The sequence below is a fragment of the Exiguobacterium sp. s80 genome, assembly GCF_018618725.1.
Lineage (GTDB): Bacteria > Bacillota > Bacilli > Exiguobacteriales > Exiguobacteriaceae > Exiguobacterium_A > Exiguobacterium_A oxidotolerans.
In genome coordinates this window covers 1-115,343 of record NZ_JACSMP010000004.1, presented here as the reverse complement: position 1 = coordinate 115,343, position 115,343 = coordinate 1, and the positions used below count along the sequence as shown (strand labels likewise).

Genomic DNA, 115,343 nt, shown 5'->3' with positions numbered 1-115,343 from the left:
TGACGATGACGGCTTCATCCGCTCCCGCAATCGCGTTCATGAATCCTTGCTCGATTCCAGCAGGGCAATCGATTAAAACGAACTCATATTCAAGTTTCAACGTGTCAATGATCGCTTTCACCTGTTCCGGCGTGACGGACGATTTGTCCTTAGACTGGGCAGCAGGCAACAGATACATCTCTTCAAAACGTTTATCACGCACGAGTGCTTGGTGCAACTTACATTGCCCCGTCACGACGTCGACGATGTTATAGATACTCCGATTATCGAGACCAAGTACGATATCGAGATTACGTAATCCAATATCCGTATCGACGAGACAAACAGAATGGCCCATCAATGCGAGCGCAGTTCCGATGTTCGCAGTCGTCGTCGTTTTCCCGACGCCACCTTTACCAGACGTGACGACAATCGCCCGCCCGACGTTCGTTTTGGCATCTCTATGTACCTGTTCTTTCACTTGTTCCATGTCTGTCACCCTCTTTCACTATCGATCGCAAACTGATCCATCCGCGCAAGCGGAACGGTTTGGAGTCGAGAAAATTCAATTCCCGCTTCCCCTATAAACGCACAACCCATTTCTAAGGCCGGTACCGGTGCATCATACGGTTCATCATGGACGATGTCGGAAATCGAAATCCACTTCGGTTGTAGCATACTTGCAGCGACGACTGCTTCATCATTACCACCTTTACCGGCGTGAACCGTTCCTCTTAATGCTCCGAGACAATAGATACTGCCAGTCGCATGTACGACAGCACCAGGGTTGATGTCACCGATGACGACGATGGACCCTTCAATATCAAGGACATGACCGCTCCTAGCAGTTCCACCAAAATAGTGGAAGGTCCGTTCCCCGTATAATGCTTTTGCTTCATCTTTCGTCAGGCACTCACTGTCATACCCGTTAAATGAAAAGGAATCATGTCGTCCGACAATCGATTCGACCGCTGTCACGACACCTTCGTCGACGTAACGTCGCCCAAAGAAGAACGTAATCGGTACGGCGCGTCCGTTCTCGACGGATTTATCGGCAAGCGTCAATTCTAAGTCGTCAAGAAATTCATCCACACTGCACCGTTCGTTTACATAAACGGCAAGGCCACCACGATGACCTTTCATCGTTACATAACGCTTACGTTCAATCATGACTCATCCTCTTTTCTCGTCAAGTGTGGATTGCACGAGTCGGGTCATCGGATAATACAGAATGATAATCCCGATCAGCTGTGCAATGAGACTCTTCGGAATGATTTGTGTCGCCAGTTCTTTAAACGGAACATCGACACCTAAGACCGAAGCCGTAAAGAAATAAATATCAAATTCGAATAATAAGGCACTGAACGTAAAGGTGACGATAATCGTCAATACGTTCTCCTTTACATATTTTAGCACGAAGCTACTAAAAAGCGGAATGGCAGATAGCGCAAATAAGTAAATACCGATGATATCGGAATAGACGAAGTCATATAACAGACCGAATACTAAGCCGAAACCAAGTGCCTGTTCGATTTTGCCGTAGCGTCCGAGAAACATCAAGGCAATCAAAGTCAGGTGGACCGCATACGGTGACCCGTCACCGAGCGGACCTGCAAAAATCGTTCCTTCCAAGATAAAAAGAAGGAACACGGCGAAAAACAACTTGACGTTATTCACTAGTGTCCCCTCCCTTATCGGTCTCAGCGAAAGGTTCCTCCGCCTCTCGTTCAATCACGAAGACGTGACCAAACTGTTCGAAGTCTGCTGCCGGTTTGACGTATGCGATTTTCGAAGCACCGTATTTATCCGACTTCACTTCCTCGATTTTGCCGATGACAACACCGCTTGGATATTTTCCTCCGAGACCGGATGTCGCGACAATCTGCCCTTTTTTTAACTTCGCGTCATTCGGAATTTTCGTGAATTTCAACAAGTTTGTTTCCTCATCGAACCCTTCAATCGTTCCGAAGACCCCTTTTCCTTTTGTATCGTCCGCAACAGCTGAGACATTGTTCGTACGACTCGTGTCAGATAACAACTGAACGAGCGAAGTGTAGGCACTCGTCTGAATGACACGTCCAATCAATCCATCTGCCGTCACGACGGCCATATTGGACTTGACCCCTTTTTGTTCGCCGATGTTCACGGTCACGAAACGTTGCCACTCGGACGGTGTGCGACCAATCATTTCAGCTGGAAGTAACGTATAGTCGCGAATCGAGCCACCCAGGTCGAGCATATCTTTTAACTCTTTATTCTCACGTTCTAAATCACGAACTTTGACGGAATTTTCCGCATAGTCATTTAAACGTGATTTTAAATACTCATTTTCCTTATACACGTCACGCACTTCTGTAATCGAAGTGACCGTATCATCAATCCAGCCAATCGGTGTCGCGAAAAGACGTTGACCGACCCCGACGGTATCACGGACAAAACTTTGATACCAGTGGGATTGGTTACGCCCTTGCAACGAAATACCGATCAATATCACCAAAAGGAGAAAACTAAGGAGTGTGATGAGCAGTTTTCGATTATTTAAAAATCGCTTCATCGCTCATCCCGTCCTTATCTTTTTTGTGAGATGCCTGATTTCGAACGAAGGACATTCATCATCTCAAGTGATTTTCCTGTACCGATTGCGACACAATCGAGTGCGTTTTCAGCAACAAGCGTCAAGATGCGTGTTTCGTCTTCGATGACAGAATCAAGGTTTTTAAGGAGCGCACCGCCGCCTGTCAAGACGATTCCGCGGTCCATGACATCAGCTGAAAGTTCCGGCGGTGTCTGTTCAAGCGTGTGCTTGACACCTGCTAAAATCGCATCGACCGTATCGGATAACGCGTCGCAAATTTCTGCACTCGTTACTTCGATTTGTTTCGGAAGACCTGTGACGAGGTCGCGACCACGAATTTCCATCGTTTCGTTTTCTGACTCTTCGTCGATTCGTGCATAACCGATCGTCATCTTGAGTGTCTCGGCTGTCCGTTCACCGATCATCAAGTTATATTTCGATTTGATGTAACGAATGATTGACTCATCCATTTCATCTCCACCGACACGAATTGATTGACTCGTTACGATGCCGCCAAGCGAGATGACTGCGACTTCCGTCGTTCCGCCACCGATATCGACGACCATCGATCCTGTTGGTTCAGATACTGGGAGTCCAGCTCCGATTGCCGCTGCGAATGGTTCTTCAATCGTATAGGCTTCACGCGCCCCGGCAAGTTTTGCTGCATCTTCAACGGCACGTTTTTCGACTGATGTGATGCCGCTTGGCACACAAATCATGACGTTCGTCTTCGAAGAGAACAATCCTTTTTTCTTCGACGCTTGATCCATGAAGTACTTGATCATCGTCGCAGTTGTTTCATAATCAGCGATTACGCCATCTTTCATCGGCCGTCGTGCCGTCACGTTGCCCGGTGTCCGTCCAATCATGTTTTTCGCTGCGTTCCCGACTGCTTCAATCTTACCTGTATCGGTACGGAAAGCGACAACAGAAGGTTCGCGTACAACGATTCCTTGCCCCTTTACATAAACGAGCGTGTTTGCCGTACCTAAGTCAATGCCGATTTCACGGCTAAATGATCCAAACATTATTCAAAAAACCCCTCTCTGAAAATACAACTCCACTAATTATAACGGAAAAGCACTCTTAGAAAAGCGCTAAAACGTTACAGCTTGTTTACAGTTCACCTATTTTTCAAAACATAAAAACGCCTGAGGTCAGGAAGTCCACTTCCCCCTCAGACGTTATTCTTACATAAATCCGCGTTGTTTCATACTAATAAATTGTCCGTGACCGATGACGAGGTGATCGATACAACTGATTCCAATCAATCTGCCCGCCTCGACCATCCGTTCCGACACCTCGATATCTTCCCGGCTTGGCGTCGGATCACCCGATGGATGATTATGGACAGCGATGAAGCTGGCCGCCGAACAGCGGATGGCTTCCCGAAATATGTCGCGCGGGTGGACGATTGACGTGTTCAATCCTCCGATGAAGAGCGTCTTTTTGGAAATGACCTCATTTTTCGTATTCAAATACAGACAGATGAAATGTTCCTGTTGATACAGGCGCATCTCTTCTAACAACAGCTCCGCTGCATCCTCCGGTGAACGAACGACCGGTCGGACCCACTTCGGTTCTGTGACGAGCCGGCGGCCGAGCTCGAGTCCCGCCATGATTTGGAGCGCCTTCGCCTTGCCGACGCCGGGTGACTTCTCCAGTCCTCCGACTCCCGCTGCCTCAAGCTCAATCAACGAGGGATGACGATCAAGTAATTCTTCCGCGATTTCAAGCGGCGATTGATTTCTCGTTCCACTTCGAACGAGACATGCTAGCAATTCGACTGTCGTCGCACGGGTCAGCCCTTTTAGTTGAATCATATCCTTCGGCAATTCAATCACTGCATCCGACCTCTCTTTAATAGGCGTTACGCAAATTCCGGCTTGATTCCGAATGCTTCGAGTCGTTTCGCAATCGGATGAATCGGTAATCCGACGACATTATAATAATCGCCTGAAATCGCTTCGACGAATAATCCTCCGACCGCCTGGATGCCGTATCCACCGGCTTTATCATACGGCTCATCCGTCTCCGTGTAGCGCATAATCCAGTCCTGCGACAATTTGGCAAAACGGACTTCTGTCGTCACGGTAAATGTTTCGACATGATCATTCATCACAATCGTCACGCCCGTCAAGACATGGTGGGTCCGACCAGATAATTGAAGCAACATCTGCTTTGCGGCTAAGCGATTGAGCGGTTTTTCCAAAATCAAACCGTCAATCGACACGACGGTATCTGCCGCCAGAATGATTTCATCCGCCTTAGCTACAGCACGTGCTTTTTTGTCGGATAAGTAGGCGACGTATTCGGCAGGCGCCATCGGATAGGGCGCTTCTTCGACGACGTCAGCAGGACGAACCTCATGCTGTATCCCGATTTGGTCCAAAAGCTGTGTCCGGCGCGGAGACGCCGAAGCAAGAATCAAGGGTGGTTGCGTTACCATTAGTATCACGCTCTTTCTGATAGATTTCGAACTAGCTTAATTCACTCAACGGGTAGTATAACGAAAAACAAGTGCCTCTCCCGTGAAGGGAAGCACTTGTTTCCAAACTAATTTCCTGTGACATCAACAAAGGGATCTGATTTCGGGGTCGTCTCCTTGAGTGGTGTCTTCTTATCTGGAACGAGTTGTGTTAGATCAGGTCGGTAATACGTCTCGATTTCAATCGTAAACGCCATCATCTCATCGTCAAGAAGAATCGTCTCACTTCCGGCACCCGGTTCATCCGGCCCCGTCAATTGAATCTGACGCAAGATCGTAATCCGATCCGTCCGTTCGATTTGTTTAAGGAATGCCATCAGTTCGAGATAGGATGGTGCTTCGACGGATAACGATGCCGGAAGCGGTGTCGCGGCCGTTGTCGCGACGGGTGCTTCTGCTCCATCCGCATCGATGTCAGACTCTGTCGCCATCGCTCCGTCGACGACCGGTGTCGACTCGACAACCGGAGCAGGTGCAACATCCGTTTGGCTGAACGTAATCGACTGGACTTTGACTCCTGCGATTTGACTCGAGGCATTGATGGCGTCGATGACGTCATCATTCGCCGGGAGGACAGGCACTTTTTTCTGTAAGAAGCTTGATTCGGCGACATCGACTTTTTGCTCATTCGCTTTTGCGATTTCGAGGGCCATCTGTTCCCGGTCAAGCGTCGCTTCCGTTTCATTCAATTCTTCGTACGTCGTATAGGTCGTATAACCGAAATAGGCGACTCCTCCAATTACGAGCAGGAGCGTCAATCCGAGGAGAAGGTAACTACTATAGCGCTTCAATTATCCTCCACCTCCTCAATCTCGGTCGAGACGACTTCGCCTGTTCCGTCTTCCGGTGTCACTTCACCGTCTGGCGTTGCCGACTCCGTCTCGCCATCTTCTTTTGGTACATCCGGATTCGCTTCATTCGTTTCACCTTTGACGACCTCCGCCGGTAAGACTGACAACGTGAATTGCCCGATGTAACGCGGTTCTTCCGTTTTTTCATCAGCCGATGGTGTAATCGTCGTCGTCGGAATTTCTTCCCCTGTTGCCGGGTCGATCGTCGTCGACGTGACGACATCTGCCTCTTCGTTCATCGTCTTCGTTGTGATACCTGTCAATGAAACTCCTGTAAAGACGTCATCCGTCAAGAGTTGACGATAAAAACCATTCAACTCTTCCAGTGTTTCGAATTGTGCATTCATCGTCACGAGATGATCGGCACCATAGGCGAACTGTAAGATGTAGCCGCGTTCCGGTAAGTAGCGGGTAATCCGTTCAAGCGTCGGGACTGCCGGGCGCGGCGTCTCCTCTAATCCGTCGACGGTCTGCTTCAATTGGGCAATTTCTTGTTTTGCTGATTGTGCCGATTCCGCTTGAAGGGCACGAACGATTTGCACTTGATTGTTTGCCGTCTCGATTCGGTCCGCGAACTGGTCCGTTTGCCAGAACAAGTAGCCGCCAATCATTCCGCCAAATAACAACAGGACGAGCGACGCGACGAGCGGAAACTTCGGCATGACGTCGTCCTCTGGTAACAGATTGATTCGAGTTTTTTGTGGAATCGCGAGTCCGATCAGCGGTAAATACGCACGCGGAATCGGTTGTGGCGCGACTTCGAGCTGCTCCGAAAGCTGTTCGAGTCGGAGATCAAAATTCGCTTCGAACCGTTTGACGAGCTCCTCCTGGAACGGGAAGTCTCCCGCTAGAATGACACGGCTGATTTCCCGTTGGTCGCGTGCGAGCGAAAACCGGTAGAAATCGAGCACACGTGAAAATTCGAGCAGCATTTCGTCAAGCGTCATCTCGACTTGTGCGTCATCTAAGCGATACCGGTAATGGAGACGATCCTCCATCACTTCAACTTCCCAGACGTTCGAACTGAACGTATCGACGGAACGGATTAAGCGCGGAACTTTGTCTTCGATGATGATCAGTTGATGATTCGTCGCATTGACGTTCCAAATCAAGACGCTGCTACTGTCTTCGACTTCATAGAGCGACTCGATTCCGAAAAACGTAGCGAGCGGTTGCGGTTCAGCTGCGACAAGCCGCAGGTGCTTTTGCTTAAACAATTGCATGTATTGTTGAATCGCTTCGTTCGGTGCCGCATACAGCATGATTTCCCGTTTGCCGTCTTCTTCGAGCAGAGTGTAATCGAAGTACGGTTCTTCAAACGGCAGGACGATACTGTGACCAAGCTCCATGAACAAGTACCCGCGGATTTGATTCGTCTCGACCGACTCCGGGATTTCAAGTTTTCGGGCAAGGACGAGTGAACCATCGAGGGCAAGAACAGCTTGCGAACCTCGCGGAACCTTTAATTTCGTCAACAGGCTGTCAAAAATCAAATCAAGTGACGCTTCCGGTTGCAACCATCCACCTTGGAGTGTCCCGGCAGGCAGGGACGCAACAGCGCGTCGTTTGATGACACCGTTCTTGACGACGGCGCCGAAGACGGCGACATCCGTGAAGTTGAAATAAATATATGTACCTCTACGCCTAGCTTGCGCCATATGTAGGTTCGTCCTTTCTCATAGGAACAGATCGAGGTATAACGTCACCCAATCGTCCGCGAAATAATAAGTGAGTAATGTCCCGATCGCAATCGACGGGACGAAGGGAATCGGTTGCTTGCGTTCGACGCGCTTCAATCCGAGCAATGTCAGCCCAATGACGGAACCGACAAGTGCCGAGACGAATAAGGCAATCACGACGTCGAGTGGTCCGAGAAAAATACCGAGTAAACCAAACAGTTTGACGTCCCCTGCGCCCATCCCTTGACGTGATGCGAGAAAAATTGCAAACAATAAACTAAAACCGACGATTCCGCCAATAATTGGATTATACCAGTTCTCGTATGGAGAAAGGTAGCGAACTATCAGACTAATCGGTAAAAAGAAGAGTAATATTTTATTCGGGACGAGCATGTAAGCAAGATCCGACATGACGAGGATGAATAACAGGCTCGTCAGGACAAGTGTCAACACGAATTGCATCGACCATCCGAATTGATAGAACGCATAGGCGTAAAGTACGCCACCAAGCAGTTCCAGCGCCGGATACTTCGCGGAGATCGGCAGTTGGCAGACACGGCATTTTCCGCGTAAAGCGAGATAGCCGATGACCGGTGTCAGTTCGAGCGCACCGAGGACGTGACCACAATTCGGGCAATGCGAGCGCGGTCGCACAATCGATTCCCCCACCGGAATCCGCAGTCCGACGACATTTGTAAACGACGTGATCAACATGCCAATAATGAAAAAATAGACTGTAAAAACGATTGTCATGTTAGGCTCCTTTCTTAAAAAACTTCAGAAAAAAACCCCCGAGGTGGGGGTGGAATTTAAATTATTTCTTTTCTTCTATACCAGTTCGTTTGAGTGCTGATGGAGCTGCTCCTGTGAAGTAAGTATAATCTTCAGACTCACTTTTTAAAGTAACTTTATAAGTATAAGTACCTTTGTCCTCAGTGACAGTGACGAATGAATCTTCATACGCCTTATCAGAATTTAAGGCATCCTTCATATCATCGATATATTTTTTCAAAGAATCTACTCTCGGCGTAGCTGTCGTACCTTTTGTGACGTCATTTGCTACGATTGCTTTTTTATTTTCATTAACACCAACTTTCACAGTTTCTCCAGGTTGAACTGGATTTGAAGATGTATACAACTTCGCTGCCGCTACTAATTGTTTCGCATCGGATACGACTGCATCCTTACGTGAGTTTTCAATCAATCCGCCAATCGCTACTACCGCGATTGCGGCAATAATTCCGAGGATAACGACGACGACGAGTAACTCGATCAACGTCAAGCCCCGCTCATCGCGCATTTGTTTTGCATCTAACCAAATTTCTTTTAACCGTTCTAACATTTTAGTATTCCTCCCTAGTGCTTTTTTCTGAGTTCGATGTATAGGTAATACTATCCATATGAATACTATTATAGTAGCACCATAATTTTAGTTAATTATGTCTTTTTTAGACAACAGGTAAATGATTTCGCAGTTGTTATTCGCCCTGGATATCCGAATAGATTTTGAACATCGGGACGACGACGGCGATGACGATGACACCAACGATTGCGGCGAGGACGACAATCAACAGCGGCTCGATGATTGACTTCAAGCGATCCGTCGTTGTTTCAACTTCCGTCTCATAAAAGTCTGCGACCTCTGTCAGCATGGAGTCCAGGCGCCCGGACTCCTCCCCGATGGCAATCATCTGTGTCACGAGAGGTGGGAAATATTTGTTTTTTTCTAATGGTTCGTGCATCGGAATCCCGCGCGACATCGCTTCATTCGCACCGGCGATTCCTTTACGGATGATTCGGTTCGTGACGATTCGCTCCGTAATGTCGAGCGAAGCAAGAATCGGGACCGATGCATTCAGTAATACAGCGAGTCCCCGCGTCATCAAAGCAATCTGTGACTTTTGAATCAATGGTCCGAAGACCGGCAACATTAACAGTAAGCTGTCGAAGATGACCCGTTGCCGCTCATTTTTTAAATTAAAATACAGCAGACCGAGCAATCCGAAGGCGACAAGCAACAAGACCCACCAGTAAGCGACAAAAAAGTCCGATACGGCAACAACAAGTTTCGTGATTAACGGAAGTTCACTTCCGAGTTGATCGAAAATCGACGCGAACGTCGGGACGACGTTCAACATCAGGAAGACGACGACACCAATCGCAACGATTGAAACGACGGCCGGATAAATCAATGCCGAAATGACTTTCCGTTTAATCTCGTACTGTTTTTGAAGCTGGGTGACGATGTTATCGAGGGCTTCTTCTAAATTCCCGCTCGCCTCACCCGCCATCGCCATGCTGACGAAGAATGTATCAAAGACGCGCGGATGTTTCTCAATCGCTTGCGAAAATTGAATCCCGCTCCGTAAATCATCTTCGACTTCGACGAGTGCCCGCTCGAGCGGCTTCGATTCGGTCTGTTTCCGTAATATTTCGGTCGCTTTAACGATTGAGACACCGGACCGGACGAGCGTCGCAAATTGACGTGCGTACATGACTAAGTGTTCGATTTTCGGTTTTGCCGTTAAGAATGTGATCTCGGTATTTAAGCCTTTTGATTCTTGTTTCTCAAGTGACGTGACGGCGATTTGTTCTGTCCGGAGACGTTCTGCCGCCTCCCGTTTCGTTAATGCTGTAATCTTACCTTTTTTCCGTTTACCGGCCATCGTCCGACCTTCATACATGAATACTGCCATCTGCTCACCCCGATATGTAAGGTGTCGCGGCTGATGCTGGGATCAGTCCCCGACTAACTAAGTCTTGTAAGGCCATTTGCATCGTCTGCATCCCATACTGTTTTCCGGTCTGCAAAACGGATTGAATCTGATATTCCTTACCTGTGCGAATCAAGTTTGAGACGGCTGGTGTCTCGACCATGATTTCAAGCGCCGCGACCCTGCCTGTACCATCGGACCGGGGCATCAAGCGTTGCGAGACGACACCCGCCAGGACATTTGCCAGTTGGGCGCGAATTTGATCCTGTTGCTCCGATGGAAAAACATCGATGATCCGACTGACTGTCGAGGCAGCGGTCGACGTATGGACGGTCGCGAAGACAAGATGTCCCGTCTCTGCAGCTGTGACTGCCGTCGAAATCGTCTCCAAGTCCCGCATCTCACCAAGCAAAATCACATCCGGATCCTGACGGAGTGCAGAACGTAAGCCACTCGCGAATCGCGGGGCATCAATGCCGATTTCACGTTGGTCAATCAAACTTTTATGATGACTATGTAAGTATTCAATCGGGTCCTCGAGCGTAATGATGCGTTTATACATCGTCTGATTGATTTCGTTGATCATCGCAGCGAGTGTCGTCGACTTCCCTGACCCGGTCGGTCCCGTGACGAGAATCAAGCCATGCGGTTTCGTTAAAAACCGTTTGAGGACAGGAGGTAACGCCAATTGTTCGAGTGTCGGCACTTCAGTCGGAATCGTTCGAAAAGCCATTGAGAGTGCACCACGTTGATAAAAACAATTGACGCGGTAACGGGCGACACCCGTCACACCAAAGGAAAAGTCGATGTCACGATCCTGTTTGAGCTGAAGGTACATTTCCTCGGTAATCAGCGACTGAACGAACCCGTCGATGATGACCGGTTTGAGTTTATCCGTCCCGTAAGCAATCAATGTTCCATTGACGCGAAAGACGGGGGGAGATCCTGCCGTCAAATGGACGTCAGAAGCCCCTTTTTCTTTTGACGATCTGAGAATGTCTTCGATTTGTGCGCGTTCCATCGTACTCATTCTGATATCACCGTCCGTAAGATTTCTTCCGTCGTCGTAATTCCTTGGGCGACTTTCGTCAGTCCATCCGCTAACAGGAACCGTTGACCTTGCGACTTGACGTACATCGTAATTTCGCTTTCCGTCGATTGGTTCATAATCATCCGTCGCAATACTTCATCGATCATGACGACTTCCTGGATCGCGAGTCGCCCCCGGTACCCCGTCATGTTACAAGATGAACAGCCGCGTCCGCGCATGACGGTCGTCGCTTCGATCCCTTCTTGCGCAAACAACTCTTGTTCGCGTTTTGAGAGTGGTTGGACTTCCCCGCAATCACGACAGACGCGACGGACGAGACGTTGCGCAATCAATCCGGTAACCGACGCCGCGACAAGGAATGGTTCAACTCCCATGTCAATCAGACGGGTGATCGAACTGATGGCCGAGTTCGTGTGCAACGTCGACAGGACAAGGTGTCCCGTCAATGAGGCCCGAATCGAAATTTCCGCCGTTTCAATATCGCGGATCTCTCCGACCATGACGACGTTCGGATCTTGTCGCAAAATCGAGCGTAGCCCACTCGCGAACGTCAAGCCGATCTTACTGTTCACTTGAACTTGATTGATGCCGTCGACTTGGTACTCGACCGGATCTTCGACCGTAATGATGTTACGGCTCTCATCATTCAATTCGTTTAGAGCCGCATACAATGTCGAGGACTTACCAGACCCTGTCGGTCCAGTAATCAAGATGATGCCGTTCGGTCGTTTCAGCATCTCCCGGAACTGGGATTCATTGCGTTCACTAAATCCGATTTTCGAAATCGAGATATTCGAGTTCGAACTGTCGAGAATCCGGATGACGACTTTCTCACCATAGACCGTCGGAAGCGTCGAGACACGGAAATCGTAGGCGAGACCATTATAGATGTACTTGATCCGTCCGTCTTGCGGCAAGCGTGATTCCGTAATGTCAAGCTCACTCATAACCTTGATCCGGGTCGTCAAGATGTTCTGAATTTGTTTCGGGTAGTTGTTTTCCGTCCGCAACTCCCCGTCAATCCGAATCCGAATCGATAAGGAGGCTTCCTGCGGATCCATGTGGACGTCGGATGCCCGTTGCGAAATCCCGTTTTCAAGAATTTGATTGACGAGACGAATGATTGGCGCATCTTCTCGTGTCACGACATCCCGCGTCGCATCAGACTCCATCATTTCATCGGATTCGAGTAACTCCCGGAGTGATGAATCGATATCGTAATACTTTAAAATCGTCCGTCGGATTTCATCGCGTGTCGCGATGCCGACTTCAATCATCAACCCCGTCTGAAGCCGCAGGTCATCAATCGCAATCAAATCGAGCGGATCCGCCATCGCAATGAATAAACGGTTGCCTTCCCGGTAGACCGGGACGAGCGTATGGCGCTGAGCAAGGTCTTTTGAAATCAGCTTCGTGACAGCCACGTCGACCGGATAGTTATACAGTTGAATGATCGGTATCTTCAATTGATGATGGAGTGCTTCGAGTAGTTGTTGCTCCGTCAAATGCCCTAATCGTAAGAGCGCATCCCCTAATTTTTCAGTCGCCCGTTTGACCGTCAAGGCTTCTTCAATCTGACTTTCCGTGACGAGACTTTCTTCAAGCAGCATCTCGCCGAGACGTTTCCGTTTCATTGCCATTTAGTTCGTCACCCTTCCGCGTGCCATGTTTCTTCTTCATCAAGTACTGTCGGTCGCTGTTGTTGTTTTTCGTCAATCGTACTCGTAATCGCTGTAACGATTAAGAGTGTGACGATGTATCCCGCAATGACGAACGGATTCGCCATCCAATCGAATTTGACGAGCATGTAAAGTGCTAAGACTAGTACAAGTGCCATCACCGAGAGAATGACTTTCGCACGTGCCGTCGCGATGAATGGGATTTGAACCGCAAACATCAAGCCACAAATAATCGTCGCCAGACCAATAATGATTCCGAGCTCAATTGCTAAATCTGTCCAGTTCATAGGATCCCTCATTTTCTATTGATTTTTAACCGACTGCTGGTTCCGCTGTATCACTTTCGGTGGGAGAAGCTGGATCGCCTTCTGTCGGAGCATCTGGTGTATCCGGTGACGTCGGTGTATCGGGAGTTGCCGGTTCGTCTGGACTTGTCACATCTGACTCAGGGTCCGTTTGATCCGTCGTATCGGACTCAGCATCGGTTTGATCCGTCGTCCCGTCCTGTGGATCTTCAGCAGGTGGTGTGACGACCGGTGCTTGCTCCGCTTGACTGCTCTTCGTGACGATTGCCGGTGTCGCGGCATAAAAATCAAGTGCGACCAGGATTTTCTCTTCGCCTTTGTTCGACTTGATGATACGGTACAGTTCAATCGATGTCCCTTCCGATCCGGACTGTGTATCACTTGTCGTTCCAGCAGATAGTGTCGCTGAATAGCGGGTGATCGTCCGGTACGGAATTGATTTTTCACCTTCAAGCACTGCTGTGACCGTTTCTTTGAACGGCATTCCCCGTAGTTCAAGCGTCACGTCACTACCGTTTTTCGTTGCGACAAGCTGGTAGTTCACTGCTTGTGTGTTCCGTACGGCAAAATCTGTTTTTTCATCAATTCGGACATCGTAGCCGAGTGTGATTCCATCCGGCAATTGATCGTGCGGCATCCGCTCGACGATTTCAAACGGTGTTTTTGCGAAGAGTTCATATAGTTTACTGCCGATATATGAAGCCGCCACACCGTCCATTCCGTATGTCTTCGTATTCATCAACTGTCCGGCTTTTAAATCGACTTGCGTCATCGCCTCAACCATCTGTTCTTCGGCGACTGAACGTGTTGTAAAGGACACCGAGGAAACGACTTCTTCCGTTGATGGAGATGTTGTCGAGACAGCCGGATCATAGTTGCCCTCTTCGAGTTGTTGTCCCATGTTCGTCAGCCATGCTTTAAATGCCGTCGTTTGTTCCGGCGTGTATACGACCGGTTGCGTCGAGAGGAATGCTTCAACGCCCGGTTCGTCAAGCGTGATGTCCAAGTCGCCTCCCTTTTTTAAAGCAGCTGCTTCGACGGCCTCATCCACTTTAAACGTCACGAGCGTCGTCGGAACAGGAACAAGTTCTTCTCCCGCCCCAATCGTCAATGGCGTTTTGTTCGACCAGGTCGTGATGGCTTTTTGAACTTTCGGTTTTGCTTCTTCCCGTGTCATACCACTAACCGGAACAGAGGCAATCCGCGCACTTTCAGAGAACTTTTCACTGACGCTTGCTTGTCCCGTAAACGAAATCAGCGCAAACGAAGGAACATAGATTAAGGCAATCAAGAGGACTAAAAGAAGCGTATGTACTGCAAAACGTTTAGGATTTATCATCATCTGTTTCCTTTCCTTATGAAATAACCATTTCAGGTGTCTAGTATTTCCATTATAATGAATATTATGATGAAACATAAGTCCTATCCTGACAATAACTTTCATCATGTGTGAATACATACCGTTTTTCATTTTTGAATAGATAATTCATATTGAGTCAGATACGAGGTGAATCCATGCAAAACAAGCAACAAGGCTTTTCATTAATCGAAGTATTAGTCAGTATCACGATTCTTTCAATCATTTCAGTTTCACTCATCAGCATTTTTTCCCAATCCTTATCCGCTTCTCGTGATAGCACGGAATTGACGTTTGCGAATTACCTGGCGAAAAATGCCGCTTCTTATATCGAACGGGAAGCCGTCGAAGCGGAGAACGGCCCCTTCGTATTCGATACACTTCTTGAACAGACGAAAGGCACCCCATATCAGAATGGTAGCTATACAATACCGACGCCGAACACGCCGTCATGTGGTGTATCGGCTATTTGTGACTCAATCTTCAATGATGCGGAAATAAATAATATGCCATTCGATGTAAAAATCAGTGTTACCCCGCATAAAATCGAGGGAATCGAAAACCCGAACCTCCTCGATTTATACGTCTATGTCTATCTCGACGGTCAAGCTGAACCGATTACATCATTGAAAGGATCGATTACGAATGCGACGCTCAACCAAAGTTTTCCCGCAACAAAATGACGGATTTTCCCTCGTCGAACTGCTCGTTGCCATCGTCATCGCTGCTATTTTCAGCGGAGTCATCCTGACCGTCTTCATCTCCGGTACAAAGAGTTTTCAGGCGACGGGAATCATCAGTGAGCTCAGAAGCGAAGCCGATAGTTCGGTCGGACTCATTTTAAATGAAATCACCGGCTTCGATGCCATTCGCATCACAACAGCGAATGAGCTGTCTTTCTATAAAAAGACATTGCCTAGCCTTAACCTAGATTCCGGTCTACTCGAGCGAACGGACGGCTTCATTCCGTTCAACGCCAATGTCGAACAACAAAATGAAGTCACATCAACTCCAATCACCTATACATTCGCAACACAACGACTTGACGAAAACATACTCATCTACGAAGGTGCACTCGAAAACATCAATGATCAAACAGAAATCAAAAAGACCTTTACGATTTCAAGTCCCGAGTACGTCGACATCACGACCGGTGACTACCCGGGCAGATACGTCGTCCATGGCATTTTGACGATGACGCTCCGAATTCAGTCGACGGATAATGAAGAAACACAGACCTTGAATAGTACGATTGGATTTTAGTTCAGAAAGGACGACCCATGAAAAAATCTGAAGAAGGTTATACGCTATTGTTCGTACTCGTGACATTGACCGTCCTATCGGTCTTAGCAATCGCGACGATTGGTGTCAGCCTACAATCGACACGATTGACGGAAATTCGCGGAACGAATATCGAAGTCGATACAGCGACGCGAAACGAGCTTGATCAAGCGATCGCAGCACTCCAACAACTCGTCGCAAAAACCAGTCAAGAGAATCCAACCAGTTCCTCAAAAGAGCTATTTGCAGATATCCCGAATAAAATCATACTCCCCTTGAAGACGTCGGCTCCTCTTGTTGAAGTTCAGTTAAATGAAGCCGCCTCGAACGTCCGTGTTAAAGCGTTCGATTTGACCGCTCACGTCGAAGAGACGAAAGGTGATCAACCGACGGTCAAAAAGACCTATACTCAACGGGTCTATTTATCAGCGATTCCTAGTTTTCTATACTATACGCTCGGGTCCGACAATCAAGTCATCTTAAATGGAGCACCACGAATCGAAGGGAACGTCTTCTCGCGGGAAGCACTCAAAGTTTCTGCGACGCCAAACTTCATCTATAACGGTCAGATAGGCCACTATACAGATAAGCTGGCCCATCCATACATTGATGGACAAGTTCGTGTTTTCCAGCCGCAAACTCAACCGCTTCTAACATGTACAGACTTTTTACCATGTGATGCGACCGTCTTTGATCCGACCACCAAAACGGATCTTGTTTCAACGAAAGATACGCTCGTTCCGTTCGATTTTGAATTTGCCCTGAATGATTTCTTAACGATTCCAAGTAACACACCACTCGCCTCCGTTCCGACCTACTTAAAGAGTCAATCAATTGAAAAATCGGTGCTGACAGGACCATTCTTGAATGAATTGAGTACGAAGAAACAAATCATCATCCCAGCTCCGACTGAGCAAAATACAGTGACGATTACCGATGATATCGTTAAAGAATCGCTCGAACCGTTAATCATCGACGGCAACTTGACGATTTCTTCACTCAATCCGATTACGCAACCGCTTGAGATTAAACGTCCAATCGTCGTCCTCGGTGATTTATTGATTCGGGGTAACGTCAGTTTTGCGACAACCATCTTCTCGACCGGTTCAAGCCGGTTAGATGATGCCAACATTCAAGGCATCACGAGTTCAACGAATCAAAACACTCTGATTTTACTCAGCAAAGGAACGTTAACGATCAATCGTGTCAATAAGTTTTCCGCACCTAAAACAACCGCACCGGACATGAATGCCTTTCTTTACAGTGATTCGCCTACCTTGAATCGCATTTATTCAGTCGGGTCGACGATGAACTTACAAGGCGGTATCTTCACAAAAGGACAGCTTGAGGTTAATGCGTATCGCGGGACGCTGGACTTACCGGAAGCGAACTACCCGGCAGACGTCACCGCGTTGACCACTTTGATGAACACGAAAAAATCTGCTGACGCGGTACAATCTCGTCTCCGCCTGAAATATGATGCGAGTGTCCTGAAAAATCCGACGTCGATGCTTCCACTCAGTCGGGCTGTCAAAATGTATGTCGAGACTCCGAAACGAACAACTCCTTGACGCTAAAAACCCCTCGACATTGATGGATGTCGAGGGGTTTTTTCATTGAAATGTTGTCGCACCATACGCTCGTGCCAACTTTTTGACTTTGGTCTTCTTGACTTCTGCACCTTGTTTTACCAACAACTGATAAATATCCTGTCGGTCTTGTTTGACTGCTTCATAAATCGGCTGATGCTTTCCGACGTTCGGATTTGCTCCTGCTGCCAGTAACTGCTTAATCACAGTCTCATTTTGATCGACCGTCGCATAGTAGAGAGGCGAATTTCCGGCTTTATCGAGCGCATTGATATTTTTTCGTGTAGCTTCTTTAATCAGTAAAGCATAAGCATCCGCAGGTTGGTTCACGCTCGTCGCAACATGCAAGACTGTCTGTTGTTGCTCATTCGTTTGCTCGACGGAAGCCCCCGTAGCAAGCCATTTCTTGACTACAGAAGCTGGTCCGAACCGGGCGACATAAAACCAGTTAACTTGATTTTTAACACTCGTGTCGTCCAACAAAACGAGTGCTTTGTCATAGTCGAGTGCTTCTTGGAACTGCTGAATGTACTGATTCCGGTCTTTTGTCGATAAAGAAACGTGTTCGACTGCTGACGCAAATGCGTTAACATCTGACGTATCGATACTCTTTTCAAACGCTTGCTGGTTTCGCTGTTCGATCAACAAGTAGGTCGCTGCTCCAATTCCGATTAGAAACAGGAGAACGACGCTAATGATTTGCTTTTTCTTCACGTCATTTCCCCCGTCACTTAATAGACATCCGTATCTGGTGAAGTGCTCGAACCTTCAGAAGAAATCGTCACTTTAAAGGTCGCCGTCAACGGTTGTTTCTCCGTCGCACCGGTTTTGATGACTTCAAGGACCGATTGATCTGCTTTTAATGCCGTCACTTTGACACGTGCGACACCTGGGCGAATCGGTTTTAAGGCTTGTGCCGATGAATCAATCTTCACATACTCTTTTCCCTGAAGCACTTCCAACCGATAAAAACGCTCTGTCGCCGTCACGGGTAACCAGTTCAAGACAGGCTGCTTTTGAACATCCTGCATGGAAAGTGTTAAATCGTTCGCCGTCAAATCAGTTGGATTTTCACGTACCATGATTTTCGTGATGGCTTGTGTCGCTGTAAAATCTCGAAGTTTCAATAAGCCGTCGACTGGACCAGCCGGTGTCCCCGTTATTCCCTTGACTGTGTAACCAGCCGCCGTTTGAATGAGTTCGATCGCCGGACTAGACGTCGAAACGGTGAACGGTAATCGAATACTCGGTGTAAAGGTCGCTGTGACATCTTGCGTCGTGTTGACCCATAACTCTAGGTTATTCGGTGTTACGGCTAGTTCCGGTAATTTAACTTCAATCGTATAGATTTGCGACTGTGCTAAATAGGTCGTGCTGCCGCTCGATGCCGGAACAACGGCTTGAACGGTCATTGTGCCTGGTTTTTTTCCTGTTAGCGATAACTCATCTGTTGTCAGACCGGTAGCCTCGACTAAATCGTTGTTCGTGACAAGCCATTTAATCGGTGCATCCGTCCCGGACAACATGGCTGCTTCGCCCGTCATCGCTTTCGTCTGTCCGACGTATAACTCGCTTGGTACACCACGGACGATCAATCCACCAAAGACATCGTTAATCGTCAACTTCGAAGTCGCGACTAACTCACGTCCATTCGCGACGGGGACAATCAATTTAATTTCCGTCGTTCCGATTTTCTTCGGTTCGATGATGCCTTGATCGTTAATCTTCGCAATGCTCGTATCTTCAATCGACCATCTCAATGTGCCGTACTGGCTACCTGCCGGATTGATTTCTGGCAATACCTTATAAGACGGCGTGTTGATATCCATCCGGACAGCTGGAATTTTAGCTTCCGTCGCAAAGCGGGTCGATAAGGCATATCCTAGTCTCGGGAACGACTGAACATCGTTCGCAAGTGAAGTCGATTTATCGACGCCATTTTTTTTATCACGGTAGATGGTCTTCGTTGAAACAATTGTATTCTCTTTTTCATCGAAGACATGAACACCTGCCGCATCCTTCGCTCGTACTTTTACGGTAAAAGTCAGTTCCGACGGCTTTGCAATCCATAATCCTTTGTGGAGCCCTTCAATCGCTTCATCATATTCGATGTCCGGTACATTCCCCGTCAATGTTTGATTGACGATTTTCGCACCGTTAAGACCTGTTGCTGAGACGACTTCGACATTACTCGGGAAGTTTTCTGTAAACAAAATATCTTCCATCGTTACTGAAAATTGTCCCATGATGTAGCCGTTGTTACCGATTGCATCTTTTTGAAGCATCGGGCTTGTTTTGACCGTATACGTAATCGTTGCTGTTTCCCCTTGCGGAATCGTTGCCGGATCGATTGACCGTGATAACGTGAACGGAGATGAAGCGGATGGCTGAACGATTTGGACGGTACGTGTCTCAATCGTTTTCGCCCCCCGTTGATCCTCTGCTTCGATCCGGATTGTCGCGGTTGTTTTCCCTGTCAACTTAGCATCGAAGCTTTGGCTGACAAACGAATTGTTTTTTAGTTTATTATTTTCATACACTTTTTCATTGTCGATGTAGATTCGTGTCTTCAATTCCCGATCGCGTAAGTCATAGTCATTAACCTTATAAGATACCGTGATTGGTTCATTGTCTAAATAACTCGCTTGATTGGCTGGCAGGATATTTTTAATGAGCGGTTTATGATTCGCCCCGATAAAGGCGCGGTACATCGTGTTCGAGAACAGTTCTTTTTCCTGTTGTTGGTTGAACGTCGAGGTATGTCCTGCACCAGAATACGTCACATTGCCTTTTGTATACATGTAGTAATGGTTACGGGCATCGCCGATTGTGCGTCCGGCTGACTGATTCGAATCAGCCGTACTATTTTCCCGAATGTTGTACCACGGAATTAAATCGGGTTGTTCTAAATCAAGACCAAAGTATTGGTCATGGGTTGTTGCGATTGAGACTTCATCCGCTAACGTAAACGGATACGACGTCATGACACCGTCATTTTGTTTGACCGCCTTCCCTGACGTCCGCTGTGCTCCGTACCCCATGTTCGTGAAGTTCTTTTGTCCGGCAAGTCCGGCAAATTTCTTTTCCCAGAACAGTTCCGGATTCGCTGACTGACTTGGACGGAAAATCGTATCGTGGGACAACATCAGTCCTTGCCCGGTGTTCGTGAAATCAAGGATTGCATTCGAGGCCGCATCATTCAGCGACGCCGCTCCGTACGAATCTTGAAATCCAAAGATTAACATGTCGTACGTCGTATTTAAGTTTCGTGATGCGTACGTACTGTTAAATGTATCTGCCGTAATGACTTCGACGTTAAAATCATAGTACCCGGTTTCTTTCAATAACGTACCGGTGTTCATGAAGCCATTGATTGAACCCGTCGATCCACTGCGCGTCACCTGTAAGATTTTTGCTTCTGCGACTTGGTCCTTCATTAAGAAACTACCTGTTTTGTAGTCGGTCAGTCCGTCGCTACTCGACACACGGATCATCCAGTTCCGCGGTCCCGTGTAACTCGGGGCATCGAAATTATAGCTCAATGCCCCCGTTTTGGTAGCCGGCTTCTCATCAACCTTTTCCGACTCTTCAAATTGGTCATTGCTATCAAAGTCGATATACAGTTGCGCTAACTGATTCGTGTTCTCGAGCGTCGTCGTGTACATGAAGTCGATTGGAACGTTCGGAACAGCTGACTTCCCTTTATCGATTCCTGTTAATGACACACCGTTTTGTTTGACGGAAACACCTTCTAGCCGCGGACGGATGACCTTTTGAGTCTTTAACTTCGTCATGACTGTCTGAATATCCGTATATCGCATCAATGCATTTGATTTAAGATCTTTAAAGATGGCATTAAAATTGCTTGACGTATGTGTCAAGACATCTTGATGTAGAAAAACCGGCAGCCCTTTATTGACGAAGGCACTGACGATTTCATTTCCTTTTAACTTCGTGATGTCGTTCTCAATCTTACTCGTATTATGTGCTTTCTTCGTATCCGAGATTGTCATTGAATAACGGTCGGTTCCTGTGAAGACGGATGGATCAAAGACAACAGCATCAAACGCACCATCTAACGGAAAACGAGAAGCGTTCAATTCTTTGACCGTCATCATTTCAATCTCATAGCGGGTCGAATCGAGCCCGTTGAGCAATGAGGTGATTGTCGTATTTGGATCAATCCGGTTCGTCGTCGACCATGCATCCCGGATTTCAAGAATTTTCAACTTATCTGCCGCAGCAGCCTTCGTATGTGGTTCCTGTATATAACTAAAACTCGTAAAGATCAGTACACTGACTAAAAACAGACGTAACCACCGTTTCATCTTCCATCGTCTCCTCGTCGTAAGATCATAAAATATAGGACTATATTACCCCAACCTTAGTATACAAGGACTTTTAGCGTTTTCCCTTTTTTGTAAAACGTTGTCGCAGTATTTTTTCACGAACGACACTGATGAAGTAAAGAGATCCTGTTACGATGAGTGTTTGATTTGTTCCTTCGTATTCAGCGAGAAACGAATCGAGTTCTATGACATTTGCCCCATCCGCAGTCAGTTCTTCTAGCGACCGGGCTCGCGGAAAATCAAACGTCGTCTCCATAATCGTTGGTGTCACTTCCTGAAATTGTTTAATCATCGCAAGGCGATCTTTATCCCGCAGGATGGAGCAAAGGATGACGATTGGCATTGTTTCCTGTTTTAGACGGTCGACGAGCGCTTTAACACCTTCCGGATTATGAGCCCCGTCTAAGATGATGCGCGGCTCGCGCGAAATCGTCTCAAACCGTCCCGGATGTTTGGCGTTTCGGAGACCACGACGAATTGCCGTCTTCGACCAACCGAGTTTCTTTGCACAGATGACGGCGTTCGCTGCATTTTCGACTTGATGGTGCCCTTCGAGTCCAAGTCGTGTTTCGGGAATTCCTTCATACGTCGCCCATGTTCCGGTCGCATTCAGTCGGTACGAGACGATGGCTTCCTGACTCCACTTCAACGTCGCTGCCCGGTCGCCACAATAGGCCATCAACGGGACCGTCAATTCCTCTTGCAGTTTCCCGGCAATGACCGATGTTCCCCGTTTGATGATGCCGAACTTTTGAAGGGCAATCTCTTGGAGCGTATCTCCGAGAATCGCTTGATGATCGTGACCAATCGAGGTGATGATGGCAGCAATCGGTTGCTTCAGTACGTTCGTCGAGTCATAAAGCCCTCCGAGTCCGACCTCGTAAATGACGAAGTCTGGCCGAACTTGATTGAAATGATAGAAAGCAAGTGCCGTCAACGCTTCAAATTCCGTCACTGTACCAATCGTCGGCTCAAGCTCGGTCATCGCTTGCTTCACTGCATTTGCTGCCTTAACGAGATCCGCTTCAGCAATCGGCACTCCGTTCAGCATGATCCGTTCCTCGAACTGAATGATGTATGGGGATGTAAACGTCCCGATGTGTAACCCTTCCGCCATTCCCATCTCCCGTAAGAAGGCGACGGTCGACCCTTTCCCGTTCGTCCCCGCGACATGGATCGTCGGAACAGCATCCGGATCAATCTTTAGTTCTTCTAGTAACGCTTCCATCCGACTTAGTCCCGGTTTGATACCGAATGCCAGTAACCGTGACAACCACTCTAATACGTCTTCTCTCGTCTCCACTCTGTCCCCGCTCCTTTAAAAAAAGTGGCTCAAGGAAACTTGAGCCACTGTTGAAATTATTGAGATAGTTCGTTGATCCGCGCTTCGACTGCCGCACGTTTTTCGTTATAATCCTGTGCTTTTGCTTGTTCTTCTTCGATGACATGTGCCGGTGCTTTTCCGACGAAACCTGGGTTGTTGAGTTTTTTCTCGACCCGTTCGACTTCCTTCGTATACTTGACGAGTTCTTTGTTCAAGCGGGCGATTTCTTCTTCGATGTTGATTAAGTCAGCCAACGGAATGAACAATTCTGCGCCGGTCACGATGGCACTGAGTGCTTTTTCCGGTGCCGCCATGCTGCGTTCGACAAGTAATTCGGAAGCATTCGTAAACTTCTTCAAGTACGAGACGTTCGTCTCTAAGTCATGCTGTACTTGGTCGTCACTCGTCGAAATCATCAACTGGATTTGTTTTGACATCGGTGCGTTCACTTCGGCACGAATGTTCCGGACCGACCGGATAACATTTTGGACAGCTTCAAACGCAGGAACTGCTTGCGGGAAGTCGAGTGTCTCATTACGTGTCGGCCAAGCCGCACGCGTGATCGTTTCCCCTTGATGCGGCAAGTGTTGCCAAATCTCTTCCGTGATGAACGGCATGAACGGGTGCATCAGACGCATGATTTGGTCGAGCGTGTACGCAAGAATCGAACGCGTCGTCAATTTAGCGGCCTCATCTTCACCGTTCAGCGGTAACTTCGCCATCTCGATGTACCAGTTACAGAAATCTTCCCAGATGAAGTGGTAGAGGACTCGACCGGCTTCACCGAACTCATACTTATCGGATAATCGTGTCACATCAGCAATCGTCGTGTTCAGACGTGTCAAAATCCACTGATCGGCTAATGATTTTTCGCCCGTCAGATTGATTTCTTCATACGTCAGACCATCCATGTTCATCAGTGCGAAACGGCTTGCGTTCCACAATTTATTCGAGAAGTTCCATGTCGCTTCGATTTTTTCCCAATAGAAACGTAGGTCGTTTCCTGGCGTCGAACCTGTCGTTAAGAACCAACGGAGTGAATCGGCACCATATTTTTCGATGACGTCCATTGGATCGATTCCGTTCCCGAGTGATTTCGACATCTTCCGTCCGTCCGAGTCACGAATCAGACCGTGAATCAACACATCGTTGAATGGACGTTCGCCTGTGAATTCATACGATTGGAAAATCATCCGCGATACCCAGAAGGCGATGATGTCGTACCCCGTAACGAGTGTCGACGTCGGGAAGTATTTTTGGTAGTCCGCAGCATCCGTATTCGGCCAACCCATCGTCGAGAACGGCCAGAGCGCTGACGAGAACCACGTATCGAGGACATCGTTGTCCTGCTCCCAGTTTTCGATGTCGGCAGGTGCTTCTTTCCCAACGAACACTTCACCTGTTTCTTTATGATACCAGGCTGGAATACGGTGTCCCCACCAGAGTTGACGGCTGACACACCAGTCACGGATATTCTCCATCCAGCGGACGTAGGTGTTTTCGAACCGTTGTGGGACGAAGTTGATTTTATCCTCGCCCTGTTGTTCAGCAAGTGCTTTTTCAGCGAGTGGCTCCATCTTGACGAACCATTGCAGCGACAAGTACGGTTCAACGACTGCATCCGACCGTTCCGAGTGACCAACCGAGTGCAGGTGCGGTTCGACTTTAATCAAGACGCCCGAGGCTTTCAAATCTTCGACAATTTGTTTGCGGCAGTCGAAGCGATCCATACCCTCGTATTTACCGGCGTTTTCGTTCATCGTTCCGTCTTCGTTCATGACGAGGACACGTGGTAAGTCATGGCGGTTCCCGACTTCAAAGTCATTCGGGTCATGCGCTGGCGTGATTTTAACGACCCCTGTTCCAAATTCCATATCGACATATTCGTCAGCGACGATCGGAATTTCTCGTTCGACGATCGGGAGCGTGATCGTTTTACCGACGAGGTGAGCGTAACGCTCATCTTTCGGATTGACGGCGATTGCCGTATCCCCAAGCATCGTCTCCGGGCGCGTCGTCGCGAGTTCAACGTGACCTGTTCCGTCCGTCAACGGATAGCTGAGGTGGTAGAACGCACCTTCGATATCTTTATAAATGACTTCGATATCGGAAATCGCTGTTTTCGTCGCCGGGTCCCAGTTGACGATGTATTCGCCACGGTAAATCAAGTCTTTTTCATACAGCTTAACGAATACTTCCTGGACCGCTTCAGATAACCCTTCATCGAGCGTAAAGCGCTCGCGTGAGTAATCCAGACCAAGTCCGAGTTTCGCCCATTGCGCACGAATCGTCGACGCATATTCTTCTTTCCATGCCCATGATTGTTCGAGGAACTTCTCACGTCCCATTTCTAAGCGCGATTGTCCTTCTGCCCGCAATTTTTGTTCGACTTTCGCTTGCGTCGCGATTCCCGCGTGGTCCATTCCCGGCAAATACAGGACGTCGAACCCTTGCATCCGTTTCATTCGTGTCAGCATGTCTTGCAGTGTCGTATCCCAAGCATGACCGAGGTGTAGTTTCCCTGTCACGTTCGGTGGGGGGATGACGATCGTGTACGGTGCTTTCTCCGGATCTTGATCGGCTTTGAAATATTCCCCTTCCAACCAAAAATCGTACCATTTTTCTTCCGTCGCCTGCGGATCATATTTCGTCGGCATTGATAATTCCTGCATCTAAATCGCTCCTTTTATCCATAATAAAAACGGCTACTCTCGTCCTCATCTAAGGACGAAAGAAGCCGTTGCTCTTCCGCGGTACCACCTTAGTTCACCCCGAAAACGGGAGTGCCCTCTAGCCCGCGTAACGTGCGGAATCCGGATATCGCTCGCTCGCGCTTACGATACCAGCTCGTGGGGTGACCTTCGTCAGGACACACTGTCACATCTCTCAGCCGGTGGATGTGTTCTCTCTTACAGTCTGTTGTCTGACTACTCTTCCCGTCAACGCTGTTTCCAAATTATTCTTTCCTTATTTTATCCGAGACGTCCATCACCCGTCAAGAACTCCTTAACGGTTAAATTCGACCTGGAGTTCTTTGAACGTCAGTTCGACAGCTTCAATCGTCCGTTCGATATCATCATCCGAGTGGACGGTCGATAAGAAGAGTCCCTCGAATTGTGACGGTGGGAGGAAGATTCCGCGCGCCGCCATCTTTTGATAGTACGAACGGAACATCTCGAGGTTCGATGTTTTCGCTTGTTCGAAATTCGTCACGGGTTGATTAGTGAAGAAGACACCGAACATTGCTCCAGCCCGGTTCGTCGTCAACGGAATGTTATATTTCGCAGCAGCCTGTAAATAGCCTTCTGCTAGACGATTTGCTTTTTGGTCAAACACTTCGTAGTGCTCCGGTTTTAATTGCGTTAAGGTCGCAAGCCCCGCTGCCATCGCAAGCGGATTCCCCGACAGGGTACCTGCCTGATAGATTGGACCTTGCGGCGCGATTTGCTCCATGATGTCACGGCGTCCACCGTAGGCACCGACGGGCATACCACCACCGATGACTTTACCGAGACATGTGATGTCCGGTGTGACACCGAAGTATCCTTGGGCACAGTTGAAGCCGACACGGAAACCGGTCATGACTTCGTCGAAAATTAACAACGTACCGTGTGCTTCCGTGATTTCACGAAGCCCTTCGAGGAATCCGGCTGCCGGCGGGACGAAGCCCATGTTCCCTGCTGCCGGTTCAACGATGACACCTGCGATATCGTCACCATGTTTTTCAAAGGCTGTCCGGACAGCATCCATATCATTATACGGAACCGTCAACGTCATGCTGGCGATTTGTGCCGGAACTCCCGGTGAATCGGGAAGACCGAGCGTCGCGACGCCTGAACCGGCTTTAATCAACAACGAATCGCCGTGTCCGTGGTAACACCCTTCAAATTTCAGGATTTTCGTTTTGCCTGTAAACCCACGCGCGAGACGTAATGCCGCCATCGTTGCTTCCGTCCCCGAGTTGACCATCCGGACGACCTCGACGGACGGGACACGACTGATGACGAGTTCTGCCATCGCTGACTCGATTTCAGTTGGTGTCCCGTAACTCCAACCGCGTGTTGCCTGTTCTTGAATCGCCGCCGTGACGATCGGGTCGGCGTGACCTAAAATCATCGGTCCCCATGATAAAACGTAATCGATGTATTCCTTCCCATCGATATCGTATAATTTTGAACCACTTGCTCGTTCGGCAAAGATTGGTGTCATACCAACTGATTTATAGGCACGGACTGGACTGTTCACGCCACCCGGCATGAGTGGTAATGCCCGCTCAAAGGCAGCTTTTGATTTTGAGTTCTGATTGGTTAAGCTCATTTCGATCCCTCCAAGTAACGACAGATGTCTTTCGCGAAATACGTGATGATTAAATCCGCTCCAGCACGTTTAAAACCAAGCATCGTCTCCATGACGATTCGTTCTTCATCAATCCAACCGTTGAGTGCCGCTGCTTTGACCATGGCATATTCCCCTGAGACGTTGTAGGCGACGATTGGTAAATCAATCCGCTCGCGCACGTCCCGAATGATGTCCATGAAGGCAAGCGCTGGTTTGACAATCATGAAGTCTGCCCCTTGTTCTACGTCAGACGTTGCTTCCCGGAATGCTTCACGGCGGTTCGCCGGATCCATTTGATATCCTTTACGATCACCTTCACCCGGTGCTGAATTGGCTGCGTCACGGAATGGCCCATAATAGGCAGAAGCGTACTTAACGCCATAACTCATGACTGGAATATGGCTGAACCCATTCTCATCAAGCCCTTGACGGATTGCAGCGACAAAACCGTCCATCATCGATGATGGTGCAATGATGTCTGCACCGGCACGCGCTTGTGAGACGGCCGTTTGGACGTGCAGTGGGAGTGAGGCGTCATTATCGACTGTACCGTCCGCAACGATGCCGCAATGTCCTGTCGATGTATATTCACAGAGACATGTATCCGCGATGACCGTCAATTGCGGTGCGAGTTTCTTGACGAGACGCGTTGCTTCTTGAACGATCCCGTGATCATGGAATGCCCCTGTGCCTTGTTCATCTTTTAAATGATCATGTGGGACACCAAATAAAATCACCGACTCGATACCGAGTTTTACGATTTCGTTGATTTCTGCTTCGAGATGATCAAGCGATAGGTTGAACACACCAGGCATCGAACTAACTTCCCGCTTAATGTCTTCTCCTTCTGCGATAAACAGTGGATAAATCAAATCTGATTTATGCAAATGATTTTCTCGTACGAGTGAGCGAAGTGAAGCCGTATTTCGCAAACGGCGGTGACGTGCGAATTCTAATGTGTTCATAACAGTTCCTCCTCTAAAATACAGTCAATCAATCCGTCGAGCGTAAACGTCTTCGCGATGCGCAGAGGATACAGTCCTGCTGCTCGCGCTGCTTGTTCCGTGACCGGTCCAATCGCGACATACGTCGCAGACGTTTGAAGTGCTAACGAAGCGAGTGCTTCGACGGACGATGGACTTTGTAATCCGATAAAAGTTGCGTCTGACAAACGTTCTCGCGGAATCCGTCGGATGTTCGTTTCATACGTCACGACTTCGAGGACGTCAGCTGAGACGAATTGTTTTAAGTGTTCGAGTGGTTCTTGGCGCGACCGATTCCCACGGGCAAAACAAATCCGTTGGTTCGGCAATAGTTGGTGCTGTAACTCGGCGACAAGAACATCACCCGTAAAGGCAGATGGGATGAAGTCCGCGGTTCGCCCCGCTCGTTCGAGGGCTTGCGCTGTTTTTGTCCCAACAACTGCAATTTTCGTTTTTTGTAATCGTGGTAAATCGGCCTCGATTCGTTCGACGCCTGTCGGGCTCGTCACGACCAACCAATCAAGTGCCGGTGGCAATTCGAATGCAACCGGTACCGTCTCGATACTTGGTTCGTGAATGACTTCAATCTGCCGTTCCGCTAAACGCTGCACTTGCTGCGAGTTCGGTGGCCGACTCCCGGTCAGGACAAGCCGTTTATAAGTCATCCGGCAACGATGCGAGAATTTCGCGACCGCCGGCATCGAGTAACCGATCCGCGACGAGTTGACCGAGTTGCATCGGGTCAAGCGAAGTTTCGCGTTCGAGCAAGATTTGTGTCCCATCGACTGAACCGATGAAACCGACGAGTGTCGTCGATAAATCTTCGTTGATCGTCGCAAAACCACCAACCGGGACGTGACAGCTTCCTTCGATCGCGGATAAGAATGACCGCTCGGCAAAGGCCACTTTTTCAGTCATTTGATCATGAATTAAATTTAAAAGATCACGGATTTCTTGATCTTGTTCACGGCATTCGATTGCCAAGATACCTTGACCGACAGCAGGAATCATCTCGTCCGTCGAAATGTATTCCGAGACGATTTCATCCGACCACCCCATCCGTTGCAGACCAGCTGCCGCAAGTAAAATCCCGTCGAATGGTCCTGTCTTCAACTTTTCGAGACGTGTATCAATGTTTCCGCGAATCGATTCAATCTTCAAATCTGGACGAAGTTTAAGCAATTGTGAGCCGCGGCGTAAACTGCTCGTCCCGACCGTAGCACCTTCAGGCAGGGTCGCAAGTCCGCCTCCTGTTGTTGTGATGAGCGCATCCCGTGCATCGACACGTGCAGGTGTTGATCCGATGATAAGACCTGCCGGAAGTTCTGACGGAAGATCTTTCATGCTATGGACAGCGAAGTCGATTTCTTCATCCAGCATCTGTTGTTCGATTTCCTTGACGAATAATCCTTTCCCGCCGACTTTAGACAATGTCACATCAAGGATGCGGTCCCCTTTAGTGATGATGTTTTTGATTTCGAATTCATATGGAGCACCCGCTTGTTTCAATTGCTCGATGACCCATTTCGTCTGTGTCATCGCTAGTTTCGAACTGCGTGAACCTACTATGATTTTTCGCATGCTAAAATCCCCCTGTACAATAATAAAGGGGCGGCACAAGTCCGCCCCATGCTTTTCTATTGTAACACAATTACAGCTTTGTTCACCGATTCACAGCTTTGCGTGGTTCAGAAGTTTCGTCTTGTAACACGACGTCTTCGACCGACGAATCAAACAGTTCTTCATCGAGTGCAAAGGTGTCCATGAACTGTGCAATGCGTTGTTCTGCATCTGGTTTTGCCGCGGCATCTTTAATGTATGAGAGCGGTTCACGTAATAATTGATTGATAATTGATTTCATGTGTTTTCCGATGACGGCTTTTTCACGGGCCGACATGTCCGGCAGTTTCCGTTCGAGGCTTTGCATCGTCTCTTGCTGAATTTTAAGCGATTGATCGCGCAGTTCCGTAATGATTGGAACGACACCAAGCGTCGTCATCCATCCTTCAAACTCAGCGATGGCAGCTTCAATCCGTAACTCGATTTTAGCCGCTTCTTTCATCCGTTCCGCCATGTTCTGTTGGACGATTGATGTTAAATCATCGACGTCATATAAATGAACACCAGGTAAGTCACCCGCTGTCGGCTCGATATCACGTGGTACCGCGATGTCGATCAACAGGAAGGGACGGTCACTGCGGAACAGTTGAGCAGCGGCGATATCTTCCCGCTTGATGATCGCCCGTTTGGCACCGGTAGAAGAAATGACGATATCAGCGCGAAGAAGACCACATTGCATTTCGTTAATCGAATGTGCAGACCCTTCGAAACGATTCGCAACTTCTTCTGCTTTCGCAAGCGTTCGGTTAAAGACCGTGATATCTCGCGCACCGGCCTCATACAAGTTCAACGTCGTCAATTCACCTGTCTCACCGGCACCGATGACGACAATTGATTTATCTTCAAGAGAACCGAGCAATTGTTCTGCAAGTGTCACGGCAGCAGCACTGACAGAAACGGCACTCTCCCCGATTCCTGTTTCAGCATGGGCACGTTTCGCAAGCGTTACCGCTTCCTTAAATAGTTTGTTGAAGACCGTTCCCGTCGTTTCTAATTTTTGCGCTGTAAAGAAACTTGTCTTCACTTGACCTAAAATTTGCGTTTCCCCGACGATCATCGAATCGAGACCACTCGTCACTCGGAACAAGTGCTTCATCGCATCAAATCCTTCATGGATGAATAAATACGGTTCAAGTTCTTCCATCGTCAAACCGAACCAGTTCGCAAGAAAACGTTTTGTATAGTAGCGTCCTGTGTGTGGTTGATCCGTCACGACATATAATTCGGTCCGGTTACAAGTCGACACGATGACGCTCTCGAAAATACTCTTTTCATCTCGTAACGCCACGACCGCTCCCTTCATCTCATGTTCCCCAAATGAGACTTGTTCGCGTATTGATACAGGCGCCGTCTTATTATTTAAACCGACAACTACGATATGCATGCGCTCTACCCCTTACGTCTAAAGATTTCATTCTCCTCTATCTTTTGTTCTCTACTCTACATTATAACCATTATAAAAAAGATTCCAATCAATTTATAAACTAAAATGAGTCAAAGTTGTGAAAAGTATTCTTTCATCCTATCCCTCTCTCGGATAAATCACAAACCCTCTGCTCGAATGTTTCAGCAGAGGGCTTATCGTCAGGATTTGGAAGAATCGGTAATGATTGTCGAGCTCTCGGTCTGCAAGTCGAACTGTTGCTGACGTAAACGATAAATACGAGCAATGTTCTGGATGACGACTTTGGAGACAGCATATGTCGGAACAGCCAAAATGACGCCGATGATACCGGCGATTTTACCGGCGACGAGCAAGACGATGATGATCGTCAACGGATGAACTTTTAACGTTTTCCCTTGAACATACGGAGAAATTAAATTCGATTCAATTTGTTGTGCGATAACGATCGTGATGATTGCATAAAGCGCCTTGATCGGATCATCGATGAATCCGACGATGACGGCAGGAACAGCCCCGATATATGGTCCAAGATACGGAATGATGTTCGTCACCGTACAAAATAATGCGAGTAACAAAGCGTATTGAATATCTGAGATGAAGAAACCGATTAACGACATCAATCCAACGCAGAGTGAGACGATGACTTGACCATTGACGTAGTGCTTAACCGTCACGTGCATGTCATGTAAGATGTTACGTGTTTCTGCCTCATAGCCTTTCGGTAAGAGTTTAACGACCGAGTCAGGAAACTTGTACCCGTCAAGCAGCATGTAGACGAGAATGAACGGAACGAGCACGACGATTAGAACCGTCGAAGAGATGACACCGAAAATGGTTCCGACAGATGCCGAAACGGACTTGAAGAGCGTTCCGATATATGACGTCGCTTCATTCGTCCACTCGTCAAACAATTCCGTATTGTGTTGAACCCAGTTCGAAATAAAACGATTGTCCATCAATTGATCGCGTAGATTCAACGTTTGATCACGTAGTTCTACGACAAGATTCGGGATGCTCGTGACAAACTCCGTCACCTGTTTGACGAGGATTGGACCGATCAACGTAATGATGAGCGTCAAAATCCCGACAAAAGCGAGTAAAACAATCAGGACGGCAAGTCCACGTTTTTTGACACGTTTTTGTAAGGCATCAACGATTCCAAGTGTAAAGTAATAAAAAATTCCTGCAATGATAAGTGGTGGGAAAATTAACGCAAGCATCACTTTAATCGGTTGGAATAAAAACGAGATTTTCGTCCCGACCCAGATGACTAAGAAAATCGTTAGTATCCAAAGTAATGCTTTAAACCATTTGTTTCGAAGTAAGTCCACGAATAAGCCTCCTACAGTTTTCAATTCCGGTATAGCATATTTTTTAAAGCTGCTATTCCATTAATTTGTTATTATTTCATCTTTTTCATCAAGATTTACGCTGGATGAAAGCTATGTCCAAAAGAGAACTGGAAATAATCTTTATCTTTTTACAATATTAAGTATAGATACATCGCTATTTTTTATCTATATTATTTTCGAAATAATAAATTAAAAGGCAATGTTCATCTTGTGAACATTGCCTTTTACCTTCAATCAGTTGTACCTCTTACAAATGAGCATAAATCGCTTCCCATGCCGCATCGACACCTTCGCCCGTTTCTGAAGAAAACGGAATGAATGTATCTTGACCATCAAATTGCAGTTTCCGCTTGATGGCTGCGATTTGTTTATCCCGCTGACCACGCTTGATTTTATCAAGTTTTGTCGCGACGACGATGACGGATAAGTCATAGTACTTTAAGAAGTCGTACATGATGACATCATCTGCCGATGGTTCATGACGAATGTCAACGAGTAAGACGACACCTTTTAGTATTTCACGTGTCGTGAAATACTTCTCCATCATTTTTCCCCAGGCTTCCCGTTCCGTTTTCGAAACTTTCGCGTAGCCGTATCCGGGTACATCGACAAACATGAGCTCATCATTGATATTGAAGAAGTTCAACGTTTGTGTTTTCCCTGGTTTTGATGAAGTACGTGCGAGTGCCTTCCGCTGGACGAGCTTATTGATGAACGACGACTTTCCGACGTTCGACCGTCCCGCAAGTGCAACTTCAGGAAGAAGTGGTTCCGGATAATGCTCCGGATTGACACCACTTGTAATAAAATCTGCTTTATAAATTTTCATGTTACTCTCCTTTTAATGCATGTTCGAGTACTTGGTCCATCGTAGCGACCGGAATGAATCGAATCCCATCTCGAACGGTTTCTGGAATCTCATCGATATCGCGCGTATTGTCTTGTGGCATTAAAATCGTCGTCAATCCTGCACGATGTGCCGCGAGCGATTTCTCTTTTAGACCACCGATTGGTAAGACACGACCACGTAACGTGATTTCGCCTGTCATTCCGACGTCGCGCCGGACTGGACGTTTCGTCAGAGCAGAAATCAAGGCTGTCGCAATCGTAATCCCAGCTGACGGGCCATCTTTCGGTACGGCGCCTTCCGGTACGTGGATATGAATATCCTGTGTTTCATAGAAATTCGGGTCAATTCCAACTGCTTCAGCGTTCGCTCGTACGAAGCTGTATGCTGTCTGAGCCGACTCTTGCATGACGTCACCAAGTTTACCCGTTAATTGCAATTTTCCTTTACCTGGCGCAAGACTGACTTCAATCGTCAGTGTGTCGCCCCCAAATGCAGTATACGCTAAACCGGTCACCGCGCCAATCGTATCTTCTAATTCTCCTTGACCATACCGGTAGATCGGTTTCCCTAAGAAGTCTGGTAAATTCCGTTTCGTCACCGTGACACGTTTCTTTTCACCCATCGCGATTTGTTTCGCCGCCTTACGACAAAGCGACCCTAACACACGTTCCAAGTTCCGGACACCGGCTTCTCGTGTATACCGTCGGACGACTTCCTCGAGCGCGTCCGGTTTGACTGTTAATTGACTCTTTTTCAAGCCATGTTCTTTGATTTGTTTCGATAGCAAGTGACGGACCGCAATTTGTGCTTTCTCTTGCTCCGTATAACCACCGATTTGAATCAATTCCATCCGGTCAAGTAAAGGTCCTGGAATGTTCGAGACATCATTCGCCGTTGCGATGAATAACACGTTCGATAAATCGAACGGTTCTTCGATATAGTGATCAGAAAAGCTATTGTTTTGCTCAGGATCGAGCACTTCAAGCATCGCAGACGATGGATCCCCACGGAAATCATTCGACATCTTATCGATTTCGTCGAGTAGGAAGACCGGATTGTTCGTACCTGCTTGTTTCAGTCCACGAATGATTCGTCCCGGCATCGCTCCGATATACGTCCGGCGATGGCCGCGGATCTCTGCTTCATCTCGTACACCACCAAGCGATACACGGACGAACTTCCGTTCAAGAGCGGTAGCGATGGAACGTGCAAGTGAAGTCTTCCCGACCCCCGGAGGACCTGCGAGACATAGAATCGGTCCACGTAACGAATCCGTCAATTGACGGACAGCTAAATACTCGAGAATCCGTTCTTTTACTTTTTCGAGACCGTAGTGATCTTCATCGAGTTGTTCCGACGCCGCTTCGACGTTCAAGAAATCATCCGTCGCCTCATTCCATGGAAGCGAGAAGAACCATTCCAAGTAATTTCGAATGACACCATGTTCCGGACTCGTCGCCGGTACGACGGCTAACCGATTGATTTCTTTTTCAACGTTTGCAACGGCTGTGTCTGATAAATCGAGCATCGCTAGCTGTTCTTTATACTTCACAGCATCACTTTCAGCAGAAACTGCTTCCCCTCCGAGTTCTTGTTGAATCGTTTTCAACTGTTCCCGAAGGTAATAGTCACGTTGGGATTGTTCAATCGTTTTTTTCGTCCGTTCCCGCATTTCTCGCTCTAGCTCAACGACTTCGTACTCATGCTTCATGACATCGAGCAACATCAAGCCCCGCTCGACCGGATCATTTTCTTCTAGGAATTCTTGTTTTTTTGCAAGTTCAATCGGCAATTTCGACGTGATGTAATCCGTCAAAGAATCCAGGCGTTCATACGTTTCAAAACGACGTCGTTCGTCTGTCCCGATGCCTTTGATACGGGAGACGAGTTGACCGAATTGTTCTTTAATCAAGCGGACGAGCGCCTCTTGTTTTGCACCTTTGATATCAATTTTCTCAATCGGTTCGATGGCTGCTTGATACCCTTCATCTGTTTCACTGACTTGTTCAATCCGAACACGTTCCTTACCGATGACGCGGACGCGGACCGTATCATTGCCAAGCTCACTCATCTTCGCGATTTGGACAAGTGTTCCGATTGTATGCAGTCCGTCAACCGATGGTTCTGCTTCTGGGTCGCGTTGCGTCACGACGACCAAATCAATTTCATGTTCCTTTGAAGCGAGTAATGCTTTTAGTGAAACTGGTCGACCAACATCAATCGTCAAGCCGATTAATGGATAGGCGACGACGCCACGAAGTGGTAAAAGTGGATATTGTTTTGTCTTCATCAAATTCCTCCTAAACAAAAAAGGCTCGGAAAGGCGTACAAGTAGCCTCCGAGCCGATTTGTCACGGTGTTACGCCGTTTCTTTTTCTTTACCTTGTTCAATTGTACCATCTTTCAACTCAAGCGTCGGACCACGCTTACCAGTCAACGTTTCAGCTGTAATGATGACTTTTGCGATATCTTCACGTGATGGTATTTCGAACATGATTTCAAGCATCGTTTCCTCGATGATCGAACGTAAACCACGTGCACCGGTTTTCCGTTTGATTGCGAGTTTCGCGATTTCAATTAGTCCCTCATCTGTGAAGTCGAGTTCGACATCATCAAGTTGAAGCATTTTTTTATATTGTTTGACTAACGCATTTTTAGGTTTCGTCAAGATTTGGACGAGTGCATCCTCATCGAGTGGTTCGAGTGTCGCCATGACTGGCAGACGACCGATGAACTCGGGGATTAGTCCGAACTTTTGGAGATCCTCTGGTAATGCGGCAGCAAGAATTTCTTTTTGCGTAAAGTTACGGTTTTCAGAGTCATTTCCGAATCCGATGACTTTTTTACCAAGACGACGTTTAATCGATTGGTCGATTCCATCAAATGCTCCACCGACGATGAAAAGAATATTCGTCGTATCGATTTGAATGAATTCTTGATGTGGATGTTTACGTCCACCTTGTGGCGGTACGCTCGCAACTGTTCCTTCTAGGATTTTAAGAAGTGCTTGTTGCACCCCTTCCCCTGATACATCACGTGTGATGGAAGGATTTTCAGATTTACGGGCAATTTTATCAATCTCGTCAATATAGATGATTCCTTTTTCTGCTTTCTCGACATCGTAATCAGCAGCTTGAATGAGTTTCAAGAGGATGTTTTCAACATCTTCCCCAACATATCCAGCTTCCGTTAAACTTGTCGCATCCGCAATCGCGAAAGGAACATTTAAGATACGTGCCATTGTTTGTGCAAGAAGTGTCTTACCACTACCTGTTGGTCCAATCATGACGATGTTAGATTTAGAAAGCTCGACATCATCTGCCCGACCACCGGCGTTGATTCGTTTGTAATGATTGTACATTGCGACAGACAAAGACTTTTTCGCTTTCTCTTGACCGATGACATAATCATTTAATGTCTCACGAATTTCATGCGGTTTTGGTACGTTCTTTAGTTCGACTTCTTCTTCTGTACCAAGTTCCTCTTCAACGATTTCATTGCAGAGTTCGATACATTCATCGCAAATGTAAACGCCAGGTCCAGCAACAAGTTTGCGCACTTGCTCTTGTGTCTTTCCGCAGAAAGAACATTTTAGCTGACCTTTCTCTTCGTTAAATTTAAACATAAAGGTCCACCCCTTTAACGTGGAAGTTGTATAGATACGTTTCGCATCCAATCTCACGTTTTACTATTAATGATTGTAGCACGAACAAGGAAAGTCTTTCAAATCTTGGACGAGCGTTTTACAGTTTGATTTGAAGATTTTGATAATGTTTGTCCTTGTTTGACCTATCGTACAAAAAAAACGACTTCAAGACCAGAAATAGGTCTTGAAATCGTTTAGTTCAGTTAAAAAACTTATTTCGTTTTAGCATTATCAACGAGAACGTCGATTGCTTTACGGAACTGGAGATCACCTTTAAGCGTGTCGAGACCACCTTGTGGCGCGAGCATCGTTTCAAGTTGATCAGCAGGGATGTTGTAGAGTTCAGACATCGATTGAAGTTCAGCTTGCGCTTCTTCTTCGTTCACTTCGATGTTTTCATCTGCAACAATTTGTTTCAGAACGAGACGTGCTTTAACACGTTCTTCTGCTTGTTCTTTCATTTCAGTACGCATCGCTTCTTCTGTCGTTCCAGTTAACTGGAAGTACATGTCGAGTTCGATACCTTGTGATTGAATGCGTTGTGTGAATTCTTGGACCATACGCTCAACTTCGTTGTCGACCATAACTGCAGGAAGATCAACTGTCGCGTTTTTAGTCGCTGCTTCAACCAACTCATCACGCATTGAAGCATCAGCTTCTTGTTTACGTGTGTTTTCAAGACGTGTACGAATTTTTGTTTTCAACTCATCAAGAGAAGAAACTTCTTCGTCCATTTCTTTAGCGAACTCATCTGTCAATTCAGGGAGTTCTTGTGCTTTCACTTCGTGGATTGTTACTTTGAATACGACTGGTTTACCAGCGAGTGATGCTTCATGGTACTCTTCTGGGAAAGTAACGTCGATATCTTTTTGCTCACCAGTTTTCAGACCGACCATTTGCTCTTCGAATCCTGGAATGAAGTTTCCTGAACCGATGACGAGTGAATAGTTTTCAGCAGTTCCGCCGTCGAATTGGTTGTCCCCATCAAAACCTGCGAAGTCGAATACGACTGTGTCGCCATTTTCGATGACGCCGTCTTCTTTTACGACGAGCTCTGCTCCACGCTCTTGCATTGTTTTGAGTTCAGCATCGACATCTTCGTCAGTGACGTCAGTTTCGACAGCTGTGTACTCAAGACCTTTGTACTCACCGAGAGTTGCTTCAGGTTCGATGACGAACGTGATTTTAAACTCAACCGGTTTTCCTTTTTCGAGTGTTTCAACGTCGATGTTTTCAAGCGCGATTGGCTCGATACCTGATTCGACGACAGCACCTTCGATTGTATCTTGATACAAGATATCAAGAGCATCTTGATAAAGTGCTTCTTCACCGTACATTTTGTTAAACATTGTGCGTGGCATTTTTCCTTTACGGAAACCAGGTGTGTTCAAAGTCTTAACGACTTTCTTGAACGCTTGGTCTACCGCTTTATCAAATGCTTCAGCAGGCGCTTCATACGTGAGAACGCCGAGGCTACCTGATTGTTTTTCCCATTTTGCAGTCATGCTGAGTCCCTCCAAAATTGTCAATTAGCGTACATGTGTGTACAACAAGTCACATTATAGCACATCCATTCCGAGCATTACCACTGTTGAACGAATGGATTCCTCGCATTTCCTATATCGCCGTCTTCTCGTACGCTTTTCCCTCTTCTAACATCTGATGAGCACTATCGTATAAGTCACGCGCAAGTGCCTCGAGTTCTTTTTCGGGCACATCACGTTCGAACGTCATTCCAGCGAGTGCATCAAGCGTTTCAATCATCTCGACCGGGTCCATATCGAATAAATCGACTTCCTGATCGAGGTGGAGCATTTGATGCCAGGACAACATTAATAGCGCTCGAAAAGGATCGAGCCGTCTTAAGCTAAATAAAACTTCTTGCACTCCTAGCAGTTGCGCCTGCTGTTGTTCCAACCGTCTACGTAGCTGCTCGGCGGAATCGAATGTCACGTCAAGCTGCAAACGTTCGATTCGAAGCGTTAAAGGAAAACATGAGTCGTCCGTCATTAATTGCAATAATAACGTATGAAGGACGATCAAACTTTGCTGTCTTACGTCCTCACCGATTGCATAAGAGGTGCAAAGATACCGTCTCAATTCAGGCGCCTTTTCAAGCGTCAGTCCACGTAACTGCTCGAATTGTTGTTCGTACGTTCCTGTTTGAAAAACGTTTATCCATTCCGCTTCCGACTTCCCGAGCGATTTCCGCGTTAAAAACGATTCGTCCGAACGTGCTTCCTTGTCTGGTTCCGTTTGCCGTCCAAGCATTGATGCCGCTTCCTCCAACTTAACTGCTAGACCGTATGGTAAGTATGGTGAGGCTGTCCGAAGCGCGACACGAAGCGGGTATGCCTGTCCATGCTCAAAGAGGAAGAGCGCAAGCACTTGCTCAACTCCTTCGACTGTCAAAAACGATTCCGCTATTTTGATGAAGCGTTCTCGTTCTTCTTTACTCTCAGAAAAAGCATCTTGCATCGTATATACCCTATACAAAATGTCGTCATCACTCATCGCCACGTCATCGAGTCGCTTCATCCGTTCATCTCGCTCGACCCTCGTTATCCGTGCGAGTCGCATCCGTTCCTGTTCCAGCGGTCGTTCCATCCAACGGGATTCACTCATGCGCTCTCCTCCTCTACCAATCATTCTTATTTTGTGAAGGGATCGAGTCGTTCCGTCCAACTAGATATTGCGTCTTGCAGTCGTTGTCCTTGTTCGACTCCAAGCTGATTCAACGTATCGAGCGAGACGTCCGTCTCAAGAAGACGTGTCATCGACTCTGATTGATCGACATACTGCTTTAACTTATCACTCAAACTCTTTAGTTCGGCCGGCGGACTGTCGAGACTAGACAGACGCTCGTCGATTTGATCAAGCTCTTTCTCTAACTTTTGAACCGTCTCATCATTTTTCAGCTTTTCCATTTGTTGATCCAGTGTTTGTTCTGGATTTGCCGATTCGCGTGCATTCTCCGCTGCTTGATCGAGCTTAGCCGAGAGCTCTGACGTGACACGTGATGTATCTTTCGCAATCGTTTGTAGTTCCGCTGCATAATCAACATTATTTTTCACTTCGACGACTTGTTGTTTTGCGTCGTCGACCGTATTCGTTATTTCGCTACAACCAGCTAGAGCAACTGTCAGAAGGAGGATTCCACCGATTCGTTTCCTCATTGTCCACATCCCCTTTTTAAGTTCATGATACCTTGATTATAATCGAAAATCATAATAAAAAAAAGAGACCGCCCTCGTAAGGGCAGTCTCTATTTTAATTATAGCGTCCCAAGAGGGATTCGAACCCCCGACCGACGCCTTAGAAGGGCGTTGCTCTATCCAGCTGAGCTATTGGGACGTGTCAACACGAATAAACTATACTAAAACAATTCTTTCGTGTCAATCACATTACAAAAAATCTTTTCTTAAAGCGTGCCCTCTAAATGTAAAGCATTAATCTGTTCACCTGTCAGATCGTAAAAATCAACGGAATACGCATCTTCTTCAAGCGTCAAAATCGCATACGTTTTTTCAGGACGGTGTCGCGGCATACGAATCGAACCCGGATTGATGAAGAGTTTATCATCCTTTTGTTCCGCTTTCGCCACGTGCGAATGACCATACAACACGATCTGTGCTGCTTTTTGATCCGCATGATGGCCTAAGTGGTCGAGGCTGTATTTCACGTCTTGACGATGACCATGGACACATAATAGATTGACTGCGCCAAAAGGCTCAAGTACCTCATCGGCAAAGTCGTTACCATAATCACAATTCCCTTTAACGACACGATAGGGATATAATGATTCGTCCATCCGTGTCAACTGTGAGTCTCCACAATGATACGCAACCTCTGCTTCCGGATGCCGTTCGACGATTGTCAGAAGTTCCGATTCGAGACCATGGCTATCACTAACGATTAACGCTTTCATCGTTGATCACTCTCCTAAAAAAGTAGTCAGTGCTAATTCAAGTTTTTTCAACGCATTCCCGCGATGACTAATCGCCGCTTTCTCATCTTTTGTTAACTCGGCGGCCGTTTGATTTCGAGATGGGACGATGAACAAAGGATCATAACCGAAACCATGCTCACCTTTCGCTTCGAATCCGATGAGACCTTCCATCGTACCGCGTACAGTCAACGTCTCCCCAGAAGGTTTTGCAAGTGACAATGCACAGACGAAGCGCGCTGTCCGCTCTTCGATTGATCGATTGCCCAATTTTTCGAGCAACAATGCATTATTCGCTGCATCTGATTTTTCTAGACCTGCAAAACGCGCTGAGTAGACACCAGGCGCCCCGTCGAGCGCGTCGACTTCGAGTCCCGAGTCGTCGGCAAGAACCGCGTGACCGAAGTAAGCAGCTGCTTCTTTCGCTTTCAGTTCAGCATTTTCTTCAAAAGTTACACCCGTTTCATCCGTCTCAGGTGCAGCTTCGTAATCCAATAGAGAAGATACGTCATAACCTAGTTTCCCGAGCATCACTTCGAGTTCTTTCACTTTCCCGGCATTGCGGGTCGCGACGATGATTTTCATCGATGTTCCCCCACTTCTTCTCCAACATACCACCACGAAGCACCTAATGCGTCTTGACCGGCACGCAGGAGTTCTTCAATACCCTTTTCCCCAAGTTCGAGCATATCGAGCATTTCCCGTTTCGAAAATGTCGCCTCTTCACCTGTCGCCTGCATCTCGACGATTTTCCCGGAAGAGGTCATGACTAAGTTTAAATCAACATCGGCTGCAGCATCCTCTTCATAACAGAGATCGAGGAGCAGCTCTTGACCGACCTTTCCAATCGAGACGGCTGCGATTCCTTCTTTGATTGGTGTATCCGTCAGTTTCCCGCTTTGAATCAGACCGTCTACTGCGAGGACGAGGGCAAGAAAACCGCCTGTGATCGCAGCCGTTCTCGTTCCGCCATCCGCTTGAATGACATCACAATCAATCCAGACCGTCCGCTCGCCTAGTTTTTCTAAGTCGACGACAGCACGTAACGCCCGACTAATCAAACGCTGAATTTCCATCGTCCGACCTGTCTGTTTACCACGGACCGACTCGCGCGCTGTCCGTTGCGCCGTCGCACGTGGTAACATTGCATATTCCGCATTGATCCAGCCATGACGTTTCCCCCGTAAAAAGGGTGGGACTTTCTCTTCGACCGTTGCCGTACACAAGACCCGCGTGTCTCCGACTGCGATCATGATGGAACCTTCCGCATGTTTATTCACATTCGTCTCAAACGCAATCGCTCGCATCACCGTAGATTCTCGTTGATCGATTCTCATGTCGTTGCCTCCGTTCCGAGTACTAATCGTTTTGCTTGGATTGGTTGACTCAACCAATCGGTCGCGATCCGTTCAAAGGAACGCGTGTCACCTGTCGCATGATACACATGTTCCGGTATAAAATCATTTCCTGCTGCAATTCCATTGTAGTCGAGGAGAGCCGCGACTTCGAGCGCCGTCTCGTCTCCTGAAGAAATCAATTGGACGTCTGGTCCGATGACTCGTCCAATGACATCTGCGAGCAGCGGATAATGGGTACACCCTAAAATTAACGTGTCCATGTCGTACGAAAGCAATGGACGTAATGTATTGGCGACGACACGTTCGACGTAAGCACCTGTCGTCTGTGAGGACTCGACGAGCGGGACGAACGGCGGACATGCAAGTGATTCGACAACAACTTGCCCTTCGACATGTCGTAATGCCTTTTCATAAGAATTGCTCTCGACCGTCATCTTCGTCCCGATGACACCGATTCGTTTCGATCGCGTTACCTTGACTGCCGCCCGTGCTCCTGGGTCGATGACGCCAATGACTGGAATCGTCAATTTTTCCCGTGCTTCTTTCAGGACGACTGCCGTCGCTGTATTACAGGCGATGACAATCAGTTTGACATCCTGCGCGACAAGATAATCAATCATCTCCCATGTAAATTGCCGGATTTCTTCTTCCGGTCGTGGTCCATAGGGACAGCGTAATGTATCCCCGACATATATGATTTGTTCATGAGGAAGCTGCCGCATCAGCTCACGCGCGACCGTCAAGCCGCCGACCCCAGAATCTAATACTCCAATTGGTTTGTTCACGTCATATCTCACCTTCCTATCCTCTATGGTAACAAAAAAGGACGACGGTGCAAGACCGGCGTCCGAGAATGTAGATAAAAGGATTACTGAGCAAGACCTTCGCTTGTCAGCATGTCTGAAAGAGTCGTGATTGCTTCAGAAGCATCGTCACCGTTTGCAACGATTTTGATGTCTGAATCTTTAGCGATACCGAGTGAAAGTACACCCATGATCGACTTAAGGTTAACAGTCTTTCCGTTGTACTCCAAGTTGATATCTGATTGGAATTTTGAAGCTGTGTTGACAAGTTGTGTTGCAGGACGAGCATGAATGCCTGAATCTGCGATGACTTTGAATGTTTTTTCCATGATTAAGAAATCTCCCTCCACTAATAACGTACTAGTGAGTCGTTTTCGAATATGTGAACTCATTATCAAATGATAACGGATTCGAATCGATTCTGCAAGGAATTTTTATAGGCTTCATCCCATGGAAAAGCATTCCCAGCACGATCGATTTGTACCATCGACGTTCGTCCCGTAAACATCAGTTGCTCTTCGTCATCGAATGCCGCGTAATGGACGTCACACGAGGCTTTTCCGACTTGAACAGGATAGGCGTAGACTGCAAGCCGCGTCCGTGGATAAACTTGACGGATGTAGTTACACTGCGCATCTGCGACGACGACGATTCCGTCATCTGCTAACGAGTAGCCTGTCTCTTCAAGCATCAACGTCCGGACATCCTCAAAATAGACGAACGGGACCCGATTATTCATATGACCGTAGGCATCCGTCTCAGCGAAACGAACCGCAACATCGAGTCTCGTCCCGTGTTTCATTTGACTTAACCACCCATCTAAATCTTCGATATAACTAGGTACACGCACGTAAATTCCCTCCTGAATATAAAAAGAAGGAGCAGCGCCCCTTCTTTTTTATGAATTAATTGCTAACCGCTTCTCCTGTACGACCTTCGTCGCTACCGAAGAATTTTTTGAACGAGTGTAATGTCGTCTGACGGTTCATTGCCGCAATCGATGTCGTAAGGGGAATCCCTTTCGGGCAGACCTCAACACAGTTTTGTGCATTACCGCATTGCATGATGCCCCCATCTTCCATCAATGCTTCCAGGCGCTCTTCTTTATGATAGGCACCTGTCGGGTGTGAGTTGAAGAGACGAACTTGTGAGATCGACGCCGGTCCGATGAAGTTCGAACGGTCATTGACGTTCGGACATGCTTCAAGACAAACGCCACATGTCATACATTTTGAAAGTTCATACGCCCATTGCCGTTTGTTCTCTGGCATCCGTGGTCCTGGACCAAGGTCATACGTCCCATCGATCGGAACCCATGCTTTTACTTTTTTGAGTGCGTCAAACATCCGTTGACGGTCAACTTGTAAGTCGCGCACAATCGGGAACGTCTGCATCGGTTGCAAACGAATCGGTTGTTCGAGCTTATCGACGAGCGCTGTACATGATTGACGTGGTGTCCCGTTGATGACCATCGAGCACGCACCACATACTTCTTCAAGACAACCCATGTCCCAGTTGATCGGCGTCGTTTTTTCACCTGCCGCATTGACAGGATTCCGGCGAATCTCCATCAATGCTGAAATGACGTTCATGTTCGGACGATACGGGACTTCGAAAGCTTCATCATAGGCTTTTCCGTCCGGTCCATCCTGACGTTGCACGATGAACTGAACCGGTTTTTGTTTTGTTTCTTGTTCGAGTGGTGTCGCCATTATGCTTTCACCTCTTTCTTCGACTTCTTGCTGTAGTCGCGTTTGCGTGGTGGAATCAGTGATGTATCGACCTCTTCGTAATAGATTTCAGGATGACCGTTTGTATAACGTGCCATCGTCGTTTTTAAGAACCGCTCATCATCACGCTCTGGGAAGTCTGGCTTATAGTGGGCGCCACGACTCTCGTCACGTTGAAGGGCACCGAGTGTGATTGCTTCCGCTAAATCAAGCATGTGATCGAGCTGACGGATGAAGGATGCGCCCTGGTTACTCCAGCGTGCCGTATCCGTCGCCGAGATCCGCGTGAAACGTTCCCGTAATTCTTTAATCTTCGTCAACGTCTGTTCGAGCTTATCGTTATAACGAACAACGGTTACGTTATCCGTCATGACTTCACCGAGCTCACGGTGGATTTGATACGCATTTTCTGTCCCTTCCATCGCCAAGATATCATTGAATCGATCGATTTCAGCGATTTTATGCGCTTCAACGACCTCTTCCGGCATATCATGGACAGAAGTTTCAAGTTCGTTCATATAGGCAATCGCTGCTGGACCCGCAACCATTCCGCCATAAACGGCAGAGAGAAGTGAGTTCGCACCGAGACGGTTTCCACCGTGCATCGAGTAATCACACTCACCAGACGCGAACAATCCTGGGATGTTCGTCATTTGATCGTAATCGACCCATAATCCACCCATCGAGTAATGGACGGCCGGGAAGATTTTCATCGGTACTTTCCGTGGATCGTCACCAACGAACTTCTCATAAATTTCTAAGATACCGCCGAGTTTGACATCAAGCTCTTTTGCGTCTTTGTGTGAGAGATCGAGATACACCATGTTCTCCCCGTTGACACCGAGCTTTTGATTGACACAGACATCAAAGATTTCACGTGTCGCGATATCACGCGGGACGAGGTTCCCGTATGCCGGATATTTTTCTTCGAGGAAGTACCACGGTTTCCCGTCTTTATACGTCCAGACACGTCCGCCTTCACCACGTGCCGATTCGCTCATCAGACGGAGCTTATCGTCACCAGGAATCGCTGTCGGGTGAATCTGGATGAACTCACCGTTCGCATAAATCGCACCTTGCCGGTAAACAGCCGCTGCCGCTTGTCCCGTATTAATGACCGAGTTCGTTGATTTACCGAAGATGACACCGGGTCCACCCGTCGCTAAGATGACCGAATCCGCTGCGAATGCTTCGATTTCCATTGAACGTAGATTTTGACACACCGCACCACGACAAATCCCTTCTTCATCAATGACTGCGCGAAGGAATTCCCATCCTTCATATTTTTCTACCAAACCTTGCGCTTCAAACTTACGTACTTGCTCATCAAGTGCGTACAGTAATTGTTGTCCTGTCGTCGCTCCCGCATAAGCCGTCCGGTGATGGAGTGTTCCTCCGAAACGCCGGAAGTCGAGTAAGCCTTCCGGTGTCCGGTTAAACATGACGCCCATCCGGTCGAACATATGAATGATTTTCGGAGCCGCTTCTGTCATTTTTTGAACAGGCGGTTGGTTCGCGAGGAAGTCGCCACCATATACCGTATCATCTAAATGCTGGTAGGGTGAGTCACCCTCCCCTTTTGTATTGACCGCACCGTTGATGCCGCCTTGGGCACATACGGAGTGTGATCGTTTAACGGGTACGAGTGAGAATAACTTTACTGGTACTCCTTGTTCTGCTGCTTTTATCGTAGCCATCAACCCGGCAAGCCCTCCACCGATGATGACAAGATTTTTGTTCGCCATGTTGTCAGTTCCCCTTTCCTTACAACACGCCTGCAAACGTTAAAATCGAGCGTACGCCTACAAACGATAAACCGATGAATACGAGGGCTGCCACATAAGACATCGCGCGTTGAGACGCTGGTGACTGTGTGATTCCCCATGTGATGCAGAACGTCCAAAGTCCGTTCGCAAGGTGGAATGTCGTCGCTAGAATCCCGACGATATAAAACGTGAGCATGAATCCGTTATCGACGATGTTTTGCATCATGCTTGCATTAACTTCCGTCCCCATTGCTGCCGCAATCCGCGTTTCCCAGACATGCCATGTAATGAACACGACGAGGAAGACACCTGTGAAGCGTTGTAAGACATACATCCAGTTCCGGAAGTATGTATAACGTCCTGTGTTCGCGGAACCTGTGAATGCGATGTAAACACCGTAGACACCATGCAGAATGATGGGTATGAAGATGACAAACACTTCTAGAAACAGTCGATACGGAACGTTCCCCACGAATTCCGCAGCCTTATTGAAGTCTTCCTCCCCTCGAACGATGAAATAGTTCGTCGTAAGATGAGAAAGTAAAAATAACCCGATTGGAATGACGCCGAGCAGTGAGTGTATTTTACGACTCACGAAATCACGATTGTTCGCCATCCAAATCCCCCCTTTTGTTTGCCAATCAAACGTTGGCGCATTTTGGTAGAAAAGCGCTTTCATAAGGAAATTCGTCTTTTCATCACTTATTCTACTCCTGTCCTTTTTATAAGACAACCCGAGCCGTTGCATTTAACTGCAAATTTTTTCAGGAAAACAATGACCATCGAGAATTAGCTCGCTATAATAGTTTCAGAGATAGGAGTGAATCATCATGGAATCAACACCAAACACTGCGCCAACATTCGGCATCGAACTGATCCGCGATTACGTGTTAAGCGATCTACTCGGTAACGATTATCGTCAAGTCATCTACTGGGCAGGTAAGCGACTTGCCCGGCAATTCCCCGTGTTGAACGAGGACGAATTAATTCCTTTTTTCGTAGAGGCCGGTTGGGGTACCCTCTCCCTTACGAAAAAAAAGGGGACGACTTTTTCTTTTGAACTTTTACCACCGGAATCAACTAAAGCCGAGCGACCGACCGGCTATTTTCAACTTGAGGCAGGCTTTTTAGCCGAACAGGTTGCCAAGTTGAACGGATTTGTCGCTGAAGGATATGCTGAGATGGGGAAAGAGTGCGTACATATTACCATCCAATTCGATCCGAAAGATCCTCTTGATCGTTCGAACTGATACGTATTTCTCTAAGACGATTCGTGTTAGCATGAAACTTTTTTCGTCACGTAATCGTATAAAGTAGTCGATCATATATTCGAGGAGGAATTACGATGTTCAAGAAATTAGCAGCAGACTTAACAGGATTCAGCGATATCGGTCAAGTCATTCATCCGGACGATTTTGATAAAGCCGCCGCCGACGATTACGTGCTCCATGAGGACGGCGAAAAAATTTATTTTTTAATCAAATCCAAAAGTGATGAGTACTGCTTTACGAATTTAGCATTGATTCACCTCGACGGGGAAAGCGCCGTCAGTTCAAAGCGTGTCCTCTATCGCTATCCGTACGCCCATTATCCGATTCGTCATGTCATGTTCGAAACAGCAGGAACGGTCGACTTGGATGTCGAGATCAAATTCGAAATCGGCGGAAAGCATTACTCGATCGACGTCGATAAAAAACAGCTCGAACATGTCAAAGACCTTTATAAAGCACTTCTTGCGATTGCTGAAAAGCAATATGAAGGACAAAAGATGCTCGAGTTCGCCAATAACTCGCTCAATCATTCCGTGACGATTCTCGGTGGCATCCGGCAAGCTGAAATGGATGTCCCGCAAGCGTTCAAGGACTTGTCGCAAGAGTCATTCGACTGGTTACAAGGCCATTATTACAGATGGAATCAAAAAGACTTCGGGGCGTTTTACGAAAAATATATTAACAATTAAATGCAGATCATCATACACACGGGATACTTCGTGTGTCTGATTTTGTATACGGAATGGAGGGGAAACATGAGCTTTTGGACGTGGTTGGCAATCGCAATTGTCTTAGTCACAAGCATCACTGTAGCAAATTCCCAGAAAAAATCCGATAAAAAACAGTACGCTGTTCTCGTGATTTTTTTAATCGCCGTCGCCGTGTTCTTAACCTGGTGGTTCACAAAGTAACAACATACACTTTTTCCAGATTGAATCCTGACGCCAAAAAATGCGAACCCGCTGCTTGTCTAAAAAGCGGGTTCGCATTTTTCATCCAATGATTTAAGAAATCAAAATCTATTCCTCATTCGCCTGACTGAGATATTCCGCAACCGTTTCCGCTAATTTGACGGGTAACCCCGCTTCCGTCAGCTGTTCAATGTTCGCTTTCTTTAAGCTGCGCATCGAACCGAAATGGCGAATCAACTGCTGACGGCGTTTTGGGCCGACACCCGGTATGTCATCGAGTACCGAGCGGGTCATCCCTTTCGAACGTAATGACCGGTGGAAGGTGATTGCAAAACGGTGAACTTCATCTTGCATGCGCTGGAGAAGATAAAAGGCACTCGAGCGCGGATGGAGTTCAATCAGTTGCCCACCTTCACCAAATAATAGTTGGCTCGTCCGGTGTTTATCATCTTTTTTGAGCGAACCGACGGGTAAATCCAAACCGAGCTCGTCTTGAATGACTTCCAGCGCTGCATTCAATTGTCCGAGACCCCCATCAATCAACACTAAATCGGGAAGACGTGCCCCTTCTAGCAATAAGCGACGATAACGACGACGGACGATTTCGCGCATCGATTCATAATCATCCGGTCCCTTGACCGTCTTAATCTTAAATTTGCGATACTCTTTTTTAAGCGGTTTTCCGTCTTCGAACACAACGAGCGCCGAAACGGCGTCCGCCCCTTGGATATTGGCATTATCGATGATTTCAATTCGCGATAACGGATGAACATCAATCGCGTCAGCCAGTTCCTGGACTGCCTGGACCGTTTTCTTTTCATCACGCGCAATCAATTCAAACCGTTCTCCAATTGCGTTTTCGGCATTCTTCGTCGCTAGATCGAGTAACTTCCGCTTCGATCCACGGACCGGTACATGAACGCGAATTCCGACTGCCTCTTTCAATAACAGTTGATTAACGAGTGGCGGAACATACATCTCGCTCGGTTTGATATTCTTTTCGTAGAACTGAACGATGAAACTTTCTAATTCTTCCGCAGGTGTCCCGTAAATCGGGAACAGAGACACGTCTCGTTCAATCATTTTCCCTCCCCGTAAGAAGAAGACCTGGACACACATCCACCCTTTGTCGACGTAAATTCCAAAAACGTCACGGGACGTCAAATCTGCCGTAATCATGTTCTGTTTGTTCATGATGGAGTCGATGGCGCGGATTTGATCACGTAGTTCGCCTGCCCGTTCAAATTCCATCGCTTCTGCCGCTTCGCCCATCTTCGTCTGTAAAGATGCGACGAGCTCTTTTGTTTCTCCCGATAAAAAACGACGGATTTCTGAGACGAGTTCTTTCTGTTCCGTCTCTAAACCCTGAATTTCGCACGGTCCAAGACATTGTCCGATGTGGTAATAGAGACAAAGCTTCTTCGGCATCGGCTGACACTTACGTAGCGGATAAAGGCGATCAAGCAGACGCTTCGTCTCGTTAGCGGCATACGCATTCGGATAAGGTCCGAAATAATGTCCTCCATCTTTTTTTAACTTCCGGGTCGTAATCAGCCGCGGATACGTTTCATTCGTAATTTTTAGGTACGGATAGGACTTATCATCTTTTAACATGATGTTGTATTTCGGATCATGTTTTTTAATCAGCGTCATCTCGAGGAGTAACGCTTCGAGTTCGCTCCCTGTGATGATATATTCAAAATCACGGATATCCGCGACAAGTCGTTCTGTTTTCAAATCATGCGCTCCTGTAAAATAGGACCGGACCCGATTCTTTAGATTTTTGGCTTTTCCGACATAAATGACTTCTCCAAATTCATTTTTATGCAAATAACAACCTGGTTCGTCAGGTAAGAGGGATAGTTTCGCCTTGATATGTTCTTGATGGCTCACAAAAATGTCTCCTTCCACCGTTTTTAGTTTTGCCTTATAGGGTAAACATCTTACAACGATTATGACACATGGAGGATAAAATATGCGTACATATGATTGCATTATAATTGGAACAGGCTCTGCGGGGAATCAAGCAGCTTATAAATTCGTCGAGAAAGGACTTCGCGTCGCGATAATCGAAAATTTCACTCCAGGTGGAACATGCGCTCAACGTGGGTGTGATGCAAAAAAAATTCTTTTGACTGGCAGTGAAACGAAAGATGCTGTCGAGAGATTGCTCGGTTATGGTCTTAAAGGACTCATCTCCATCGATTGGCGTCAATTGATGGAACGAAAAAATGAATATACACGTGCCATCCCGGAACAAACACGTGCGCGTTATGACGAGATCGGAATCGACTATTTCCACGGTGAACCCCGATTTCTCTCGAAGGAACGGATCGTAGTCGATGACACTGAACTCGAAGCGAAACACTTTTTGATTGCCACTGGCTTACGACCACGCGAATTGTCGATTCCAGGAAGCGAACGCTTCTTGACGAGCAATGAATTTTTAGAATTACGAGATGTCCCGCGGCGCCTTGTCTGCATCGGCGGCGGATATATTTCATTTGAGTTCGCTCACCTCGCCCGCATCGCCGGGGCAGAAGTCACGATCGTGTTACGGTCCCGTCCTTTAAAACAGTTTGAACAGGAACTTGTCGAAGTGTTGCTCGAAGCGACTCAAGCACTCGGGATTAAAATCGTGCATAGTGCAGAAGCTGTCTCCTATCATGGCACGACGCTTCAACTATCAAATGATACGACGGTCGAAACCGATGTCGTCTTAAATGCTACCGGTCGTGTCGCGAGCGTCGACCAGCTCGACCTAGAAAAAGCAGGCGTCGAATACGAAGAAAAAGGCATCCATGTCAATGAATACCTCCAGTCGTCTACTTCAAACATCTTTGCTGCAGGTGATGTCGCGCTCAGTGGCAATCCTGCCTTAACCCCGTTTGCAGGAACCGAAGGGAGTCTTGCGGCACATAACATGATTGAAGGACCTTCTCGAAAACTGGAGTTATTACCGGTGCCGAGCGTCGTCTTTACTGCACCGAACGTCACGCAAGTCGGGCAAACGGAAGCGGCTTTGAAAAAAGCCAACATATCTTATCGCGGTCACTTGATCGATACCTCTTCCTGGCAGACGAATGTCCGCATCAAAGATCCCTTCGCGCGTGCTAAAGTACTGATTGGTGACGATGATCAAATTCTCGGCGCTCATTTCATCGGGGTTCACGCCGCTGAACTTGCGAACTATTTTTCATTCGCAATGCAACACCGAATCCCAAGTTCCGCCTTGCAACAAACGCGTTTCGCTTATCCGACACCCGCTTCCGATATTTCTTCGTTACTCGTTGATTAAATTTTTGTCAGGAGGTTCCGATGATTCGTTACGGCTATACGATCCTTTACATTGATGACCCCAAACAGACATTGATGTTTTATCATGAATTATTAGGTCTACCAATCAAAGCGCAGCATGGAAGTTATGTCGAATTTGACACGGGCACGACGACACTCGCCTTTAATACGAAAGAAGATGTACGAACGCTGATTGCGTACGACATCCCGGACAAGACCGGACCGCAGTCACTCGAAATCGGATTCGTTACTGATGATGTTAAGGACGTATACGAACGAATCACCGTAGCAGGATTCCCTTCAATCCTCGTTCCAACGGTTAAACCGTGGGGACAAACCGTCGCTTATGTGCTTGATCCGGACGGTCACCTCGTCGAGCTTTGTTCACCGATGTCTTGACAATGCGCCGTTAGACAATCGTCAGCGACATCTTTCGGCGGGGATCGTCCCACTCGTTTAAACGAACGACCAAAAGAGTGCCTCCGTAGTTCAGGAGGCACTCTCTTTGCGGCGTATGGACAAACTCTTATGAAGCTACAGCAAAGCTGCAGGGTCGCGACAGCTTGCAATCTAAAGCGTCTGTAAGCATGAGTTTCCTTCACGGTATGACCTAAAAAGCGTCACGTTTCGTTGACTCCTACGGGAAAACGTGCGTTTTCAACGCACGTTCAGAGGCAGGCAAGACCCTGCTCGTTGTCCGTGAGGACCAAGGAGCAACGGCTTGCGCCTCGCCCGAGGAAAGCAACGAAAAAAGACGCTGGATCTTCCAATATCACGTTGTTTACAGTCTGAAAAAAGAGTGCCTCCGTATTTCAGGAGGCACTCTCTTCTTTATGAAACATTCAACGAATTAGTTTGATTCAACGAATTCTTTTAATGCATCTTTAGGCATGAAGCCCATTGTTTTATTAACCGGCTCACCGTCTTTGAAGAGAACGAGTGTCGGGATACTTTGTACTTGGAACGCGCCAGCGATTTCTGGGTTAGCGTCGACATCAACTTTAACGATTGTTACGTCTTGCATGTCCGCATCGAGTTCTTCGAGAACTGGAGCGAGCATACGACAAGGTCCGCACCAAGTTGCCCAAAAGTCAACGAGGACGAGTCCTTTTTGTGTATCTTCTTTAAATGATTGGCTAGTTGCGTGTACGATTGCCATAAAATATTACCCCCTAAATTTTAGATTCATTTCATGTTTGCTACAGCAAAAGTGAAATCAACCTGTTTACTGATTTGAGTATAGCACAGCGATGTCGTTCGATAAAAGAAACTGCTCACGACGATTTTTACGCCGCCCACCGTGCAGAAAAAGAGGAGCAGAGGATGATTCCTCCGCCCCACTTTTTAAATTAATGAACGAGCATTTTCTTGAATTCTGCTGTCAATAATGGCACAACATCAAACAAATCTCCGACGATGCCATAATCTGCGACCGAGAAGATATTCGCTTCCGGATCTTTGTTGATGGCGACGATGACTTTCGCATTCGACATGCCTGCCAAATGTTGAATCGCTCCGGAAATGCCACAGGCGATGTAGAGATCCGGTGTAACGACTTTCCCCGTCTGGCCAATCTGTAACGCATAGTCACAGTAATCAGCGTCACAGGCGCCACGAGAAGCACCGACTGCCCCGCCAAGTAAATCCGCTAATTCCTGTAACGGTGCAAACCCATCGGCACTCTTGACACCACGTCCACCCGCAACGATGATTTTCGCCTCTGATAAGTCGACCCCGCCCGTTGCTTTACGAATGACTTCAGAAACGATGGTCCGTAAATCTTTTAGTTCGACCGTTACTGCTTCAATCGATCCGTCCGAACTGCCTTCCGCTAACGGTTCGATGTTATTTGGTCGGACCGTAAACAGTGTTTTACCTTCTGTGACTTTTACCTTTTCAAAGGCTTTCCCTGAGTAAATCGGTCGGATGAACAACGCATCCGCTCCGCTTCCCTCGATTGATGTGACGTCACTGATTAAACCGGCTTCGAGCTTCGCTGCGATTTTGGGTGACAAATCTTTTCCGAGCGACGTGTGACCGAAGACAAGTACGTCCGGTGACATACGGTCAATCAGTTGCATGAAGACTTGTCCATAACCGTCCGGTGTATAGTGAAGAAGACGTGCGTCCTCTACGACGAGAACCTGGTTCGCCCCACGCGTCGCGAGTTGTGCCGCATCTTTTGCTACGTTTTCCCCAATCAAGGCGACGACGACTTCATCTGCTACAAGTTTCGCGGCCGCAATCGCTTCAAACGAAACATTTCGTAAATTACCATCACGTGATTCTGCAAGTACAAGTGCTTTTGACATATCGTTCATTCCCCCTTAGACTACTTTTGCTTCGTTTCGTAATAGCGTAGCGAGTTCTTCGACTTGTGTCGAGATCTCCCCTTCGAGCACTTTACCAGCGGCTTTGTTCGGTGGTAAAAAGCGTTCGACTGTCTCGAGACGTGGTGCTAGTTCATCTTCGTCCAGTTCAAGATCTGAGAGATCTAATTCTTCGAGTGGTTTCTTTTTCGCTTTCATGATGCCAGGAAGACTAGGGTAACGCGGTTCGTTTAACCCTTGTTGTGCCGTGACGAGTAACGGTAACGACGTTTTGATGACTTCCGTGTCCCCTTCCGAGTCACGTGTGACGACAGCATCCGTTCCGTCGATTTCTAACTTCGTGATCGTCGTGACATATGGTATGTCAAGCAACTGTGCGACACGTGGTGCGACTTGTCCGCTTCCCCCATCAACCGCTACGTTCCCGGCGATGATTAAGTCAACGTCTTGTTCCTTCAGATAACCTGCAAGGACTTCAGAAACCGAGAAATGATCCGCTTCTTCTACATCGTCCTCAATCGAAATACGAACCGCTTTGTCAGCCCCCATTGCAAGTGCTGTTCGTAATTCTTTATCCGCATCTTCCGGTCCTACTGTTAAGACGGTTACGACTCCCCCTTGTGCATCCCGCACCCGAATCGCTTCCTCGACCGCATACTCATCATATGGATTGATGATGAACTCTGCTCCGTCTTCCTCAATCTTACCGTTTTCGAGCTGGATTGCTTCTTCCGTATCAAACGTCCGTTTTAATAACACATAGATTTCCATCACTAGCTCCCCCTTGTCAACTTCTATTCACCATCACCCGTTGTATCCGCTTACAAAAAGCTTGTCTTGAAAAGGGCTTAACTCAGCCCTTTGATCAGCATTCGATGAATACCATGTTGCGTTTCCAATAAATCATATTTAAAGCCACTCGCCATCCAACTCGTGACGACTTCATCAATCGTCCCGAAGACCATTTGTCTCGCCAACCGATAATCCAGTTCGGCTGAGAACTCGCCTGATGCGATCCCATTGTGAATGACACGGTCAATTAAATGAAGATATGGTTTGAGGACGGTCGCAATCTTTTGCCGCATCTCTTGATTTGACTGCCGTAACTCGATTTGTGTGACGACGGCCAAATCATAATCGACGGATAGTTGCTCCAAATGTGCCTCAATCAATGCAGCGAGTTGTTTCGTCGCTGATTGATGATTCGCGATTTGAGCTTCTGAATACTCGATGAAACTCCCCATCTTCGCTTCGAACAAAGAGATCAACAGGTGTTCTTTGTTTTTAAAGTAAAGATAAATCGTCCCGTCTGCGACACCTGCTTCTTTCGCGATGGCTGTTACTTTCGCGCCATGATAACCGTTCTTTGCAATCACTTTGACTGCTGCATCAATGATGCGATCACTCTTAGACATTGTTCTTTTCATAAAAGATATCTCCTAACAAATAAAATGAATGATGGTTCATTCATATTTATTCTACCATGTCTTTCTTTACTGTCAACTGCTTTCTTCCAGCTGTTTTGCCCGTTCTTCTTCGACTAGGACACGGCGGAGAATCTTCCCGACAAATGTTTTCGGCAACTCTTGTCTAAATTCGTAGCGTTTTGGTACTTTGAACGATGCTAAGTTTTTTCGACAGAACTGATCAAGTTCTTCCTCCGTCACGCTCATTTCATCTTTGAGGACGATAAAGGCCTTCACCGTCTCACCTCTATACGCATCAGGTACACCAATCACGACAGCCTCTTTGACTGCAGGATGTTCATATAAAATTTCTTCGACTTCACGTGGATAGATATTAAATCCTGAAGCGATGATTAAATCTTTTTTCCGGTCGACAATCCGGAAATAATGGTCTTCCCCCACATATCCTAAGTCCCCCGTGTGCAACCACCCATCACGCAAGACTGCCTGCGTATCTTCCGGACGTTTCCAATATCCCTTCATGACTTGCGGGCCTCGGACAAGAATCTCACCAATCTCACCTGGTGCTGCTAGCGTCTCACCATCGGCTTGAACGATTTTTGCGATCGTGTCTGGAACCGGAATGCCAACTGATCCTGGAACGCGTTTATCCCAAATGCAGTTCGTATGTGTGACAGGGCTCGTCTCTGACAAACCATATCCTTCGACGATCCGTCCACCCGTCACACTTTCAAATTTCTCCTGGACTTCGACCGGAAGTGGTGCCGAACCGGAAATACAAGCCTCGATGGACGAAAGATCATATTTTTTCAGTTTCGGATGATTTAATAAACCGACGTACATCGTCGGTGCACCCGGGAACAAGTTCGGTTTTTCTTTATCAATCGTTTTCAGCACTTGTTCAATATCAAACTTTGGTAAGATGATTTGCTCATACGCATTAAAAATCCCAAAGTTTAAGTTGCAGGTCATGCCATACACGTGGAAATAAGGAACGACCGCTAATAATTTACGCCCATCACCGCGTGAATATTTATAGAACCAGTGCCCAATTTGTTCGACGTTCGCGCTTAAATTGAAATGCGTCAACATGACGCCTTTCGGTGCTCCTGTCGTGCCACCGGTATATTGTAAAACAGCAATATCTTCTTTTGGATCAATCTCGACCGGTTCAATCGGAGGGTGCTCTCGGTGTGCCAAAAAAGGAATGGATCCCGTCGTATCGACGATGATGTTGTTGTCCTTGCGTGATTTGATTGGATATAGTTTGTTTTTTGGAAATGACAGATAGTCTGCGATGCTCGTCGTCACGACCGTCGTCAAGGGCGTCGATGACTTGACTCGTGTCGCCTTCGGGTAGAGAAGATCGAGGGTGATGAGCATTTTCGCAGAAGAATCGACTAGAATTTGCTCGAGCTCACGGTCCGTATAGAGCGGGTTTACTTGGACGACCGTCCCACCGGCGTATAATACCGCATAATAACTCAGCATATACTGCGGGCAGTTCGGCAACATTAAACCGACACGGTCCCCTTTTTCGAGCCCAGCTTCTTGTAAAACGTGTGCTAGACTTCTTGCTTCTTGTCGTACTTCCTTGAAAGTCATTCGTTTCCCAAGAAAACTCAGTGCCCGTCGCTCCGGAAAATCATCTGCCGCTTCATCTAAAGCTTGGTACAACGGAATCTCACGATAGTCGATTGATGCGGGTACTTGCTCTGGATAATCCTTTAACCATACTGAATCCATTCAAATCCCTCCCTGTGACTGAATTACTATTCATTTTTATTATACGTGTTATTTCCCCTTTACGGCTACTATTGGCTAAAAAAAGTTAAAAAATTCCTCTTTTCATGAAGACAGGTTTTCTTATGATTAAGGACTTCATCAAAAAAAGCCTACCGTTCACAACATATGAACAATAGGCTTGAAACATAACATTTAATTTTAGCCTGACCTCGCTTCATCTTATCGTGAAGGATACGTAAATCCTTCTCCGATGACTTCACGTACTTTATGAATGACGACGAAAGCTCGTGGGTCTGCTGCTTCGACGATTTGTTTTAGTGGCGCGAGTTGGCGTTTATCGACAATCATATAGAGCATGTCATTTTTTTGTTTCGTAAAATGACCATGACTATGGATGACAGTCGCACTTCTTCCGAGTGTTTCCGTCAGCACAGTCGCAATCTCTTCTTGACGGTGACTAATGATTGTGACCGCTTCTCGAACATTCAAGCCTTCGCTGACGAGATCAATCAAATAAGAGCCGATGATGATTGCAATCAATGTATACAGCATCGTTTCTTCACCGAATAAGAACCCGGACGCTCCGACAACGATGACATCGATGATAAACATCGAGACTGCAATCCCGAGGTTCAAATATTTATTCATCAGACGGGCGATGATGACACCACCACCTGTCGTCCCCCCTGCGCGGATAACAAGACCGATTCCGACCCCGATCAAAATCCCTGCGTAAACTGTCCCGATCAGACGATTATCTGACGAAGTCGTGAATGATGCCGTCGTCGAGAGGACGAAGGATGTCACCGCAACCGAGATGACCGAGTAAATCATCGTTTTCCGACTTAAGAAACGATAGCCGATGATGAAGAGAATAGCGTTCGCAAGGAGCGAAACAAGTCCCGGATCCCAGCCATACAGGTAATAGAAGATCACCGTAATCCCAATTAATCCACCTTCAGATAAATCATTCGGTATCGTAAAGTAATTGACGCCAAATGATAAAATGGCGGAACCAACGATAATCCAAAAAATATCCTTCCACGAGATGGCTTGCATGGCTTCGAATGCACGTCGTCTCGTTTCATTTGTTGTTGTTTTTCTGACATTCATTCAATGTTCCTCCTTCATATGAAAAGTAGTCCTCACTCCATAAAAATTCCGCACTGAATGAAGTTCAGTACGGAATGATCACTTAGCAAAGCCAGTTCTTTTAATTCATAAAGATCCATAACAATCCGACGACTAAAAAAGCAATCGAGACACCAAACATAATTTTTGCTAACCGTTCTAACACAAGTTCACCCCACTAACGCAGAACCGATGACGAATGACATCCCAATCGAGAGAGCACACGCAATGATACCGACTGCGATGTTTCCTTTTTCGATTTCTCGGTCTACTGGGAGATTAGGTGTCAAGAACTCAAAAATCCAATAGGTCGAGATTAACAATAAAAATCCAAAGGCACTCTCTAAAAAAATTGCCCCGACACGTTCTTCACTTTGGACAGCGAAATGAACGATGTTTGCGAGTCCGATGATTTTTCCGCCTGTCGCTAGAGCAACAGCGATGTTTCCACTCTTGATATGTTCCCAGTTCCGATACCGTGTTGTCAACTCAAACAGTGCAAGACCCATGATAATTAAGAGACCCGCAACTGAATAGAGCGCCGTCGTATAGACGTAGACGTTTTCAAAGATGTTCATTCGCGTTTCCTCATTTCAATTCGATGATTGTCACGCCATGTCCACCTTCACCTTGACCACCGAGTCGAGACGTCTTCACGTGACGATTGCCACGCAAGTATTCCTGCACGCCTTGACGCATCGCACCTGTCCCGAGTCCATGAATGACACGGATATGATCATAGTTCGACAATAACGCCTGATCCATGAAACGTTCCAGTTTCGATAGACCTTCTTCTACCCGTACACCGCGTAAATCGAGTTCGGCTGACGGAGACGATTGTTTTGTGATACTTGAACTTCCTGACCGTTTCGTTGTCTTCTGGGTTGGTTTGGCTGCTCCGATTTTAGCGAGATCACCGGGCTTGACGTTGACTTTCATGATACCGACTTGAACCGTGTAGTCGCCGTTTGAGTTTTGATTGATGATGTAGCCTTTTTGATTGAAGGTCGTCACTTTGACTTCTTCACCTTTAGCAAACGTCGGCGTTTTATCATGTTTCGCTTTTACTTTCGCAATCCGCTGATCTTGTAAGGTCGGTTTTGCTTGTTCGAGCTGCTTGCGGGCTTCAATCAATTCATGTTCCTTGACGGCACCTGCATCACGGAGTTCTTTCAGGCGTTTGATAACGGCCTCCGCCTCTTTTTGAGCGCGTTCGACGGCTCGTGTCGCTTTTTCTTCTGCTTTCGCTAAAATTTCATTTTTCTCCTCAAAAATTTCAGCTTGTTCCTGTTCGAACTGTTCGCGCTCTAATGTCAGTCGTTCTTTTTCTTGTTGTAGTTCTTGCTCGAGCGATTCGGCACGTTGTTTCGCTTCCTCGAGTCGACCAATCATCGTTTCGACAGACTGAGCATCGCTTCCGACTTGACCGCGTGCTGCCTCAATCACCATGTCCGATAAGCCAAGTCGTTTCGAAATTTCAAAGGCATTCGAGCGACCCGGGACACCAATCAGTAAACGATAGGTCGGGCTGAGTGATTCGACATCAAATTCCATCGAGGCATTGACGACACCTTCACGATTATAACCATAAGCTTTCAGTTCCGAATAGTGAGTCGTCGCGGCGACACGTGCTCCGCGACGCTTGACTTCATCGAGAATCGCAATCGCGAGTGCCGCCCCTTCCGTCGGATCAGTTCCTGCTCCGAGCTCATCAAATAGGACGAGGCTCATGAAGTCAATCTTCTCCATCATCGAGACGATGTTCGTCATGTGTGAACTAAACGTCGAGAGATTTTGTTCAATCGATTGTTCGTCACCGATATCTGCATAAATCGCATCAAAGACACTCAGTTCCGTTTCGTCGGCTGCCGGCACGTATAATCCGGACTGGACCATCAGTTGCAGAAGACCAATCGTCTTCAACGTGACGGTTTTCCCACCGGTGTTTGGTCCAGTGATGACGAGTGATGTAAATTCGCCACCTAAGGAAACGGTGATTGGGACGACATCTTCATCCGCGATGAACGGATGGCGCGCTTCTTTTAAGACGATTCGCCGCTCTTCATTCAGCCGTGGTTCGACGGCACGGATTTGGTGACCATATAAGGCTTTCGCCATGATGAAATCGAGTTCTGCCAACACATCGAGATTAATCCGTAACGAATCTCCGACGGCACCGACAAGTGCCGATAACTGGGCTAAAATGCGTTCGATTTCGGCACGTTCTTTGAGACGCGCTTCTTGGATTTCGTTATTTGCGGCAACGACGGCTTGTGGTTCGATGAACAGTGTTGCACCAGACGCTGATTGATCGTGGACAATCCCGCCAAATGCTTGACGGTATTCTTGTTTGACCGGGACACAATAACGGTCGTTTCGCATCGTGACGATGGCATCCGACAACATCTTCGATTTACTGCGTAAGACACCGTCGATTTTCGAACGGACTTGTCCTTCGAGTGAGCGCAGCTGACTTCTTAACGACCGTAGTTTGTCACTCGCAGAGTCTTGGACGACGCCTTGGTCATCAATCGCATGACGAATCCCTTGTTCGATTTCGACGAGCTTCGTAATTTGCTCGATTCGGCTGTCGAGTGCCGGCAATCGTAAGTCGGGATTGTCCTCGTGCAGCCGTTCTTGAAAAGCTTTCACTTGGCGTCCGGAGTAAACGACGTCTGCTACAGCCAACAATTCACTCGTCGAGAGGATTGAACCAATCTCAGACCGTTTGACTTCACTACGCACATCCGTTAAACCGCCGAACGGATAACGGTCGCGTAGACGATAGACCGTCGTCGCTTCCGTCGTCACGGCTAAGAGTGCTTTGACTTGTTCATAATCTTCTGACGGTTGCATATTTTTGACGAACTGTGCTCCGAGCGAGCTAGCCGTTTGTTTGATGAGTAAGTCTTTCAATTTATCATATTCTAAGACGCGTAATGCGTTAGCATTCATTTAATCCACTCCTAAACGTTTTCGATCAAAGAAGGCACGCGCCTCCTGCGCCGTCCACGTATTGATGACATCTGTTGGTTCCAAGTATGCTTTACGTGCATGGAGGACTCCAAGTTTCATGTCTTCTAACATTTCTGGACGGTGTGTGTCCGTATTAATCATGATTTTAACACCCGCTGCCTTTGCTTTCGCGAGCGAAGCCGCCGTTAAATCAAAACGTGCCGGGTTCGCATTCAGTTCAAGCGCTGTCCCTGTCTCTGCCGCCAGTTCAATCAGGCGATCAACATTGACGGCATAACCTTCGCGCCGACCGATGATTCGTCCTGTCGGATGGGCAATGAGTGAGACATAAGGATTACGACAAGCATTTTCTAACCGTTGCATGATTTCAGTTTCCGTCTGATCAAACTTCGAATGAATCGAGGCGATGACGTAGTCCATTTCCTGCAAGAACTCATCCTCATAATCAAGTGATCCATCCGGCAAGATATCCATCTCGACACCACATAAGATTGTCATGTCGGGATGTTTCTTACGCGCGGCTTCAATCTCAACACGTTGTTTGCGTAAGCGATCTATCGTCAATCCGTTGACGAACTTCATGTATTGGCTGTGATCCGTGATGGCCATCCACGAGTAACCGCGCGCAGCACAAGCATCGACGAGTTCTTCGACTGATAAGGTTCCGTCCGACCACGTCGTATGCATATGGACATCCGCTTGGATATCTTTTTCCGTAATCAGTCGCGTCAAATCTTGTTCAAACTCGTGGCGCCCGCTACGTAACTCTGGTGGGATGAACGGCAAGTCATACCGCGCGAATAATTCATCCTCTGTTTGCGGTTGGAACAAACCGTCTTTCGTCTCGACACCGTATTCCGAAATACTCTCACCACGTTCTTTTGCGAGTTGCCGCATCCGAACATTATGATCTTTCGACCCTGTGAAGTGATGTAACGTCGAGGCGAATGCTGCGTCGTCGACTAAGCGGAAGTCGACTGCGATATAGTTCGTATCGCGTTTTAAGACGACCGATACTTTCGTCTCACCTGCCGCGATGATTTCATCGATTTGCTCAAGCTCGAGTAATTGTCCTTTGACGACTTCTGCTTGATCTGTCGACAAAATAAAATCAAGATCCTTGCACGTCTCTTCCGCGCGACGGAAACTTCCGCCAACTGCGAATCGGATGATTCCTTCAAATGCCGTTAGCGTCTGTTCGAGTTCACTTACGATTTTTCGCATGACACCGTACGGTAAACGTTCCGGTCGTGTTTCAAAGGTTTCGAGTGCCTTCACGTATTTTTCGACTGTCTTTTTCCCGAATCCCGGCATCGCTTCGACTGTACCATCCTCCAGTTTTTCGGCAAAGGAATCTGCATCGATGACACCGACATCATGTAATTTTGCGAGTTTCTTACCTCCGAGACCTGGAATCTTCAGTAGCGCAATCAGACCTTCTGGCACTTCTTGTTCCAGTTCCGAGAGTGCTGTACTCGTGCCTGTCGTCCGGAATTCTTCAAGGACCGCCGCTGTTCCTTTGCCAATCCCTTTCATCGCTGTGAAATCTTCAATGTCCATGAAATCGTGTTCTGCCGCTTCTAATATACTTGCCGCCTTACGAAAGGCATTGATTTTAAATGGGTTTTCACCTTTTACTTCGAGATAAACGGAAATCCGTTCTAAATGTCGAATCGCATCTTGAGTCGTTCGCATCGTCAATTCTCCCCTCAAAAAAAGCCCCCAGTTAACGGGAGCGCGTTATTTTATCAAACCGACTTTCGTCATGAGCCATTCCGCTAATAACGGTGTATGTTGAATCATGAATGTCGCCAAGCTCGAATTCGCAATGGCATCTTGAATCGATTGGACTGGCGCAAAGGCTGCCAAAAATAGAATCAAGAACACGAAAATATACATCTCGATGAATCCAAATATACCGCCGAGTAAACCTTTCACTTGTTTTAACACTGGAATGTTCGTCAAGGAATCAAACATCGATAAAATCATTGATAAAATGATTTTTGTCCCGAAAAACAGAACGATGAACCAAAATGCTTTATAAAATACTTCATCTAACCCAATTGAGCTCGGAATTGAAAACATCGTTAAATCAATTCCAGCATCGTCGAGTGTTGATGGATATGGAACCCATAATTTAAATTTTGCAGCTAACTCATCATAAAACGAGAGTGCCACGATGAACGAGATCAACAGACTCAGTAAATGTCCTGCTTGCAAGACAACGCCTCGACGGACACCTGTCATCGTTCCTAATGCGAGAAATAATAAAATAACAAAGGTAATCATAGTTTAAAGTTCACCCAAATTCTTTTTGATTTTTACGTAATCACTACCAATATTGAGAGCCGCTAAAACGGCAATTTGACGAACGTCGAGTTGTGGTGCTTGGTCTCGAATTTCCCGAATCTTTGTATCGACGAGGAGACCCACTTCACGTACGTGTTCTGGCGACTCCGTCCCGACAATCGTATAATCATTACCTGCGATATGAATCGTCGTCCGGTTCAGCCCTTCTGAATCAGCCATTATTCTGTCCTCCTCATACTTTGCTTCTTTCATATAGTACCATCATTTTTGAAATAGGAAAAGAAGTCCACCATCGGTCTAGAGGATGGTATGCTTGTTGTCTGAAAGGATGATCTATTTATGGGAACCGTCGTTTTAAAATTACCAAAGGATAAACAAGAAGTCGTTATTTCTGATTTTCAAGCTTCTCGTATCACATCGCCACCATATGCCCGCTTTGCTGCACGCACGAAAACCTGTGTCGTCACCATCTATAATTCAGGAAAAGTAATGTTCCAAGGCACAGAAGCTGAGGCGATTTCTGCCCGTTACGGAGCCCCGCTCTTAAAGAAAGCCCCTTCTACTGCGAGTGGACTGCTTCCGAGAGACTTCTCGACTTGGTCAGTCATCGGTAGTGATGAAGTCGGGAAAGGAGACTTCTTTGGTCCGCTCGTCGTCGTTGCCGCCTATGTAGATGCACAACAAATCGAGCTCGTCCAAGAACTTGGTGTCCGTGATTCCAAAAATGTCTCGGACATCGAAATCCGAAAGATTGCCCGCGACCTTCATGCCGTCATTCCGTACGAATTCCGAATCCTTCATAATCCAGACTACAATCGGATGCAGCGTACGATGACACAAGGAAAGATGACGGCACTTCTACACAATTCAGCGCTTGGTGGTCTGCTCGAAAAGCTCGAAGCCACTCCAAAAGCGATTCTAATCGATCAGTTCGCAGAAAAAGCGACCTATTATAAACACTTGTCTGGTGAAGTAAACCAAGTCAAAGAGAACGTTTATTTTTCGACGAAAGCAGAAGGACTTCATGTCGCTGTCGCAGCAGCATCCATCCTCGCCCGCGCGATCTTTTTGAAAGAGATGGATGTACTCAGTCAACAAGCGGGTACAGAAATTCCGAAAGGTGCAGGTGCAAAGGTCGATCAAGTCGCTGCATCACTTTTATTGAAACACGGTCCAGATCAATTAAAGAACTGGACAAAATTTCATTTTGCTAATACAAAAAAAGCGACACAATTAGCTGAAAAACGAAACCGACCATCATCCTAAGGAGTGGTCGGTTTTTAAATGGCTGACTCTTTTCCTTTCAAACGCCCTAACTCCGCGAGAAGAATTTTCGTTTCATTGAACGGGACACCTTCAGTCCCGATTCGCTCGATTTCTTCGTGTCCTTTTCCGACAATTACAACGCGTTTTCCTTCGAGCGCAATTTCAGCTGCCGCGAGCAAGGCATTTTTTCGATCTACGTGACAAGAAATGATTTTATCAGACGAAATATCCACGCTCAGTTCATCAATAATTTGTCTTGGATCTTCTCGTCTCGTATCGTGAACCGTGACGATAATTCCTGCACAATATTGTGCTGCAATTCGTCCCATTTCCTGACGTTTCGTCCGGTCACGTTCACCCGCTGCACTTAATACGACGTATAATGCCTCATTCGAAACGGATAGCGCTTCTAAACATTTTCTTAACCCGTCTGGAGTGTGCGCATAATCGATATAAATTTCCGTTCCTTCAAACGATAGCCGCTCGAGTCGCCCTTTGGGTAAACGAAGCGACGGGATATGTCGAATTAATTCATACATGTTGACCTCGCCTGTTTTCATCAATCCGATCGCGGCTGCTAAATTGGCCGCATTAAAGTTTCCGAGTAGCGCGATTGGGACTTCAGTAGTCGTTCCGTCAATTCGAACATTTACAGATTCCTCTCGCCACTCGACTACAATTGATGCTTCCGATTCTATCTTTGTCGAATACCACGTGACAGGAACATTTGTCCCGGCCCGCTCCATGACGTGACTCGCCGCATCTTCCTCATTTAAGACGAGTCCCTTCCCGTCATTCCTCGCTACTTGTTGAAACAACATGCCTTTCGCTTCCGCATACTCTTCCATCGATTGATGATAATCCAGGTGGTCATGTGAAAGGTTCGTGAACGCCGCTGCGTGGAAGGATACACCTTCTACACGTCCCTCAACTAACGCATGTGACGATACTTCGAGCATGCAGTCCGTTACGCCATTGTTGACCATTTCGTGTAATAAACGATGTAAGATGACAGCTTCCGGTGTCGTATTTGGTGTCTCAAAACGTTGCCCATCAATCAGAGCACCTACCGTACTGATCATTCCCGTTCGTCTTCCGGCAGCTCGAAACAAGTCGTAGGAAAGTTGCGTCGTCGTCGTTTTCCCATTTGTTCCAGTAATACCGTAGACTCTCATCTTTTGACTCGGATGGTCATAAAAAAAATCAGCAATCTTTCCTGCTGCTTGTTTCGTATCCGGTAAGAGAATCGTTGGAATCCCTACTACCCCGACTTGTTTTTCAGCAAGAATCGCAACCGCTCCGTTATCTTTTGCTTCTTGTACATATTGATGCCCATCTACCGTATAACCACGAATGCAAATGAACAGGCTCCCCGGCTTCACTTTGCGTGAGTCCGTTTCAATGCTTGTAATCACTGGGTTTTCTTCAGTCGTTAACTGGAAAGGCGAAAGCAAGTCTGACAGTAATTTGTGTTGATGATTCATGGTGTTCGCTTCCCTTCTATGTTCAAAATCCGAATTTGATTTTGATCCATTCTAGCATTTTCTAAACAGTCTTCCAGTAATCTTCAGTTAAACTTCAGGTAAGTATGCTACAACTAAAGTTGAGGTGAAAACTATGACACATATATTAATAGCAGAAGATGAATTCGACATTCGTGAACTGCTTACGGAATTACTTGAATCAAGTGGATATAACGTTTCCTGTGCCACAAATGGGATGGAGGCATTAAAGTTATATCAGTCCGATTCATTCGATTTAATCATTTTAGATATCATGATGCCCTATTTTGATGGTTTTGAAGTCGCACGCAACATTCGAAAGCAATCACAAACACCAATTATTTTTTTGACGGCCTTGCAGGATGAGGAAAATCAAGTGAAGGGATTTGACCTTGGAATCGATGATTACATCGCCAAACCCTTCTCACTTCGGATTTTACTACGAAGAATTGAAGCGATCATCAGACGAATCCAAACGAACTCTGAAGAACATCTCTCTTTTCGAGAGATTACCCTATTTCCGTCAAGCTATAACGTTTTAATTTCAGGAATTCAAACGACGTTGACCCTCAAGGAATTTCAAATCCTTCATTTATTACTTGAAAATCCTGGACGAGTCTTAGAGCGCGAACAGTTGATTCAACAACTTTGGGGATTCGATGCATTAGGAGATACACGTTTTTTAGATACACATATTAAAAATTTACGTAAAAAAATTGATTTACCTTACATTCAAACCGTGAAAGGGGTCGGCTATAAACTTGAAGCGACTAATTAAACGTCCACGCATCACGGGAAAACTTTTTTTCCTGACGATGAGTTTGTTGATTGTGGCAGTTCTTTCGACGATTGGTTTTTTATATGCGACATTACCTTCTTATTATCAAAGTTATCGGGAAGAGCAATTTCACGCGACGATGGCTTCTCTTCAAGAAGAAAGCACGCATCTCTCGAGCGAAAATCTCCTTCCGTTGCTCGATCAGTTAACGGCAAAAGGGATTCGTTTTTCCTTATGGACGGAAGAAGATCAATTGTTATACGCACCTGGTTTTGGACGTGGACCGGTTCGACGAACTGCCAATACTTCTCCTGCTGGAATGATTCAAGATTCAATTCCGCTTCAATTAGTAGACCAAACTGTCATTTTAGATGTCGATCAGATGATTCAGCCAATCGATGAAGTGAAAAGCGTTATTTTAAAATTAGCGCCCTATATCGTCTTACCCTTGCTTCTGCTAGCAGGTCTTGCCGCCTATCTGTATTCGCGCATCATCTCACGCCCACTCTTAACAATTAATCAAGCAACAAAAGAACTGGCGAACTTGAATTTTTCCGTCCGAACCCATCATACTTCTGCCGATGAACTGGGTGATTTGTCACGAAACATTAACCAATTGGCGACTAAACTTGAAGTCACGATGGAGTCGCTTCAAACATCCAACGAACAATTGCGGTTCGAGTCCGAAAAAGACCGTAAGCGCGATGCGGAACGTCGTCAATTATTCCTCGCCATCTCACATGAACTCAAAACACCCGTCACCATTGTGAAAGGTCAAATTGAAGGAATGCTGTTAAACCTCGGTGCCTATCGTGACCGGGATCATTATCTAGCTCGGGCGGGGCACGTCATTGAAGATATGGAGCGACTCATTGCCGAATTGTTAGAAGTCGCTCGTGTTGAGCAAATGAATCTTCAACTCACACCAATTAACCCACTCACATTAATCAAGCATCAATTGCAACAGTTCGATCAGTTAATTGTCGATCGCAACCTCGACATCGTCCTCATAGAAAACGAGTTGACTGTTCAAACCGATGCCCAGTTACTTGAACGGGCACTCCATAATCTCTTGATGAATGCGATTTCCTATACCGCTGTTAATGGAACGATTCATATCGAGTTCGAACAAGGAGACGAGTTGACGTTGCGCATTACAAATTTCCCGACGACCCAAGATTCGAGTGAGACCGCTGCCTGGTTTAATCCTCTCGAACGCTCTGAGCAATCCCGAAATCGTATGCATGGTGGCAGCGGGCTCGGACTTTATCTCGTTCATCAAATCATGGAACGACTAGACATCGATGCTACTCTTCAAGGAAGTCCCAATCAGGTTCAATTTGCAGCACGGTTCAAATCAATCGTTTAAGATTTCCTCCTTGCCAAACACTAACTTCATTCGTTATACTCCTTTAAGTTAACTAGTTAACTTAAAGGAGGTTTTTTAATGTCATCCCAACAAGAAGATATTCTTGGTCAACTTTCAAAAGTGGCACGGCTCGTCAAACGAGATATCGACGCCGTCCTTGCCCAACATTCTTTGCACACTGGTCAATGGGCATTGTTAAAAGCAGTCTCCTTACTTGAACCGGTGTCGCAAATCACCCTCTCGAAATACTTAATCATCGAAAAACCAGCTGTCACGAAAACGGTCGTTCGCTTAGAAGAACTAGGCTTCATCTCTCGGAAATCCGTCGGACGACAACGCCTTGTTGAATTGACACCACAGGCAAGAGCTGCTTTCAATGGTATCGATGAAGCAGTCCAGGCAGCACATCGCTTGTTCCTAGGTGAACTATCAAAAGAAGAACAACATTCTTTAGAGATTTTGATGACCCGTCTGCTGGCGACCCACCGTCCTGTCGAACAGGAGGAATCTTCTTGAATCGTTTATTCCACCGTCACTATGTAACGACACTCGTCGTCAATCTACTGTTGTTCATCACCTTCTATTTATTGAATGCTTCCTTACCTTTACTGGCCGCACAACAGTTCAATGTTTCTCAAAGTTCGCTCGGTTGGGTCGTAACGGCATTCATTTTAGCAACGGTTTGTTCACGTCCTTTAATCGGACATTGGCTCGATCGTTATGAACTCAAACGAATGTTACTGCTGTCCGCTACATTTTTCATGATTGTCAGTTGCTTATATCTCATCGTCTTACCGCTCGAATCATTCAGTCTGTTGCTCATCATTCGCATCTTACATGGTTTTAGTTTCGGAATGATTTCTTCTTCACTGAGTTTGAGTGTGACGACCTTGATTCCAAAGCCGCGTCAAGGAGAAGGAATGGGCTATTTCGTCCTCTCGATGAACCTTGCTTCCGTTCTCGGGCCGGTCATCGGATTGACGTTGATTGCACACGATGCGCTCGTCTGGTACTTCGTAACGATTGCCCTGCTTGCGATTTGTTCGTTTAGTTTCATCTGGCGTTTACCATTAACGAGTAGTCACGTTACGAGTTCCGCACCATTTCGTTTACGGCAGTCGTTATTCTTATCAAGTCCTGTCTTACTTCTTGCAACTGTTCTTGCTGGTATTGCGATTTCAAGTACATCCGCGTTCATTTCGCTGTATGCAGATGCGATGGACCATGTCACTTATGCCTCTTACTTTTATGGTCTTGCTGCACTCGGCATGGTTGCCATTCGTCCTTTTGCCGGTAAGCGGTTTGATCGACGCGGACCAGCCTCTGTATTGGTGCCATCGTATGTTTTATACGCCGTCGGTTTTTTAGTACTCGGACTGTTCCCGACACTTCCCGGATTATTGTCCGCCGCCCTCATCATCGGAATTGGTTCCGCTTCGATTTTCCCAGGGTTACAAACTGTCATGTTGACCTATGCGGCTCCCGCACAAAAAGGCAAGGCGATTTCGACATTCTTTCTCGCTTACGATAGCGGGTTCGGAATCGGTGCTTTTCTTTTGTCAGGCATCGCCGCGAAAGTGGGTTACTCAAACATGTTTTTGATGTGTAGCCTCATCGTCGTCAGTAGTGGACTCTTATACGGTTATTTCCGTCGATCAACGTTGCTTTCAACTAAACAAAATATTGCTTCTTAAAGCGCTCAAGGAAAAACTCTCCCGTCTACAGACGCGAGAGCTTTTTCGGATCAACGTGCAGGAACGACCTCGCCTTCTGTAACACGTTTCTTCTCTATAAAACGCTGTTTCTTCAATTCAATGATATGATCGGCAGCACGGGCGACTTCCGCAGAGTGCGTCACCGCGATGATGCAACGGTTAGAACGGTGAGCAAGTTCTTGAAATAGCCGAATGATGTCCGTCGCAGTTTTTTCATCGAGCGCTCCCGTCGGCTCATCTGCAAGAATGATTGGGGCTTCCGTCGCAAGGGCACGTGCGATGGCGACACGTTGCTGTTGACCACCACTCAACTGCAGTACATTTTTTGTCGCATGGGCTTCGTCGATTCCGACCTGTTCAAGGAGATTTTGGGCATGTTTCTTTTTTCCTTTTATGCGTTGTCCACTCAATTCGAGTGCGACAATCACGTTATCCAATGCGTTCATATACGTCAATAAATTAAACGATTGAAAAACGGTCGCAGCATGTCGTGAACGATACGTCGTCAATCCGATTTTTCGAATATCGCGACCTTGATACGTAATCTGTCCTTCTGTCGGTGAATCAAGTCCACTCAACAGACTGAGAGCCGTCGTTTTCCCGGAACCTGACTCACCGAGAATTGCATAAAACCGTCCGGCCTCGAACTGCATCGAGACATCGTTCAAGATCCGTTGTTGCTTGCTTCCTGATGTATAGGCATAGGTGACGTTCGTCATTTCTAAAGTCGTCATAGTATTAATCCTCCCGTAATAGAATTTCTTTTGGATTCATCCGTAGTAAGGCAAGTGAAGGTAACAAGACAGATAAAAAGACGATTAGACTTCCAATTTCGATGACTTGAAGTAACGTCGTCCAATCAATCTTCGTTGTCATCTCTGTAATTTGTGGAATGCTATCTAACACTTGTTGTCCGCCGCGTCCACCCGGACCATCAAAACCAGTCTGCGTTGCGACCGAACTAGCCGCTTCCGTCACCTCGCGGTTCAAAAGTTGATCTGTCATGAATTGTGATGTCATGCCACCTGTCGCATACGTGACAAGGAAAGCAATTGCCGCAATCGCAAACGTTTCAATTAGTAATTGCCCCATTAATTTCGAGCGTTTTTCACCCATCGCCAGTAAAATACCCATTTCTTTTCGACGTTCCCGGACGGACAATAAAATCAACAGCGCTAAAATCAAACCACCTGCGATACTAACAAGATAGACGACAGATTTTGAGAAGGACGCGACTTGTTCAATCGGTCCAACCATTTTTTGATAAGCAGCATCATTCGCATCCAGTGTGAACGTATCCCAGTCGAGTGGTGAGACAGCCATCGCTTCTTTTTTGAACGTATTGATTTCAGATGGATCTTCTAGCGCGTAGACGACACTCGATACACTGACCGTTCCTTCTTCAGTCGAGAAGCTCGCGAGTGTATCATTTGCAATGTACATCTGGTTCATCGGGTCCATAAAGCCTGCCGCTCGGAAATTCGCATCGGATGTCGCTTCCGTCGATGCCGATAACCCAATGATCGTCACTGTTACGGAATTTTCGGTCGTTGTCGATGTCAGCTTAAACGTATCCCCGACTTTGAGATCATTTTCAGTCGCTAAGTTTTCATCGATGACAACACTTTTTTCTTTAGCATCGGTAGTCAATGCTTCTCCATCCACGATTTTCAATGTACCGTTCGTGTATGTATCAAGTAGTTCCATGTTCGTCACACCATTTAAAGAGAAATCTGGCATCGTCATCCCTTCAGGCATCTCTCCCCCTCGCCCACCACCTGAGTTCGTTGATTCACTCTCAATCGGTGTGAGATCACTTGATGTCGCTGTCGTTTGTGCCAGGTAGTTGACGGACTTGACTTCATCTAGTTGTTCGATTGCTTCAACATCCGTCGTATCAATCGCTACTTCTTCTGGTCGTCCACGTTCACCTGACGCTTGTCGTTCCTGCATTTGCTTTTGTCGATCGACTTGTAGTGTCACTGTCGCCCCTAACTCTTTTCTCGCCTCTTCTCCCGCCGATTTAGCAGCATTCTGAATCGCGAATCCTGACAGTACGAGTGATCCGATTACCGTCAAAATAATCAACATGATCATCGTCTTTCCCTTTCGCGCTACAATACTTTTTCCTGCCCGCTTCAAAAAATTCATTTTTCGTGTTCCTCCTTTAATCTTCTAAGCTCATCTTATGCAACGTATCTGTAGTCTAGCTGTAGTTCGACTGTATCTTGAACGAAGAAACGGCCGAAACGCAAAAAAAACGAGAATGACAGTGACGTCATCCTCGTTTTAACTCATGTGATTCGATTGACCGGTTACGCACGAAGTTCTGCGTCGAACGCTTTTGTTAAAGCCGATACGACATGTTCGTGTGCTGCTGTGACTTCTTCATCGACCAAAGTCCGTTCCTTATTTTGATAACGGAGCGAGAAGGCGAATGATTTTTTGTTTTCACCGACGTTATCGCCCGTGTAGACATCAAATAATGTGACATGTTGTAAAAGCGGACCTGCTGCTTGCATGATCACTTGCTCCACTTCGCTTGCTGTGACCGATTGATTGAGGACAATCGCGATGTCGCGCGTCATCGATGGGAAACGGGACATCTCTTGATAGACGACCGGCTCTTTCGAGTGAAGTTTCATGGCATCGAGTTCAAAGACGTAGACTTCTTTTAAGCCATACTGCTCTTTCGAGAGTGCTGGATGCACTTGGCCGACGAACCCAATCGCTTCACCGTCCATCAGTACACGTGCCGTCCGACCTGGATGCATCGAATCGATGACCGCCGCTTCGTATGTCAACTTGACATTGAATGCCTCTGCTAACGTTTCGACGATTCCCTTGACAACGAAGAAATCCGTTTTGACCATTGTGCCATGCGCACGGTGTTGTTCCGCTAGTCCGACAGCGACTCCGGCGACCAGTTCTTGTTCGATCGGCAACGTCTCAAGTGACGCATCACGCTGGAGGTAAACGCTCCCCAGTTCGTAGTAAGCGAGGTCGGCATGTTGACGTGCGACATTGTGTTGCGCGACTTCGAGTAACCCTGGAATCAATGATGTCCGAAGTGTCGAACGTGCTTCGCTGATCGGCATCGCCAACTTAACGGGGTGGAGATCTGTTTGTTCATTGAATTGCATCGCACGTTGTTCACTCGTCAGTGAGTACGTGATGGCTTGCGATAAACCGGCACCTTGTAAGAGACGACGGATTTGACGGCGATGTTGATTCCGTTTCGGCAAGAACCCGCGGCTCGCTTCTTGCGGTAAGCTCGATGTCAATGCATCATACCCATAGAGTCGTGCGACTTCTTCCGCGATATCAGCCGGAATCATCAAGTCTTGGCGACGTGTCGGTACACTGACCGTTAGTGCATCTCCTGATAACTCAACTTCGAGTCCAAGGCGTTCTAATAACTCTTTCATGACCGTACCTTCGATTTCCATTCCGAGACGATGATTGATATACGAGACACTCGCTTCGATTAAGTGATCATCGAGTTGAAGTGTACCTGCTTGGACCGTTCCAGCAAGGACTGTTCCACCAGCAAGTTCAGCAATCAATGCGGCTGCCCGGTCGAGTGCTAACAAGACACGACGTGGGTCGACCCCTTTTTCAAAACGTGAACTGGAGTCCGAACGTAGTCCAAGGACACGACTCGTCTTCCGGACAGATGTCGGTGCGAAATAAGCCGATTCGAGGATGATTGACGTCGTTGTTGCGTCGACTTCTGTATTTGCACCACCCATGACACCTGCAAGTGCGACGGGCTTTTCGCCATCTGTGATGACGAGCATCGAAGGATCGAGTGTCCGTTCGACTTCGTCAAGTGTTTGGAAGGACTCTCCCGTTTTCGCTTGACGAACGACGATTTGCTGCCCCAGTTTTTCAGCATCGAATGAATGAAGCGGTTGTCCTGTTTCAAGTAAGACGAAGTTCGTCACGTCGACGACATTGTTGATTGGACGAATCCCGTTCGCAATCAAGCGGTTTTTGAGCCAAAGTGGCGACTCACCGATGACGACATGTTGGATTTCACGCGCCGCATAAAACGGACATTCCTCCGACTCAAGTGTGACAGCAAGTTTCGTTTTTTCTTCATCTTCCGTCACGTCGATTGCCGGGAAAACAGCCGTCGTATTTAAGATACCTGCTACTTCATGTGCAACTCCGTACATGCTCAAGCAATCAGAACGGTTCGGTGTCAAACCGAGTTCTAATACTTCGTCATGCAGACCAAGTAGTTCTAAGACGTCTTGCCCTGGTGTGACCGGCTCACGGAATGTATGAATTCCAGCTTGCTCATCTTCACGAATATACTTTTTCTCAAAGCCAAGTTCTTCAAGTGAACAAATCATGCCTTCAGAAACGACTCCACGCAGTTTAGCTCGCTTAATTTTAATGCCCGGAAGGCGTGCTCCGACACGGGCAACGATGACATCTTGTCCTGCTTCAATGTTTGGTGCACCACACACGATTTGGACCGGTTCTTCTTGTCCGATATCAACCGTCGTGACGTTTAGCTTATCCGCTTCCGGATGCTTTTCTTTTGTTAATACATGACCGACGACGATATTGTTCAAATCGGCGTCACGGACTTCGACACCCTCGACTTCGATCCCACTCTTCGTAATTAAGTCCGCCAGTTCCTCACCGGTTTTCTGACTGACGTCAACGAACTGCTGTAACCATTGTTTTGAGACTAACATCTGTTTTCCCCCTTAAAACTGTTCGCTGAAGCGAACGTCATTCGTATAGAAGTGGCGAATATCATCGACCCCATATTTCAACATGGCGATTCGCTCAATCCCCATCCCGAAGGCAAATCCAGACATTTTCGTACTATCATATTCTGCCATCTCAAGGACGTGCGGATGAACCATACCGGCACCTAAAATTTCAATCCAGCCTGTTTGTTTACAGATATTGCACCCTTTTCCACCACATTTAAAACACGAGACGTCGACTTCGACGGATGGTTCTGTGAACGGGAAGAAGCTAGGGCGTAACCGGATTTCACGTGCCTCCCCAAACATTTGCTTCACGAATGCTTCGAGCGTGCCTTTTAAGTCTGCCATTGAAATCGACTCTCCAACGACGAGTCCTTCCACTTGCATGAATTGGTGTGAGTGCGTCGCATCGTCTTCATCGCGACGATAGACTTTCCCTGGGCAAAGAATCCGAATCGGTTCACCTTTCGAAGCGAGCATCGTCCGCGCTTGGACAGGTGACGTATGGGTCCGCATCAGAATTTCATCCGTGATATAAAATGAATCTTGCATATCACGTGCCGGATGATCTTTCGGCAGATTCAACATTTCGAAGTTGAACAAATCTTGTTCGACTTCAGGTCCTTCTGCAATCGTATAACCGAGTCCAACAAAGATGTCCTCGATCTCGTCCGTGACTTGTTGAAGCAAATGCGCTTGTCCGACTTTTTTGGGACGACCCGGAAGTGTCACGTCAATCGCTTCAAGCGCTAGTTTTGCGTCCATTTCTTGTTGCTTGACGTCTACTAAACGTTGCTCGAGTTCTGTTTGGATGACACCACGAACCGCATTTGCGATTTCACCGACGACCGGACGTTCTTCTGCTGATAATTTTCCCATTCCACGTAATACTTCTGTGATCGGACCTTTTTTTCCGAGATATTTGACACGGACATCATTTAATTCTTTTTGTGTACTGGCTTGATTCACGAGTTGTAACGCTTCGTCGCGAAGTGCCTCTAATTGTTCCCGCATGCTCGTCACTCCTTTTTTTCAAATAAAAAACGCCCCTTCAGCAAATGCCGAAGGGACGATTTAATTCAATCGTGGTACCACCCTTGTTCGACTTGAATCCATCAAGTCCTCAAGTAGCGCGATAACGGGCGCTTCCCGTCACGATCTCTCGTGCGACTCCGGAGTGAATTCAGCTAGCGGATTCGTAAAGAAGCTTGCAGTCTAAGGCTTCTTCTCCCTAATCGAATCGTTCTCTAACCTACTCTGTTCCATCAACGTCTAATTAAATGTTCTACTGTAACTCACTTTAGCATGAACGCTTCAGTGATTCAATCGACCGGAGCAAAATGATACAGTAAAATTCCTGCTGCAACGGCTGCATTGAGTGATTCGGCTTTTCCGCGAATTGGAATGTAAGCACGTCCATCACATTGGTCGAGCAATTCCGGTGATACACCTTGTGCTTCATTCCCGATGATGAGTCCGATTGCACCAAGATTTTCGACTTCTGTATACGGATTGGCATTGCGTAGTGCCGTTCCGAGAACGAACACTCCTAATTCATGCAAGTCTTGAATCGCTTCATCAAGCGACATCATGATGACCGGCAAGTGGAAAATCGAACCTTGTGTTGCGCGGAGGACTTTGCTGTTATAGACATCAACTGTCCCGTGACCAATGATGACACCATCGAATCCAGCCGCATCGGCTGTCCGAATCATCGTTCCGACATTACCCGGGTCTTGCAGACGATCGAGTAACAGGTAACGGCCGCGCTCTAAGCGCTCTGTTTGCTCTTTCATCTCACAAACTGCGAAAATCCCTTGTGTCGTTTCTGTTTCTGACAAGACTTTGGCAACTGATTCGTCAATTGTGATTAAGTCAGCCGCATTTTTCTTCCAAGAACCCGGAACTTGAACATCCTCACGGACAATCAATTCTTTGATGATTCCAGCACGAACAGCCTCTTCAACTAAGTGTTCCCCTTCAATAAGGAAACGTTTCGTTTGCAGACGTCCTTTTTTTGTTAAAAGCTTTTTCCATTGTTTGACGATCTCATTCTTCGTAGAAGAAATATGTTTCATGGTTTACCCCTCGTAAATCGCTTGGACCGCTTGCGTATCTAAACGTTTCGTAACGGCAACGATTAAATCGACTGCTGCTTCGAAATCTGCTTTATGCATAATGGAAACGTTCGTATGCAAGTAACGGATTGGTACTGTCAATGCGAGCGAAGGAACTCCTGTGTTCGATAAATGGAATTTCGCAGCATCCGTCCCACCACCCGGTGTTAGGTCCAATTGATATTTAATGTTTTCTTCTTTTGCGACACCTGTGACGAAATCGATTAATCCACGGTGTGCGATCATCGTCGCATCAAACATGATGACTTGTACACCTTCTCCAAGTTTTGACAATGCTTCGCGATCCGTCATTCCTGGTGTATCACCAGGGATTCCTGTGTCAACAGCAAATGCAATCGATGGATGAATCAAGTTCGCAGCCGTTTGCGCGCCACGAAGCCCAACTTCTTCTTGCACCGTTGCTCCTGCAAAAATCGTGTTCGGATGTCCTTCTTCTTTTAAACGTTTGATGGCTTCAATCGCAATCGCGCAGCCAATCCGATTGTCCCAAGCTTTTGCCATCAAGAAATTCTCATTTTTCATCACAGTAAATTCGCAATGTGGAACGACCGTATCTCCTGGTCGGATTCCCCAACCTTCGACTTCTTCTTTTGAAGTAGCACCGATATCAATAAACATTTCTTTGATATCGACTGGTTTATTGCGCGCTTCCGGTGGTAAAACATGAGGTGGTTTCGCACCGATTACGCCTGGAATGACTTCTCCAGATGATGTCACAATGTTCATACGCTGTGCCAGAAGCACTTGTCCCCACCAACCACCGAGTGGTTGGAAGCGGAGAAACCCTTTTTCATCCACCTTTGTCACCATAAATCCAACTTCATCCATGTGACCGGCAATTAAAATACGAGGCGCATCATCTTCTGCCCCTTTGTGTTCCGCGAATAAGCTACCTAACCCATCTTGATGGAATGCTTCAGCGTGAGGTTCTAGATACTCCCGCATGAGCTGGCGTACTTCTTTCTCGTTCCCAGGTACTCCCGTTGCATCCGTTAGACGCTTCAACATATGTAATTGTTCATTCATCTGATTTCCTCCTCAGTAACCGTTGTCTTGGCGAACATGATTCGCCTCGTTTTTTGAAACATAAGCCTTGAAAATCATTTCTTGTGTAAAACCAAGTGTAGCACCTAATGCTAGGTATGCACCAATTAAAACATCGTAACTTTGTTCTGTTCTTGAAATCGCGAACACATTTGTTTTATTGTAAACATCTAAAAACGCGTCTGTCGCAGTCAAGTAATAATCCCCTTCAACGAATCGATCTTTCTTATAATCAAGAGCTAGACCGAGCGATAGGAGGAAATGGACGCCATCGACATATTCCTCAAGAATCGTAACTTGTGCTGATGGTCCCTTTGTCGACCAGAATTTAAAGCAACGTGTTTCATTCGCCAGTTCGCCTAACTCTACTAATAGGGCAAGCAACCGCTCATCAAACTGATTCCCGGTCAAATTATGTTCTGACTGGATTCGTTTATCTAACTGTTCCTGCATCTCAAAAAGTGTCAACCAGTCCATCTTAATTCTCCTTCTATCCAAAAAAATAAAACGTAGACATAAACTTCTGCCTATCACCTATTTTAGCATTCCTCAAAAAAAAACGCCGGAGAATTAAATTCCCCGACGAATTGTAGAACTTAAGCGTTCAATTTTGCTTTTGCTGAGTCAGCAAGTGAAGCAAATGCAGCTGAATCTGTAACTGCGAGGTCAGCAAGCATCTTACGGTTGATGTCGATACCCGCAAGTTTGAGACCATGCATCATGCGGCTATAAGAAAGACCGTTGATACGTGCAGCCGCATTGATCCGAGTGATCCAGAGGCGACGGAAGTCACGTTTCTTTTGACGACGGTCACGGTAAGCATACATGAGAGATTTCATGACTTGCTGTTTCGCTACCTTGAAGAGTGTATGTTTCGAGCCGTAATAGCCCTTAGCTAATTTGAGTTGTTTTTTACGACGTTGACGAGTCGTATATCCGCCTTTTACGCGTGGCATATAAATTCCCTCCTAAATCTGTGTACGATTGAATAAATTACTTCGCGATCATGTGACGGATGCGTTTGAAGTCACCCGATGATACCATGCTAGCTTTACGTAATTTACGTTTCGCTTTAGTTGATTTGTTACCGAATAAGTGGCTTGTGTAAGCACGACCACGTTTCAATTTGCCAGAAGCAGTACGTTTGAAACGCTTAGAAGCACCGCGGTGCGATTTCATTTTAGGCATGAGAGATTCCCTCCTACTTCGATTCGATTAGTCTTCTTTCTTTGGAGCAAGCACTAAGAACATGCTGCGTCCTTCCATCTTCGGTCTCTGTTCAACTACACCGAACTCGCTTAAATCCGTAGCGAGACGTTCAAGGACACGTCTACCGATTTCCGAGTGAGTGATGGCACGTCCGCGGAAGCGAATACTCGCTTTCACTTTGTTACCATTCTCCAAGAATTTCTTCGCATTACGGAATTTCGTTTGGAAGTCATTCTCCTCGATTGTTGGGCTGAGACGGACTTCTTTCATCTGAATCACTTTCTGATTCTTCCGAGTTTCTTTGTCCTTCTTTTGCAACTCGAAGCGGTATTTACCGTAGTCCATGATTTTACATACAGGCGGCGTTGCTTGTGGTGCGACCATGACGAGGTCAAGGTCAGCTTCCTCAGCGAGACGCAATGCCTCAGTGCGTGATTGGACTCCAAGTTGTGCACCATCCGCTCCGATAAGACGAACTTCTCGAGCGCGGATGCCTTCATTGATTAACAGATCTTTGCTAATGGTTAGCACCTCCATCGTGCAGAGCACGAAAAATGAATGATATAAAACGCTATAAAAAAAGCGTCGGCAGTTTTTCCCGCCCACACTCATAAAGACTACAATAGTCAGAGAACACTCTACTATCATATATCATCATGATGGACCAGCACAGCAACCTGTACATGGTGAGAAGCGGGATGCTTCTGCTTTGTTGTCATTTCACTTTGCTATCATAGCACTTACTTTCCCGTGATGTCAAGCCGCTTTATCAGTTCAATTAGAACGTTGCTCACATACTTGATTATAATAGCAATCCTAAGTTCGTTTAGCAAGAAGTTTCTGATTAGAAATGAATGGGTAAATTTATCTTGTGCTAAAAATTATTTATTTGAATAGTGCTTATTTCTTTATTTAGAATGATTATTGTTTTATAATTGTTTTAATCTTACATAAGGGGGAGTTAAAATAATGAATGAAAACGAAAAGAAATTAACGACGAATCAGGGTGTGCCGATTGGGGACAACCAAAACTCACGTACAGCTGGACGTCGCGGACCTACTTTATTAGAAGACTATCAATTAATCGAAAAAATTGCTCACTTTGACCGTGAGCGCGTACCGGAACGCGTTGTACACGCACGTGGCTTCGGCGCACACGGTGTCTTTAAAGTAAAAAATTCGATGAAAAAATATACAAAAGCGGCTTTCCTACAAGAAGAAGGAACGGAAGTCCCTGTCTTTGCCCGCTTCTCTACCGTCATTCATGGTACACACTCTCCTGAAACACTCCGTGATCCACGCGGCTTCTCTGTTAAATTCTATACAGAAGAAGGAAACTGGGATTTCGTCGGTAACAATTTACCGGTCTTCTTCATTCGAGATGCAATGAAGTTCCCGGATATGGTTCATTCATTAAAACCAGATCCACGGACAAACATCCAAGATCCTGATCGCTACTGGGATTTCATGACACTCCGCCCTGAATCAACGAATATGTTGATGCACCTCTTCACAGATGAAGGAATTCCAGCAAGCTACCGTAAAATGCGTGGTTCTTCTGTTCACTCATTTAAATGGGTAAACGCACACGGTAACACGGTCTATATCAAATTACGTTGGGTACCAAAAGAAGGCGTTCATAACCTGTCTGCTGACGAAGCAACAGAAGTTCAAGGAAAAGATTTCAATCACGCATCAAACGATACATTCCAGGCTATCGAAAATGGAGACTTCCCAGAATGGGACCTCTTCGTTCAAGTACTCGACCCTGCTGATGTCGAAAACTTCGACTTCGACCCACTTGATGCTACAAAAGACTGGTTCGAAGATGTCATTCCGTTCCAACACGTCGGAACAATGACATTAAACAAAAACGTCGACAACTACTTTTCCGAAACAGAATCAGTCGGTTTCAACCCAGGTGTCCTTGTACCAGGTATGTTACCGTCTGAAGATAAATTACTTCAAGGTCGTTTATTCTCTTACTCTGATACACAACGTCACCGGATCGGACCGAACTATCAACAGCTTCCAATCAACTGTCCGTTCGCTCAAGTCAACAACTACCAGCGTGATGGTGCAATGCCGTTTAAGCAGCAAACAAGTTCAGTCAACTACGAACCAAACCGTTACCAAGATGAACCGAAACAAACACCTGAGTATACGGAAGACACACAGCCACTCCATGATGACATTCATGGCCGTCTCGAAATCGAGAAAACGAATAACTTCGGACAAGCTGGTGAAGTCTACCGTCGTATGACGGAAGAAGAACAGATGGCCCTTCTCAATAACCTTGTGAATGACCTTCAACAAGTACGTCACGAAAACACGGTCTTACTTGCAATCTGTAACTTCTACCGTGCCGATGCGTCACTCGGTGAAAAGTTATCGGAAGCATTAAACGTCGATATCAAACCGTTCTTGCAACAAATGCAAAAATGATAAGCCGTATAAACGAACAGCCTACTCCTGAATCCGGAGTGGGCTGTTTTTAATTATAGAAACACTACTGACGGAAGACTTTTACATGGGATGACCCGTTCTTTTTTTTGCAGCAACCATTTGTCACACTTCGCTTCAATCCGGAATTTATATGCTTCATGGGACAAAATTGAACCGTTCTGATGTCTCTACTGAAAAATCATTCAATTTCGAATAGAGTACGACTTGCCCGACGTTGACTTGTTTGATTTTATTTTTACGAAAATTCAACTTTTCAGCATCCGTAAATCGATTATAGACGGGTTTAAATCCATTACTTTGATGTGGTTGCATTTGAATCGCACGATCTGTATTTTCAATCTTATTACCTTTGATGATTCCACCAACGACACCACGTCCGAGAATCGCGATTGCCTTTCCATCTGCTCGATGAACGTTTCGGATTGTATTCATTTGAACGATCGGCTTCTCCCAATTCATCATCGAAATCGCGTGATCTTTCGTACCATCAATCGTATTGTACTCAATTCGAATATTCTGATGTGGACGGTCTTGCGAGTATTGGTGGGTACCGACTGCGACATTTATGTTTTTGAACGTATTGTTTCGAATCACAATGTTTTGATTCGGTGTCCGATCCTGCGCAGACCACTTCCATCGAAATCCTTGTGTTACCGGATCAGGTGTATCTAAATTAATTGATTCATTGGGTCCCGTATTTTTAATCATCGTCGCATTGATGAATGCCATATTTTCTATCACAGCATGATTCGTTGCATCTAACTCAATCGCGTGTGAACCGTTTTGGTTACGAATCGTCAGTCCACCGATGTAAAGATTCGCGTTATGGGCGATCGCAAAGGCTGCGCCTCTAGCGAGATGACTTAAGTCGATTTGTGCATTGCCCTGACCTTCAATCGTCACATGGTTCGAACCGTTATATTTTCCGACCGTTGTCTTCAGACGCAAAACGGATGGTGGAACGAGGTCGAAGACACTTGTTGTTGCTGCGATTTTCGTCGTCCCGGTATCGAATGTCTTTTTAATGATGACACCATCCTCTAAACGAATCGTCGTATTCGACGGAACCCCCACACGAATCGGCGACAGATACGTTCCTTTCGCTAAGATCAGTGTCCCACCGCCTTCCGCCTCGATTTTTTCTAAATAAGATCGTAACGTATAATAGTTTTTTGTTTTTTCATTATATGTCGAATACTTTCGTAAAACAGAATCAATCGGCTCCGTCCGAGGTGTAATCCGGTATGTTTTCATACTTTCGACTCGTTCGATGTCCGGCGCAATGAAGGTAAACGACATCGCACAAAGACACACTATAATTAATTTCTTCAACCGTTCCACTCCTCTCATCCATGTATCGGCCGATTCTCAAAAACTATGTAGATACAAAACGGGTGGACTCGAAAATTTCTCCAAAATCCATCGGGGTAAGCTACGATTCCTCCCGGATGCAAGAAAAAGCCAGCTTTCCCGTGCCCGCGACGGACAGGAAAGCTGGCTTGTGTCGTGCTAACCGATTCAGCTTATTATTGATTACTTCGAACGGTTGGCGATTTCTGCTTCTAAATCAGCAACGAATTGCTCAAGCGAGGCATTGCTCGAATCTTTTGAGCCATAACGACGGATGTTAACTTCCCGTGACTCCACCTCTTTATCCCCGAGTACGAGCATGACCGGGATTTTGTTCATCTGTGCTTCACGGATGCGGTAACCGAGCTTCTCATCGCGGAAGTCCGTTTCAATCCGGATCCCTTTTTTCAAGAGCATCGCTTTAATTTCACGTGCATAGTCTTCCTGTGCCCGTGAGACCGGAATCAATTTGACTTGGACCGGTGCGAGCCATGTCGGGAATGCCCCTTTGTATTCTTCGATCAAGTACGCAACGAAACGTTCCATTGTCGAAACGACACCACGGTGCAAGACGACCGGACGATGGTCTTGTCCGTCATTTCCTTTATACGTCAATTCGAACCGCTCCGGTAACAAGAAGTCGAGCTGAACTGTCGACAGTGTCTCATCCTTACCGAGTGCTGTCCGGACTTGAACATCGAGCTTCGGACCGTAAAACGCGGCTTCACCTTCTGCTTCGAAATACTCAAGTTCAAGTTCATCCATCGTTTCTTTCAACTCACGTTGCGCCATTTCCCAAATCGCATCGTTGTCGAAATACTTTTCCTTATCTGCCGGGTCACGGTAAGACAGACGGAATTTATAATCAGTAATCCCGAAGTCCGTGTAGACTTCTTGAATCAAGTGAACGATGGCTTTAAACTCATCTTTCATTTGATCCGGACGGACGAATGTATGCCCGTCGTTTAGGACCATATAACGCACGCGTTGTAGCCCAGTCAGTGCACCTGACATTTCATAACGGTGCATGCCACCAAGTTCTGCGACACGGAGTGGTAAGTCACGGTATGACCGTGGTTCATTTTTATAAATCATCATGTGGTGCGGACAGTTCATCGGCCGAAGAACGAGTTCTTCATTATCCATCTCCATTTTCGGGAACATGTCATCTTGATAGTGATCCCAGTGACCTGACGTCTTATACAACTCAACTGAACCGAGCACAGGTGTGTAGACATGTTCATAACCCAGTTCGAGCTCTTTATCGACGATGTACCGTTCGACAGTACGACGGATGGCCGCCCCTTTTGGTAACCACATTGGTAACCCTTGACCGACGTCTTGCGATGTAAAGAACAAATCAAGTTCTTTTCCGAGTTTCCGGTGATCACGTTCTTTTGCTTCTGCCAAGAAGTGTAAGTGTTGTTTCAGTTGGTCTTTTGTTGCCCAGGCTGTCCCGTAAATCCGTTGCAGCATTTTATTTTTTGAATCACCACGCCAGTAAGCACCTGCGATGCTCATCAATTTGAAGACTTGTAGCTTCGCTGTCGCCGGGACGTGTGGACCACGGCATAAGTCGAAGAACTCGCCTTGGCGATACAGTGTCAAATCTTGATCGGCTGGAATCGACTCAATCAATTCGATTTTAAGCGGGTCATTCAGTTCCTTATAGATGTTTAAAGCTTCGTCACGCGAAACGACTTCCCGTTCAATGGACAAGTTTTCTCCCGCAATTTTATTCATCATCTTTTCGATGACCGGAAGATCTTCTTCTGTCAAACGACGTTCCATATCGATGTCATAATAAAAGCCGTTTTCAATTGTCGGTCCGATTCCAAGGTGAATCGTTTCATCCGGGAAAAGACGTTTGATCGCTTGCGCCATCAAGTGCGCAGACGAGTGACGAATCAAATCGAGTCCTTCTTCTGAGTCTGGCATGACGAGTTCGATGACACCGTCTTTTTCAATCGGACGTCGGTAGTCGATGACTTCACCGTCTAGTTTTGCGGCAAATGCCTTTTTACGGAGTCCTGGACTGATGGAAGCCGCGACTTCTTCAGCAGTTGTACCGGCTGCGAATTCTTTGACCGCGCCGTCTGGAAATGTAAGAGCAATAGTTGACATGACTGTTTCCCCCTTAAATTAAATAAAAAAAAGACCCATCCCTCTAAAAAGGGACGAGTCTTCATCTCGTGGTACCACCCTCGTTCCCGAACATGTTTCCATGTACCGGCTCGAACACGCGATAACGGGCGTGAGACGCAAACGGATTAGCCCCGTCTGTGCTATGAGGGAGTAAAGAAAACGAATAGAGTCCATGAGAAGCTTTCACCATCCTTCTCTCGCTTGTTTGGTCCAGTTCGTCCTTCGTATCCTCAATCTTTGCAATTCACTATACTGATTGTGCACTAAGTATAGCGAAAGATGAAGTTCTTTGACAAGGAAAATTAATAACGCCGGCGATTTTCACCTAAAAATTCAACTGGATTCGTCGTCGTCCGGATGCGTTCCATCAATCGCATCGCTTTCAATTTATCTCCTTGATCATTCGTAATCCCGAAATGAAGCTCGAGTTCATCATAGGATAAATTCGAACTGAACAATGTCGGCAAGCGATGCATCATCCGGTACTGCAAGATGATCCCGAACAGTTCGTCCCGGACCCACGGGCTGATCGACTCCGCCCCGATGTCGTCAATCAATAAAACGGGCACCGTCTGAAAACTCTCGAGGAACGTATCAAAACTATCAGACCGGATTCGGCGTTTCGCTTCCGAGACAAATCCCGGCGCATGGACAAGAATTGTCGCAACACGCTCTTTTTTGAGCGCATTCCCGATTGCTGCGAGCAGGTACGTTTTCCCGACACCGAAACTCCCGTGCAGATACAGTCCTTTGACCTGCTCTTTCGAACGAATCGTATTCAAAAATTGTGATGCTGCCCGCAAGGCAAGTTTTCGATCCGTCGTCGTCAAATCAAAGTCACTGAAGTTCGCGTCCCGTACTTCATCCGGTAAAAACAAACTTTTGAATTTTTTCTCGAGCGCCCGTTCATTTTCACGATCTTTGAGTGCTTGCGTTTTTTCATAAGCGACCATGATTTGACCTTTTTCTAAATGCAGCACGGGCTGATAGCCTTCGATAACGGCTTTTTTTTCAATCACTTGATGACCGTCCATCTGCTCGGCATATTCATTGAGCTTTAACATCCCTCGCTCAATCGTCCGTTGATCAATTTCAGGATGTGTCCTTAAAAAGACGATGACACCTGGATGCGATAGGACTCGCTCATGAATGGCGCGCACGGATGCTGCGACACCTGGACGATTCAAGATTTTTTCAATCGATGATTGGATATGTTCCATCTCACTACTCCTTTACTTCCCCTTTAGTTCACGCAGAATCCGTTCCATCTCTGCATCATCCGGTACTTCGGATTCAAAACTCGCTTTTTTAGTCGCTTCATATTTTTGTTGTTTCTCTTTTTCTTCTTGTAGCCATTTCGGATTCGGTCCAGTCGAACTCGGACGCCCTCTTCTGCCGCCAACCGTTTGGCGTGACCGTTCTTGCTTTTGATCCTGTTTCTTTGCGATTAATTCGTCTTGGTCTTTTGTTTTCGCTAATGCTTCTGCTGCTGTCGCGTAACCTTTCTGTTTCCAATCGTCGACAATCGACAGCAAAAAGTTTTTACTGAAGCGATTGTCCTTTTTCATGACAAGTGCGTAATAATAGGCAGCATTGACGATTCCCGACGACATTTCATAATCGATGATCAATTGCTGAATCAATTCTTCATCCCGTTCAGAAAGTGACTTCACCTTACGTAACTTCGCGACATAGTGCTTCGGATGAGTCCCTTCCATCGTCTCACTTTCACTTAAATCACCGACTTCGACTTCTTCGAGGACAGCGACCTTCGCTTTTTTATCACGACTGAGCTTTTGTTTCGCCGATAACATCATCTGTTTACAGCGCTCTTGCTTCTCACTGTCCGTCATTGGTAGGTACGCTTCATGCCGGAAGCGGGCATTCAACAGTTCCGCCATCAAGGTTTCATTCGACTGTGTGACGTAAGCTAGCTTCAGCAACAATTGGTCAATCGATTTCGTATAAAAGCTTCTCGGGAGAAAACGATCGGTCTGACGCTTCATTTCTTCTAAGTCGAATGAATAATCAAATTCATAGGCGGCACGTTCTTGTTTCGCATACGATTTTGGTTGATGGGCAGAAGCAAGTCCTGCTTTGACATCAAACACTTGATCAAAACGAACCGTCCGGTCAACGACATTTTTCGGTAGCTGCTCCGTCCGAAAACGATTTTGAAGTGCTCGAAAGCGGATTTCTCCGACACGATAAAACAGTAAGCTTGATAAGACACCATCATTCAAGAACGTATTCGGTGCTAACGGGACGCGAATTTGATAAACATAACGATAGGCAGCTTGTTTCGCCTCAAATGTTCGAATCAATCCAATTCCTTCGAGCTTAAAAAGCTCCTCTTTAAATTCATCAACAGAAAATCCTAACAATGTTCCTAGTTCTGCATGTGAGATATATTGTGATTTCGTTTTACCAGGAATCATCTCACTCCAAAACGTTTGGTACAGACCAAGAGCTTTTACACCGATGATCGGCTGATATAAATAATAGAGGGATTGATAAGCTTCACGATCGACGACACCATTACTCATGATTAAACATAAGTCCGTTCCCGATACATCACGTTCCAACATCTGTTTCGTCCCTTCTTTCGTGAGAAAAAGAGAGGTGCGTTCTGACCTACAGACGACCTCTCCTCGATTACGTTAAATTTTCACGTTCATTTTCTTGATGGCGTTCCATTAGTTCAGATAACTCTTGGAAAAAGACATTGATGTCTTTGAATTGTTTATAGACACTCGCAAAACGGACGTAAGCCACTTCATCAACAGAAGCGAGTTCATTCAAGACGAGCCGGCCGACCTGTTCACTCGGAATTTCATGTTGTGCCGTTGCCCGTAAGGCTTTTTCGACACGACTGACGACCGTTTCGAGTTGCTCAATTGAAATCGGACGTTTTTCACATGCACGGACGAGTCCACGTAAAATTTTATCACGATTGAATTCGTCACGGGTCCCATCCTTTTTCACGATGATGAGTGGTGTTTGTTCAATCATCTCGAATGTTGTAAAACGATAACCACATGATTCACATTCACGACGGCGCCGAATCGAGCCAAAATCTTGCACAGGTCTCGAATCGAGAACCTTCGTCCCGTTATAATTACAGGCTGGACAACGCATGCCGCACCTCCGTTCACGTAAATTCTTTTGTTCCAATCATTTTCAATCGGTATGTCGCATCTAATTCTTGATAGATTGTTTCAATCCATTGCTCGAGGTCCGGACCAAGTAATCCTTCGCGATGCAAAAATAGATCAACAGCTGTTCTACCAGAACCGACCATGATGACTGTCGCTAGTCCATCTAACCCAGTTCCTTGAAAAGATAATTCTCCTCGTTCAACATCAATTCGTTTAACGGTTCCGTGTTGCTTCGCCACGACAGTCTCAAGACCTGTAAACAACATCTCGGGAGTCGCAGCATAATAGTGCGTTCGTAATTTTTCGTTTTTATGCGTATCAGACGTTTCAAGTTGTTTTTGCAAACGTTCTTTAAATCCCATCCGCCATCACCTTTTCTGTTTTCTTCTACTATTAAGAATAACAGACGTCAGACATATTAAAAAGCCCTCGCCATAAAGACGAGGGCTGGTAGTTCGTGTTTTTGTCAGTTAACGTGCTGAATCGTAGCTGCCGGAACTTTAACTGGTCCCATGCCACGCGGAATTTCGACATTTTCACGGATTTTTGCATCTAATGCGTCAGCGATATAATTCGCTGCGATTGCTGGATCGATGCGATCCCCACACGTAAAGACATCAACTGATGCATATCCGTGTTCTGGGAAGCTATGAATCGTCAAATGCGATTCAGAAATGATGACGACGCCGCTTACTCCGTGTGGAGCAAACTTATGGAATGCGACTTCGCGTACCTCTGCACCTGCTTGAAGTGCTGCGTCAACGAAGAGTCGTTCGACAAACTCCATGTCGTTTAATTTTTCAGGATTGCAATCCCAAAGTTCTGCAATAATGTGTCTTCCCATAGTATCCATTAGTGGATCCCCCCTACATTCAATGGTCTTCAAAGTATAGTCATGATCACTTACTTTGCGCCTGAGTCTTTCGCACCCACGGGGGAAAGTTAGTCCAGAGAGGTCCTAACCCTTTAAGCTGCGATTGCCAGACCGATTGAAGTTCACGATTTGAATTATAGCGAGTATCAAAAAGATACACAAGGATAAATTTTAAATTTCAGCGCCTATTTATTAAAAAACCGCTCTATCTGTTGGTATAGAGCGGTTTAAAAAATATAAATTATTTTAATTCTAATTCCTTTTCAACCGTTGTCGCCTCAATATGTGCTCCAATCATCTGAACGAGATCGACGACACGACATGAATATCCCCATTCATTGTCGTACCAAGCAAGCACCTTCACTTGGCGTCCACCCATGACCATCGTCGATAGGCCATCGACGACCGTCGAACGGACTTCCCCGTTAAAATCAATCGAAACGAGCGGTTCCATCGTCAACCCTAGAATCCCGTCTAACGCACCATCAGCTGCTTTCACGAACGCTTCATTTACTTCTGCGACCGTCGTATCACGACTCACTTCGACGACGAGGTCAACGAGCGACACGTTCGGTGTCGGAACACGGAGCGCAAGCCCGTTCAACTTCCCTTCGAGATGCGGTAAAACGAGCGAAATGGCACGTGCCGCACCAGTGGATGTCGGAATAATCGATGATCCACAAGCCCGTGCCCGACGTAAATCCTTATGTGGATTATCAATATTATTTTGATCATTCGTAAAAGCATGAATCGTCGTGACGAGTCCCGTCTCGATTCCGAATGCTCGATCGATGACTTGAACAACAGGGGCAAGACAATTCGTCGTACAGGATGCATTCGAGACGACATGATCGTTCTCATGATCGTACATCGCATCGTTGACCCCCATTACGATTGTCCGAATGTCCCCTTTCGCCGGTGCCGTGATGACGACTTTTTTTGCTCCCGCCAACACATGTTTACTTGCGCCGTCTTTCGAATTGAACTTTCCTGTTGCTTCGACGACGACATCAATCTCAAGTTCCCCCCACGGTAATAACTCAGGATTACGTTCGCTGACGATTTTCACGAGTTGTTCATTAATCATCAAACCACCCTCGACAATCTCGACCGGGTATTCAAACTTTCCATGGACCGTATCGTACTTAATTAAGTGCGCGAGTGTTTCCGGTGGATAACTTGCATTAATTGCGACGACCTGACTTTTCCCCTCAGCGATTAATCGACGGAACACCATTCGACCAATACGCCCAAACCCGTTAACTGCCACCTTGACTCCCATGTGCGGATCCCCCTTCAATGTGACGGATAATGCTCCGTTTACAGATAGAACTATATCATGAAATGTAAGCGATTTCATTATGTAACCAAAAAAAAGTTGAGAGAAGTCATCAACTTCTCCCAAAACGATACTTCTGCTTCTTTAATTTTGTTTCGCTCCAAACCTCAACGCGTGACAGGTAACGTTTTTAACCACTGATCGATTTGTCGGTATAACGCTTCGACTGTTCCTTCGTTGACCAACACATAGTCAGCGAGGAGACGTTTCTGTTCAATATCGAGTTGAGATTGCACACGTGATTGCGCTTCCTCCCGTGACATTTGATTGCGTTTCATCAAGCGATCCAATTGTAGAGAAGCGTTACAATAGACGACCACGACTTGATCGACAAGCTGTTTCCAATCTCCTTCTAATAAAAGCGGGATATCAAAAACCACTAAAGATTCTTCTTGCTGTTCCAATTCGTCTGCCCGGGCGAGCATCTGTTGTCGAATCTTCGGATGCATCAACTCATTCAGTAAATTCCGTTTTTCACTATCGTGAAAAATAATTTCACCAAGCTTGGCTCGGATTAATATCCCCTCTTCAAATGCTTCCGGAAAGGCAGCTTTCACATCTTGATAAGCCGTTCCATCCGGTTCCATGACTTCCCGCGCGATCAAATCAGCATCGATGACCGGAATCCCATTCGTTTGTAGATACGTCGCGACGGTACTCTTTCCCGTCGCGATTCCTCCCGTCAAACCGATTCTCATAACGCGACCTGCTGACAGTTCGGGCAGAAGTGTGTCCCACGTCCACCAACCTTGATTTTTTCAATCGCTGTCCCGCAACGCGGACACGGGACACCTGTTTGACCATACACAGCAAGTTGCAGTTGAAACTCCCCTTTTCCGGATGGCGAGACATAACTTCGAATCGTACTGCCGCCACTTTCGACGGCTTTTTGTAAGACATCGACACCTGAGACGTGAATCCGCGAAATATCGTCAAGCGTCAAGGCCCCTGCTTTCGTTAACGGATGAACCCGTGCCGCGAACAACGTCTCATCGACATAGATGTTCCCAAGTCCTAAAAAGATCGATTGATCGAGCAATGCTGTCTTGATTGGGCTGCGTTTTTTGCGAATTAGATTTTCGGCTAAGACTTCCGCCGTGAACGTCGGATCAAACGGTTCCCGCTCGAGTTGGGCAAGTGGTGGGACCTGCATCACGGTCGCTTTTTCCCGCAGCTCCATCGTCCCGAACTTTCGGACGTCGTTATAATGCAACTCTGAGCCGTCTGTGAATCGAAAGATGACATGAGTATGCTTATCTTTTTCAATCGCTTGGGGATACGGAAAATACTTCCCTTCCATTCGTAAATGACTGACGAGATAAAACTGTTCAAATGCAAATAAAAGAAATTTCCCACGCCGTTCGACCCGTTCGATCCGCTCTTGCTTCAAAGCGTCGACAAACGGTGCAACTTCCATTCCCCGGATCATCTTCGGATGGAAGACCTTCACAGAAGAAATCGTTTTTCCAGAGACCGTCCGCTCCAGATTGCGTCTGACGGTCTCGACTTCAGGTAATTCAGGCAAACTAGCTCCTCCTCTAACAGATTATTTCGTTTCGTACCATGAATGCCCCGCATCCCCGTCAACGCGTAACGGCACTGACAATTCGACCGTCTGCTCCATCGCTTGTTTGACGAGTGCTTTTAAAGCGTCCAGTTCTTCGTCTGGTGCTTCAAATATCAATTCATCATGTACTTGAAGCAATAAACGCGCCTTGAGTGGTGACGCTTCAAGCGCAGCATGGACATCGAGCATCGCTTTTTTGATGATATCTGCCGCCGATCCTTGAATCGGTGTATTGATTGCCGTCCGTTCTGCAAAACCACGTAAGTTAAAGTTCTTCGAATTGATGTCCGGGATGTTACGACGCCGGTTCATCAATGTCTCGACGAATCCATTCGCGCGTGCTTTCTCGATTGCAGCATCCATGAATAACTTGATTTGCGGGAACAACTCAAAATAACGATCGATGAAGTCTTGTGCTTCTTTCCGACTGATGTTCAAATTTTGTGAGAGTCCGTAATCACTGATACCGTAAATGATTCCGAAGTTGACAGCCTTCGCTTGGCGACGCATGTTTCCTGTCACATCACCCGGATCGACCGAAAAAACACTACTCGCTGTTTGCGTATGAATGTCAGCGTCGTGCAGGAATGCATCGACCAGCGTTTTATCTTCCGACATATGCGCCATGACACGCAACTCAATTTGTGAGTAGTCGGCAGCGTACAGTGACCATCCGGCTTGACTCGGAACAAACGCTTTACGAATCTTACGTCCCTCTTCAATCCGGACAGGAATATTTTGCAGGTTCGGGTTAACGGAACTGAGTCGTCCTGTTTGGGCAATCGTCTGAGCGAACCGGGTATGGATTTTCCCATCTTCTTTGATGACTTTTTGTAAACCTTCGACGTACGTCGATTGGAGTTTTTGCAGTTCACGATATAGCATGATGTGATCGATGACCGGATGGAGTGGTCTTAACTTCTCTAAGACATCTGCTGCCGTCGAATAACCCGTCTTCGTTTTCTTAAAGGCAGGAAGTTCGAGTTTTTCGAACAGGATGACGCCAAGTTGTTTCGGTGAGTTGATATTGAACGCTTCACCCGCTTGACCATAAATCAATTCCTCAAGATCCGTTAAGCGTCCTGCAAGATCATGTTGCATCTCTTGCAACGTCGCGACATCAACACGGATGCCGGTCCACTCCATTTCAGCAAGCACACCTGACAAAGGACGTTCGAGCGTTTCATACAATTCGAATTGTTGGTTCGCTTTGAGCTCTTCTTGTACTTTCGGGAACAACCGCTCAATCATCCGTGCTTTTTCTGCCAAATAAGGATGCAACAGTTCGTCTGTCGGCACGCTACGCTTTGCACCTTTTCCAAGGACTGCTTCTTCACTCGGCGCCATCATCGCATAATGACCGGCAATCGACGCAAGTGTCGTCCCACCGCTCAAGTTCAATAAGTATCCAGCGAGTAACAAGTCATCGAAGGCTTGCAGTTTTAAACCATGTTTCCGTAACGCAAAAGCAGCTTGTTTCGCATCGAGACAGATTTTTTGATGGTCCGACTCGATCCATTCGCGAAAAGCAGGATCCTCGACCAATTCACGAGAAGCGACATAAATTTGATTCGGTGTCGCGATACTAAAACCGATGATGTCTTCTTCCATATAGTCTTCGCGCAACTGCTCGACGACGAGGACAGCATCCTGCACGTCTGAAGGAAGTGTCGTAATCGTCTCGACGTTCAATTGTTCCTTGTCCTCTTCCTTGATGACAGGAGCAAAACGATTCGTTAACGATTTAAACCCGAGCGATTGGAATAACGAATACGGTACTTGTGTGTCGACATCACTGATTTGTAAATCAGGCAACGTGACGTCGAGCGGGACATCGAGTTTGATTGTCGCAAGTTCTTTCGACAACCGGGCAAGGTCTTCGTTCGCCATGACCTTCTCTTTTTGTTTTCCTTTTAAGTCTTCGACATGCTCATACAGTCCTTCGACTGAACCATACGCAGAAATTAATTTAATCGCTGTTTTTTCGCCGATGCCAGGAATCCCGGGAATGTTATCCGATTTATCGCCCATCAGCCCTTTTAAATCAATCATTTGAATCGGCTTCAGTCCACCGTACGTCTCGGCAAATAAGTCTTCCGTCATACACTGAACGTCCGTGATACCGCGCTTCGTGATCAATACCTCGACTTGATCGGTGACGAGTTGAAGTAAATCTTTATCACCCGTGACGATCCGTATCCGGTCTGCCGGCATCGTCCGCGCTAGGGTTCCAATCAAATCATCTGCTTCATAACGATGAAGCTCCATCATTTGAATACCGAGCGCTTCACAAATATCACGTACAATCGGGAACTGCTCCCGTAGTTCAGACGGCGTCTTTTCCCGACTTCCCTTGTATTCTTGGTACACATCGTGGCGGAACGTTTCGCTCGAAGCATCAAACGCGACTAACATATGCGTCGGTTGCTCCTCTTCAAGTAATTTAAGTAACATCATCGTAAAGCCGTAAGCGGCGTTCGTGTTACGTCCTTGTGCGTCCGTCATCGGCGGCAAGGCAAAAAAGGCACGATACGTTAGTGAGTTTCCGTCAATCAATAAAAGTTTGTTTTCCATCGTCTCCGCTCCTTTGGAAGAATTTCTGTTCTTATTGTATCACTCTACACACATTTGTTCGCTAAAAACGCCATAAAAAAAGACGATTGGCTGTGAAGCCAATCGCCTTGTGGTGTACGACATGGGAGCTGAACCAGTCGTTCCACAGATGATGAAGAAGGTATCTTTAGCATACAATCGCTCTGTAAAGAGAATATGAACTCACGGTGAAGTTCAGCCTTTTTTCGGTAAACGTATCGTAAAGGTCGTTCCTTGTTGCTCCTCCGACTCGACATCAATCGTTCCATGATGCAAATCGATGATGTGTTTGACGATGGCAAGACCTAACCCTGTCCCACCTGAATTACGACTTCTCGCTTTGTCAATCCGATAGAAACGTTCGAAAATCCGTTGCGTTTCTTTCGGATGTATTCCGATCCCGTCATCCTTGATTTGGAGCGTGACCATCTCTTCCCCGTCTTCTAGGCTGACCCAGACATTCCCACCATTCGGCGTATAATTCAAAGCATTGGCAACTAGGTTGACGACGACTTGTTTCAACCGATTCAAGTCTGCCCGGATGAAGACTTCCTCTTCCGTCTCGATATGGATCGTCATCTCTTTTTCTTGCGCCTTATGATGCAGCAACGCCTCTGTCTCGTTAATCAGACTCGTCACATCGACAATCGTCGTCTCAAGTTGATAGTTATCTTGTTCAAGACGCGATAACTCCAACAAGTCCTCTACTAATGTCTGCATCCGCTCAGACTCATCGTGAATGATATTCAAAAATTGTTCGCGGATTTCCGGTACGTCTTGCGCACCGTCAAGCAAGGTTTCCGCAAATCCTTTAATCGACGTTAATGGTGTCTTTAACTCGTGACTAACATTTGCGACGAAGTCTTTCCGCATCTGCTCCAGCTTCTTGATTTCCGTGATGTCATTGAAAACGACGGTCGTACCTTGGACACGGCCATTCTTACCGAAGATTGGTGCCGCACTGACCATGAACGTCCGACTATTGATTCCAAAGCGGACACTCGATTGTTTCCGGTTCGGTTTTTCCGTCAAGTAAACATCTTCAATGACTTGACTCATTTTCTCATTTGGCAACACACGATAATACAGTTGACCATTTGATTTACCATGAATGTTGAACATTTCCCGATACGTCCGATTGACGAGGAGAACGTAGCCTTTTTCATCAATCAACATCAGACCGGCACCCATGTATTCAATCAACGACTCAAGTCGCGCGCGTTGCATCGCTTCACCGGACGAAGCATTTTCTAAGTTGCGTGCGAGTAAATTGATCGACTTCCCTAAGTCCCTTGATTCATCTGGTGAATTTAACTCATAGACACGGGATTTATAGTTTCCGTGCGATAGTTCACGCAAAACTTCCGTCGCTTCCGCTACAGGACGTAAGAACCGTTTCGTCGAGCTGTAGACGGTAAAGAAAATCATAAACAAGGAGACGATGAGCGAAAGAACGATCACCGTCCAAATGCGTGAGTAGATGACATCTAAGTCTTTCGTATAACGAATCAAGCTGAGGTACACTTCATTTCCACTAGCTGTCTGGACAGGTTTCGTGAACTGGAGACTCGTATCATCGGTCTTCGATTCGAACGTCCCATCCATCGGAATCGCTGAGAAATTGATTGCCCGCACATTTAATTTCGTAACATCAACAGGTGTCCCGGCAATGATTTCTCCCCGTGAGTTAAATAAAATCATATCGAAATGCGATTCTGCGTACAATTGGTCGACATACGCAGCCATCTCTTCTAACGATCGACCTTGTAAAATCGTTTCAACGAGTGATGTTTCATCCATCAACTTTTCTTTTTCGTTATTCACATAAAACTCTTTAAACGATTGTCCTAACAAAAAACCAAGCGCAATCAGCACAAGACTGATGAAGGACAACATTTTTAGTATGAATCGTTTTCGGTATTTGCTCATTCCACTTTCGGCTCCTCCATCTTATATCCGAGCCCACGGATTGTTTTAATATAGATCGGTTTTTTCGTATTCGGTTCAATCTTTTCACGTACGTGACTGATATGCACATCGACAATTCGCGTATCTCCGACGAAATCATAGTTCCAAATCGCAGATAGGAGTTGATCACGTGTCAAAACCCGACCTTTATTTTTAGCGAGGTAAACGAGCAACTCGAACTCTTTTGGTGTGAGCTCTAGGCGTTCCTCTGCTTTGAACGCTTCATAGTTATCCGGAACGATTTTGACGTCCCCGATTAAGATCGTCCCATCCGTCGTTTCTTCCGTCGCGACTTGCTGATTCATTCGGCGAAGAATCGCCTTGACACGGGCTACGACTTCGCGCGGACTAAACGGTTTCGTCAAATAATCGTCTGCTCCGAGTTCAAGTCCCAGCACTTTATCAAATTCGTCATCTTTTGCCGTCAACATCAAGATTGGCGTGTTGATTTTTTGTTGGCGAAGTCGTTTACAGACTTCAAGTCCATCCAGTTCCGGTAGCATTAAATCGAGTACAATCAATGCGGCATCTTGCTTTTCCGCTAATTTTAAACCGGACATGCCATCGTGGGCAGTCTCTACAATAAAGCCAGCTTGTTCTAGATTGAATTTCAAAAGTGTAGCGATCGAGAGTTCGTCATCAACAACAATTATTTTATCTTTCAAAACAGTCGGCCTCCTCGGCAAATCTCATCTTCGAATGCGGAATTCATTGGAATCCACTTCTTCTGTCTTCATCTTAACGACTTTTCCTACTGAATCACAAATCTTTCTTACCTTTCTTTACACAATCTTTAAGGTCAAGCTACGTCGAAAGTCAGATTTCCGTGTAAAAGCCCATCAATTCGGGAAACAATACTGTATCGTCAATGAATCTGGAGGAATAGACATGGAATGGAATAGCCCTTTACTCGCTGCATTTACCGCATGGTTTATCGCACAAGCCGCAAAACTCGTCACAGGTGTCATCAAGAATAAAACTTTTGATCTTGAAATCATGTTCGCGTCAGGCGGCATGCCAAGTTCACATAGTTCGACCGTCGTCGCCCTCGCCGTCGTCATCGGCTTCCAAGAAGGCTTCGGTTCGTCGCTGTTCGCTCTCGCGACCATCTTTGCAGTCATCATCATGTATGACGCGACAGGCGTCAGGCAGGCTGTTGGGTTACAGGCAAAACTACTGAATGACTACTTCAAGGGAATCCGTCATGACACGCCACTATTAAACGAATTAGTCGGACACACGGAATTCCAAGTATTCGTCGGCATGTTGCTTGGTTTAGCAGTCGGTTTCCTATGGCCCGTCCTTTTCTTTTAATTCAAAGTACAGGAATGTTGGAGAATTCTTCAAAAATTGAATACCAAACTCAACATTAAAACAAAAACTGAGCACTCCTTCTTTCTGAAGGAGTGCTCAGTTTTTAGATAAAACGGAAAGACAATCTTCCATAGAAAATTCTCCATCTTCGTAACAAATTTTCTATAACCTAAATAGCTGACTAAAAGCGAGGATATCTCTCACAAAAAAATGATTGTTGGAAATGCCCATCAAAATGGGTACTTATGGTTTTAGTATCACCTTAATGCAACCGTCTTCGTGATTATTAAAGGTTTTATAAGCTTGTGCGGCGTCTTCTATACCAACCTTGTGTGTAATAATATCAGTCGGGTCGAACTCCCGATTAATAATTTTTTGAAATAACCCCGGCATCAAATGGACAACCGGTGCCTGTCCCATCTTCAACGTAATATTTCGCGTGAAAAAATCGCCAAGCGGGAACTGATTGTATTTTTCTGCATACACACCTGTTAATTGAACGGTTCCGAACTTACGAACTGCATCTTTTGCAATATTGATGGCACTCAACGTTCCGCCCTGCAATCCAATTTTTTGTTCAACCTTTTCAAGCGAAGACATTTTTCCATCCAGTCCAACACAATCAATGACAACATCTGCTCCACCTTGCGTCAACTCTTTTATATACTGTCCAGTTTCTTGATGATCTTGTAGATTTACAGTCTCGACATGGTTTGTCATCTTCGCATGATTTAAGCGATACACTTGTTGATCAACAGCGATCACTCGCTTCGCACCCTGCAACCACGCAAATTTTTGAGTCATTAATCCGACCGGACCGGATCCGAGAATTACGACGGTATCACCTTTTTTCACTCCACTATTCACAACACTCCAATATGCAGTTGGAATAACATCGGATAAAAAGAGTAGAGCCTCATCTTCTAACTCACATGATTCAGGAATAACGAGTGGCATGAAGTTTCCGTAAGGCACTTTTAAATATTCCGCCTGACCACCGGGATGGTCACCAAACGTTTCCGTAAATCCAAAGTATCCACCTGTATCAACGTGAGGATTCCCATTCGAATTATCACATTGACTTTCCATATCATGCTCGCAAAAGAAACAATGACCACAAGCAACGTTAAATGGTAAAACGACTCTGTCTCCTCGTTTTACCTTTGTTACTTCAGGACCTACTTCTTCAACAATTCCCATTGGCTCATGACCGATGACATAGTCTTTTTTTGCCGGCATCGTTCCTTGGTAAATGTGTAAATCCGAACCGCATATTGCTGTCGATGTAATTTTAACAATAATGTCATCATTCTTTTCAATCGATGGATCTGCTACATTTTTTACTTCAATATTCTTTGCCCCTTGATAGGTTACAGCCCGCATGTTGTTTCCTCCCTTTACTGAGAAATAATATGCAATGAACGTACCTTCCATTTATACCCTACTAAAAAAATATTAATACACATTCCTTGTATTCGTTTGATATGTTCCTTAAAATTTCTAATGCCTGATTGTACATATACTCAATATATGCGAACGATTTATAAAGTCTGAAATTATTCTGATTGAGGAACGATATGACATCCTCCGTTCAAAATTTTACGTTCCTACTAAGGCAGCTACATTCCTTTTAACGCAAACACCACGCCTTCCCGAAACAGTCAAGACTGTCTAGAAAGGCGTGGTGTTGTAATTTCACATTCATAAAATCGTCAGGACAGATCGAACGGTCTCCGCCGAACGGTCAAGCGATTTTTGTTCGTCTTCTGTCAACTCAAGCTCGATAATCTGTTCGAGACCATTCCCACCGATGATCGTCGGAACCCCAAAGTATAGATCGTGATAGCCATACTCTCCTTCAAGATACGCGATGGCTGGTAAAATCCGTCGCTGATCTTTTAGGATTGCCTCTACCATCTCAACGATGGCAGCTGCTGGCGCATAGTAGGCAGAGCCGTTTCCAAGTAACTGGACGATTTCTCCGCCCCCTTTGCGTGTCCGTTCAACGATTGCCGCGAGGCGATCGGAAGAAATGAGTTTCTCGACCGGAATACCACCGGCCTGTGAATAGCGAAGTAACGGTACCATGTCATCACCGTGTCCGCCGAGGACAAATCCTGAGACATCCTTAACGGAGACGTTCAATTCCATAGCGATGAACGTCCGGAACCGTGCCGTATCGAGTACACCCGATTGACCGATGACCCGCTCTTTCGGAAATCCTGACTCCTGAAAGACTGTATACGTCATCGCATCAACCGGATTCGTCAACACGATAATGATCGATTCCGGTGCATGGCGAACGATTTCTTTTGTCACCGATTTCATGACAGTTGCATTCGTGCTGACTAAGTCTTCCCGACTCATTCCCGGTTTCCGGGCGATACCTGCCGTAATGACGACGATATCTGAGTCACTGATGTCCTTGTAGTCAGACGTTCCTTGAATCCATGAATCAAATCCTTGAATCGGAGCCGTTTCCTGTAAATCAAGTGCTTTGCCTTTTGTCGGATCTTCCAGTTGCGGCATATCGACGAGTACGATATCTCCAAGCTCTTTTTGAGCAAGATAAAGTGCTGTCGTCGCTCCCGTAAATCCACTACCGATGACTGAAATTTTCTTCCGCTTGTTCATCTTCCCATACCCCCTCTAATCCGAGATTACATGTTTTTGATGAGTTCATCCGCGAATTCAGAACATTTCACTTCTGTCGCGCCATCCATGAGACGTGCGAAGTCATATGTGACCACTTTTTCTTCGATTGATGTTTCCATCGACTTGATGATTAAATCAGCCGCTTCGTTCCAGCCAAGGTGACGGAACATCATTTCTCCTGAAAGAATGACTGACGATGGGTTTACTTTGTCAAGACCAGCATACTTCGGTGCAGTACCGTGCGTTGCTTCGAAGATTGCATGTCCTGTGATGTAGTTGATGTTTGCTCCAGGAGCAATTCCGATTCCACCGACTTGTGCTGCAAGTGCATCTGAAATGTAGTCTCCGTTTAAGTTCATTGTCGCAACGACATCAAACTCTTTTGGACGCGTGAGAATTTGTTGTAAGAAGATATCTGCAATTGAATCTTTGACGATTAATTTGCCAGCAGCTTCAGCTTCAGATTGTGCTTTGTTTGCTGCGTCAGCACCTTCTTCTTCTTTGATGCGGTCATACTGGTTCCATGTGAAGACATGCTCTGCGTATTCACGCTCAGCAAGCTCGTATCCCCAGTTTTTGAAAGCACCTTCTGTGAACTTCATGATGTTTCCTTTATGAACGAGCGTCAATGAAGCACGTTTGTTTTCGAGTGCATATTCGATTGCAGCACGGACGAGGCGTTCTGTACCTTCTTTTGAAATCGGTTTAATTCCGAGACCCGATGTTTCTGGGAAGCGAATTTTGTTGACACCCATTTCTGTTTGGAGGAAGTTAAGTAATTTTTGTGCACCTTCGCTACCTTCTGCATATTCGATTCCTGCGTAGATGTCTTCTGTGTTTTCACGGAAGATGACCATATCAGTATCTTCAGGACGTTTAACAGGTGACGGAACACCAGTGAAATAACGTACCGGACGGAGACATGTGTACAAGTCGAGTTCTTGACGAAGGGCAACGTTCAGTGAACGAATTCCACCACCGACTGGTGTCGTGAGTGGTCCTTTGATTGCGATGATGTGCTCACGGATTAGGTCAAGCGTTTCTTCCGGAAGCCAGCTACCTGTTTTATTGAATGCTTTTTCGCCTGCATAGACTTCTTTCCATTCAATTTTCTTTTCGCCGTTGTATGCTTTTTCGACTGCAGCGTCAAATACGCGAACTGCGGCATTCCAGATATCAGGTCCAGTGCCATCACCGATGATGAAAGGAATGATTGGAGCGTTAGGTACGTGCAATGTTCCGTTTGTTACCGTGATGTTTTCGCCTTGAATTGTAGCCATGTGTAAAATCCCCCTTGAATAATAGTTAACGTCAAAAAGCAGGAGAGGATTGCTCCTCTCCGTCGCTTAACGTTCGTTCATAGACACGTATGTCCGGTGCGTTTCACCAATATAATCTGCGCGTGGGCGAATGAGGCGATTGTCACTATATTGCTCTAAAATGTGCGCTAACCAACCTGACATCCGACTAACAGCAAAGATTGGTGTAAACAATTCTGTCTCAAGACCAAGTGCATGGTACGTAGAAGCAGAATAGAAATCAACATTTGGTTTCAATCCTTTTTCCGACTGGACGATTTCGTCAACCTTAACTGACATCTCATACCATTTCGGCTCCCCGATTTGAGCAGTCAATTGACGGCTCATCTCTTGAAGGTGCTTCGCGCGTGGATCACCATCTTTATAAACACGGTGACCGAAGCCCATGATTTTTTCCTTGTTCTTAAGTTTATTATGAACATACTCGTCAACCTTTTCAACCGAATCAATTTCAGTCAACATTTTCATGACCGCTTCGTTCGCTCCACCATGAAGTGGACCTTTAAGTGCACCCATTGCTGCCGTCACACCTGAATAGACATCAGAAAGTGTCGCGACACAAACACGTGCTGTGAACGTCGAGGCGTTCAACTCATGGTCGGCGTGAAGCACAAGCGCTTGGTTGAATGCTTTTTCAGCAACTTCTGTCGGCTCTTCACCTGTCAACATATACAGGAAGTTCGCAGCGTACGAAAGACCGGATTTTGGTGCAATCGGATCGTGCCCCTTCTTGATACGCGCGTACGCCGTTACGAGCGTCGCGATTTGTGCTTGGAGTTTGATGGCTTTAGCGTAGTTCGCCTCTGTCGACATATCTTCAGCAGACTCATCATACAATGCAAGCTGTGATAAAGCAGTTCGGATGGCTGCCATCGCATTCGCTGTTTTCGGAGCTACTTTTAACGTCTCAAGTACAGCCGGTGCAACTTCTGCTTCAGTAATTAAAGCTTCTGAAAGTTGCTTTAACTCATCTTCTTTTGGCAAACGATCGTTCCAAAGTAAGAAGACGACTTCTTCAAATGAGGCGTGCTCCGCCAAATCATCAATTGTATAACCACCATACGTCAACTGACCATCGATAATCGAACTAATCTTCGATGCTGTCGCGACGATTCCTTCTAACCCTTTTGTTTGAGTCATGTAAAAATCCCCCTTTTTTTCCCCCAGAAATTTAAAACGCTTTCATTTCCGTATTGAAAAAAAGACGTCTACTCAAGAAATCCCCTTGCTGAATCGCTTGTTCTTGAATAGACCATCTTGTTTCTGTCCTTAGTATAAACAAAATTAACCAAAAAGTGAACGAACTTGCATACTATTATCAAAAAATTAATTCGTTTGCGTTCATTTAAGTCACTTAGCCACTAAATGCTTTTGATATAACATCCCACATTCCAATGACGAGTGCAGCGATTCCCGCTCCTATCAATGGACCTACGGGAACACCTCTGAATAAACCGACCGCAAGAATTGTTCCGGCAAGCAGTGCCGTTGTGACGAGTGGATCTTCCTTCATCAAACCGACCCCGTGGGCAGCAACGATTGCGACGAATATTCCCGCTAAAAATGAAATGATTCCGATATGACCCCGGATGCTGTTTAACAATTCCTTAAACCCGATGTCCCCTGCCGCAATCGGCACGAGAATTGCAGCCGTGATCAATGTCACGCCCCAGGTGATCCCCTTCGCCTGCAACGATGGGAAGAGGCGACTATCTAATCCAATCGCTTTGACGATTAACAAGAAGGCAGCTGCGATGATGAGTGACTTATTTTGCGCAATAACTCCGATTAAAACGAGACCAATTAAAAAGAGATAGGCTTCCATGACGACCCCCATGTTTCGAAAAAACGGACATGGCTTTCGCCATATCCGTTTCATTGATTATGCGTTGTACAATTTCCCTGTCAATGGATCGATTGAAATCATTTGACCATCTGTAAAGATTGTCAAAGCATTTTCAACACCGACGATGACTGGTTTGCCGAGTGAAGGACCTACGATCCCAGCATGGCTTGTCAATCCGCCATCTACTGTGATCATTGCAGCTGCTAACTCGATTGCAGGCATCATGTCACGATCGGTTGAGTTCGTAACAAGAATCATACCTTTTTTTGCTTTCGCGTTTGCTTCTTCAGCTGTGTGCGCGATGACGACTTCGCCAACGACACCACGTTCGCCGATTCCGCGACCGTTCGCGATTTCTTTACCAACGATATGAATTTTCAACATGTTCGTTGTACCGGCAGTCAGAGCAGGGATCCCAGCAGAGATGACGACGAGGTCACCGTCTGTGACGAATCCAGCATCTTTTGCTGTATCGGCAGCAAGTGTCAACATATCATCCGTGTTGTCCGAGAGATGATCAACGACGATTGGGTACACACCCCAGACGATATTCAACTGACGCGCAACACGCGCGCTTGGTGTGACCGCAACGATGTTCGCCTCTGGACGGTATTTTGAAATCCGTGATGCCGTGTAGCCTGATTGTGTCGGCGTCAAGATTGCTTTTGCGTCCAAGTTGATTGATGTATGCGTAACCGCTTGAGCGATTGCATCCGTCACCGTGTGCTCACTACGCGTTTGACGATCTTTCAATAATTTTTTGTAGTCGAGCATTTTTTCTGTCCGCTTCGCAATCGTATGCATCATTTGAACAGACTCGATCGGGTAATCCCCTGCTGCTGTTTCGCCTGAAAGCATGATTGCATCCGTTCCATCAAGAATCGCATTCGCGACGTCTGATGCTTCGGCACGTGTCGGACGTGGGAAACGTTGCATCGAATCAAGCATCTGTGTTGCTGTGATGACTGGTTTACCATAGTGATTACAAATTTTGATGAGGTCTTTTTGAGCTGGTGTTACTTCTTCAGTCGGAATCTCGATTCCAAGATCACCACGTGCAACCATCAAACCGTCTGAAATCGCGATGATTTCTTCGATGTTGTCGAAACCTTCTTGGTTTTCGATTTTCGGGAAGATTTTGATGTGGCTCGCGTTGTGTTTTTCAAGTAATTGACGAATCGCCACAACGTCAGACGCACGACGGACGAATGAAGCAGCGATTAAATCGATGTCACTCTTGATTCCGAACTCGATGTCTGCGATATCTTTATCTGTCAAAGCAGGTAGGTTAACTTTTACGTTCGGTAAGTTAACACCTTTTTTCGTTTTGATGATACCTTCGTTTTCGATGTCACAAAGAAGTTCACGGTTCGCAAGTTTCTCCGCAACACGAAGTCCGATTAATCCATCGTCTAACATGATCATCGAACCGACTTCGACATCATCATACAAACCGTCATATGTCACAGAGAATTTATCTGCTGTACCGACGATTTCATTTGCATCACCGCTGACGACGATGACTTGTTTGCCACGGACGAGAAGCGCTTTTCCTTCTTCAAACGTATGCGTCCGGATTTCAGGACCTTTTGTATCTAAAAGGATTGTTACTAATTTGTTTGCTTCTTCAGCTGCGCGACGGATATCCGTGATTCGTGCGCCGTGTTCTTCATAGTCACCGTGTGAGAAGTTCAAACGAGCGACGTTCATTCCTGCTTCAATCATTTCTGGAAGACGTTTTTCTGACGCCGGTCCAATCGTACATACAATTTTAGTTCTGCGCATATTCCATAAACCTCCTACAATGTTTGGCCGTTTGTCAACAGTGCCAATAAACCTAACCAAAATGACCTCAAGTATTAAAGATATATTAGATTGAGAGTTGTTTCGACAATTCTAAGATATCAAGATCGAGTACATGTTTGTTTTCATCTAATGCTTCGTCAATATCAAGATCCATCATTTTACCACCCCGAACGCCAACAACACGTCCCTGTTTACCTTCAAGTAAAATGTCGATTGCGTAAGCGCCCATCCGGCTCGCAAGTACGCGGTCAGCAGCTGTTGGCGCTCCTCCACGTTGAACATGACCTAACACGGTAACGCGTGTATCAAGCCCTGTTTCTTTCGCGATTTGATCCCCAACATCTTGCGCCCGACCTGCACCTTCAGCGACGATGACGATCGAGTGTTTTTTACCACGATTGACACCACTTTGAATACGATCGAGGACTTCTTTTAAATCTTCTGGACGCTCTGGAACAAGAATCGACTCCGCCCCACCTGCTAATCCAGCATAGAGTGCGATATCTCCAGCATCACGACCCATGACTTCGATGACATATGTCCGTTCATGCGAAGATGCCGTATCCCGGATTTTATCGATTGCTTCGAGCGCTGTATTGAGCGCTGTATCAAATCCAATCGTATAATCCGTTCCTGGAATATCATTATCAATCGTTCCCGGAAGACCGATTGTCGGGAAACCAAGTCCCGTCAGTTTTTGAGCACCACGGTACGACCCGTCGCCACCTACGACGACAAGTGCGTCAATTTCGAACTTCTTCAAGTTGACGACTGCTTTCGCACGTCCTTCTTCTGTGCGGAACTCAGGACAGCGAGCTGAACGAAGGAATGTTCCTCCACGCTGAATAATGTCCCCAACTGACCCAAGGTTCAATTGGACGAGATCTCCATTAATTAAACCTTGATATCCATTGTAGACACCAAATACTTCTAGGCCATGAAAAATTGCTTTACGTGTAACAGCACGCACCGCAGCATTCATCCCGGGTGCATCTCCACCACTTGTTAAGACAGCAATCCGTTTTAAACTCACGTTAATCACCTCTCTATTAATCTGAATCTAAAATAGCACGTTGTTTTCTTGTTTTACAACAGGGCAGATTGCATAAACTTGAACAGACAGTTTGTTCAGCCTATCACGAAATAAGGAATCCCAACCATGATAGCGATTACATGCCCCTTATGTGCCAATCCGGTGATATTTTTCTGTGCGCTTCTCAATCAGCTGTTCTGATGTTAACTGTGTAAGATACGCAAGCTTCTGTTCTAGTACAACTTTTAATTTGTCCGCCTGTAATGAAACATCTAAGTGTGCTCCACCAATGACTTCAGGAATGATTGCATCCGCAATCCCTAGACGCAATAAATCGGGTGCAGTAATTCGCATTGATTCCGCCGCTTGTTCTGCAAGACTTGCATCTTTCCAAAGCAAAGCAGCTGCACCTTCAGGTGATATGACAGAGTACGTTGAGTTTTCGAGCATCAACAGTTCATCACATACACCGATACCAAGCGCTCCACCAGAACCGCCTTCGCCAATGACGATCGAGATGATCGGCACTTCCATGCCAGCCATTTCAAAGAGATTTTTCGCGATCGCCTCGCTTTGGCCGCGCTCTTCCGCTGCACGACCCGGGTAAGCCCCTTTCGTATCGATGAACGTAATGATTGGACGGTTGAACTTCACGGCTTGTTGCATGAGTCGTAGTGCTTTTCGATATCCTTCCGGATGAGGCATTCCAAAGTTTCGGCGGATGTTTTCCTTCGTATCCTTACCACGCTGATGGCCGATGATTGTTACAGGTCGACCGTTCAGCATCGCGATTCCACCAACGATTGCAGCATCATCATATCCATGCCGGTCGCCATGAAGTTCGATGAAGTCGTCACAAATCCGCTCGACATAATCAAGCGTCGTCGGTCGTTCAGGATGACGTGCCAACTGCACACGGTTCCACGCTTTCATATTCCCATAAATATCGAGTTCTAATCGACGTAATCGTTCTTCGAGCAAATTCAGCTCTTCTTTAAAATCGAGACCTTGCGTTTCCGCCATGTCGTGAAGTTCTAATATTTTCTCGCGTAACGCGATGACTGGTTGATCAAATGGTTGCATGATTTGTTCCCTCCGCGTGCATCATCAGAATTCGTTTATAGTAGGTCTTCAAATCGTGTCGTGATACGACATCATCGAGTTGACCCGCTTGTAGTAGAAATTCCGACGTCTGAAAATCTTCCGGCAATTTTTCTCGAATCGTTTGTTCGATGATCCGTCGTCCTGCAAATCCAATCAACGCACCCGGCTCTGCAATGTTGTAGTCTCCAAGCATCGCAAAACTAGCTGAGACACCACCTGTCGTCGGATGAGTCATGCATGAGATGTAGAGGAGTCCGGCATCCGAATGTTGCTTCAGGAATAAACTCGACTTCGCCATCTGCATTAAACTGACCATGCCTTCTTGCATCCGTGCCCCACCTGAAGCAGAGAAAATCGTTACAGGCAATCGGTGTTTCGTTGCATACCGGACTGCTTCTGCAATCGCTGCTCCAACTGCCGCCCCCATCGAACCCATCCGAAAGCGTGCATCCATCACACACGCAACGAGTGGATAACCATCCACCGTCCCGACACCACAGACGATGGCTTCTTCAAGACCTGTCCGCACTTGATCCCCCTTCAATTTTTCTGGATAATCTTGAAATTGAAGCGGGTCTGCTTTTACGTTCGGAAGATCAAAATATGTGATGCTACCGTCATCAAATAGTTGCGAAAACCGTTCCTGCGCCGTCAAAGGATGGTGATATCCACATGTACAGACACGCAAGTTGGCTTCAAGTTGTTTCGTATATTGGATTAATTTACATTTTGGACATTTCGTCATCAGTCCGACTGGGACGTCGACCCGTTGCTCTTTCGTCGTCAACGTCACGAACTTTTTAGGTTTTCGAAAAAATGCTTGCACGTTAGTTCCCCCTTGTAGTTCCTAAGAGCGTTTCAGGAGTGCTTCCCGTTCCGCTCGCGTATAGAGTTCCCCTTGACCAAAACTTTGATAAAATGCATTCACTTGTCTCCAAATCCGCTCGAACAAATCATTTTTCACCGTATTGATCAACGTTTCTCGAAACGCAGTATCTGAATCGAGATGTTCTTCCAGAAACGTATGATCGTCCAACTGGGCAATAGCAGATTGTTCAAGTAAGCGAAGTGTTCCTGCTAAATCTTCAAATTTCGAGTCGCCGGTCACTAAAAATTGGGCAATGATTTGAATATAGGTATGGTCGTCACGATTTAAAAGAAAGCTTCCTCCACCATGTCTCGTCTCGATGATTCCGAGATAAGCAAGCGTTCGCAATGCTTCCCTGACGGACGGTCGGCTGATTGCTAGTCGATCAGCCAACTCACGTTCAGATGGGATCCGATCTCCCGGAACTAATCCATCCTGCTCAATCATCAATTTAATTGCCGCGATGTTCATTTCAAAAGCGTTTCGCTTTTTCTCCATTTTTACGGCACCACCTTTCTGACGTACCCGTCATTACATAAAATTAGGTGGCATTGGTCAGACCAATTACCCCTTATTATAACAAATCTTATTACCTACTACTAGTTTGATCGGGGGACATTTTTTAAGATGATGTTCGCTTCACCAAATTGAATCCGTAATTGCGCGAACAGCTCTTCTTCATGACGAATCGCATATAAACCCGGCAACGTCTTTGTTTCGTTCGTGTCAGCATAGCGGACGACGACCGGAATGTCACCCGGTGCGATTTCAAGTACACGTTCAAGAGGAGCCAGCTCATTTTTAGAAGGTAACTTGATGAACAAGACATCTTGACCAAGCGGACGCAACCGCTCTAACACGAACTGCCGTTCACCTGCCCGGTCTTGCACCTTCACTTCGATCAACAACACGTTTCCGACATACAACGATCGTTTATACATGTCGTACTGTTTCGGGAAAATGACGACCTCTTCGTTCGAATACCCATCAACGGCTTGCATGACGCCCATTGATTGTGCACGCTTCGTCTTAAATTCCCGCAGCTGCTCGATATAACACACAAGGTAAACGGATTCTTCCATCTCGCTTGAAACATCATGAAAGTGCGTCGTCTCGACTTGGGGTGTCATCGCTGTCATCAAAGGTGAGTAGGTTAACCAGAATCCAAGTGCTTCACGTTCGAGCCGCGCCCAGTCCGTCGCAGTACGTGTGACGGCTTTTGTCGTTGCCCGCTTACCGAGGCTTGCTAATTCGTCCGGTAAGAGTGTATTCGAAGCCATCGTAAAGTAATCAAGGACTTCTTGTTCTGCCAGTCCGCGGTCGCCATGTGTCGCGCGGTCGAACGCCCCACCATAGAGTAACAATTCGATTTTAGCGCGTTCTTTTTTTCCCCAGCCGACGGTCGTCAGTAACGTCGTGATTGTCCGCGATGATTTCGCTGCTTCTTTCAAAGCTTTAAAATCGCGTTCCGATATTCCACGTAACACTTGAATCCCGAGTCGGATGCCTTTTCCTTCCAAAGTCGAACGATAGTCTGAAATCCAAATATCAGGTGGTAAGGCAGGCAAACGCTTGTCCCGCATCGCCCGGACGAGTCGTTCCGGTTGATCGATCGACACAAGGGAAAAAACTTGTGGATAGTGAGCTTTCATATAACCTAACGCATAACTAATCTTCGTATAGGCGACTGCGTGACTCCGGTTAAAGCCATAGCCCGCGAAACGTTCGATTTGATTATACAGTGTCTCAGCAGTCGTTTGCGCAAGACCATTCTGAACGGCACCTTCTAAAAAACGCACTTTCTCTGATTCGACCGACGCACTATTTTTTTTCGATATCGCCCGCCGTAATAAATCTGCCTGCGCCAGTGTAAATCCGGCGACCCGACGCGTGATTTCCATGATTTGCTCTTGATAGACGATGACACCATATGTCGTCTCTAGTACTTCCGCTAAAATCGGATGAACCGTTTGATAAGGTTGTCCCGCCTTGCGTTTCGCATATAGATCGATGAATTTCATCGGCCCCGGCCGAAAGAGTGACATCGTCGCGACTAAATCTTCAAAACGGGTCGGTTTGACTTCACGTAACGTCTGCTTCATCCCGTTCGATTCAAACTGGAAGATATAATCCGTATCCCCTCGTGCAAATAAACGCAGGGTTGCCGAATCTTCTTCCGGAAGCTCTTCCATCGAAAAATCGGGACGTTCCCGCCGAATCAACTGTTCCATTTGTCGAAGACGCGTCAAATTCCTGAGTCCTAGTAAATCGATTTTCAAGAGACCTTGTTGTTCGAGTGCTTTCATCAAATATTGGGTGACGAACCGCTCGCTCGATCCTGTATCGAGCGGCGTCGTCTCAATCAAGTCTTCCGAGCCGATGACGACACCGGCTGCATGAATCGACCGCTGTCTTGGCAATCCTTCGATTGCTTGGGCGAGGTGTAACAATTGGCGCCGCTTCTCACTTCCGGAGAACCAGCGGTAGATGTTTTGCTTTTGTTCGATTCCTTGTAAGGTCGTTTCTTTAGCGATTTGCTTCGCCGCAGCATCCGTCTCATCTTTTGAAAACTCGAGGACACGGGCGACATCTCGAAGTGATGCTTTTGCACCAAGGGTCGACAACGTCCCGATTTGACCGACGTGACTTCGACCATATCGGTCAACGAGATAATCCAGTAGCTCCTCGCGGCGTTCGTCCTCAATATCGATATCGATATCCGGCATCGTGATGCGTTCTGGGTTTAAGAAACGTTCGAACAGCAACCCATATTTCAACGGATCAACCGTCGTAATGCCTAATGTATAACTGACGAGCGACCCGGCAGCCGACCCACGCCCGGGACCGACACGAATGCCGACCGCTTTCGCATGCCGTACTAAATCCTCGACGATTAAAAAGTAGTCAGCAAATCCAGTTGTTTCGATGACGTCGAGTTCGTAACGGAGTCTCGCCTCCGCAGTCTCATCAACTAGACCGTGTGCCAGTAATCCGTCGCGTGCAAGCTGACGTAGTTTCCCCATTGAGTCATCCGCGACACGTGGCAACGGTCTCGACTGTTTCGGTAATGTAAGTGTTTCTTGCGTCTGCGCCCACTGTTTCAAGAGACGTTGTTCGTGCTCGGTAAAATGTTCGCGTAATTCCTCATCCGACTTGAGATGTGCTTGTCGATTCACTTTTTGTTCTTGAAACGGCGTCCCTTCGTCAATCGCCCGGAGTGCTTGGTAGGCATCTGCGTCGTCACGACGCAAGTAGCGGACGGGATCGATCGGGATGGTTTCCAGTCCTAACTCTTGGGCAACTACCCGGTAACGCTCCCTGCTGTCCCGTTCGACAGTCGAGCGCGCCATTTTCACACCTAAATAGACCGTCGCATTTTTGGCATACCCCATCCAATTCACGACTTGACGCCGAAGTCGCGTTTCATCTTCTGTCGCTTGACGTTTCGGCTCAAGGATTGCGATTAATTCGCTGCATTCCTCTGTTTCCTGTCCACTGGCTAATCGGTATAATATCTGTAATCCCCGACCTGTTTTGGCATACCATAAAATATTGAATTCATCGATTTCCTTCATGTCTTGTTCATAACCGACGACCGGAAGCAAATCCCGTTTTTGACATTCAGAAACGAACGCCGGAACCCCCGTTAGCGTCGTCTCGCAAATCGCCGCAGTTGAGGCTCCCCTTCGCTTCAACTCGTCGAGATACGGTGATAGACGAATCATACTCTGCAATGGGCTGTAGGCCGTTCGTACGTTCAATTGCATCATATTTCCTCCCTCCTTTTCTACTTCTTTCATCCATTATAAGTTTTTGCATGGTAAAAGTTTTCAGAACATTCATATCTAGCGACTCCTGACTATCGCCTTCTTACTCAATATTCGATACAATAAGTATAGAAATATCATGACGCGGAAGGAAGGAGTGTTTCTGATGATTTTAAATCGTAGCCAGATTGCCCGTGAAAAAGTCGAGCAACTCAAACTCGGTGTCACTGCCTTTACTGAAACAGAAGAAATCGCCGAACGCATTCGGAAGTCTGTTAAAGAGTTAGAACTCAATGTCATCGAAGACCATACAGAACGCGGAACTTGGTTTATTCCGCAAGAAGAGACAACGACGCACTGAGACCACAAAAGGCTGTCCGCTATGTATCCGAATCTGGATGATAGCGAGCAGCCTCTTTTCATTCGAAGCGGAAGTCTCGTGCGACTGCGTCGAGACGGGCGACGACTTGATCCACTTCTGACAAGTGATCGATTGTCGCGCCGGACGCCATCGGATGTCCACCGCCCCGGAACTCCTTCGCTACTTCGTTGATGACGGGTCCTTTTGAACGAATGCGCACGCGGACCTCTTTTTCCGTCTCGAGGAATAACGCCCAACTCTTCATTCCTTTAAGGCCGGCAAAACTATTGACGAGCAATGAAGCTTGTTCGACCGTCGCATCGAAACGTTTTAACGTCTCTTGCGTCAAGACGACATAACCGACGCCTGCATCCGTCAACTGGATATGTTGCAAGACATATCCTTGCAAATGAAGTGCAACGAGTTCCGTTTGATACATGTTTCGATAGAGCCAGTCTGTATCGATTTCGAGATCAAGCAGTTGTGCTGCGACGGCAAACGTTTTGCTCGTCGTCCCTCTAAATTGGAAGCGTCCTGTATCCCCGACGATTCCTGCATAAAATTGAATCGCCGCTGCCGCCGGGATAGGATATCCCCAGTCATTTAACAGATGGACAAGTAATTCCGATGTCGAACTGACGGTCGGATCGACGAGTTGGACTTTTGCATAAGCATCTTCGTCCGGGTGATGATCAATCTTAATGACGTGACGCCCTGTCATCGCAACATGACCGTCGATTCGTGCTTCATTCGCCGTATCTAAAATGACGACGAGTGCTTCTTCATACATTTTCGGTTCCACTGCGTCGAGCTTCCCCATGAACGATAGGGAGTCTGCCATCTCACCGACGGCGTAGATTTTTTTCTCCGGAAATTGTTGCTGCAAGACTTCACGTAACCCGAACTGGCTTCCAAGCGCATCCGGATCCGGTCGTTCATGCCGATGAATAATAATCGTCGATGCGTCTTCAATCAATTGTCTGATTTGTTCTTTCACAGTGCACAGCTCCTCTAAATATTGATATGATACAAACAGATACGAAAAAGAAAGGAAGGTCATCCCCATGCAATTCGTTCTAATCTTGTTAATCGTCTTGTCGCTAGGAGGCTATTTACTCGCTAAGCGTCGTGCATTCCATACGAAGAGTACGAATCGGAAATTTTTATTTAACACCCAAGCAAGCATTTGGCTCAGCCTATTCGTCATCTTGTTCGCAGCCAATCAATTTCTGTCTGGCGACGGATTGACGACGTTGACGGGGAAAATCGTCTGCTCGATTTTAATCGCAGTTGGTCTCGCCTCATTCATCGCAGGTTTCATTCGTTATCGAAAAATCTATCCTTATGTTGTTCGCGAAATGGAACAATCGTAAAAAAGACGGATCCTCCGTCTTTTTTATTTGGTCATTTATCAAAATCAGGCGAGAATACACCCACTTCTAAACGATCCGGGTGAAGCCCGAGTGAAAGTGGGAGATGAATCGCCACCCTCTCTTTCGGGTATATCCGTTGTAAGGAGGTGAACATCATGTTGACTCACAAGGCCTACACATTCAGAATCTACCCGACAAAAGAGCAGGAAATCCTGATCGCGAAGACGATCGGTTGTTCGCGCTTCGTCTTCAACCACTTCTTGGCGA

The 115,343-nt window shown here is 46.5% G+C and carries 107 protein-coding genes, 1 tRNA gene and 1 other annotated feature (1 of these 109 running past the window's edge); of the genes, 18 read left to right on the top strand and 90 right to left on the bottom strand.

Annotated features, from left to right (window positions below; genetic code table 11):
• The 16 genes from minD to KNP94_RS09635 all read right to left on the bottom strand — a co-directional run.
• A protein-coding gene (gene minD / locus KNP94_RS09710; RefSeq protein WP_051667297.1) for a septum site-determining protein MinD crosses the window boundary here: on the bottom strand, positions 1–469 show its 5' portion. 380 nt of this gene lie to the left of the window's left edge; the window shows 469 of its 849 coding nt (coding positions 1–469); the start codon lies at positions 467–469; its stop codon lies off the left edge, out of view.
• Positions 470–474: 5 nt separating this feature from the next.
• Positions 475–1,149 (bottom strand): septum site-determining protein MinC, encoded by a 675-nt coding sequence (locus KNP94_RS09705; protein WP_214768687.1) that lies wholly within the window; start codon positions 1,147–1,149, stop codon positions 475–477.
• Between the two features lie 3 nt (positions 1,150–1,152).
• On the bottom strand, positions 1,153–1,656 hold the full coding sequence (gene mreD / locus KNP94_RS09700; RefSeq protein ID WP_088837533.1) for a rod shape-determining protein MreD: 504 nt from the start codon (positions 1,654–1,656) through the stop codon (positions 1,153–1,155).
• The gene (gene mreC / locus KNP94_RS09695; protein ID WP_088837534.1) at positions 1,649–2,533 is read right to left on the bottom strand and encodes a rod shape-determining protein MreC; all 885 of its coding nucleotides are present in this window, start codon (positions 2,531–2,533) and stop codon (positions 1,649–1,651) included. Before mreC ends, mreD begins: the two co-directional genes overlap by 8 nt.
• A 14-nt stretch (positions 2,534–2,547) precedes the next feature.
• Positions 2,548–3,582 carry a rod shape-determining protein gene (locus tag KNP94_RS09690; RefSeq protein WP_029331054.1) on the bottom strand — a complete coding sequence of 345 codons (1,035 nt, stop codon included), beginning with the start codon at positions 3,580–3,582 and terminating at the stop codon, positions 2,548–2,550.
• Between the two features lie 162 nt (positions 3,583–3,744).
• A complete protein-coding gene (radC, locus tag KNP94_RS09685) occupies positions 3,745–4,377 on the bottom strand; it encodes a RadC family protein (protein ID WP_204251439.1) in 633 nt (210 codons plus the stop codon).
• Positions 4,378–4,424: 47 nt separating this feature from the next.
• The gene (locus KNP94_RS09680; RefSeq protein WP_088837536.1) at positions 4,425–5,003 is read right to left on the bottom strand and encodes a Maf family protein; all 579 of its coding nucleotides are present in this window, start codon (positions 5,001–5,003) and stop codon (positions 4,425–4,427) included.
• 107 nt (positions 5,004–5,110) lie between these two features.
• Positions 5,111–5,833, bottom strand: coding sequence for a hypothetical protein (locus KNP94_RS09675; protein WP_214766489.1), 723 nt, complete (start codon positions 5,831–5,833; stop codon positions 5,111–5,113).
• The gene (locus KNP94_RS09670) at positions 5,830–7,551 is read right to left on the bottom strand and encodes a type IV pilus biogenesis protein PilM (protein ID WP_215115609.1); all 1,722 of its coding nucleotides are present in this window, start codon (positions 7,549–7,551) and stop codon (positions 5,830–5,832) included. The genes KNP94_RS09675 and KNP94_RS09670 overlap by 4 nt, the downstream gene beginning before the upstream one ends.
• Positions 7,552–7,569: 18 nt before the next feature.
• Entirely contained in the window at positions 7,570–8,325 is a 756-nt protein-coding gene (locus KNP94_RS09665; protein ID WP_088837539.1) for a prepilin peptidase, read from the bottom strand.
• Positions 8,326–8,386: 61 nt separating this feature from the next.
• Positions 8,387–8,914, bottom strand: coding sequence for a type II secretion system protein (locus KNP94_RS09660; RefSeq protein WP_088837540.1), 528 nt, complete (start codon positions 8,912–8,914; stop codon positions 8,387–8,389).
• 136 nt (positions 8,915–9,050) lie between these two features.
• Positions 9,051–10,268, bottom strand: coding sequence for a type II secretion system F family protein (locus KNP94_RS09655; RefSeq protein WP_088837541.1), 1,218 nt, complete (start codon positions 10,266–10,268; stop codon positions 9,051–9,053).
• Between the two features lie 4 nt (positions 10,269–10,272).
• A complete protein-coding gene (locus KNP94_RS09650) occupies positions 10,273–11,316 on the bottom strand; it encodes a type IV pilus twitching motility protein PilT (RefSeq protein WP_088837542.1) in 1,044 nt (347 codons plus the stop codon).
• Positions 11,313–12,977, bottom strand: coding sequence for a GspE/PulE family protein (locus KNP94_RS09645; RefSeq protein WP_214766491.1), 1,665 nt, complete (start codon positions 12,975–12,977; stop codon positions 11,313–11,315). The genes KNP94_RS09650 and KNP94_RS09645 overlap by 4 nt, the downstream gene beginning before the upstream one ends.
• A gap of 8 nt (positions 12,978–12,985) precedes the next feature.
• Entirely contained in the window at positions 12,986–13,303 is a 318-nt protein-coding gene (locus KNP94_RS09640; protein WP_214766493.1) for a hypothetical protein, read from the bottom strand.
• Between the two features lie 25 nt (positions 13,304–13,328).
• Positions 13,329–14,663 (bottom strand): VanW family protein, encoded by a 1,335-nt coding sequence (locus tag KNP94_RS09635; protein ID WP_251132624.1) that lies wholly within the window; start codon positions 14,661–14,663, stop codon positions 13,329–13,331.
• A 173-nt stretch (positions 14,664–14,836) separates the two neighbouring features.
• Here KNP94_RS09635 and KNP94_RS09630 point away from each other — a divergent pair, with 173 nt between their 5' ends.
• Genes KNP94_RS09630 through KNP94_RS09620 form a run of 3 tightly spaced genes read left to right on the top strand, consistent with a single transcriptional unit; the run spans position 14,837 to position 17,530 of the window.
• A complete protein-coding gene (locus tag KNP94_RS09630; RefSeq protein ID WP_088837545.1) occupies positions 14,837–15,361 on the top strand; it encodes a type IV pilus modification PilV family protein in 525 nt (174 codons plus the stop codon).
• Positions 15,324–15,941: a PilW family protein gene (locus KNP94_RS09625; protein ID WP_088837546.1), complete on the top strand. Its 618-nt coding sequence runs from the start codon at positions 15,324–15,326 to the stop codon at positions 15,939–15,941. Before KNP94_RS09630 ends, KNP94_RS09625 begins: the two co-directional genes overlap by 38 nt.
• A gap of 17 nt (positions 15,942–15,958) precedes the next feature.
• Positions 15,959–17,530 carry a type II secretion system protein gene (locus tag KNP94_RS09620; RefSeq protein WP_214766495.1) on the top strand — a complete coding sequence of 524 codons (1,572 nt, stop codon included), beginning with the start codon at positions 15,959–15,961 and terminating at the stop codon, positions 17,528–17,530.
• Positions 17,531–17,572: 42 nt separating this feature from the next.
• Here KNP94_RS09620 and KNP94_RS09615 read toward each other — a convergent pair whose 3' ends face one another.
• The 26 genes from KNP94_RS09615 to KNP94_RS09490 all read right to left on the bottom strand — a co-directional run bounded on the left by KNP94_RS09615 (position 17,573) and on the right by KNP94_RS09490 (position 47,634).
• On the bottom strand, positions 17,573–18,262 hold the full coding sequence (locus KNP94_RS09615) for an ankyrin repeat domain-containing protein (protein WP_214766497.1): 690 nt from the start codon (positions 18,260–18,262) through the stop codon (positions 17,573–17,575).
• 17 nt (positions 18,263–18,279) lie between these two features.
• Positions 18,280–21,876, bottom strand: a complete 3,597-nt coding sequence (locus KNP94_RS09610) for a DUF5057 domain-containing protein (RefSeq protein ID WP_214768690.1) — start codon at positions 21,874–21,876, stop codon at positions 18,280–18,282.
• A 73-nt stretch (positions 21,877–21,949) separates the two neighbouring features.
• Entirely contained in the window at positions 21,950–23,200 is a 1,251-nt protein-coding gene (locus tag KNP94_RS09605; protein WP_088837550.1) for a bifunctional folylpolyglutamate synthase/dihydrofolate synthase, read from the bottom strand.
• Positions 23,201–23,256: 56 nt separating this feature from the next.
• Positions 23,257–25,893: a valine--tRNA ligase gene (locus KNP94_RS09600; protein ID WP_215115608.1), complete on the bottom strand. Its 2,637-nt coding sequence runs from the start codon at positions 25,891–25,893 to the stop codon at positions 23,257–23,259.
• 334 nt (positions 25,894–26,227) lie between these two features.
• On the bottom strand, positions 26,228–27,538 hold the full coding sequence (hemL, locus tag KNP94_RS09595; protein ID WP_214768696.1) for a glutamate-1-semialdehyde 2,1-aminomutase: 1,311 nt from the start codon (positions 27,536–27,538) through the stop codon (positions 26,228–26,230).
• Positions 27,535–28,524, bottom strand: coding sequence for a porphobilinogen synthase (hemB, locus tag KNP94_RS09590; protein ID WP_029331074.1), 990 nt, complete (start codon positions 28,522–28,524; stop codon positions 27,535–27,537). Before hemB ends, hemL begins: the two co-directional genes overlap by 4 nt.
• A complete protein-coding gene (locus tag KNP94_RS09585) occupies positions 28,521–29,207 on the bottom strand; it encodes a uroporphyrinogen-III synthase (protein ID WP_215115607.1) in 687 nt (228 codons plus the stop codon). The genes hemB and KNP94_RS09585 overlap by 4 nt, the downstream gene beginning before the upstream one ends.
• Complete coding sequence (gene hemC / locus KNP94_RS09580) at positions 29,197–30,123, bottom strand: hydroxymethylbilane synthase (RefSeq protein ID WP_088837553.1); 927 nt, start codon at positions 30,121–30,123, stop codon at positions 29,197–29,199. The genes KNP94_RS09585 and hemC overlap by 11 nt, the downstream gene beginning before the upstream one ends.
• Positions 30,124–30,205: 82 nt before the next feature.
• Positions 30,206–31,546: a glutamyl-tRNA reductase gene (gene hemA, locus KNP94_RS09575; RefSeq protein ID WP_088837554.1), complete on the bottom strand. Its 1,341-nt coding sequence runs from the start codon at positions 31,544–31,546 to the stop codon at positions 30,206–30,208.
• 200 nt (positions 31,547–31,746) lie between these two features.
• Positions 31,747–32,898 carry an AI-2E family transporter gene (locus KNP94_RS09570; protein WP_214766512.1) on the bottom strand — a complete coding sequence of 384 codons (1,152 nt, stop codon included), beginning with the start codon at positions 32,896–32,898 and terminating at the stop codon, positions 31,747–31,749.
• Positions 32,899–33,166: 268 nt separating this feature from the next.
• The gene (gene yihA / locus KNP94_RS09565; protein WP_088837556.1) at positions 33,167–33,748 is read right to left on the bottom strand and encodes a ribosome biogenesis GTP-binding protein YihA/YsxC; all 582 of its coding nucleotides are present in this window, start codon (positions 33,746–33,748) and stop codon (positions 33,167–33,169) included.
• A gap of 1 nt (position 33,749) precedes the next feature.
• Positions 33,750–36,059 (bottom strand): endopeptidase La, encoded by a 2,310-nt coding sequence (gene lon / locus KNP94_RS09560; RefSeq protein ID WP_214810632.1) that lies wholly within the window; start codon positions 36,057–36,059, stop codon positions 33,750–33,752.
• 69 nt (positions 36,060–36,128) lie between these two features.
• A complete protein-coding gene (gene clpX, locus KNP94_RS09555; protein WP_088837558.1) occupies positions 36,129–37,394 on the bottom strand; it encodes an ATP-dependent protease ATP-binding subunit ClpX in 1,266 nt (421 codons plus the stop codon).
• A 233-nt stretch (positions 37,395–37,627) separates the two neighbouring features.
• Positions 37,628–38,920, bottom strand: a complete 1,293-nt coding sequence (gene tig, locus KNP94_RS09550) for a trigger factor (RefSeq protein WP_088837559.1) — start codon at positions 38,918–38,920, stop codon at positions 37,628–37,630.
• Between the two features lie 112 nt (positions 38,921–39,032).
• Positions 39,033–40,040, bottom strand: a complete 1,008-nt coding sequence (locus KNP94_RS09545; RefSeq protein WP_215115606.1) for a hypothetical protein — start codon at positions 40,038–40,040, stop codon at positions 39,033–39,035.
• Between the two features lie 26 nt (positions 40,041–40,066).
• On the bottom strand, positions 40,067–40,591 hold the full coding sequence (locus tag KNP94_RS09540) for a hypothetical protein (protein ID WP_239456737.1): 525 nt from the start codon (positions 40,589–40,591) through the stop codon (positions 40,067–40,069).
• Between the two features lie 104 nt (positions 40,592–40,695).
• Positions 40,696–40,769: transfer RNA gene (locus tag KNP94_RS09535), tRNA-Arg, on the bottom strand.
• Positions 40,770–40,836: 67 nt separating this feature from the next.
• Positions 40,837–41,343, bottom strand: a complete 507-nt coding sequence (locus tag KNP94_RS09530; RefSeq protein WP_215115605.1) for a metallophosphoesterase family protein — start codon at positions 41,341–41,343, stop codon at positions 40,837–40,839.
• A gap of 6 nt (positions 41,344–41,349) precedes the next feature.
• Positions 41,350–41,946: an XTP/dITP diphosphatase gene (locus KNP94_RS09525; RefSeq protein ID WP_214802118.1), complete on the bottom strand. Its 597-nt coding sequence runs from the start codon at positions 41,944–41,946 to the stop codon at positions 41,350–41,352.
• Entirely contained in the window at positions 41,943–42,698 is a 756-nt protein-coding gene (gene rph / locus KNP94_RS09520) for a ribonuclease PH (protein WP_088837564.1), read from the bottom strand. Before rph ends, KNP94_RS09525 begins: the two co-directional genes overlap by 4 nt.
• Positions 42,695–43,504: a glutamate racemase gene (racE, locus tag KNP94_RS09515; protein WP_215115604.1), complete on the bottom strand. Its 810-nt coding sequence runs from the start codon at positions 43,502–43,504 to the stop codon at positions 42,695–42,697. Before racE ends, rph begins: the two co-directional genes overlap by 4 nt.
• Positions 43,505–43,587: 83 nt before the next feature.
• Complete coding sequence (locus KNP94_RS09510; protein ID WP_012371023.1) at positions 43,588–43,851, bottom strand: phosphocarrier protein HPr; 264 nt, start codon at positions 43,849–43,851, stop codon at positions 43,588–43,590.
• Between the two features lie 65 nt (positions 43,852–43,916).
• Entirely contained in the window at positions 43,917–44,372 is a 456-nt protein-coding gene (locus KNP94_RS09505) for an acyl-CoA thioesterase (RefSeq protein WP_214766524.1), read from the bottom strand.
• 55 nt (positions 44,373–44,427) lie between these two features.
• A complete protein-coding gene (sdhB, locus tag KNP94_RS09500; protein WP_088837567.1) occupies positions 44,428–45,234 on the bottom strand; it encodes a succinate dehydrogenase iron-sulfur subunit in 807 nt (268 codons plus the stop codon).
• Complete coding sequence (gene sdhA, locus KNP94_RS09495) at positions 45,234–46,997, bottom strand: succinate dehydrogenase flavoprotein subunit (RefSeq protein WP_159173051.1); 1,764 nt, start codon at positions 46,995–46,997, stop codon at positions 45,234–45,236. Before sdhA ends, sdhB begins: the two co-directional genes overlap by 1 nt.
• Before the next feature lie 19 nt (positions 46,998–47,016).
• Positions 47,017–47,634 carry a succinate dehydrogenase cytochrome b558 subunit gene (locus tag KNP94_RS09490; protein ID WP_088838509.1) on the bottom strand — a complete coding sequence of 206 codons (618 nt, stop codon included), beginning with the start codon at positions 47,632–47,634 and terminating at the stop codon, positions 47,017–47,019.
• A gap of 214 nt (positions 47,635–47,848) precedes the next feature.
• Here KNP94_RS09490 and KNP94_RS09485 point away from each other — a divergent pair, with 214 nt between their 5' ends.
• From KNP94_RS09485 to KNP94_RS09475, 3 genes are all read left to right on the top strand, one after another.
• The gene (locus KNP94_RS09485; RefSeq protein ID WP_214766528.1) at positions 47,849–48,268 is read left to right on the top strand and encodes a YslB family protein; all 420 of its coding nucleotides are present in this window, start codon (positions 47,849–47,851) and stop codon (positions 48,266–48,268) included.
• 95 nt (positions 48,269–48,363) lie between these two features.
• Positions 48,364–48,978 (top strand): PH domain-containing protein, encoded by a 615-nt coding sequence (locus tag KNP94_RS09480; protein WP_215115603.1) that lies wholly within the window; start codon positions 48,364–48,366, stop codon positions 48,976–48,978.
• Positions 48,979–49,044: 66 nt separating this feature from the next.
• Positions 49,045–49,200: a hypothetical protein gene (locus KNP94_RS09475; RefSeq protein ID WP_215115602.1), complete on the top strand. Its 156-nt coding sequence runs from the start codon at positions 49,045–49,047 to the stop codon at positions 49,198–49,200.
• 108 nt (positions 49,201–49,308) lie between these two features.
• Here the strand turns inward: KNP94_RS09475 and uvrC are convergent, their stop codons facing one another.
• Entirely contained in the window at positions 49,309–51,093 is a 1,785-nt protein-coding gene (gene uvrC, locus KNP94_RS09470) for an excinuclease ABC subunit UvrC (RefSeq protein ID WP_214802112.1), read from the bottom strand.
• Positions 51,094–51,175: 82 nt separating this feature from the next.
• Here uvrC and KNP94_RS09465 point away from each other — a divergent pair, with 82 nt between their 5' ends.
• Positions 51,176–52,498: a dihydrolipoyl dehydrogenase family protein gene (locus tag KNP94_RS09465; RefSeq protein WP_214766532.1), complete on the top strand. Its 1,323-nt coding sequence runs from the start codon at positions 51,176–51,178 to the stop codon at positions 52,496–52,498.
• A 20-nt stretch (positions 52,499–52,518) separates the two neighbouring features.
• Positions 52,519–52,896, top strand: coding sequence for a VOC family protein (locus KNP94_RS09460; RefSeq protein ID WP_215115601.1), 378 nt, complete (start codon positions 52,519–52,521; stop codon positions 52,894–52,896).
• A 451-nt stretch (positions 52,897–53,347) separates the two neighbouring features.
• On the opposite strand, the gene trxA is transcribed toward KNP94_RS09460, so the two are convergent.
• The 11 genes from trxA to zapA all read right to left on the bottom strand — a co-directional run bounded on the left by trxA (position 53,348) and on the right by zapA (position 64,636).
• Entirely contained in the window at positions 53,348–53,656 is a 309-nt protein-coding gene (gene trxA, locus KNP94_RS09455; RefSeq protein ID WP_029331102.1) for a thioredoxin, read from the bottom strand.
• 190 nt (positions 53,657–53,846) lie between these two features.
• Positions 53,847–54,809 carry an electron transfer flavoprotein subunit alpha/FixB family protein gene (locus KNP94_RS09450; protein ID WP_088837574.1) on the bottom strand — a complete coding sequence of 321 codons (963 nt, stop codon included), beginning with the start codon at positions 54,807–54,809 and terminating at the stop codon, positions 53,847–53,849.
• A 15-nt stretch (positions 54,810–54,824) separates the two neighbouring features.
• Complete coding sequence (locus KNP94_RS09445; RefSeq protein ID WP_214802103.1) at positions 54,825–55,598, bottom strand: electron transfer flavoprotein subunit beta/FixA family protein; 774 nt, start codon at positions 55,596–55,598, stop codon at positions 54,825–54,827.
• 77 nt (positions 55,599–55,675) lie between these two features.
• A complete protein-coding gene (locus KNP94_RS09440) occupies positions 55,676–56,254 on the bottom strand; it encodes a fatty acid metabolism transcriptional regulator FadR (protein ID WP_051667299.1) in 579 nt (192 codons plus the stop codon).
• Between the two features lie 72 nt (positions 56,255–56,326).
• Entirely contained in the window at positions 56,327–58,000 is a 1,674-nt protein-coding gene (locus KNP94_RS09435; protein ID WP_088837576.1) for an AMP-binding protein, read from the bottom strand.
• 219 nt (positions 58,001–58,219) lie between these two features.
• Positions 58,220–59,113: a YitT family protein gene (locus KNP94_RS09430; RefSeq protein ID WP_034800851.1), complete on the bottom strand. Its 894-nt coding sequence runs from the start codon at positions 59,111–59,113 to the stop codon at positions 58,220–58,222.
• A 188-nt stretch (positions 59,114–59,301) separates the two neighbouring features.
• Positions 59,302–59,709: a DUF350 domain-containing protein gene (locus KNP94_RS09425; protein ID WP_029331108.1), complete on the bottom strand. Its 408-nt coding sequence runs from the start codon at positions 59,707–59,709 to the stop codon at positions 59,302–59,304.
• A 10-nt stretch (positions 59,710–59,719) separates the two neighbouring features.
• On the bottom strand, positions 59,720–62,086 hold the full coding sequence (locus KNP94_RS09420) for an endonuclease MutS2 (protein WP_214768714.1): 2,367 nt from the start codon (positions 62,084–62,086) through the stop codon (positions 59,720–59,722).
• Positions 62,087–63,802 carry a DNA polymerase/3'-5' exonuclease PolX gene (gene polX, locus KNP94_RS09415; protein WP_088837578.1) on the bottom strand — a complete coding sequence of 572 codons (1,716 nt, stop codon included), beginning with the start codon at positions 63,800–63,802 and terminating at the stop codon, positions 62,087–62,089.
• A 45-nt stretch (positions 63,803–63,847) separates the two neighbouring features.
• Positions 63,848–64,396 carry a CvpA family protein gene (locus KNP94_RS09410; RefSeq protein ID WP_088837579.1) on the bottom strand — a complete coding sequence of 183 codons (549 nt, stop codon included), beginning with the start codon at positions 64,394–64,396 and terminating at the stop codon, positions 63,848–63,850.
• Positions 64,397–64,399: 3 nt separating this feature from the next.
• Positions 64,400–64,636: a cell division protein ZapA gene (zapA, locus tag KNP94_RS09405; protein ID WP_012371043.1), complete on the bottom strand. Its 237-nt coding sequence runs from the start codon at positions 64,634–64,636 to the stop codon at positions 64,400–64,402.
• 120 nt (positions 64,637–64,756) lie between these two features.
• Between zapA and rnhC the strand changes: the two genes are divergently transcribed.
• Positions 64,757–65,683, top strand: a complete 927-nt coding sequence (gene rnhC, locus KNP94_RS09400) for a ribonuclease HIII (RefSeq protein ID WP_088837580.1) — start codon at positions 64,757–64,759, stop codon at positions 65,681–65,683.
• Between the two features lie 14 nt (positions 65,684–65,697).
• On the opposite strand, the gene KNP94_RS09395 is transcribed toward rnhC, so the two are convergent.
• Positions 65,698–67,167: a UDP-N-acetylmuramoyl-L-alanyl-D-glutamate--2,6-diaminopimelate ligase gene (locus tag KNP94_RS09395; protein ID WP_215115600.1), complete on the bottom strand. Its 1,470-nt coding sequence runs from the start codon at positions 67,165–67,167 to the stop codon at positions 65,698–65,700.
• A 133-nt stretch (positions 67,168–67,300) separates the two neighbouring features.
• Between KNP94_RS09395 and KNP94_RS09390 the strand changes: the two genes are divergently transcribed.
• The 4 genes from KNP94_RS09390 (at position 67,301) to KNP94_RS09375 (ending at position 71,026) form a co-directional block, all read left to right on the top strand.
• Complete coding sequence (locus tag KNP94_RS09390; RefSeq protein ID WP_215115599.1) at positions 67,301–67,963, top strand: response regulator transcription factor; 663 nt, start codon at positions 67,301–67,303, stop codon at positions 67,961–67,963.
• Positions 67,947–69,332 carry a sensor histidine kinase gene (locus KNP94_RS09385; RefSeq protein ID WP_215115598.1) on the top strand — a complete coding sequence of 462 codons (1,386 nt, stop codon included), beginning with the start codon at positions 67,947–67,949 and terminating at the stop codon, positions 69,330–69,332. The genes KNP94_RS09390 and KNP94_RS09385 overlap by 17 nt, the downstream gene beginning before the upstream one ends.
• A gap of 78 nt (positions 69,333–69,410) precedes the next feature.
• Positions 69,411–69,848, top strand: coding sequence for a MarR family winged helix-turn-helix transcriptional regulator (locus KNP94_RS09380; protein WP_214766546.1), 438 nt, complete (start codon positions 69,411–69,413; stop codon positions 69,846–69,848).
• Positions 69,845–71,026, top strand: coding sequence for an MFS transporter (locus KNP94_RS09375; RefSeq protein ID WP_215115597.1), 1,182 nt, complete (start codon positions 69,845–69,847; stop codon positions 71,024–71,026). Before KNP94_RS09380 ends, KNP94_RS09375 begins: the two co-directional genes overlap by 4 nt.
• A gap of 50 nt (positions 71,027–71,076) precedes the next feature.
• On the opposite strand, the gene KNP94_RS09370 is transcribed toward KNP94_RS09375, so the two are convergent.
• The 10 genes from KNP94_RS09370 to infC all read right to left on the bottom strand — a co-directional run bounded on the left by KNP94_RS09370 (position 71,077) and on the right by infC (position 80,708).
• The gene (locus KNP94_RS09370) at positions 71,077–71,781 is read right to left on the bottom strand and encodes an ABC transporter ATP-binding protein (RefSeq protein WP_088837586.1); all 705 of its coding nucleotides are present in this window, start codon (positions 71,779–71,781) and stop codon (positions 71,077–71,079) included.
• 4 nt (positions 71,782–71,785) lie between these two features.
• On the bottom strand, positions 71,786–73,198 hold the full coding sequence (locus KNP94_RS09365) for an ABC transporter permease (protein ID WP_215115596.1): 1,413 nt from the start codon (positions 73,196–73,198) through the stop codon (positions 71,786–71,788).
• A gap of 164 nt (positions 73,199–73,362) precedes the next feature.
• Positions 73,363–75,759 (bottom strand): phenylalanine--tRNA ligase subunit beta, encoded by a 2,397-nt coding sequence (pheT, locus tag KNP94_RS09360; RefSeq protein WP_215115595.1) that lies wholly within the window; start codon positions 75,757–75,759, stop codon positions 73,363–73,365.
• A gap of 12 nt (positions 75,760–75,771) precedes the next feature.
• Positions 75,772–76,794, bottom strand: a complete 1,023-nt coding sequence (pheS, locus tag KNP94_RS09355; RefSeq protein WP_029331121.1) for a phenylalanine--tRNA ligase subunit alpha — start codon at positions 76,792–76,794, stop codon at positions 75,772–75,774.
• A 48-nt stretch (positions 76,795–76,842) separates the two neighbouring features.
• Positions 76,843–77,058 (bottom strand) — a binding site (T-box leader).
• Between the two features lie 44 nt (positions 77,059–77,102).
• Positions 77,103–77,858 (bottom strand): TrmH family RNA methyltransferase, encoded by a 756-nt coding sequence (locus KNP94_RS09350; protein WP_214766552.1) that lies wholly within the window; start codon positions 77,856–77,858, stop codon positions 77,103–77,105.
• Positions 77,859–77,861: 3 nt separating this feature from the next.
• Positions 77,862–78,944, bottom strand: a complete 1,083-nt coding sequence (locus KNP94_RS09345; protein ID WP_159173066.1) for a M42 family metallopeptidase — start codon at positions 78,942–78,944, stop codon at positions 77,862–77,864.
• Positions 78,945–78,956: 12 nt separating this feature from the next.
• Entirely contained in the window at positions 78,957–79,439 is a 483-nt protein-coding gene (locus KNP94_RS09340) for a dUTP diphosphatase (RefSeq protein ID WP_214766554.1), read from the bottom strand.
• 119 nt (positions 79,440–79,558) lie between these two features.
• On the bottom strand, positions 79,559–79,918 hold the full coding sequence (rplT, locus tag KNP94_RS09335; RefSeq protein WP_088837591.1) for a 50S ribosomal protein L20: 360 nt from the start codon (positions 79,916–79,918) through the stop codon (positions 79,559–79,561).
• Between the two features lie 37 nt (positions 79,919–79,955).
• Complete coding sequence (gene rpmI / locus KNP94_RS09330; protein WP_012371058.1) at positions 79,956–80,150, bottom strand: 50S ribosomal protein L35; 195 nt, start codon at positions 80,148–80,150, stop codon at positions 79,956–79,958.
• A 27-nt stretch (positions 80,151–80,177) separates the two neighbouring features.
• Positions 80,178–80,708: a translation initiation factor IF-3 gene (infC, locus tag KNP94_RS09325; RefSeq protein ID WP_029331126.1), complete on the bottom strand. Its 531-nt coding sequence runs from the start codon at positions 80,706–80,708 to the stop codon at positions 80,178–80,180.
• Between the two features lie 432 nt (positions 80,709–81,140).
• Between infC and KNP94_RS09320 the strand changes: the two genes are divergently transcribed.
• The gene (locus KNP94_RS09320; protein ID WP_214804348.1) at positions 81,141–82,616 is read left to right on the top strand and encodes a catalase; all 1,476 of its coding nucleotides are present in this window, start codon (positions 81,141–81,143) and stop codon (positions 82,614–82,616) included.
• A gap of 156 nt (positions 82,617–82,772) precedes the next feature.
• Here KNP94_RS09320 and KNP94_RS09315 read toward each other — a convergent pair whose 3' ends face one another.
• From KNP94_RS09315 to KNP94_RS09255, 13 genes are all read right to left on the bottom strand, one after another.
• The gene (locus KNP94_RS09315; protein WP_251132623.1) at positions 82,773–83,969 is read right to left on the bottom strand and encodes a glycoside hydrolase family protein; all 1,197 of its coding nucleotides are present in this window, start codon (positions 83,967–83,969) and stop codon (positions 82,773–82,775) included.
• Between the two features lie 201 nt (positions 83,970–84,170).
• A complete protein-coding gene (gene thrS, locus KNP94_RS09310; RefSeq protein ID WP_215115594.1) occupies positions 84,171–86,111 on the bottom strand; it encodes a threonine--tRNA ligase in 1,941 nt (646 codons plus the stop codon).
• A gap of 323 nt (positions 86,112–86,434) precedes the next feature.
• The gene (gene dnaI, locus KNP94_RS09305; RefSeq protein WP_214766556.1) at positions 86,435–87,352 is read right to left on the bottom strand and encodes a primosomal protein DnaI; all 918 of its coding nucleotides are present in this window, start codon (positions 87,350–87,352) and stop codon (positions 86,435–86,437) included.
• A gap of 12 nt (positions 87,353–87,364) precedes the next feature.
• Positions 87,365–88,720, bottom strand: a complete 1,356-nt coding sequence (locus tag KNP94_RS09300; RefSeq protein WP_088837595.1) for a replication initiation and membrane attachment family protein — start codon at positions 88,718–88,720, stop codon at positions 87,365–87,367.
• 67 nt (positions 88,721–88,787) lie between these two features.
• Positions 88,788–89,270: a transcriptional regulator NrdR gene (gene nrdR, locus KNP94_RS09295; RefSeq protein WP_088837596.1), complete on the bottom strand. Its 483-nt coding sequence runs from the start codon at positions 89,268–89,270 to the stop codon at positions 88,788–88,790.
• Positions 89,271–89,283: 13 nt separating this feature from the next.
• Complete coding sequence (locus tag KNP94_RS09290) at positions 89,284–89,652, bottom strand: hypothetical protein (RefSeq protein ID WP_088837597.1); 369 nt, start codon at positions 89,650–89,652, stop codon at positions 89,284–89,286.
• Positions 89,653–89,756: 104 nt separating this feature from the next.
• Positions 89,757–90,143, bottom strand: a complete 387-nt coding sequence (gene speD, locus KNP94_RS09285; RefSeq protein ID WP_029331133.1) for an adenosylmethionine decarboxylase — start codon at positions 90,141–90,143, stop codon at positions 89,757–89,759.
• A gap of 262 nt (positions 90,144–90,405) precedes the next feature.
• Complete coding sequence (locus KNP94_RS09280) at positions 90,406–91,446, bottom strand: glyceraldehyde-3-phosphate dehydrogenase (protein ID WP_214804346.1); 1,041 nt, start codon at positions 91,444–91,446, stop codon at positions 90,406–90,408.
• A 164-nt stretch (positions 91,447–91,610) separates the two neighbouring features.
• A complete protein-coding gene (coaE, locus tag KNP94_RS09275) occupies positions 91,611–92,201 on the bottom strand; it encodes a dephospho-CoA kinase (RefSeq protein WP_214802076.1) in 591 nt (196 codons plus the stop codon).
• Positions 92,198–93,028: a DNA-formamidopyrimidine glycosylase gene (gene mutM / locus KNP94_RS09270; RefSeq protein WP_215115593.1), complete on the bottom strand. Its 831-nt coding sequence runs from the start codon at positions 93,026–93,028 to the stop codon at positions 92,198–92,200. Before mutM ends, coaE begins: the two co-directional genes overlap by 4 nt.
• Positions 93,029–93,049: 21 nt before the next feature.
• On the bottom strand, positions 93,050–95,644 hold the full coding sequence (gene polA, locus KNP94_RS09265) for a DNA polymerase I (protein ID WP_215115592.1): 2,595 nt from the start codon (positions 95,642–95,644) through the stop codon (positions 93,050–93,052).
• A gap of 213 nt (positions 95,645–95,857) precedes the next feature.
• A complete protein-coding gene (gene pnpS / locus KNP94_RS09260) occupies positions 95,858–97,591 on the bottom strand; it encodes a two-component system histidine kinase PnpS (protein WP_214802068.1) in 1,734 nt (577 codons plus the stop codon).
• A complete protein-coding gene (locus tag KNP94_RS09255) occupies positions 97,588–98,295 on the bottom strand; it encodes a response regulator transcription factor (protein ID WP_029331139.1) in 708 nt (235 codons plus the stop codon). Before KNP94_RS09255 ends, pnpS begins: the two co-directional genes overlap by 4 nt.
• 223 nt (positions 98,296–98,518) lie before the next feature.
• Between KNP94_RS09255 and KNP94_RS09250 the strand changes: the two genes are divergently transcribed.
• Positions 98,519–98,944 (top strand): divergent PAP2 family protein, encoded by a 426-nt coding sequence (locus KNP94_RS09250; RefSeq protein ID WP_088837603.1) that lies wholly within the window; start codon positions 98,519–98,521, stop codon positions 98,942–98,944.
• A gap of 243 nt (positions 98,945–99,187) precedes the next feature.
• Here KNP94_RS09250 and KNP94_RS09245 read toward each other — a convergent pair whose 3' ends face one another.
• The 11 genes from KNP94_RS09245 to dnaE all read right to left on the bottom strand — a co-directional run bounded on the left by KNP94_RS09245 (position 99,188) and on the right by dnaE (position 113,345).
• Positions 99,188–100,327 carry a zinc-dependent alcohol dehydrogenase gene (locus KNP94_RS09245; RefSeq protein WP_214766562.1) on the bottom strand — a complete coding sequence of 380 codons (1,140 nt, stop codon included), beginning with the start codon at positions 100,325–100,327 and terminating at the stop codon, positions 99,188–99,190.
• 318 nt (positions 100,328–100,645) lie between these two features.
• Positions 100,646–101,578 (bottom strand): malate dehydrogenase, encoded by a 933-nt coding sequence (gene mdh, locus KNP94_RS09240; RefSeq protein ID WP_214766564.1) that lies wholly within the window; start codon positions 101,576–101,578, stop codon positions 100,646–100,648.
• 26 nt (positions 101,579–101,604) lie between these two features.
• A complete protein-coding gene (icd, locus tag KNP94_RS09235; RefSeq protein ID WP_029331142.1) occupies positions 101,605–102,879 on the bottom strand; it encodes an NADP-dependent isocitrate dehydrogenase in 1,275 nt (424 codons plus the stop codon).
• Between the two features lie 66 nt (positions 102,880–102,945).
• On the bottom strand, positions 102,946–104,058 hold the full coding sequence (gene citZ, locus KNP94_RS09230) for a citrate synthase (protein WP_214766566.1): 1,113 nt from the start codon (positions 104,056–104,058) through the stop codon (positions 102,946–102,948).
• A 214-nt stretch (positions 104,059–104,272) separates the two neighbouring features.
• Positions 104,273–104,743 (bottom strand): DUF441 domain-containing protein, encoded by a 471-nt coding sequence (locus KNP94_RS09225; RefSeq protein WP_029331144.1) that lies wholly within the window; start codon positions 104,741–104,743, stop codon positions 104,273–104,275.
• Positions 104,744–104,800: 57 nt separating this feature from the next.
• A complete protein-coding gene (gene pyk / locus KNP94_RS09220; RefSeq protein WP_088837607.1) occupies positions 104,801–106,549 on the bottom strand; it encodes a pyruvate kinase in 1,749 nt (582 codons plus the stop codon).
• A gap of 85 nt (positions 106,550–106,634) precedes the next feature.
• A complete protein-coding gene (gene pfkA / locus KNP94_RS09215) occupies positions 106,635–107,603 on the bottom strand; it encodes a 6-phosphofructokinase (protein WP_088837608.1) in 969 nt (322 codons plus the stop codon).
• Between the two features lie 147 nt (positions 107,604–107,750).
• Complete coding sequence (gene accA / locus KNP94_RS09210; RefSeq protein ID WP_029331147.1) at positions 107,751–108,686, bottom strand: acetyl-CoA carboxylase carboxyl transferase subunit alpha; 936 nt, start codon at positions 108,684–108,686, stop codon at positions 107,751–107,753.
• Positions 108,673–109,533, bottom strand: a complete 861-nt coding sequence (gene accD, locus KNP94_RS09205) for an acetyl-CoA carboxylase, carboxyltransferase subunit beta (protein ID WP_088837609.1) — start codon at positions 109,531–109,533, stop codon at positions 108,673–108,675. The genes accA and accD overlap by 14 nt, the downstream gene beginning before the upstream one ends.
• Positions 109,534–109,554: 21 nt before the next feature.
• The gene (locus tag KNP94_RS09200) at positions 109,555–110,073 is read right to left on the bottom strand and encodes a FadR/GntR family transcriptional regulator (protein ID WP_214768727.1); all 519 of its coding nucleotides are present in this window, start codon (positions 110,071–110,073) and stop codon (positions 109,555–109,557) included.
• A 101-nt stretch (positions 110,074–110,174) separates the two neighbouring features.
• Positions 110,175–113,345 carry a DNA polymerase III subunit alpha gene (gene dnaE, locus KNP94_RS09195; protein WP_215115591.1) on the bottom strand — a complete coding sequence of 1,057 codons (3,171 nt, stop codon included), beginning with the start codon at positions 113,343–113,345 and terminating at the stop codon, positions 110,175–110,177.
• 163 nt (positions 113,346–113,508) lie between these two features.
• On the opposite strand from dnaE, the gene KNP94_RS09190 reads away from it, so the two are divergent.
• Positions 113,509–113,703, top strand: coding sequence for a YtzJ family protein (locus tag KNP94_RS09190; protein WP_214766574.1), 195 nt, complete (start codon positions 113,509–113,511; stop codon positions 113,701–113,703).
• A gap of 58 nt (positions 113,704–113,761) precedes the next feature.
• On the opposite strand, the gene KNP94_RS09185 is transcribed toward KNP94_RS09190, so the two are convergent.
• Positions 113,762–114,700 carry a DHH family phosphoesterase gene (locus KNP94_RS09185; RefSeq protein ID WP_088837613.1) on the bottom strand — a complete coding sequence of 313 codons (939 nt, stop codon included), beginning with the start codon at positions 114,698–114,700 and terminating at the stop codon, positions 113,762–113,764.
• A gap of 67 nt (positions 114,701–114,767) precedes the next feature.
• Between KNP94_RS09185 and KNP94_RS09180 the strand changes: the two genes are divergently transcribed.
• Positions 114,768–115,076: a YtpI family protein gene (locus KNP94_RS09180; protein ID WP_088837614.1), complete on the top strand. Its 309-nt coding sequence runs from the start codon at positions 114,768–114,770 to the stop codon at positions 115,074–115,076.
• A gap of 155 nt (positions 115,077–115,231) precedes the next feature.
• A partial coding sequence (locus KNP94_RS09175; RefSeq protein WP_215115621.1) for a helix-turn-helix domain-containing protein occupies positions 115,232–115,343 on the top strand: 112 nt, incomplete at its 3' end.

Coding starts and splice junctions, on each gene's coding strand:
- sdhB (WP_088837567.1), bottom strand. CDS start 45,234: ATGGCGACACCACTCGAACAAGAAACAAAACAAAAACCGGTTCAGTTC.
- trxA (WP_029331102.1), bottom strand. CDS start 53,656: ATGGCAATCGTACACGCAACTAGCCAATCATTTAAAGAAGATACACAA.
- KNP94_RS09540 (WP_239456737.1), bottom strand. CDS start 40,591: ATGAGGAAACGAATCGGTGGAATCCTCCTTCTGACAGTTGCTCTAGCT.
- KNP94_RS09395 (WP_215115600.1), bottom strand. CDS start 67,167: ATGAATCATCAACACAAATTACTGTCAGACTTGCTTTCGCCTTTCCAG.
- KNP94_RS09680 (WP_088837536.1), bottom strand. CDS start 5,003: ATGGTAACGCAACCACCCTTGATTCTTGCTTCGGCGTCTCCGCGCCGG.
- KNP94_RS09410 (WP_088837579.1), bottom strand. CDS start 64,396: ATGATTACCTTTGTTATTTTATTATTTCTCGCATTAGGAACGATGACA.
- rpmI (WP_012371058.1), bottom strand. CDS start 80,150: ATGCCTAAAATGAAATCGCACCGCGGTGCTTCTAAGCGTTTCAAACGT.
- tig (WP_088837559.1), bottom strand. CDS start 38,920: ATGACTGCAAAATGGGAAAAACAATCAGGTAGCCTCGGCGTTCTCACG.
- KNP94_RS09245 (WP_214766562.1), bottom strand. CDS start 100,327: ATGCGGGCTGTAACCTATCAAGGGGCAAAGAATATTGAAGTAAAAAAT.
- KNP94_RS09660 (WP_088837540.1), bottom strand. CDS start 8,914: ATGTTAGAACGGTTAAAAGAAATTTGGTTAGATGCAAAACAAATGCGC.
- KNP94_RS09625 (WP_088837546.1), top strand. CDS start 15,324: ATGCGACGCTCAACCAAAGTTTTCCCGCAACAAAATGACGGATTTTCC.
- icd (WP_029331142.1), bottom strand. CDS start 102,879: ATGGCTACAATTCAAGGCGAAAACATCACGGTAACAAACGGAACATTG.
- KNP94_RS09450 (WP_088837574.1), bottom strand. CDS start 54,809: ATGTCAAAAGCACTTGTACTTGCAGAATCACGTGATGGTAATTTACGA.
- hemA (WP_088837554.1), bottom strand. CDS start 31,546: ATGCATATCGTAGTTGTCGGTTTAAATAATAAGACGGCGCCTGTATCA.
- KNP94_RS09190 (WP_214766574.1), top strand. CDS start 113,509: ATGATTTTAAATCGTAGCCAGATTGCCCGTGAAAAAGTCGAGCAACTC.
- accA (WP_029331147.1), bottom strand. CDS start 108,686: ATGCAACCATTTGATCAACCAGTCATCGCGTTACGCGAGAAAATATTA.
- pheS (WP_029331121.1), bottom strand. CDS start 76,794: ATGCGGGAACAATTAGAGGCACTTCGCGACGAAGCGTTACAACTCGTG.
- KNP94_RS09585 (WP_215115607.1), bottom strand. CDS start 29,207: ATGACTTATAAACGGCTTGTCCTGACCGGGAGTCGGCCACCGAACTCG.
- KNP94_RS09690 (WP_029331054.1), bottom strand. CDS start 3,582: ATGTTTGGATCATTTAGCCGTGAAATCGGCATTGACTTAGGTACGGCA.
- KNP94_RS09630 (WP_088837545.1), top strand. CDS start 14,837: ATGCAAAACAAGCAACAAGGCTTTTCATTAATCGAAGTATTAGTCAGT.
- KNP94_RS09300 (WP_088837595.1), bottom strand. CDS start 88,720: ATGTTGGAACGTGATGTATCGGGAACGGACTTATGTTTAATCATGAGT.
- rph (WP_088837564.1), bottom strand. CDS start 42,698: ATGAGAATCGATCAACGAGAATCTACGGTGATGCGAGCGATTGCGTTT.
- KNP94_RS09665 (WP_088837539.1), bottom strand. CDS start 8,325: ATGACAATCGTTTTTACAGTCTATTTTTTCATTATTGGCATGTTGATC.
- hemL (WP_214768696.1), bottom strand. CDS start 27,538: ATGAGCTTAACCAATCAGAACTCAAAATCAAAAGCTGCCTTTGAGCGG.
- coaE (WP_214802076.1), bottom strand. CDS start 92,201: ATGAGAATCGGTTTGACGGGAGGAATCGCGACGGGAAAGAGTACCGTC.
- KNP94_RS09350 (WP_214766552.1), bottom strand. CDS start 77,858: ATGAAACATATTTCTTCTACGAAGAATGAGATCGTCAAACAATGGAAA.
- lon (WP_214810632.1), bottom strand. CDS start 36,059: ATGAAGACAAAACAATATCCACTTTTACCACTTCGTGGCGTCGTCGCC.
- polA (WP_215115592.1), bottom strand. CDS start 95,644: ATGGAAAACAAACTTTTATTGATTGACGGAAACTCACTAACGTATCGT.
- KNP94_RS09440 (WP_051667299.1), bottom strand. CDS start 56,254: ATGAAAAGAACAATGTCTAAGAGTGATCGCATCATTGATGCAGCAGTC.
- KNP94_RS09480 (WP_215115603.1), top strand. CDS start 48,364: ATGTTCAAGAAATTAGCAGCAGACTTAACAGGATTCAGCGATATCGGT.
- citZ (WP_214766566.1), bottom strand. CDS start 104,058: ATGACTCAAACAAAAGGGTTAGAAGGAATCGTCGCGACAGCATCGAAG.
- KNP94_RS09485 (WP_214766528.1), top strand. CDS start 47,849: ATGGAATCAACACCAAACACTGCGCCAACATTCGGCATCGAACTGATC.
- pyk (WP_088837607.1), bottom strand. CDS start 106,549: ATGCGCAGAACTAAAATTGTATGTACGATTGGACCGGCGTCAGAAAAA.
- clpX (WP_088837558.1), bottom strand. CDS start 37,394: ATGTTTAAATTTAACGAAGAGAAAGGTCAGCTAAAATGTTCTTTCTGC.
- rnhC (WP_088837580.1), top strand. CDS start 64,757: ATGGGAACCGTCGTTTTAAAATTACCAAAGGATAAACAAGAAGTCGTT.
- KNP94_RS09525 (WP_214802118.1), bottom strand. CDS start 41,946: ATGAAAATCATCGTCGCGACCCGCAATGCCGGGAAAGTGAAAGAACTC.
- KNP94_RS09225 (WP_029331144.1), bottom strand. CDS start 104,743: ATGGAAGCCTATCTCTTTTTAATTGGTCTCGTTTTAATCGGAGTTATT.
- yihA (WP_088837556.1), bottom strand. CDS start 33,748: ATGAAAATTTATAAAGCAGATTTTATTACAAGTGGTGTCAATCCGGAG.
- KNP94_RS09645 (WP_214766491.1), bottom strand. CDS start 12,977: ATGGCAATGAAACGGAAACGTCTCGGCGAGATGCTGCTTGAAGAAAGT.
- KNP94_RS09705 (WP_214768687.1), bottom strand. CDS start 1,149: ATGATTGAACGTAAGCGTTATGTAACGATGAAAGGTCATCGTGGTGGC.
- KNP94_RS09465 (WP_214766532.1), top strand. CDS start 51,176: ATGCGTACATATGATTGCATTATAATTGGAACAGGCTCTGCGGGGAAT.
- KNP94_RS09650 (WP_088837542.1), bottom strand. CDS start 11,316: ATGAGTACGATGGAACGCGCACAAATCGAAGACATTCTCAGATCGTCA.
- dnaE (WP_215115591.1), bottom strand. CDS start 113,345: ATGATGCAATTGAACGTACGAACGGCCTACAGCCCATTGCAGAGTATG.
- KNP94_RS09610 (WP_214768690.1), bottom strand. CDS start 21,876: ATGAAACGGTGGTTACGTCTGTTTTTAGTCAGTGTACTGATCTTTACG.
- KNP94_RS09345 (WP_159173066.1), bottom strand. CDS start 78,944: ATGAATGAACAATTACATATGTTGAAGCGTCTAACGGATGCAACGGGA.
- speD (WP_029331133.1), bottom strand. CDS start 90,143: ATGGATACTATGGGAAGACACATTATTGCAGAACTTTGGGATTGCAAT.
- KNP94_RS09490 (WP_088838509.1), bottom strand. CDS start 47,634: ATGGCGAACAATCGTGATTTCGTGAGTCGTAAAATACACTCACTGCTC.
- mreC (WP_088837534.1), bottom strand. CDS start 2,533: ATGAAGCGATTTTTAAATAATCGAAAACTGCTCATCACACTCCTTAGT.
- pnpS (WP_214802068.1), bottom strand. CDS start 97,591: ATGAGCAAATACCGAAAACGATTCATACTAAAAATGTTGTCCTTCATC.
- KNP94_RS09655 (WP_088837541.1), bottom strand. CDS start 10,268: ATGGCAGTATTCATGTATGAAGGTCGGACGATGGCCGGTAAACGGAAA.
- mdh (WP_214766564.1), bottom strand. CDS start 101,578: ATGAACAAGCGGAAGAAAATTTCAGTCATCGGTAGTGGATTTACGGGA.
- KNP94_RS09510 (WP_012371023.1), bottom strand. CDS start 43,851: ATGGAAAAAACATTCAAAGTCATCGCAGATTCAGGCATTCATGCTCGT.
- KNP94_RS09200 (WP_214768727.1), bottom strand. CDS start 110,073: ATGGAGAAAAAGCGAAACGCTTTTGAAATGAACATCGCGGCAATTAAA.
- sdhA (WP_159173051.1), bottom strand. CDS start 46,997: ATGGCGAACAAAAATCTTGTCATCATCGGTGGAGGGCTTGCCGGGTTG.
- pheT (WP_215115595.1), bottom strand. CDS start 75,759: ATGTTAGTCTCAAAACAATGGTTACAGCAGTTCGTTGACGTCAGTCAG.
- KNP94_RS09250 (WP_088837603.1), top strand. CDS start 98,519: ATGGAATGGAATAGCCCTTTACTCGCTGCATTTACCGCATGGTTTATC.
- KNP94_RS09460 (WP_215115601.1), top strand. CDS start 52,519: ATGATTCGTTACGGCTATACGATCCTTTACATTGATGACCCCAAACAG.
- radC (WP_204251439.1), bottom strand. CDS start 4,377: ATGATTCAACTAAAAGGGCTGACCCGTGCGACGACAGTCGAATTGCTA.
- hemB (WP_029331074.1), bottom strand. CDS start 28,524: ATGAACACATTAGAATTCGCACGTCACCGCCGTTTGCGAAATACGGCT.
- KNP94_RS09290 (WP_088837597.1), bottom strand. CDS start 89,652: ATGGGATTTAAAGAACGTTTGCAAAAACAACTTGAAACGTCTGATACG.
- KNP94_RS09370 (WP_088837586.1), bottom strand. CDS start 71,781: ATGACGACTTTAGAAATGACGAACGTCACCTATGCCTATACATCAGGA.
- KNP94_RS09430 (WP_034800851.1), bottom strand. CDS start 59,113: ATGAATGTCAGAAAAACAACAACAAATGAAACGAGACGACGTGCATTC.
- KNP94_RS09435 (WP_088837576.1), bottom strand. CDS start 58,000: ATGGATTCAGTATGGTTAAAGGATTATCCAGAGCAAGTACCCGCATCA.
- KNP94_RS09600 (WP_215115608.1), bottom strand. CDS start 25,893: ATGCAGGAATTATCAATGCCGACGAAATATGATCCGCAGGCGACGGAA.
- KNP94_RS09475 (WP_215115602.1), top strand. CDS start 49,045: ATGAGCTTTTGGACGTGGTTGGCAATCGCAATTGTCTTAGTCACAAGC.
- KNP94_RS09445 (WP_214802103.1), bottom strand. CDS start 55,598: ATGGAAATCTATGTGTTATTAAAACGGACGTTTGATACGGAAGAAGCA.
- KNP94_RS09380 (WP_214766546.1), top strand. CDS start 69,411: ATGTCATCCCAACAAGAAGATATTCTTGGTCAACTTTCAAAAGTGGCA.
- KNP94_RS09530 (WP_215115605.1), bottom strand. CDS start 41,343: ATGAAAGCGTTAATCGTTAGTGATAGCCATGGTCTCGAATCGGAACTT.
- KNP94_RS09420 (WP_214768714.1), bottom strand. CDS start 62,086: ATGAATGCTAACGCATTACGCGTCTTAGAATATGATAAATTGAAAGAC.
- thrS (WP_215115594.1), bottom strand. CDS start 86,111: ATGTCAACTATTGCTCTTACATTTCCAGACGGCGCGGTCAAAGAATTC.
- KNP94_RS09670 (WP_215115609.1), bottom strand. CDS start 7,551: ATGGCGCAAGCTAGGCGTAGAGGTACATATATTTATTTCAACTTCACG.
- dnaI (WP_214766556.1), bottom strand. CDS start 87,352: ATGGAACATATCCAATCATCGATTGAAAAAATCTTGAATCGTCCAGGT.
- KNP94_RS09320 (WP_214804348.1), top strand. CDS start 81,141: ATGAATGAAAACGAAAAGAAATTAACGACGAATCAGGGTGTGCCGATT.
- KNP94_RS09180 (WP_088837614.1), top strand. CDS start 114,768: ATGCAATTCGTTCTAATCTTGTTAATCGTCTTGTCGCTAGGAGGCTAT.
- KNP94_RS09545 (WP_215115606.1), bottom strand. CDS start 40,040: ATGAGTGAATCCCGTTGGATGGAACGACCGCTGGAACAGGAACGGATG.
- KNP94_RS09365 (WP_215115596.1), bottom strand. CDS start 73,198: ATGAATTTTTTGAAGCGGGCAGGAAAAAGTATTGTAGCGCGAAAGGGA.
- zapA (WP_012371043.1), bottom strand. CDS start 64,636: ATGGCTGATTCAGAAGGGCTGAACCGGACGACGATTCATATCGCAGGT.
- KNP94_RS09620 (WP_214766495.1), top strand. CDS start 15,959: ATGAAAAAATCTGAAGAAGGTTATACGCTATTGTTCGTACTCGTGACA.
- polX (WP_088837578.1), bottom strand. CDS start 63,802: ATGCGAACGACTCAAGATGCGATTCGACATTTAGAACGGATTTCCGTT.
- KNP94_RS09340 (WP_214766554.1), bottom strand. CDS start 79,439: ATGGACTGGTTGACACTTTTTGAGATGCAGGAACAGTTAGATAAACGA.
- hemC (WP_088837553.1), bottom strand. CDS start 30,123: ATGCGAAAAATCATAGTAGGTTCACGCAGTTCGAAACTAGCGATGACA.
- KNP94_RS09635 (WP_251132624.1), bottom strand. CDS start 14,663: ATGATGATAAATCCTAAACGTTTTGCAGTACATACGCTTCTTTTAGTC.
- KNP94_RS09640 (WP_214766493.1), bottom strand. CDS start 13,303: ATGAACTGGACAGATTTAGCAATTGAGCTCGGAATCATTATTGGTCTG.
- KNP94_RS09425 (WP_029331108.1), bottom strand. CDS start 59,709: ATGAACATCTTTGAAAACGTCTACGTCTATACGACGGCGCTCTATTCA.
- KNP94_RS09390 (WP_215115599.1), top strand. CDS start 67,301: ATGACACATATATTAATAGCAGAAGATGAATTCGACATTCGTGAACTG.
- infC (WP_029331126.1), bottom strand. CDS start 80,708: ATGGAGGTGCTAACCATTAGCAAAGATCTGTTAATCAATGAAGGCATC.
- KNP94_RS09280 (WP_214804346.1), bottom strand. CDS start 91,446: ATGGGAGTCAAGGTGGCAGTTAACGGGTTTGGGCGTATTGGTCGAATG.
- rplT (WP_088837591.1), bottom strand. CDS start 79,918: ATGCCACGCGTAAAAGGCGGATATACGACTCGTCAACGTCGTAAAAAA.
- nrdR (WP_088837596.1), bottom strand. CDS start 89,270: ATGCGTTGTCCAGCCTGTAATTATAACGGGACGAAGGTTCTCGATTCG.